At 70.4% G+C, this 108,924-nt stretch carries 94 protein-coding genes, 2 tRNA genes, 1 pseudogene and 1 riboswitch (1 of these 98 running past the window's edge); of the genes and pseudogenes, 51 read left to right on the top strand and 46 right to left on the bottom strand.

The window, feature by feature from the left end; genetic code table 11:
• Window positions 1-878: 878 nt before the first annotated feature.
• The 6 genes from ACFYO5_RS27060 to ACFYO5_RS27035 all read right to left on the bottom strand — a co-directional run bounded on the left by ACFYO5_RS27060 (window position 879) and on the right by ACFYO5_RS27035 (window position 6,511).
• Window positions 879-2,534: a long-chain fatty acid--CoA ligase gene (locus tag ACFYO5_RS27060; protein WP_388713392.1), complete on the bottom strand. Its 1,656-nt coding sequence runs from the start codon at window positions 2,532-2,534 to the stop codon at window positions 879-881.
• Between the two features lie 143 nt (window positions 2,535-2,677).
• Window positions 2,678-3,226 (bottom strand): SigE family RNA polymerase sigma factor, encoded by a 549-nt coding sequence (locus ACFYO5_RS27055; RefSeq protein WP_356568759.1) that lies wholly within the window; start codon window positions 3,224-3,226, stop codon window positions 2,678-2,680.
• 183 nt (window positions 3,227-3,409) lie between these two features.
• The gene (locus ACFYO5_RS27050; RefSeq protein ID WP_356568757.1) at window positions 3,410-4,576 is read right to left on the bottom strand and encodes a lipid-transfer protein; all 1,167 of its coding nucleotides are present in this window, start codon (window positions 4,574-4,576) and stop codon (window positions 3,410-3,412) included.
• Window positions 4,573-4,977, bottom strand: a complete 405-nt coding sequence (locus ACFYO5_RS27045) for a MaoC/PaaZ C-terminal domain-containing protein (protein WP_388713705.1) — start codon at window positions 4,975-4,977, stop codon at window positions 4,573-4,575. Before ACFYO5_RS27045 ends, ACFYO5_RS27050 begins: the two co-directional genes overlap by 4 nt.
• 38 nt (window positions 4,978-5,015) lie before the next feature.
• Window positions 5,016-5,936, bottom strand: coding sequence for a bifunctional MaoC family dehydratase N-terminal/OB-fold nucleic acid binding domain-containing protein (locus ACFYO5_RS27040; protein WP_388713387.1), 921 nt, complete (start codon window positions 5,934-5,936; stop codon window positions 5,016-5,018).
• Between the two features lie 260 nt (window positions 5,937-6,196).
• Window positions 6,197-6,511, bottom strand: a complete 315-nt coding sequence (locus ACFYO5_RS27035; RefSeq protein ID WP_356568754.1) for a hypothetical protein — start codon at window positions 6,509-6,511, stop codon at window positions 6,197-6,199.
• A gap of 371 nt (window positions 6,512-6,882) precedes the next feature.
• Between ACFYO5_RS27035 and ACFYO5_RS27030 the strand changes: the two genes are divergently transcribed.
• Both ACFYO5_RS27030 and ACFYO5_RS27025 read left to right on the top strand, forming a co-directional pair.
• Window positions 6,883-7,812 carry a bifunctional DNA primase/polymerase gene (locus ACFYO5_RS27030; RefSeq protein ID WP_388713383.1) on the top strand — a complete coding sequence of 310 codons (930 nt, stop codon included), beginning with the start codon at window positions 6,883-6,885 and terminating at the stop codon, window positions 7,810-7,812.
• Between the two features lie 281 nt (window positions 7,813-8,093).
• Entirely contained in the window at window positions 8,094-8,414 is a 321-nt protein-coding gene (locus ACFYO5_RS27025) for a hypothetical protein (protein ID WP_388713380.1), read from the top strand.
• Between the two features lie 144 nt (window positions 8,415-8,558).
• Here ACFYO5_RS27025 and ACFYO5_RS27020 read toward each other — a convergent pair.
• Both ACFYO5_RS27020 and ACFYO5_RS27015 read right to left on the bottom strand, forming a co-directional pair.
• Window positions 8,559-8,643, bottom strand: a tRNA-Ser gene (locus ACFYO5_RS27020).
• A gap of 81 nt (window positions 8,644-8,724) precedes the next feature.
• Window positions 8,725-10,296: a S1C family serine protease gene (locus ACFYO5_RS27015; protein WP_388713377.1), complete on the bottom strand. Its 1,572-nt coding sequence runs from the start codon at window positions 10,294-10,296 to the stop codon at window positions 8,725-8,727.
• A 312-nt stretch (window positions 10,297-10,608) separates the two neighbouring features.
• Here ACFYO5_RS27015 and ACFYO5_RS27010 point away from each other — a divergent pair, with 312 nt between their 5' ends.
• The 3 genes from ACFYO5_RS27010 to ACFYO5_RS27000 all read left to right on the top strand — a co-directional run bounded on the left by ACFYO5_RS27010 (window position 10,609) and on the right by ACFYO5_RS27000 (window position 13,715).
• The gene (locus ACFYO5_RS27010) at window positions 10,609-11,448 is read left to right on the top strand and encodes a glycerophosphodiester phosphodiesterase (protein ID WP_388713374.1); all 840 of its coding nucleotides are present in this window, start codon (window positions 10,609-10,611) and stop codon (window positions 11,446-11,448) included.
• A gap of 207 nt (window positions 11,449-11,655) precedes the next feature.
• A complete protein-coding gene (locus ACFYO5_RS27005; RefSeq protein WP_356568746.1) occupies window positions 11,656-12,294 on the top strand; it encodes an ATP-binding protein in 639 nt (212 codons plus the stop codon).
• A 455-nt stretch (window positions 12,295-12,749) separates the two neighbouring features.
• Window positions 12,750-13,715, top strand: a complete 966-nt coding sequence (locus tag ACFYO5_RS27000) for a DUF5926 family protein (RefSeq protein WP_388713371.1) — start codon at window positions 12,750-12,752, stop codon at window positions 13,713-13,715.
• 366 nt (window positions 13,716-14,081) lie between these two features.
• Here the strand turns inward: ACFYO5_RS27000 and ACFYO5_RS26995 are convergent, their stop codons facing one another.
• Both ACFYO5_RS26995 and ACFYO5_RS26990 read right to left on the bottom strand, forming a co-directional pair.
• Complete coding sequence (locus ACFYO5_RS26995) at window positions 14,082-14,696, bottom strand: hypothetical protein (RefSeq protein ID WP_388713367.1); 615 nt, start codon at window positions 14,694-14,696, stop codon at window positions 14,082-14,084.
• A gap of 56 nt (window positions 14,697-14,752) precedes the next feature.
• Window positions 14,753-15,418 carry a bifunctional DNA primase/polymerase gene (locus ACFYO5_RS26990; protein WP_388713364.1) on the bottom strand — a complete coding sequence of 222 codons (666 nt, stop codon included), beginning with the start codon at window positions 15,416-15,418 and terminating at the stop codon, window positions 14,753-14,755.
• A gap of 517 nt (window positions 15,419-15,935) precedes the next feature.
• Here ACFYO5_RS26990 and ACFYO5_RS26985 point away from each other — a divergent pair.
• From ACFYO5_RS26985 to ACFYO5_RS26970, 4 genes are all read left to right on the top strand, one after another.
• Window positions 15,936-17,444, top strand: coding sequence for a PP2C family protein-serine/threonine phosphatase (locus ACFYO5_RS26985; RefSeq protein WP_388713702.1), 1,509 nt, complete (start codon window positions 15,936-15,938; stop codon window positions 17,442-17,444).
• 117 nt (window positions 17,445-17,561) lie between these two features.
• Window positions 17,562-19,025: an aminopeptidase P family protein gene (locus ACFYO5_RS26980; RefSeq protein ID WP_388713361.1), complete on the top strand. Its 1,464-nt coding sequence runs from the start codon at window positions 17,562-17,564 to the stop codon at window positions 19,023-19,025.
• A gap of 78 nt (window positions 19,026-19,103) precedes the next feature.
• The gene (locus ACFYO5_RS26975; protein WP_388713358.1) at window positions 19,104-20,477 is read left to right on the top strand and encodes a PLP-dependent aminotransferase family protein; all 1,374 of its coding nucleotides are present in this window, start codon (window positions 19,104-19,106) and stop codon (window positions 20,475-20,477) included.
• Between the two features lie 89 nt (window positions 20,478-20,566).
• Window positions 20,567-21,826, top strand: a complete 1,260-nt coding sequence (locus ACFYO5_RS26970; protein WP_388713355.1) for an MFS transporter — start codon at window positions 20,567-20,569, stop codon at window positions 21,824-21,826.
• 344 nt (window positions 21,827-22,170) lie between these two features.
• Here ACFYO5_RS26970 and ACFYO5_RS26965 read toward each other — a convergent pair whose 3' ends face one another.
• The 3 genes from ACFYO5_RS26965 to ACFYO5_RS26955 form a co-directional block, all read right to left on the bottom strand.
• Complete coding sequence (locus ACFYO5_RS26965; RefSeq protein WP_388713352.1) at window positions 22,171-23,001, bottom strand: triphosphoribosyl-dephospho-CoA synthase; 831 nt, start codon at window positions 22,999-23,001, stop codon at window positions 22,171-22,173.
• Window positions 23,002-23,010: 9 nt separating this feature from the next.
• Entirely contained in the window at window positions 23,011-23,958 is a 948-nt protein-coding gene (locus ACFYO5_RS26960) for an intradiol ring-cleavage dioxygenase (protein WP_388713349.1), read from the bottom strand.
• Between the two features lie 98 nt (window positions 23,959-24,056).
• Window positions 24,057-24,509 (bottom strand): ATP-binding protein, encoded by a 453-nt coding sequence (locus tag ACFYO5_RS26955; protein ID WP_356569952.1) that lies wholly within the window; start codon window positions 24,507-24,509, stop codon window positions 24,057-24,059.
• A 240-nt stretch (window positions 24,510-24,749) separates the two neighbouring features.
• Here ACFYO5_RS26955 and ACFYO5_RS26950 point away from each other — a divergent pair, with 240 nt between their 5' ends.
• The 9 genes from ACFYO5_RS26950 (at window position 24,750) to ACFYO5_RS26910 (ending at window position 35,088) form a co-directional block, all read left to right on the top strand.
• On the top strand, window positions 24,750-25,583 hold the full coding sequence (locus tag ACFYO5_RS26950) for a hypothetical protein (protein WP_388713345.1): 834 nt from the start codon (window positions 24,750-24,752) through the stop codon (window positions 25,581-25,583).
• A 223-nt stretch (window positions 25,584-25,806) separates the two neighbouring features.
• Window positions 25,807-26,565 carry a YcnI family protein gene (locus tag ACFYO5_RS26945; protein WP_388713699.1) on the top strand — a complete coding sequence of 253 codons (759 nt, stop codon included), beginning with the start codon at window positions 25,807-25,809 and terminating at the stop codon, window positions 26,563-26,565.
• Window positions 26,566-26,647: 82 nt separating this feature from the next.
• The gene (locus ACFYO5_RS26940) at window positions 26,648-27,307 is read left to right on the top strand and encodes an SCO family protein (RefSeq protein WP_388713342.1); all 660 of its coding nucleotides are present in this window, start codon (window positions 26,648-26,650) and stop codon (window positions 27,305-27,307) included.
• Complete coding sequence (locus ACFYO5_RS26935; protein ID WP_388713339.1) at window positions 27,304-27,759, top strand: copper chaperone PCu(A)C; 456 nt, start codon at window positions 27,304-27,306, stop codon at window positions 27,757-27,759. Before ACFYO5_RS26940 ends, ACFYO5_RS26935 begins: the two co-directional genes overlap by 4 nt.
• A gap of 13 nt (window positions 27,760-27,772) precedes the next feature.
• The gene (locus tag ACFYO5_RS26930; RefSeq protein WP_388713335.1) at window positions 27,773-29,950 is read left to right on the top strand and encodes a copper resistance CopC/CopD family protein; all 2,178 of its coding nucleotides are present in this window, start codon (window positions 27,773-27,775) and stop codon (window positions 29,948-29,950) included.
• A 7-nt stretch (window positions 29,951-29,957) separates the two neighbouring features.
• Window positions 29,958-31,235, top strand: coding sequence for an iron uptake transporter deferrochelatase/peroxidase subunit (gene efeB, locus ACFYO5_RS26925; RefSeq protein WP_388713332.1), 1,278 nt, complete (start codon window positions 29,958-29,960; stop codon window positions 31,233-31,235).
• A 94-nt stretch (window positions 31,236-31,329) separates the two neighbouring features.
• Complete coding sequence (gene pheA / locus ACFYO5_RS26920) at window positions 31,330-32,262, top strand: prephenate dehydratase (protein ID WP_356569959.1); 933 nt, start codon at window positions 31,330-31,332, stop codon at window positions 32,260-32,262.
• A gap of 736 nt (window positions 32,263-32,998) precedes the next feature.
• Window positions 32,999-34,276, top strand: a complete 1,278-nt coding sequence (serS, locus tag ACFYO5_RS26915) for a serine--tRNA ligase (RefSeq protein ID WP_388713328.1) — start codon at window positions 32,999-33,001, stop codon at window positions 34,274-34,276.
• Entirely contained in the window at window positions 34,273-35,088 is an 816-nt protein-coding gene (locus ACFYO5_RS26910) for an HAD family hydrolase (protein ID WP_388713325.1), read from the top strand. Before serS ends, ACFYO5_RS26910 begins: the two co-directional genes overlap by 4 nt.
• A gap of 506 nt (window positions 35,089-35,594) precedes the next feature.
• On the opposite strand, the gene ACFYO5_RS26905 is transcribed toward ACFYO5_RS26910, so the two are convergent.
• The 6 genes from ACFYO5_RS26905 to ACFYO5_RS26880 all read right to left on the bottom strand — a co-directional run bounded on the left by ACFYO5_RS26905 (window position 35,595) and on the right by ACFYO5_RS26880 (window position 39,962).
• Window positions 35,595-35,679: transfer RNA gene (locus ACFYO5_RS26905), tRNA-Ser, on the bottom strand.
• Window positions 35,680-35,993: 314 nt separating this feature from the next.
• The gene (locus tag ACFYO5_RS26900) at window positions 35,994-36,221 is read right to left on the bottom strand and encodes a hypothetical protein (protein ID WP_388713697.1); all 228 of its coding nucleotides are present in this window, start codon (window positions 36,219-36,221) and stop codon (window positions 35,994-35,996) included.
• 239 nt (window positions 36,222-36,460) lie between these two features.
• Window positions 36,461-37,180 carry an ABC transporter permease gene (locus ACFYO5_RS26895; RefSeq protein WP_356569963.1) on the bottom strand — a complete coding sequence of 240 codons (720 nt, stop codon included), beginning with the start codon at window positions 37,178-37,180 and terminating at the stop codon, window positions 36,461-36,463.
• Window positions 37,181-37,190: 10 nt separating this feature from the next.
• Entirely contained in the window at window positions 37,191-38,102 is a 912-nt protein-coding gene (locus ACFYO5_RS26890) for an ABC transporter ATP-binding protein (RefSeq protein WP_356569964.1), read from the bottom strand.
• Window positions 38,099-39,007 carry an ABC transporter permease gene (locus ACFYO5_RS26885; RefSeq protein WP_356569965.1) on the bottom strand — a complete coding sequence of 303 codons (909 nt, stop codon included), beginning with the start codon at window positions 39,005-39,007 and terminating at the stop codon, window positions 38,099-38,101. Before ACFYO5_RS26885 ends, ACFYO5_RS26890 begins: the two co-directional genes overlap by 4 nt.
• The gene (locus ACFYO5_RS26880) at window positions 38,997-39,962 is read right to left on the bottom strand and encodes an ABC transporter ATP-binding protein (protein ID WP_388713694.1); all 966 of its coding nucleotides are present in this window, start codon (window positions 39,960-39,962) and stop codon (window positions 38,997-38,999) included. The genes ACFYO5_RS26885 and ACFYO5_RS26880 overlap by 11 nt, the downstream gene beginning before the upstream one ends.
• Before the next feature lie 237 nt (window positions 39,963-40,199).
• Between ACFYO5_RS26880 and ACFYO5_RS26875 the strand changes: the two genes are divergently transcribed.
• From ACFYO5_RS26875 to ACFYO5_RS26855, 5 genes are all read left to right on the top strand, one after another.
• Window positions 40,200-40,406 carry a hypothetical protein gene (locus ACFYO5_RS26875; RefSeq protein ID WP_388713321.1) on the top strand — a complete coding sequence of 69 codons (207 nt, stop codon included), beginning with the start codon at window positions 40,200-40,202 and terminating at the stop codon, window positions 40,404-40,406.
• A gap of 2 nt (window positions 40,407-40,408) precedes the next feature.
• Entirely contained in the window at window positions 40,409-42,238 is a 1,830-nt protein-coding gene (locus tag ACFYO5_RS26870; protein WP_388713691.1) for an SDR family oxidoreductase, read from the top strand.
• Window positions 42,239-42,473: 235 nt separating this feature from the next.
• Complete coding sequence (locus ACFYO5_RS26865) at window positions 42,474-43,022, top strand: RNA 2'-phosphotransferase (protein ID WP_388713318.1); 549 nt, start codon at window positions 42,474-42,476, stop codon at window positions 43,020-43,022.
• A 64-nt stretch (window positions 43,023-43,086) separates the two neighbouring features.
• Entirely contained in the window at window positions 43,087-43,989 is a 903-nt protein-coding gene (locus ACFYO5_RS26860; RefSeq protein WP_356569969.1) for an LLM class flavin-dependent oxidoreductase, read from the top strand.
• A gap of 142 nt (window positions 43,990-44,131) precedes the next feature.
• Window positions 44,132-45,013 carry an HAD hydrolase family protein gene (locus ACFYO5_RS26855; RefSeq protein ID WP_388713315.1) on the top strand — a complete coding sequence of 294 codons (882 nt, stop codon included), beginning with the start codon at window positions 44,132-44,134 and terminating at the stop codon, window positions 45,011-45,013.
• Window positions 45,014-45,106: 93 nt separating this feature from the next.
• On the opposite strand, the gene cydD is transcribed toward ACFYO5_RS26855, so the two are convergent.
• The 4 genes from cydD to hisC form a co-directional block, all read right to left on the bottom strand.
• The gene (gene cydD / locus ACFYO5_RS26850; protein ID WP_388713312.1) at window positions 45,107-48,607 is read right to left on the bottom strand and encodes a thiol reductant ABC exporter subunit CydD; all 3,501 of its coding nucleotides are present in this window, start codon (window positions 48,605-48,607) and stop codon (window positions 45,107-45,109) included.
• 77 nt (window positions 48,608-48,684) lie between these two features.
• The gene (gene cydB / locus ACFYO5_RS26845; RefSeq protein WP_388713308.1) at window positions 48,685-49,689 is read right to left on the bottom strand and encodes a cytochrome d ubiquinol oxidase subunit II; all 1,005 of its coding nucleotides are present in this window, start codon (window positions 49,687-49,689) and stop codon (window positions 48,685-48,687) included.
• A 20-nt stretch (window positions 49,690-49,709) separates the two neighbouring features.
• Window positions 49,710-51,215 (bottom strand): cytochrome ubiquinol oxidase subunit I, encoded by a 1,506-nt coding sequence (locus ACFYO5_RS26840; protein WP_388713305.1) that lies wholly within the window; start codon window positions 51,213-51,215, stop codon window positions 49,710-49,712.
• A 194-nt stretch (window positions 51,216-51,409) separates the two neighbouring features.
• Window positions 51,410-52,495: a histidinol-phosphate transaminase gene (hisC, locus tag ACFYO5_RS26835; RefSeq protein WP_388713302.1), complete on the bottom strand. Its 1,086-nt coding sequence runs from the start codon at window positions 52,493-52,495 to the stop codon at window positions 51,410-51,412.
• A 729-nt stretch (window positions 52,496-53,224) separates the two neighbouring features.
• Here hisC and ACFYO5_RS26830 point away from each other — a divergent pair.
• From ACFYO5_RS26830 to ACFYO5_RS26820, 3 genes are all read left to right on the top strand, one after another.
• Window positions 53,225-54,337, top strand: coding sequence for a LacI family DNA-binding transcriptional regulator (locus tag ACFYO5_RS26830; RefSeq protein WP_388713299.1), 1,113 nt, complete (start codon window positions 53,225-53,227; stop codon window positions 54,335-54,337).
• A 643-nt stretch (window positions 54,338-54,980) separates the two neighbouring features.
• The gene (locus ACFYO5_RS26825; RefSeq protein ID WP_388713296.1) at window positions 54,981-56,063 is read left to right on the top strand and encodes a metallophosphoesterase; all 1,083 of its coding nucleotides are present in this window, start codon (window positions 54,981-54,983) and stop codon (window positions 56,061-56,063) included.
• A 192-nt stretch (window positions 56,064-56,255) separates the two neighbouring features.
• The gene (locus ACFYO5_RS26820; protein ID WP_388713293.1) at window positions 56,256-57,131 is read left to right on the top strand and encodes a hypothetical protein; all 876 of its coding nucleotides are present in this window, start codon (window positions 56,256-56,258) and stop codon (window positions 57,129-57,131) included.
• A 127-nt stretch (window positions 57,132-57,258) separates the two neighbouring features.
• On the opposite strand, the gene ACFYO5_RS26815 is transcribed toward ACFYO5_RS26820, so the two are convergent.
• Together ACFYO5_RS26815 and thiC are read right to left on the bottom strand one after the other, a co-directional pair.
• Window positions 57,259-58,737, bottom strand: a complete 1,479-nt coding sequence (locus tag ACFYO5_RS26815) for a VWA domain-containing protein (protein WP_388713290.1) — start codon at window positions 58,735-58,737, stop codon at window positions 57,259-57,261.
• A 235-nt stretch (window positions 58,738-58,972) separates the two neighbouring features.
• Window positions 58,973-60,769, bottom strand: coding sequence for a phosphomethylpyrimidine synthase ThiC (thiC, locus tag ACFYO5_RS26810; RefSeq protein ID WP_388713287.1), 1,797 nt, complete (start codon window positions 60,767-60,769; stop codon window positions 58,973-58,975).
• Window positions 60,762-60,951: riboswitch (TPP riboswitch) on the bottom strand. Its footprint overlaps the gene before it by 8 nt.
• 71 nt (window positions 60,952-61,022) lie before the next feature.
• Between thiC and ACFYO5_RS26805 the strand changes: the two genes are divergently transcribed.
• Window positions 61,023-62,816 (top strand): YibE/F family protein, encoded by a 1,794-nt coding sequence (locus ACFYO5_RS26805; protein ID WP_388713284.1) that lies wholly within the window; start codon window positions 61,023-61,025, stop codon window positions 62,814-62,816.
• A gap of 178 nt (window positions 62,817-62,994) precedes the next feature.
• Here ACFYO5_RS26805 and ACFYO5_RS26800 read toward each other — a convergent pair whose 3' ends face one another.
• From ACFYO5_RS26800 to ACFYO5_RS26785, 4 genes are all read right to left on the bottom strand, one after another.
• Window positions 62,995-63,441, bottom strand: coding sequence for an SsgA family sporulation/cell division regulator (locus ACFYO5_RS26800; RefSeq protein ID WP_388713281.1), 447 nt, complete (start codon window positions 63,439-63,441; stop codon window positions 62,995-62,997).
• Between the two features lie 98 nt (window positions 63,442-63,539).
• Window positions 63,540-64,265 (bottom strand): IclR family transcriptional regulator, encoded by a 726-nt coding sequence (locus tag ACFYO5_RS26795; protein WP_388713278.1) that lies wholly within the window; start codon window positions 64,263-64,265, stop codon window positions 63,540-63,542.
• Window positions 64,266-64,602: 337 nt separating this feature from the next.
• Complete coding sequence (locus tag ACFYO5_RS26790) at window positions 64,603-64,815, bottom strand: DUF5326 family protein (RefSeq protein WP_356569983.1); 213 nt, start codon at window positions 64,813-64,815, stop codon at window positions 64,603-64,605.
• A gap of 176 nt (window positions 64,816-64,991) precedes the next feature.
• Window positions 64,992-65,309 (bottom strand): cupin domain-containing protein, encoded by a 318-nt coding sequence (locus ACFYO5_RS26785; protein WP_356569984.1) that lies wholly within the window; start codon window positions 65,307-65,309, stop codon window positions 64,992-64,994.
• A 48-nt stretch (window positions 65,310-65,357) separates the two neighbouring features.
• Here ACFYO5_RS26785 and ACFYO5_RS26780 point away from each other — a divergent pair, with 48 nt between their 5' ends.
• The 5 genes and pseudogenes from ACFYO5_RS26780 (at window position 65,358) to ACFYO5_RS26760 (ending at window position 68,327) form a co-directional block, all read left to right on the top strand.
• Complete coding sequence (locus tag ACFYO5_RS26780) at window positions 65,358-65,735, top strand: phage holin family protein (RefSeq protein ID WP_388713275.1); 378 nt, start codon at window positions 65,358-65,360, stop codon at window positions 65,733-65,735.
• 7 nt (window positions 65,736-65,742) lie between these two features.
• Window positions 65,743-66,234 carry a low molecular weight protein-tyrosine-phosphatase gene (locus ACFYO5_RS26775; RefSeq protein WP_388713272.1) on the top strand — a complete coding sequence of 164 codons (492 nt, stop codon included), beginning with the start codon at window positions 65,743-65,745 and terminating at the stop codon, window positions 66,232-66,234.
• Window positions 66,231-67,376 carry a cystathionine gamma-lyase gene (locus ACFYO5_RS26770; protein ID WP_388713269.1) on the top strand — a complete coding sequence of 382 codons (1,146 nt, stop codon included), beginning with the start codon at window positions 66,231-66,233 and terminating at the stop codon, window positions 67,374-67,376. Before ACFYO5_RS26775 ends, ACFYO5_RS26770 begins: the two co-directional genes overlap by 4 nt.
• Before the next feature lie 93 nt (window positions 67,377-67,469).
• A pseudogene (locus ACFYO5_RS26765) lies at window positions 67,470-67,774 on the top strand (LysR family transcriptional regulator); the annotation flags it as partial.
• 70 nt (window positions 67,775-67,844) lie between these two features.
• Window positions 67,845-68,327 carry an NUDIX hydrolase gene (locus ACFYO5_RS26760; RefSeq protein WP_356569991.1) on the top strand — a complete coding sequence of 161 codons (483 nt, stop codon included), beginning with the start codon at window positions 67,845-67,847 and terminating at the stop codon, window positions 68,325-68,327.
• Window positions 68,328-68,677: 350 nt separating this feature from the next.
• Here the strand turns inward: ACFYO5_RS26760 and ACFYO5_RS26755 are convergent, their stop codons facing one another.
• On the bottom strand, window positions 68,678-69,310 hold the full coding sequence (locus ACFYO5_RS26755; RefSeq protein ID WP_388713266.1) for an HAD family hydrolase: 633 nt from the start codon (window positions 69,308-69,310) through the stop codon (window positions 68,678-68,680).
• Between the two features lie 189 nt (window positions 69,311-69,499).
• On the opposite strand from ACFYO5_RS26755, the gene ACFYO5_RS26750 reads away from it, so the two are divergent.
• Window positions 69,500-70,369, top strand: a complete 870-nt coding sequence (locus ACFYO5_RS26750; RefSeq protein WP_388713263.1) for a GNAT family N-acetyltransferase — start codon at window positions 69,500-69,502, stop codon at window positions 70,367-70,369.
• A 104-nt stretch (window positions 70,370-70,473) separates the two neighbouring features.
• Here the strand turns inward: ACFYO5_RS26750 and ACFYO5_RS26745 are convergent, their stop codons facing one another.
• Both ACFYO5_RS26745 and ACFYO5_RS26740 read right to left on the bottom strand, forming a co-directional pair.
• Window positions 70,474-70,896, bottom strand: coding sequence for a heme-binding protein (locus tag ACFYO5_RS26745; protein WP_388713260.1), 423 nt, complete (start codon window positions 70,894-70,896; stop codon window positions 70,474-70,476).
• A gap of 110 nt (window positions 70,897-71,006) precedes the next feature.
• Window positions 71,007-72,215 (bottom strand): MFS transporter, encoded by a 1,209-nt coding sequence (locus tag ACFYO5_RS26740; protein ID WP_388713257.1) that lies wholly within the window; start codon window positions 72,213-72,215, stop codon window positions 71,007-71,009.
• Between the two features lie 141 nt (window positions 72,216-72,356).
• On the opposite strand from ACFYO5_RS26740, the gene ACFYO5_RS26735 reads away from it, so the two are divergent.
• Together ACFYO5_RS26735 and ACFYO5_RS26730 are read left to right on the top strand one after the other, a co-directional pair.
• The gene (locus ACFYO5_RS26735) at window positions 72,357-72,821 is read left to right on the top strand and encodes a MarR family transcriptional regulator (RefSeq protein ID WP_356561164.1); all 465 of its coding nucleotides are present in this window, start codon (window positions 72,357-72,359) and stop codon (window positions 72,819-72,821) included.
• Window positions 72,822-72,830: 9 nt separating this feature from the next.
• Window positions 72,831-73,283 carry a GNAT family N-acetyltransferase gene (locus ACFYO5_RS26730; RefSeq protein WP_388713253.1) on the top strand — a complete coding sequence of 151 codons (453 nt, stop codon included), beginning with the start codon at window positions 72,831-72,833 and terminating at the stop codon, window positions 73,281-73,283.
• A gap of 80 nt (window positions 73,284-73,363) precedes the next feature.
• Here ACFYO5_RS26730 and ACFYO5_RS26725 read toward each other — a convergent pair whose 3' ends face one another.
• On the bottom strand, window positions 73,364-74,749 hold the full coding sequence (locus ACFYO5_RS26725; protein WP_388713250.1) for a serine hydrolase domain-containing protein: 1,386 nt from the start codon (window positions 74,747-74,749) through the stop codon (window positions 73,364-73,366).
• Between the two features lie 299 nt (window positions 74,750-75,048).
• On the opposite strand from ACFYO5_RS26725, the gene ACFYO5_RS26720 reads away from it, so the two are divergent.
• Window positions 75,049-75,615: a dihydrofolate reductase family protein gene (locus ACFYO5_RS26720; protein WP_388713247.1), complete on the top strand. Its 567-nt coding sequence runs from the start codon at window positions 75,049-75,051 to the stop codon at window positions 75,613-75,615.
• Between the two features lie 126 nt (window positions 75,616-75,741).
• Here the strand turns inward: ACFYO5_RS26720 and dnaB are convergent, their stop codons facing one another.
• Window positions 75,742-77,217, bottom strand: coding sequence for a replicative DNA helicase (gene dnaB / locus ACFYO5_RS26715; RefSeq protein ID WP_150471836.1), 1,476 nt, complete (start codon window positions 77,215-77,217; stop codon window positions 75,742-75,744).
• 460 nt (window positions 77,218-77,677) lie between these two features.
• Between dnaB and ACFYO5_RS26710 the strand changes: the two genes are divergently transcribed.
• Window positions 77,678-79,015 (top strand): MATE family efflux transporter, encoded by a 1,338-nt coding sequence (locus tag ACFYO5_RS26710; RefSeq protein ID WP_388713243.1) that lies wholly within the window; start codon window positions 77,678-77,680, stop codon window positions 79,013-79,015.
• Between the two features lie 139 nt (window positions 79,016-79,154).
• On the opposite strand, the gene rplI is transcribed toward ACFYO5_RS26710, so the two are convergent.
• The 4 genes from rplI to rpsF all read right to left on the bottom strand — a co-directional run bounded on the left by rplI (window position 79,155) and on the right by rpsF (window position 80,920).
• Complete coding sequence (rplI, locus tag ACFYO5_RS26705) at window positions 79,155-79,601, bottom strand: 50S ribosomal protein L9 (protein ID WP_356561154.1); 447 nt, start codon at window positions 79,599-79,601, stop codon at window positions 79,155-79,157.
• Between the two features lie 18 nt (window positions 79,602-79,619).
• Window positions 79,620-79,856 carry a 30S ribosomal protein S18 gene (rpsR, locus tag ACFYO5_RS26700; RefSeq protein ID WP_020130672.1) on the bottom strand — a complete coding sequence of 79 codons (237 nt, stop codon included), beginning with the start codon at window positions 79,854-79,856 and terminating at the stop codon, window positions 79,620-79,622.
• 81 nt (window positions 79,857-79,937) lie between these two features.
• A complete protein-coding gene (locus tag ACFYO5_RS26695; protein WP_356561152.1) occupies window positions 79,938-80,549 on the bottom strand; it encodes a single-stranded DNA-binding protein in 612 nt (203 codons plus the stop codon).
• Between the two features lie 80 nt (window positions 80,550-80,629).
• On the bottom strand, window positions 80,630-80,920 hold the full coding sequence (gene rpsF, locus ACFYO5_RS26690; protein WP_006604399.1) for a 30S ribosomal protein S6: 291 nt from the start codon (window positions 80,918-80,920) through the stop codon (window positions 80,630-80,632).
• 287 nt (window positions 80,921-81,207) lie between these two features.
• Here rpsF and ACFYO5_RS26685 point away from each other — a divergent pair, with 287 nt between their 5' ends.
• The 3 genes from ACFYO5_RS26685 to ACFYO5_RS26675 all read left to right on the top strand — a co-directional run bounded on the left by ACFYO5_RS26685 (window position 81,208) and on the right by ACFYO5_RS26675 (window position 83,976).
• The gene (locus ACFYO5_RS26685) at window positions 81,208-81,519 is read left to right on the top strand and encodes a hypothetical protein (RefSeq protein ID WP_356561150.1); all 312 of its coding nucleotides are present in this window, start codon (window positions 81,208-81,210) and stop codon (window positions 81,517-81,519) included.
• A 212-nt stretch (window positions 81,520-81,731) separates the two neighbouring features.
• Window positions 81,732-82,853 carry a peptidoglycan bridge formation glycyltransferase FemX gene (gene femX, locus ACFYO5_RS26680; protein ID WP_356561148.1) on the top strand — a complete coding sequence of 374 codons (1,122 nt, stop codon included), beginning with the start codon at window positions 81,732-81,734 and terminating at the stop codon, window positions 82,851-82,853.
• Between the two features lie 91 nt (window positions 82,854-82,944).
• The gene (locus tag ACFYO5_RS26675) at window positions 82,945-83,976 is read left to right on the top strand and encodes an alanine racemase (protein ID WP_388713236.1); all 1,032 of its coding nucleotides are present in this window, start codon (window positions 82,945-82,947) and stop codon (window positions 83,974-83,976) included.
• 78 nt (window positions 83,977-84,054) lie between these two features.
• Here ACFYO5_RS26675 and ACFYO5_RS26670 read toward each other — a convergent pair whose 3' ends face one another.
• Together ACFYO5_RS26670 and ACFYO5_RS26665 are read right to left on the bottom strand one after the other, a co-directional pair.
• Window positions 84,055-85,554: a glycosyltransferase family 87 protein gene (locus tag ACFYO5_RS26670; protein WP_388713233.1), complete on the bottom strand. Its 1,500-nt coding sequence runs from the start codon at window positions 85,552-85,554 to the stop codon at window positions 84,055-84,057.
• Window positions 85,555-85,685: 131 nt separating this feature from the next.
• Window positions 85,686-88,361: a transglycosylase domain-containing protein gene (locus ACFYO5_RS26665; protein ID WP_388713230.1), complete on the bottom strand. Its 2,676-nt coding sequence runs from the start codon at window positions 88,359-88,361 to the stop codon at window positions 85,686-85,688.
• A 384-nt stretch (window positions 88,362-88,745) separates the two neighbouring features.
• On the opposite strand from ACFYO5_RS26665, the gene ACFYO5_RS26660 reads away from it, so the two are divergent.
• From ACFYO5_RS26660 to ACFYO5_RS26645, 4 genes are all read left to right on the top strand, one after another.
• Complete coding sequence (locus ACFYO5_RS26660; protein ID WP_356561140.1) at window positions 88,746-89,429, top strand: helix-turn-helix transcriptional regulator; 684 nt, start codon at window positions 88,746-88,748, stop codon at window positions 89,427-89,429.
• Window positions 89,430-89,473: 44 nt separating this feature from the next.
• The gene (locus tag ACFYO5_RS26655) at window positions 89,474-90,556 is read left to right on the top strand and encodes an inositol-3-phosphate synthase (protein WP_356561138.1); all 1,083 of its coding nucleotides are present in this window, start codon (window positions 89,474-89,476) and stop codon (window positions 90,554-90,556) included.
• 157 nt (window positions 90,557-90,713) lie between these two features.
• Window positions 90,714-91,976: an MFS transporter gene (locus ACFYO5_RS26650; RefSeq protein WP_388713226.1), complete on the top strand. Its 1,263-nt coding sequence runs from the start codon at window positions 90,714-90,716 to the stop codon at window positions 91,974-91,976.
• A 126-nt stretch (window positions 91,977-92,102) separates the two neighbouring features.
• Window positions 92,103-92,609 carry a hypothetical protein gene (locus ACFYO5_RS26645; RefSeq protein ID WP_388713223.1) on the top strand — a complete coding sequence of 169 codons (507 nt, stop codon included), beginning with the start codon at window positions 92,103-92,105 and terminating at the stop codon, window positions 92,607-92,609.
• A gap of 103 nt (window positions 92,610-92,712) precedes the next feature.
• Here ACFYO5_RS26645 and ACFYO5_RS26640 read toward each other — a convergent pair whose 3' ends face one another.
• On the bottom strand, window positions 92,713-94,179 hold the full coding sequence (locus ACFYO5_RS26640; protein ID WP_388713220.1) for a CCA tRNA nucleotidyltransferase: 1,467 nt from the start codon (window positions 94,177-94,179) through the stop codon (window positions 92,713-92,715).
• A gap of 256 nt (window positions 94,180-94,435) precedes the next feature.
• On the opposite strand from ACFYO5_RS26640, the gene ACFYO5_RS26635 reads away from it, so the two are divergent.
• From ACFYO5_RS26635 to trxA, 7 genes are all read left to right on the top strand, one after another.
• On the top strand, window positions 94,436-96,820 hold the full coding sequence (locus ACFYO5_RS26635) for a DUF6049 family protein (protein ID WP_388713217.1): 2,385 nt from the start codon (window positions 94,436-94,438) through the stop codon (window positions 96,818-96,820).
• A 44-nt stretch (window positions 96,821-96,864) separates the two neighbouring features.
• On the top strand, window positions 96,865-99,168 hold the full coding sequence (murJ, locus tag ACFYO5_RS26630; RefSeq protein ID WP_388713214.1) for a murein biosynthesis integral membrane protein MurJ: 2,304 nt from the start codon (window positions 96,865-96,867) through the stop codon (window positions 99,166-99,168).
• A gap of 136 nt (window positions 99,169-99,304) precedes the next feature.
• Window positions 99,305-101,020: a serine/threonine protein kinase gene (locus ACFYO5_RS26625; RefSeq protein WP_388713211.1), complete on the top strand. Its 1,716-nt coding sequence runs from the start codon at window positions 99,305-99,307 to the stop codon at window positions 101,018-101,020.
• Window positions 101,021-101,047: 27 nt separating this feature from the next.
• Window positions 101,048-101,773 (top strand): RNA polymerase sigma factor SigM, encoded by a 726-nt coding sequence (gene sigM / locus ACFYO5_RS26620; protein WP_388713209.1) that lies wholly within the window; start codon window positions 101,048-101,050, stop codon window positions 101,771-101,773.
• The gene (locus ACFYO5_RS26615; protein WP_388713207.1) at window positions 101,770-102,669 is read left to right on the top strand and encodes an anti-sigma factor family protein; all 900 of its coding nucleotides are present in this window, start codon (window positions 101,770-101,772) and stop codon (window positions 102,667-102,669) included. The genes sigM and ACFYO5_RS26615 overlap by 4 nt, the downstream gene beginning before the upstream one ends.
• 167 nt (window positions 102,670-102,836) lie before the next feature.
• Window positions 102,837-103,805: a thioredoxin-disulfide reductase gene (trxB, locus tag ACFYO5_RS26610; protein WP_388713204.1), complete on the top strand. Its 969-nt coding sequence runs from the start codon at window positions 102,837-102,839 to the stop codon at window positions 103,803-103,805.
• A gap of 43 nt (window positions 103,806-103,848) precedes the next feature.
• Entirely contained in the window at window positions 103,849-104,178 is a 330-nt protein-coding gene (trxA, locus tag ACFYO5_RS26605; protein ID WP_356561120.1) for a thioredoxin, read from the top strand.
• Window positions 104,179-104,345: 167 nt separating this feature from the next.
• Here trxA and ACFYO5_RS26600 read toward each other — a convergent pair whose 3' ends face one another.
• The 5 genes from ACFYO5_RS26600 to ACFYO5_RS26580 all read right to left on the bottom strand — a co-directional run.
• Entirely contained in the window at window positions 104,346-104,963 is a 618-nt protein-coding gene (locus tag ACFYO5_RS26600) for a GNAT family N-acetyltransferase (RefSeq protein ID WP_388713200.1), read from the bottom strand.
• Window positions 104,964-105,289: 326 nt separating this feature from the next.
• Window positions 105,290-106,390 (bottom strand): ParB/RepB/Spo0J family partition protein, encoded by a 1,101-nt coding sequence (locus ACFYO5_RS26595; RefSeq protein ID WP_388713197.1) that lies wholly within the window; start codon window positions 106,388-106,390, stop codon window positions 105,290-105,292.
• Window positions 106,387-107,457 (bottom strand): ParA family protein, encoded by a 1,071-nt coding sequence (locus tag ACFYO5_RS26590; protein ID WP_356561212.1) that lies wholly within the window; start codon window positions 107,455-107,457, stop codon window positions 106,387-106,389. Before ACFYO5_RS26590 ends, ACFYO5_RS26595 begins: the two co-directional genes overlap by 4 nt.
• Window positions 107,458-107,718: 261 nt before the next feature.
• Window positions 107,719-108,435, bottom strand: a complete 717-nt coding sequence (gene rsmG, locus ACFYO5_RS26585; protein WP_356561114.1) for a 16S rRNA (guanine(527)-N(7))-methyltransferase RsmG — start codon at window positions 108,433-108,435, stop codon at window positions 107,719-107,721.
• A gap of 117 nt (window positions 108,436-108,552) precedes the next feature.
• On the bottom strand, window positions 108,553-108,924 hold the 3' portion of the coding sequence (locus ACFYO5_RS26580; protein ID WP_356561112.1) for a R3H domain-containing nucleic acid-binding protein. The gene runs 135 nt beyond the window's last position; only the last 372 of its 507 coding nucleotides appear in the window; the start codon falls outside the window, past its right edge; its stop codon occupies window positions 108,553-108,555.

Raw genomic sequence — 108,924 nt, 5'->3', positions numbered from 1 at the left:
GCGGAGCGGGCTCAGACCGGCGGTCTGCCCAAGGCGCCGGCGGACCTCGGGCAGCGCCCCGCGAAGACATGGCGGACGTCGGACCCAGCACCCCGCGGCGGTGAGGCGGGCGTAAGCCCAGCGGCCCGCGGCGGCGAGGCGGGCGTCGGACAGCGGCACCCGGCGCGGAGCGGGCTCAGACCGGCGGTCTGCCCAAGGCGCCGGCGGACCTCGGGCAGCGCCCCGCGAAGACATGGCGGACGTCGGACCCAGCACCCCGAGGCGGTGAGGCGGGCGTAAGCCCAGCGGCCCGCGGCGGTGAGGCGGGCGTCGGACAACGGCGCCCGGCGCGGAGCGGGCTCAGGCCGGCGGCCGAGCCGCCTACCGGCGCCGCAATGTCGTCGTGCGTGCTTCCACAAGCTCAAGCACGACAACCACGGCTTCGTAGCGGCGGGCGCGTTCGTCGTAACGCGTGGCCAGGGCTTCCGCGCAAGCAGCGGACGTCGGGCCCAGCGCCCCCGCACTGGTGAGGCGGGCGTAGGCCCAGCAGCCCGCGAGGCTCAGCGACCCGCGGCGGTGAGGCAGGCGTCGGGGCGGAAGGCACCGCCGGGTTCTGCTGCCGCCAGGATTCCGGGCTCGCCCGGAAGGCCACCCGCGGCCGCCGGCCGTGCCGGACCCCGGCAGGCCTGTCGCATGCCGCTGGGTAGCCCGGTGCCGGACGGCGGGTCCGTCGAGCGCCGCTGGGTAGCCCGGTGCCGGACGGCGGGTGCGTCGTGCGCCGATCGCCCGCGGCGGGAACGGGCCGCCCGGCCACCGGCGCCACCCGGGCCGACCGCCGACGAGAACGACCGCCCGCCCGGTAGGGGCCGCGAGGTGCCCTGCCGGGCGGGCGGGGTGTGTCAGAGCCGGGTGACGTCCAGGTCACCCGCCGCGTACTGCCTGCGCAGCACCTTTTTGTCGAACTTGCCGACGCTCGTCTTCGGGACCGCCTCGACGATCGTCCAGCGCTCCGGGAGCTGCCACCGGGCGACGCCGCCCTCGTCCGCGAGGAAGGCGCGCAAGGAGGCGAAGTCCGCGGTGGCGCCCTCCCTGAGGACGACCGTGGCCAGCGGGCGCTCGCCCCACCTGTCGTCGGGGACGGCGACCACGGCCGCCTCGGCGACGGCCGGGTGGGACATCAGCGCGTTCTCCAGGTCCACCGACGAGATCCACTCGCCGCCGGACTTGATGACGTCCTTGGCGCGGTCGGTGAGCGTGAGGAAGCCGTCGGCGGAGATGGTGCCGACGTCGCCCGTCTTCAGCCAGCCGTCCTCGCTGAACTTGTCGGCGGGGCGCAGCGCTTCGGCGTCGGGGCCGTTGTAGTAGGCGCCGGCGATCCACGGACCGCGGACCTCCAGTTCGCCCGCGGACTCCCCGTCCCAGGGGAGGCGCTCGCCGCCGGGCCCGGTGAGGCGGGCCTCGACCCCGGCCGGGAAACGGCCCTGGGTCAGGCGGTACCCGAACTCCGCGTCCGTGCCGACCGCGGCGGCCGGCGGGCGGGCGACGGTGCCCAGCGGGGAGGTCTCCGTCATGCCCCAGGCGTGGCAGACCCGCATGCCCAGCCGGTCGAAGGCCTCCATGAGGGAGGGCGGACAGGCCGAGCCGCCGATGGTGACCTGGGTGAGGGCGGAGACGTCCCGCGGCTTGGCGGTCAGCTCGGCCAGCAGGCCCTGCCAGATGGTGGGGACCGCGGCGGCGTGGGTCGGCTTCTCGCTCTCGATCATCTCGGCGAGGGGCGCGGGCTGGAGGAAGCGGTCCGGCATCAGCATGTTCACGCCGGTCATGAAGGTGGCGTGCGGCAGACCCCAGGCGTTGACGTGGAACTGCGGCACGACGACCAGAGAGGTGTCCTGGTCGGTCAGGCCCATCGACTGGGCCATGTTGACCTGCATGGAGTGGAGGTAGATCGAGCGGTGGCTGTAGACCACGCCCTTGGGGTCGCCGGTCGTGCCGGAGGTGTAGCACATGGCGGCGGCCCGGCGTTCGTCCAGCTCGGGCCAGTCGTAGACGGTCGGCTTGCCGGCGATCAGGTCCTCGTACTCGTGCACCCGCGCGGTCGCGCCCGCGAGGAGCGAGCGGTCGCCGGGGCCGGTCACGACCAGGTGCTCGACCGTCCTGAGGTGCGGGAGCAGCGGGGCCAGCAGCGGCAGCAGCGACCCGTTGGCGATGACGACCTTGTCGGCGGCGTGGTTCACGATCCACGTCAGTTGCTCGGCGGGCAGCCGCAGGTTGAGGGTGTGCAGCACCGCGCCCATGGAGGGGATGGCGAAGTAGGCCTCGACATGCTCGGCGTTGTTCCAGGCGAGGGTCGCGACCCTGTCGTCGCCGGTGACACCGAGGTCCTCGCGCAGGGCGTGCGCCAGCTGGGCCGCTCGGGCGCCGATCTCGGCGTAGGTGCGCCGCTGCGGTGCGCCCTCGCCGGTCCATGTGGTCACCCGCGACGAGCCGTGGATCGTCGATCCGTGCGTCAGGATCCTCGAGATCAGCAGCGGTACGTCCTGCATGGTGCTCAGCACGGCGTCCTCCCAGGTGCGGCGACATTGCCTACGCGGTGGTAACGGTTGCGCTGATTCTGCGCACATACCACGCGGTATGTCACTAGGGAGCGATGATCGATCAGGTCACGTTAGGGCCCAGGTCGCACCGTCACTTCGGCCCGTTATCGAACAACGCCCAGCTCAGGGTCGTCGCGCAGCTTGCCGAGCGCCCGCGACACCGCCGACTTCACCGTGCCCACCGAGACGCCGAGGACCTCCGCCGTCTGTGCCTCGCTGAGGTCCTCGTAGTACCTGAGGACGACCATCGCCCGCTGCCGGGCGGGGAGTTTCATGATCGCCCGCCACATCGCGTCGTGGAGTGCCTGTCTCTCGGCCGGGTCGTCGTCGCCGGGCCGCATCTCCGGCTCGGGCAGCTCCTCGCAGGCGAACTCGTCGACCTTGCGCTTGCGCCACTGCGAGGTGCGCGTGTTCAGCAGGGCCCGGCGGACATAGCCGTCCAGCGCCCGGTGGTCCTCGATCCGCTCCCACGCGACATAGGTCTTGGCGAGCGCGGTCTGCAGCAGGTCCTCGGCATCGCTGGGGTTCGCGGTCAGCGACCGGGCGGTACGCAGCAGAACCGGCTGCCGGGCGCTGACGTACGACGCGAAGGACGGGTACGGAGAAGGCCGCGTCTTGCCGTTCGAAGCGCGGGTGCAGACGGGTGTGGTCATGGCTCCACGCTAGGTTCGCACCCGGCTCCGGCGGATCGGCCGCAGGTGCCGAAGACGAGTCCGCCTCAGGTTGTAGGGGTGGTGCCGGGTCCACCTCCTGAAGGTGGACGAGAGGACGCCGTCTCCTGCGGGATCGCCCCTGGGGGGCTCAGGTCGGCGGGACCGGGGCGCCCCGGTCCCGGCTCAGCCGTCGGCCGCCAGCACCAGGCCGGAGGTCGGCACCCCCGTCCCCGCCGTGACCAGGGTGCGGGCGGCGCCCGGCACCTGGTTCACGGACGTGCCGCGCAGTTGTCGTACGGCCTCCGCGATGCCGTTCATGCCGTGCAGGTAGGCCTCGCCGAGCTGGCCGCCGTGGGTGTTGAGCGGGAGCCGGTCCTCGGCGACGAACGCGGCCGCCTCGCCCGGCCGGCAGAAACCGAACTCCTCCAGCTGCGTCAGCACGAACGGCGTGAAGTGGTCGTACAGGATCCCCACGTCGATGTCGGCGGGCGTCAGCCCCGACGTCCGCCACAGCTGGCGGGCGACCACCGCCACCTCCGGCAGTCCCGTCAGGTCGTCCCGGTAGAAGCTCGTCATCTGCTCCTGGGCCCGCCCGGCCCCCTGGGCGGCCGCGACGACCACGGCCGGCGGCCGGGGCAGATCGCGGGCCCGCTCCACCGAGGTCACCACCAGCGCCTGGCCGCCGTCGGTCTCCTGGCAGCAGTCCAGCAGCCGCAGCGGCTCGGCGATCCAGCGGGAGGCCGCGTGGTCGGCGAGGGTGATCGGCCGGCCGTGGAAGTACGCCGCCGGGTTCGCCGCCGCGTGTCGGCGCGCCGTGACGGCCACCTGACCGAACGCCTCCGGGGTCAGCCCGTGCACGTGCAGGTAGCGGCGCGCCGCCATCGCCACCCAGGAGGCCGGGGTGAGCAGCCCGAACGGCAGCGTCCAGCCGAGCGCCGTGCCCTCCGCCGACGGCTCGCGCCGCTGCACCCCGGAGCCGAAACGTCGGCCCGAGCGCTCGTTGAAGGCGCGGTAGCAGACGACGACCTCCGCCACCCCGGCCGCGATCGCCAGGGCCGCCTGTTGCACGGTCGCGCAGGCCGCACCGCCGCCGTAGTGGACGCGGGAGAAGAAGGACAGCTCCCCCATGCCGCAGGCCTGGGCCACCGTGATCTCCGGGCTGGTGTCCATCGTGAACGTCACCATCCCGTCCACGTCCGCCGGGCGCAGCCCCGCGTCGTCCAGCGCCGCCCGCACCGCCTCCACCGCCAGCCGCAGCTCGCTGCGCCCCGAGTCCTTGGAGAACTCCGTCGCCCCGATCCCGGCGATCGCCGCCCGCCCACCGAGGCCGTCCCGCGTCCGCACGCTCACTCCGCCTCCGCCTCCCGCGCCCCGGGGACGGTGACCGTGACGGTGCCGGTGACGTGCCGGCCGATGCCGTTCTCCCCGGACACCCGCACCACCGCGGTTTCCCCGTCGACCTCCTCGACCGTGCCCCTCAACACCATGGTGTCGCCCGGGTGGTTGGGCGCCCCCAGCCGGATCGCGACCCGGCGCAGTACCGCCGTCGGACCGAGGCGGTCGGTGACGTAGCGGCCGACCAGGCCGTTGGTGGTGAGGATGTTCATGAAGATGTCGGGCGAGCCCTTGGCCCTGGCCGCCTCGGGGTCGTGGTGCACGTCCTGGTAGTCGCGGGAGGCGAGCGCCCCCGCGATGATCAGCGTGCGGGTGACGGCCACCTCCAGCGGAGCCAGCTCGTCCCCCGCCCGCACGCGGCCGTCCCCGGGCCCCACGCGGTCGGCGCCCGCGGTCACGCGGCCACCCCCTGGAAGACCGGCAGCACCAACTCGTCGTCGTAACGCCGGAATTCGAGCCGCACCGGCATCCCGACGCGCACCTCGTCGTACGGCACCCCGACCACGTCGCTCACGATGCGCACCCCCTCGGCGAGTTCGATCAGACCGACCGCGTAGGGCGGGGAGAAGGCCGGGAAGGGCGGGTGGTGCATGACGACGTACGAATGGACGGTCCCCTCGCCGCACGCCTCGACCGTCCCCCACTCCTGCGCCCCGCAACTCGCGCACCCCGGCAGCCAGGGGAAGCGGAGGGTGCCGCAGGCGGTGCAGCGCTGGATGAGGAGCCGGTGGCGGCGCACGCCCTCCCAGAATCCGGCGTTGTCCCGGTTGATCACCGGGCGGGGGCGGCGCTCCCTCGGTTCGCGGTGTGCCGGGGCGTACTTGAGGACGCGGAAGCGGTGGATGCCGACCGTTTCCCCCGCCACGCGCACCTGGGTGCGGGTCGTGACGAAGTACCCGGTGCCCAGCTTCGTCGTCTTGCGGGCGGAGACCGACTCGATCACGGAGTCGAAGGTGATCTCGTCGCCGGGGCGCAGGGGGCGGACGTACTCCTGCTCGCAGTCGGTGGCCACGACGGCCGTGCAGCCCGCCTCGTCGAGGAGCGCGAGCAGCTCCTCGTAGGCCGGCGCGCGCCCGACGTGACCGCCGAGGCCGGCCATGGTCCAGGCCTGGAGCATGGTGGGCGGCGCGATGGCGTCGGGGCCGGTGTACGCCGGGTTCGTGTCGCCGACCGCCTCGCACCAGTGGCGGATCATCGGCGCGTTGACCGGGTCGCGGCCCGCTCCGGCGGTCGTGGCGGGGCGGCCCTCGTAGGCCTTCAAACGCGCCTCCAGGACGTCGTCCTCCTCCTTCGGCGCCGCTTCCGTGTCAGCCATTCCTCATCACCACCGCCCCCTCGGCCGAGGTTTCTGACTGTCCGTCAGATCGGTGTGGCTGTCAAGGTCGTCCGCCGCCGTCCGCGCACGCGTGAACGCCTGCATGCACACACACCTGGATGCACACCTGCGCGAACGCCTGCGCGGCGGCGCCGAAGCACCGCCGCGCAGACGCGTTCCCGCCCCCCGGAGCACCCCCGGCGCACCCCCGGCACGCCGGAGGGGGCTCGGGGCCGACGCCGGAGCGCCGGCCCGTCAGATCACCACCACAGCGGCGAGAAGCCGATCCCCACGTTGCTGTTTCCCTGGTTGACGGCCGTGAACGCGGAGCCGTCGACCTGCGCGGTATTGCTCTGGTTCGAGGCGCCCGAGCCGACGGCGTTCTGCTGTGTGGTGGACGAGTTGCCGTGGTTGTCGTGCCCGACGCCGCTGCCGACGACGCTCGCCACCCCCGCGTTCGATCCGTCGTCCGCGAGGGCGCCGTTGTCCGCCGCCGAGACGCCGGTGAACAGCGCGGCCGCCAGCGGAAGGGCGGAGACGGCGGCGACGACGCGGGCGGTACGGATGCTTGCCATGGTGTTCCTCCAGAACGGGGACTGCGCACCGGTTCATGACCGGACGACTCGAGAAGTACGGCTTTTCACCAGGGAAGTCGGCCGACCGCCCCGGCACTGTGACGACGTCGCGAGACCAGAGTTGCCCACCGGATCCCCGGCGAACCAGCCCGTCAGCCGTGATTAGCACGCAAGCGTGAGGACAAGTCGATAAACCCGCAGTATCGATTTTTTCGCCCATGCCGTCTCAATCCCCGGCAAGTCGGGCCCCTGCCCCTCAAGCCCCACAAGAGGCGAACCGTTCCGGCACATGTCCAACCGGTCCGTCCGCCCTCGGCGCGCCACCCCCGCCCCCTCTTCCCTTTTTCGAACGGACGTACGAAAATGGATCCATGGCCACCACCGACCGGTATCACCGGCAGGCCACCACCCTGGCCCTCGCCCACGCCCTGTCGGCCGCCGAGCGCGGCCTGGCCGTCATCCCCCTGTCCCGCACCAAACTCCCGGCCCTGCGCTCCCCGCACCGCGACGACCCCACGGCCCCGCCCTGCCACGGTGAGTGCGGCCGACCCGGCCACGGCGTGTACGACGCCGGCACCGACCCCGCACGCATCCGCGAACTCTTCGCCGCCGCCCCCTGGTCCACCGGCTACGGCATCGCCTGCGGACTCCCCCCGCACCACCTGATCGGCGTCGACCTGGACACCAAGTCCGGCACCGACGCCACCACCGCCCTGCGGGAACTCGCCCTGCGCCACCTCTTCACCATCCCGCCCACGGTCGTCGTCCTCACCCCCTCCGGCGGCCGCCACCTCTGGCTCACCGGCCCCGCGGACCTCGTCGTCCCCAACTCGGCCGGCCGCCTCGGCCCCGGCATCGACATCCGCGGCGCCGGCGGCTACCTCGTCGGCCCGGGCTCCCGCACCGACCACGGCGTGTACGCCACCGCCCCCGGCACCGGCCACCTGGTCCCCGCCCCCTGCCCCCGCGCCCTCCTGCGCCTCCTCCTCCCCCCGCCCCGCGCCGCCCGCCCCGCGTCCCCGGCAGCGGGCGGCGCCCACGGCCGCGGCCTCGTCCAGTTCGTCCTCGCCGCCCACCGGGGCCAACGCAACACCCGCCTGTACTGGGCCGCCTGCCGGGCCTACGAGGACGGCATCGGTGAGGCCCTCTCCGAAGCCCTGATCGACGCGGCCGTCCGCACCGGCCTACCGGCCCGAGAGGCCCGCTCGACCCTGGCCTCCGCAGCCCGCATGAGCCGCCCCCGGCCCTCGCCCCACCCCGACCCGCCCCACCGGGGCCCGGGTCCCGACGCACCACCGTGACGGGGGAACACGGAAGGGGTGCCGCTTGGGAGGGCGGCACCCCTTCCGACCCGCGGAGAGGCGCGTGTCGTCCCTCCCCCGCTCCGGGATGAGCCCTGCCGGGGCCGCCCGTCGGGCGTGAGCGCCAGGGCGAGGCCGGGGGAATCCCGCACACCCAGAGAGATCTCTTCCGATAATCTCCCCGCGCCAAGGTCGCCACGCCCGAAGTCGGGTGCGGACCGACTATGCGACGCGGCCGTGTGGCTTCACCGCTCACGCCGCCACACGGACTGGAGAACACCATGCCCAGATGGGCCGTCATGCGAGCCCTCGGTCGGGCGGAACTGTCCCATTACACCGTCCACCGTGAACTCGAGGGGACCGAGGTCGAAGCCCTGGCCGCGATGATGCACATCATCGACACCTTCGAGGAGGCTGTCACCGCAGCAGGGCGTCGACGCCAGCGGAGACAGGTCTTCCGCGTCTCCGAACGCAGCTACTTCGTGCGCGTCCAGAACCGGATGTCTGACGAGGAAGCCCAGTTCGTCCTCGCCGAACTCGTGGCCGACACCCACGACGACGGCCTTCCCGACGCCGCCTGTGGTTCGACGCAGACACCGTGATCCCTGGCCGCAGGCCGGCCGCGCCCGCTGGTCGGGGAGGGGATCGGCGAGCCAGGGTGAGACGGAGTCATGCCGAAGGGGTGCCACTCCGCAGAGTGGCACCCCATCTGAACCGCAACCTTCTGACCTGCTGCACCTACTACGCGGTGGGTGTGGGATTTGAACCCACGGTGACTCGCGCCACGACGGTTTTCAAGACCGTTCCCTTAGGCCGCTCGGGCAACCCACCCCGCGCCACCCGGTGACGGGTGACGCGGGACAAGAGTAACGGGTGGCCACGTGCGTGGTGTCTTGTGCGGGGTGCCGGGCGTCAGTTGTCGCCCTTGCGGGAGCCGAGGGTGAGGTCGACCGTGTGGGTCTTGCCGTCGCGCTGGTAGGTGATCACGACCTTGTCGCCGGGCTTGTGGGTCCAGATCTCGCCGATGAGGGTCGGGCCGCTGTCGATCACCGTGTCGTCGAGCTTGGTGATGACGTCGCCGGGCTTGAGGCCGGCCTTGGCCGCGGGGCCGCCCGACTCGACGGCGGCCGCGCCGCCCGCGCCCTGGTCGGTGATCTTCGCGCCGTTGGCGGACTCCTCCAACGAGACGGAGGCGCCGATCCTGGCGTACACCGGCTGCCCGTCCTTGATCAGCTCCTGGGCGACGTACTTGGCCTGGTTGATCGGGATGGCGAAGCCGAGGCCGATCGAGCCGGACTGGGTGGTGCCGCCCAGCCCCCCGCTACCGGTGGACTGGATCGCCGAGTTGATGCCGATCACATTGCCCTTGGCGTCGAGCAGCGGGCCTCCGGAGTTGCCCGGGTTGATCGAGGCGTCCGTCTGGAGGGCGCTCATGTACGAGGCGCTGCTGCCGGTGCCGTCGGAGGAGGCGACCGGGCGGTTCTTCGCGCTGATGATGCCGGTCGTGACCGTGTTGGACAGGCCGAAGGGCGCGCCGATGGCGATCGTCGAGTCGCCGACGGCGACCTTGTCGGAGTCGCCGAGGGTGAGCGGTTTGAGGTCCGAGGGCGCGTTCTTCAGCTTGATCACCGCGACGTCGTAGCCCTGGGCGTGGCCCACGACCTCGGCGTCGTACTTCTTGCCGCTCGGGAAGGTGGCGGTCACCTTGCCGCCGTCGACCGCGTCGGCGACGACGTGGTTGTTGGTGACGATGTGGCCCTGGGTGTCGAAGACGAACCCGGTGCCGGTGCCGCCCTCGCCGTCGCTCGACTCGGCCTGGATGGTGACGGTGGAGGGCAGCGCCTTGGCGGCGACGCCGGCGACGGTGCCCGGGTCGCGCTTCACCGAGCCGCCGCTGTCGGAGGCGGAGACAGTGGTCGAACCCGTGTCGTCGTTCTTCGCGAGGGTGTAGCCGAGGCCACCGCCGAGGCCGCCCGCGACGAGGGCGGCGACCAGGACGGCGGCGGCGAGGCCGCCGCGGCCGCGGCGGGCCTTGTGCGGGGTGGGCTGCTGGTAGGCGGCGCCCCAGACGGCGGTGTCCACTCCGGGGCCGCCGGGACCAGCGGGGCCACCGGGACCGGCGGGGTGTGCTGCGGGCGCCGCGTATGCCGGGGACGCCGCGTGCGCCGAGTGCGCGCCGAAGCCGTCCTCGGCGTAGGCGGCGGTGGGCGGCTGCGGGGGCGGCCAGGCGGCGTCCGCCGGTGCCGCCGTGCCAGGGGCGGTGGGGGCGGTGGGCGGCGGCCAGTCACCCTGGACGGCGCCGCCCTGAGAGGCGTGGGCGGCGGCCGGCGGGGGCGTCGTCGGCAGCCGGGTGGTGGGCGCACCGGTGTCGGGGGCGGCCTGCTGGGGCGAGGCCGTGGGAGACTCCACCGGCACGGGGGGTGCGGACGGGGCCGGGGGAACCGGGGTGCCCTCGTTGGTGCCCTCGTTCTCGGGGGTGCTCACAGCTCTACTCCTCGGTCCACGGCTGTTTTTCTCGGTCGCACTCGGTCAGGCTCGTTCACGCTTGTCGTCGACCCTGCGCGCTGTAGCTGTGCATGTGCTTTTGTACGTGTCAGCTTTTCCCACGGGCCGTCAGAGCACCATAAGCGGTGCCTGTGGGTCCTTGGCCATTCTTTACATGGCGCATTTTGGTGCATCAACGGCACTTCCCCGGAACATCTCAGCGGGTTCTCACAGGGTTCTCAGAGAGCCGCTCGCCGACGTCTCCATTCGACCGGCCGGACGCGTACCCCGTACCGGTGGCACCATGACGCGGTGACCCACGCACGGCAGCAGCAACGCATCCAGGTCGTCGCCCACCGCGGCGCCTCCGAGGATGCCCCCGAGCACACTTTGGCCGCGTACCGCAAAGCGATCGAGGACGGTGCCGACGCCCTCGAATGCGACGTACGGCTGACCGCGGACGGGCACCTCGTCTGCGTCCACGACCGCCGCGTCAACCGTACGTCCAACGGCCGCGGCGCGGTCTCCCAGCTGGAACTGGCGGACCTGGCGGCCCTGGACTTCGGCTCCTGGAAGACCCGGGCGGCCCGGGAGGCCTGGAACACGCGCGACGAGGAGCCCGACTGGGAGGTGCGGCCCGAGGACCGGGACGCGACCTCCGTGCTCACCCTGGAGCGACTGCTGGAGCTGGTCGCCGGCGCGGGGCGCCGGGTGGAGCTGGCCATCGAGACCAAGCATCCGACGCGCTGGGCGGGGCAGGTGGAGGAGCGGCTGCTGGTGCTCCTGAAGCGGTTCGGACTCGACGCGCCCACCGACGCGGACGCGTCCCCGGTGCGGGTGATGAGCTTCTCGGCGCGCTCGCTCCATCGCGTGCGTGCCGCTTCTCCGACGCTGCCGACTGTCTACCTGATGCAATTCGTCTCACCCCGGCTGCGCGACGGCCGGCTGCCGGCGGGCGTCCGGATCGCGGGGCCCTCGATGCGGATCGTGCGCAGCCACCCCGCGTACGTGGAGCGGCTCAAGAGGGCCGGCCACCAGGTGCACGTGTGGACGGTGAACGAACCGGAGGACGTGGACCTCTGCGTCCGGCTGGGCGTCGACGCCATCATCACCAACCGCCCGCGCGCGGTGCTGGACCGACTGGACCGCTGACCTCCGTCCGCGTCGGGGCTGCGAGACGCTTCCGTAGGAAGAAACAGAAAGTCGCGGAAGCCCCACTGGTCCCATCCACACCTCTTGACCACAAGCACCACAGCGACCATCCTCGCTTCTCGGCCACACCGAATAAATCCAGCCACACGGCACCCTTCCGCTCACCGGGAGTGCTCCGGCGCGTTCGTTCCGTGTCCGATCGTTCGAGTGCGTCACGGGACCTGGATTGGCCGGTTTCCGGTACAGGCCAATGGGGCATCCACACCGTGGCGTGGGGCGAAGGAGGTCTCGGGGGTGGCGTTGGTGGTGGCACAAGAGGTGCCCACGTCGTCAAGCATGGCCGTACCCCATGGCCCTGCGGGCGTGGGCGAGGCGAGACACCGTATGCGCGATCAGTTGCGTACAAGTGGTGTCTCGGACACGGTCATCGACGATGCCGTACTGATTCTTTCCGAACTACTGAGCAACGCGTGCAAGCACGGCCGTCCGCTGGGCGACGCGCTGGCCGGGGACGGCGACGTGCGGGCCGCGTGGCGGGTCGACCCCTGCGGCCGGCTGGTCGTCGAGGTGACCGACGGCGGCGGGCCGACCCGGCCGGCCCCGGCGACCCCCTCCGTCACCGCGCACGGCGGGCGCGGTCTCAACATCATCACCGCGCTGGCCGACGACTGGGGCGTCCGGGACGACGCCCGCGGCGAGGTCACGGTATGGGTCGTCGTCCACGCGGACGTGTACGACCCCGACGCGGGCTGTCGGCGGGACGACTTCGCCTCCCGGGTCGCAGCGCCGTCGGTGGCGTCGCGGCCCGCCCTGGACTTCGCGGACGCGTTCGACGACCTCGACTAGTCCGAGGGGGACGGCCCGACGCGTCAGGGACGGCCCGAAGGATCAGGGGACGAACCGGGCGACCGGACGGGCCGGTCCGCCGAAGCGTCCAGCAGGCGGCCGAGCCGGTTCGGAGGGGTCAGCGGGCCGCCGAGCCGGTTCAGAGAATGCGGCGGGCGGCCGAGCGGACCGGCCGGTGCGACAGTTCGCGGGCCGGCGGGGCGGGCGGACCGGGCAACCCGCACACCAGCGAGCGGTCCGGCGGCATCAGACCCACCGGACGCACCGGCAGGGCCGGCGGAACCAGCGGAACCAGCAACGAGATTCCACGGGAGTGGCCGGGCGGGACGCCGAGGCCGTCGGGGCGCGGCGGACTGTCCACAGGTCCGGTCGTTGTCCACAGGTTCCCCTGGCTCTGCGTGCGAACGGCTAGGCTCCCGCCAGTACCAGACGAGCCGTACCCGGGAGACACCCAGATGGCCAAGAAGCGACCCCAGACGAAGGCCACGCGGCCGCAGCTCACCGAGGGAGACATCCCGGTCGTCGGTGCGCGGGAGCCCTGCCCCTGTGGCAGCGGGCGCCGTTACAAGGCCTGCCACGGCCGGGCCGCCGCCCATGCCGTGACCGAGCTGGTCCAGCGTCCCTTCGAGGGCCTGCCGGGCGAGGGCGACTGGGTGGCGCTGCGCGAGCTGGTCCCGGCGGCCACGGTCGAACTGCCCCTGAAGGACGGCCTGCCCGAGGGCGTCCCGTCGGTCACGCTCGCCACGGTGCTGCCGATGGCCTGGCCCGCCCTGCGCCGCGACGACGGCTCGGTCCTCCTGGGACTGCAGAACGACACCCCCTCCGGGGACATCAGCCGCGACCTGGCCGACACCCTCCTGCGGGCGCTGGCGGCGGAACCGGGGACGCCCGTGCAGGCCCGGCGGGCGCCGGCCGACGGTCCGCGGATGCAGGATCTGCTCGACCCGGAAGGCGCCTTCGAGCCAGTTGTGCACAGCGGTTTCGAGTTCTGGGTCCCGGATCCGGAGAACGCGGCGCCGGAGGTGGCCGCCTCCCTGGAGCGGGCGAACGCCGCGGCGATCCCGACCGTGAAGCTGACCGGCGTGGACGCCGCGTACTGGTGCGAGACCCCGGAGAAGAACCACCTGCGCTGGGTCATGCCGCACCCGGAGGAGCTGCTTCTGGACGCGCTCGCGCGGCTGCACGCGGCGGGTCGGTCCAGCCTGGGAGAGGGCACCCGGCTGGTGGGTTCCTTCCGGGCGCACGGTCTGACCGTGCCCGTGTGGGACCTGCCGAGCGGGGTGTCGGCGGAGGACGTGGAGAAGCCGGCCGCCGAGTTCGCCGAGCGGCTCTCCGCCGCGCTGGCCTCGGACGCGCCCCTCACGACCGACGAGCGTCGCGCGCGTGGCGGTCTGACCAACCGGCAGGTGACGCTCAGCTGAGGCACCGGAGCGGTGCGGGCGCGCGCCGGCCGGCCGGTCGGCGCGCGGTACCGGGCGGCACGGCGGGCTGGAAGCGGGACGGCGTGACTCGGCTCACAACTCCCGTCCGCACAAGGCGAGTCGGCGCCATAAGCGCCGATCTGCCGGTGTCCGGAAAGCCGATGGAAACGCGAGATCGAATTTGCTTGTAGCCGATCTCTTGTTACCGTTCCAATAGCCCGGTTGCTGGTGCATCCCCCGTCGCCAGCAACCGGGTCTTTTTCATGCCCGGCCCCGCATCCGCGCGGCGCCCGGCGTCCCACGCCGCCCCGCATCCGCCCCGCCCCGGCGACCCGCTCAACCCCGCGCACGCACCGGGGCCTGACGTCAACGCCCGCTGTCCGCTGCGGAGTTGCTGCCGGAACGCAACAGCAGCGGCCCGTCGCCGGGCGCTCTCGCGAACTCCGCCACCGCCGTGTACTCCCCGGGCTCGCCGCGGATCGGCTCACGGGGGGTCTCACAGGTGCCCGGCTCGTCGTCGGCGCCCACCGCGCACCGCATCTGCACCGTGCGCCCGCCGGGCCCCATGAGGCTCAGGACGGCCTCCAGAGCGTCGCCGGTGACGTTGCGGTGGTAGGTGCGCGCCCAGGTGTCCTCGCCCTGGGCGAGCACGCAGGTCTGCGCCTCGACACCGTCGGGGGAGGTGACTTCGGGACCGCAGCGGGCCGCGGTGGCCAAGCCGAGGCCCAGCGACAGGGGCGTACGGGAGGGTTCGGCGGGGAGCGCCTTGGCGTCCGTACCCTGACCGGCCGATGGCCGGCCGGCGCGGTCGTCGGTGCCGGGGGCCACGTCCCGCCGCTCGGCCGAGCGGGGTCCGTCGCCCACCGGCCCCGCGGACGCCATGGCCAGGGGCAGGGCGATCACGCACACCACGGCGCCCCCGAGACCGAGGAGACGGAGCCATCGGGGGCCTGGGGGCGGTCCCCCAGAATGTCGCTGCATGGTGCGGAAGATAACGAGCCGGGGCGGGCATCGGGTCCGGTGAGCGCCCGACACCCTTACAACTCGGGCGCGCTCACACCCGTACGAGTGAGGGCCTCGACGACGGCGTCCACGACGGCCTCCACGTCGGGCACCCAGGGCGCGGCCGAACCGGGCAGCGGCGCGCGCTCCCAGCCGATGTCCCCCTGGCCGGTCCCGGAGGGCGGCAGCGCGAGGTAGCCGCCTTCGCCGTGGAAGCGCAGTGAGCCGGGGACGAAGTCCTTGGCGTAGAGCAGCTCGCCCAACTGCTCCATGGAGTACGGCCGGACGAGGATGGACCACCGGGTGGCCGAGGCGACGACCGGGCCGAGGCGCATGCCCTGCCGGTCGAGCGCGACGAGCGCACGGGAGGCTGCGAGGGCGGGCAGGCTGACCGCGCACGGCGCGCTTCCACCGGTGGCCAGGATGATCGGTGCCGTCGGGCGGTTGGTCCACCACCAGCGGACCATGCGCTCGTCGGTGGTGGCCGTCAGGAGGCCGGGGTCGAAGGGATGGGCGCCCGGCACCGAGCATTCCGGGTCGGGGCAGCCGCACCGGGACATCCCGTGCGGGTCGGCCGTCACACCCGGGAGTACGGGCCACTGCCATTCCGTCGCGAAGGTGAGGGCCGCGTCGATCAGTTCAGGCCCTCCGTCGCTGCGCTGGGGCAGGAGCCTGCGTCGCCTTCCGAGGATCTCGCGCATGAGCGCTCGTTCCTTTCCGTTGCACCGCTGGCAACACCGTGGGTCACATCACACCATGTGTCGATCACTTCACTGTGCGTACCTGTTGGCGCATCACACCCCTGTCCGAGACAAGGGGGACCCCCTGGGGGGTCGAGCATTGGCCGCGCTTGCGCGGCCAATCCGTCCCATACTGCGCCCACCTGAGCATGGGCCTGGCGTGGGGTGGCGAAGTCTGGCGTTTTGCCGTCCGGGTATTTCTCTCCGCCTCCACCACGGGAGGATGGGGCACGGTCGTCGGTGGCTAGGACGCCGGGGCGGGTCACCAGGTTCCGGTGGCTCCCAACGACCCCTAGGTCCTTACCGAGTACGTACCCATCACGACCGCTGTGACGCTCCGTGGAGCAAACCCAGTCGACCGCAAACACCCGTTACCCGAGGCAGTTTTAAGCCAACTTTGCCATGACGCAAGGGAGCCGGACAAAGCGTGACCGACAAACCCGCCGACCCCACGGACACCAGCAATCCCAGCAGGACAATGCTGGACATCCCCTCACGAGTGCGTGTACATGTGGAGACACCGCTAGCGGCGCAGAACGACATGGGGGTTTGCGATGCCTTTGAGCAATACGCACCGGTCCGAGAGCCGGACACCATGAAGGCCCCTCACCCCCCGAAAGTGGCTGGAATCGATTCGACGGTTCCCTCGCCCGCACACACTGTCGCGCCCGCGCCCGCCACCCCGGCCGCCCCACCGGTCCCCACCGGCGCGGGAGTCCTCCTCCAGGACCGGCTGGCCGGCTGGGTCTCCGATCTCACGACACTCCACGAACTCACCGAACGCCTGGCCGGTACGGCCACCCTGCCCGACGCCCTCCAGGAACTGCTGCGCGCCGGATCCGCCCTGGTGGGAGCCCGGCGCGGACTCGTCGTACTGGAACCCGCCGACGGCCTCGGCCCCGACACCACGATCGGCCTCGGCCTCGGCCGCGCCGACCTCGGCCACATCGAGACGGTGCCGCGCAGCTCGATGTCCTACGGCCGCATCCTGGACGGACTGCCCGGCGGCGACGGCGAGATCGCGGAACCCGACCTGTTCTCCGAGGACGGACTCGACCCCCGACACCGCGAGGTGGCCGCCCGCCTCGGCTACGCCGCCAGCTATGCCCTGCCCCTGGCCGGGGGTGCGCACGCCAACCGTCTGGGCGCCGCCGTCTGGCTCTACGACGAACCCGCCCAGCCGGACGAGCGCCGGCGCCACCTGGTCGGTCTGTACGCCCGCTACGCCGCCGAGCACCTCGCGCGCCTCGTGGAACTCGAGCGCACGCGCGCGTGCGTGGCGACGATCACCGAGGAGCTGCTGCCCTCACGACTGCCGAGGGTGGCCGGGGTCCAGCTCGCCGCCCGGCACCGCACCGGCCCGCGTGGCGGCGGCGACTGGTACGACGCCCTTCCGCTGCCCGACGCGGCGCTGGGCCTCGCCGTCGGCTCCGTCACCGGGTCCGGGCCGAGCGCCGTCGCGGCGATGGGCCGGCTGCGTGCCTCACTGCGGGCGTACGCCGTGATGGAGGGCGAGGACCCGGTCGCCGTCCTGTCCGACCTGGAGCTGCTGCTGCGGCTGACCGAACCCGCGCGTTCGGCCACCGCGCTGTTCGCCTACTGCGAGCCCGCGCTGCGCAGGATCACGCTCGCCGGGGCCGGGCACTGCCCGCCGCTGCTGGTGGGCGAGCGCCGCACGGAGTTCGTCGAGACGTCCGTGTCCGCCCCGCTGGGCATGCTGGCCTGCTGGGAGGCGCCGAGCGTGGAACTGGACGCCGAGGCCGGCGAAACGGTGCTGCTCTACACGGACGGGCTGCTGCACCGTACCGGCGACCCCACCGACCGCGCCTTCGCCCGGCTGCACGCGGCCGCGGCCGGGGTTCCCCGGTCGGTCCGCCACGACCCGGGCGCGGTCGCCGACCACGTGCTGCGCGCGGTGCTGCCGGAGGGGCTGGACGCGGCCGACAGCGCGGAGGACATCGTCCTGCTCGCGGCACGCTTCGAGTGAGGACCGGAACAGGGTCCCCGGCACGTTCCCTACCGGGGACGGTAAGAGGTCATTCGCCCCTGTGCCCCCTTCTGTACGACCGTACGATGGAGGGGGCACAGTGCCGTACCAAGGAGGATGACCGTGGCGGAAGAGATTCCGGAGACCCCGGAGACCGCTGAAGAAGAGCCCATCAAGGAGCGCAAGAACGGCCTGTACCCGGGCGTGTCCGACGAGCTGGCCGAGAACATGAAGTCCGGCTGGGCCGACACCGAGCTGCGTGACCTGGAGCCGATCGCCCAGGCCGCCGAGACCGCCGCCCGCCGCGCCGCGCTCTCCGCCCGCTTCCCGGGCGAGCGCCTGGTGATCCCCGCCGGCAACCTGAAGACCCGCTCGAACGACACGGAGTACGCCTTCCGCGCCTCGGTCGAGTACGCCTACCTCACCGGCAACCAGACCGAGGACGGCGTCCTGGTCCTGGAGCCCAGGGGCGAGGGCCACGTCGCCACGATCTACCTCCTGCCGCGCTCCGACCGCGAGAACGGCGAGTTCTGGCTCTCCGGCCAGGGCGAGCTGTGGGTCGGCCGCCGGCACTCCCTCACCGAGGCCGAGAAGCTGTACGGCATCCCCGCGGCCGACGTGCGCGAGCTGGCCGGCCTGCTGCGCGAGGCCACCGGCCCGGTGCGGGTCGTCCGCGGGCACGACGCCGGCGTCGAGGCCGCGCTGACCGACAAGGTCACCGCCGAACGCGACGAGGAACTGCGCGTCTTCCTCTCCGAGGCCCGCCTGGTCAAGGACGCGTTCGAGATCGGCGAGCTGCAGAAGGCCGTCGACTCCACGGTCCGCGGCTTCGAGGACGTCGTGAAGGTCCTCGACAGGGCCGAGGCGACGAGCGAGCGCTACATCGAGGGCACGTTCTTCCTCCGCGCGCGCGTGGAGGGCAACGACGTCGGCTACGGCACCATCGCCGCCGCCGGCCCGCACGCCTGCACCCTGCACTGGGTGCGCAACGACGGGCCGGTGCGCTCGGGCGACCTGCTGCTGCTGGACGCGGGCGTCGAGACGCACACGTACTACACCGCCGACGTCACGCGCACGCTGCCGGTCAACGGCCGCTTCAGCGAGATCCAGAAGAAGATCTACGACGCCGTGTACGACGCCCAGGAGGCCGGCATCGAAGCGGTCCGGCCGGGCGGCAAGTACCGCGACTTCCACGACGCCGCACAGCGGGTGCTGGCCGAGCGGCTCGTCGAGTGGGGCCTGGTCGAGGGGCCCGTGGAGCGGGTGCTGGAGCTGGGCCTGCAACGCCGTTGGACGCTGCACGGCACCGGTCACATGCTCGGCATGGACGTCCACGACTGCGCCGCCGCGCGCGTGGAGTCGTACGTCGACGGGACGCTGGAGCCGGGCATGGTGCTGACCGTCGAGCCGGGGCTGTACTTCCAGGCCGACGACCTGACCGTGCCGGAGGAGTACCGCGGCATCGGCGTCCGGATCGAGGACGACATCCTGGTGACGGCGGACGGGAACCGTAACCTGTCCGACGGACTGCCGCGACGGTCCGCCGAGGTCGAGGCGTGGATGGCCTCGCTCAAGGGCTGATACGGCGTCGATGGCCGGGTACCGGTGAGGTGCCCGGCCATCGCCGTGTCCGCTTCACGTACCTAGGGGGAGGGCTTCGTGGACGACTTCTGGTCCGGGGTCGGCGTCGACCTGCATCTGGAGACCGACGGCAACGAGGGGCGGCGGGCCGGGCTGGAACGGGCGCTCCGGGACGCCGTGCGGGGCGGGCGGCTGGCGCCCGGCACCCGCCTGCCGGCCACCCGGCGGCTCGCGACCGAGGTCGGCATCTCGCGCAACACCGTCAAGGCCGCCTACGACCAGCTGGTCGCCGAGGGGTACCTGACCGCGCGCCAGGGTTCGGGCACCCGGGTCGCCGCGCTGCCCGCCACCGCCGCCGAACCGCCCGCCACCGCCGCACGCACCCGTGAACCCCGCTTCGACCTGCGGCCCGGCAGCCCGGACGTCGGCGCCTTCCCGGCGGCGGCCTGGCTGCGCGCCCTGCGCCGCGCGATCGCCACGGCACCCTCACTGGCCTACGACTACGGCGATCCACGCGGCCGGCCAGAGCTGCGGACGGCGCTGTCGGGCTATCTGGGGCGGGCGCGCGGCGTCATCGCGCCGCCGGAACGGATCGTGATCACCTCCGGGTACGTGCAGGGGCTCGCGCTGCTCACGCGCGCGCTGGAGGGTGCGCCGGTGGGCATGGAGGACCCCGGGCTGCCGTTCCACCGGGAGGTAGTACGGCGCAACGGCGGGCACGTGGTGCCGGTGCCGGTGGACGAGCGCGGGGTGTGTCCACGGGGACTGGGCGATCTCGGCGCGCTGGTCGTCACGCCCGCGCACCAGTACCCGACCGGTGTGACGCTGCACCCCGAACGGCGGCGGGCGCTGACGGACTGGGCACGCGCGCGCGGCGCGCTGATCGTCGAGGACGACTACGACGGCGAGTTCCGCTACGACCGGCAGCCCGTCGGCGCGCTCCAGGGGATGGCCCCGGGACAGGTGGCCTATCTCGGCACCGCTTCCAAGACCCTCGGGCCCGCGCTGCGGCTGGGCTGGATGGTGCTGCCGCCGCACCTCGTCGACGCCGTCGCCGACGCCAAGCTGCACAGCGACCACCACACCGAGACCATCGGCCAGCTGGCTCTCACCGAACTGATCCGCGGCCACGCCTACGACCGTCACGTGCGCGCGTGCCGGCTGCGCTACCGGCGGCGCAGGGACCTGCTCCTCGAGCGGCTGGGGGCGCGCCGCGGTGTGCGCGGCATCGCGGCCGGACTGCACGCGCTGGTCGAGGTCCGCGACGAGGCCGACGTGCTGGAGCGGGCGGAGGCCGAGGGCCTCGCGGTCGGCCGGCTCGGCGACCACTGGCACGCGCGCGAGGACACCGGGGGACGGCCGCAGGGGCTGGTGGTGGGGTACGGGACGCCGCGGGAGCGGGCCTACCCGGAGGCGCTGGACGTCCTGGTGAAAGTGCTGGACGGAGCCTGAGCGGCCATCGGCGTCTCGCCCATTGGGCCCATGAGGCAGTCCCGGATTGGTCCTACTGACGGACCCACCGGGCCCCTACCTTCGTGAGCATGACGAAGAATCCGCCGCAGCGCCTGCTCACCCTGGCCCAGTTGAGCAACTCCGTCGGCGACGGCGCCTACTACACGACGTCGGCGCTCTACTTCACCCAGGTCGTCGGTCTCGCCCCCGCGCGCGTGGGGCTCGGACTGACCATCGGCTGGGCGGTCGGCTCACTGGCCGGACTGCCACTGGGCCGACTGGCCGACCGGCGCGGACCGCGGGGTACGTCGGTGCTGCTGGCGCTGGCGACCGCGCTGGCGGTGGCGTCCTTCACGCTCGTGGGCGGCTTCCTGCCGTTCGTGCTGGCGGCCTGCGCGTACGCGGCCGCGCAGTCCGGACTGGCGGCGGCCCGGCAGGCGCTGCTGGCCGGACTGGTACCCACCGGGGAGCGGACCGGACTGCTGGCCCGTCTTCAGTCGACGCTGAACGCCGGCCTCGCGGTGGGGGCCGGGCTCGGCGGGCTCGCGCTGCACGCCGGTACGCGGGCGGCGTATCTCACCGTGTTCGCGGTCGACGCGGTGAGCTTCCTCGTGTGCGCGGTGCTGCTCCTCGGGCTGCCCCGCGTCGCCTCCGTGCCGGTCCGCCCGCGCGGCGGCCTCGGCGTGCTGCGCGACCGGCCGTACACGGTCGTCGCGCTGCTGAACACCGTGCTGCTGTTGCGCCTGCCGCTGCTGAGCCTGGTGCTGCCGCTGTGGATCACCGAGCGGACCGGGGCGCCGGCCTGGCTGGTGTCCGCCCTGTTCGTGCTCAACACCGCGGCGGTGACGGTGTTCCAGGTGCGGGCCGCGCGGGGCGTCACCGGTCTGGTCGGCGCCACGCGCGTGTTGCGGCGTTCGGGGTGGGTGATGTGTGCCGCCTGCGCCGTGTTCGCGTTGTCGGCGGGGGCCTCGGCGTGGGTGGCGGCGGGTGTCCTGGTGGTGGGGGCGGTGCTCCAGGTGGCGGCGGAGATGGGGCAGTCGGCGGGCTCCTGGCAGTTGTCGTTCGACCTGGCTCCGGCCGACCGCGTGGGCGAGTACCAGGGGCTGTTCGGCACCGGGGTCACCGTCGCCCGCACGCTCGGCCCGCTGGTGCTGACCGCCCTCCTCGTCGAGTGGGGGACGCCGGGCTGGCTGCTGCTGGGCGGACTGACCCTGGCGGCGTCGTACGCGATGGGCCCGGCGGCACGGTGGGCTGCCGCCGGGCGGGCGGGGGAGGCCGGAAGGCTCGCGGAGGAGGCCGGAGGGCTCGACATCGCTCGGCCGGCACCGCTCAGCCGGCCCGCAGCGTGATCGGCAGGGAGTCCACTAACCGCGCGCCAGCCAGTAGGCCGGCTGGCGGCCTGGCGGCCTGGCGGGCTGGCCGACTGGCGGGCTGGCCGACTGGCCGGCTGTGCCGCCAGCGCCCCCGGATCCGTGCGCGCTCGATGAAGACGGCGCCGGCCCCGCCCGGCAGTGGCGCCGGGCGGGAGGGGCGGAGGGCCCGGCACCGCTCGGTCGACACCGCTCAGCCGGCCCTGCGCAGCGTGATCGGCAGGAAGTCCACGAACCGCGCGCCCGCCAGCAGGCCGGGTGGTCGGCTACCGCCCGGCGCGAAGGGGAAGCCGGGCGACTCGACACCGCTCGGTCGCCAGCACTCAGCCGGCCCCCCGCAGCGTGATCGGCAAGGCATCCACGAACAGCGCGCCCGCCAGCAGGCCGGCGCTGCCGCGGGGGCTCCACGCGCGTGCGTGGAGGTCGGTGTCGAGCGCGGCCAGGGCCGTGCGGCCCGCCTCCGTCCCGGCGCCGCCCGCCTCCAGGACGCCGCGGGCGCCCGCCTGGACGTGCCGCAGGCCCACCGGACCCGCCGTGTGCAGGAGTTCGGTGTCCTGGAGCGTGGATATGACGGTGAGCAGGGCGTCGAGCCGCGCCGCGGCCTCGTCGGCACCGGCCGAGCGGGCTTCGGCGAGGGCGGTCAGTGCCCGCCGGACGTGCGGGAACCCGGCCCGCGCCTCGCCCCGGGCGCCGGCCGCGCCGTACGTCGCCGACACCGTCGAGCCGCGCGTCGGGCGGCGCGGGGCGCCCCGGTCGGTGTGCGCGGCGATGCGCTTGGCGGTGTGGGTGACCTCGGCGCCCCGCGCCCGCGGGTCCAGCGCGGCCGCCGACACCAGCAGCCCGAGGGTCCACAGCGCGCCCCGGTGGCCGCCGCCGGCCAGCCCCACCGAGTGCTCGGCGCACCGCCCGATCGCGCCCAGTTCGGCCCGCAGCCGCGGTGTGGGTTCACCGGTGCGGCGGGCGGCGGCCGCCATCGCCGCGAGGCCGGGCGCGAGCGCCTTCGCCGACCAGCGCAGCCCACGGTGGTCGCGGCGGGTGACGCGGGCGGCGAGGTCGCGCGGATCGGGCAGCCCGGGTTTGGGAGCCAGGGTCAGCTGGCCGGTCAGCGCGGCCACGGCCGCCCGCGCGAGCGTCTCGTCCTCGCGGCTGGTCATCGCCGTGCCCTACGAGGACGCGGAGGCCGTGGGGGCTCCGCTCGGCGGGGTGCCGGTCGGGGCTCCGCTAGGCGGGGTGCCGGTCGGGGGAGTGCCGCCACCGCCGCTGCCGGCGCCGGTGCTCTCGGCGTCCGGGTCCACGCCGAGGGTCAGGGAGCCCTTGTAGCCCTTGGAGGGGTCGGCCTTCTTGACGGGCTTGAGGGTGAGCAGGCCGCTGGAGGCGCCGCCACCGTCGTAGACCATGTCGTCGTCGAGCCTGGTGTAGGTGCCGGAGTGCCGGGCGTAGGGCGCCAGCGTGAAGATCTCCTCGGCGATGTCGTCGGCGAAGAACAGCTGGCCGGTGTGGTTGACCTTGCCGCCCTCGTAGGTGCCGTCCTCCTTCTCGCCGCCGGTGTGGACCTTGAGGTGGATGTGGCAGGTGCGGGGCGTGTACCAGCCGGGGAAGATCGTCTCGAACTTGACGACTCCGTTGGCGTTGGCGATCTGGTAGCCACGCAGGTAGGTGCCGTCGTCGGCGGTCGACCCGTCCTCGCTCTCGGCCGGGGCCGAGCCGCCCGGGTTGGCGGTGGTGTAGCCGGAGTAGTAGCCCCACGCGTCGCAGTGCCAGATCTCCACGGCCGCGCCGGGGACCGGGGTGCATCCGTCGGTGGCGTCCACGACGGTCAGGCGCAGGGTCAGCGGGACGCCGCTCTTGCCCTCGGTGATGTCCTTGCGCACCAAGGCACCGTCGAGGTAGTACGGCCCCTCGGTGACGCTCGACATCAGCGTCATGCAGGTGCCGCCGGTCGAGGTCGCCGACGCCGTGGTGGCGGCCGTCGTCGCTTCCGTTCCCGTCGTGGTGTCGGCGAACGCCGACTGGTAGCCGGCGACGGCGAGGCCGCCGGCCGCGACCGTGCCACCGGTCACCGCGAGGGCGCGGCGCCGGGTGATGGAGGTGTCCTTGTGGTTTCCCGTCATGTACACGAAAGGTAGGGACGCCACCCGTCAGGGACGTGAGCGGCGGCTGGCAAACGGCTGTGAGTGCCGCGGGGCCGGAGCGGGCCGCCGACGGCTGCTCAGACCGCCATGAGGGGGGCGCCGTTGCGCCACTTGAGGATCTTGTCGAAGCTCACCACGGCCCCACCGCGGCCCGGCTCGTTGCCGAAGTGGACGTGGTCGGCGAGTTCCCGGATGAGGTACAGGCCGCGGCCCGCCTCGGCGTCCGCGCGGGCGTGGGTGGGGGCGGGACATTCGGCCGTGAAACCGGGGCCCGAGTCGGCGACCTCGATACGGCACTTCTCGCCGTCGAGATAGGCGGTGACCCGGTAGGCCTCCGCACAGCCGCCGTGCGCCGCGCTCTTCCCGCCGTGCTCGACGGCGTTGGCGCAGGCCTCGCTCAGGGCGACGGAGAGGTCGTACGAGACGTCGGGGTCGACACCCGCCGTCTCCATCGTGCCGAGCAGCAGGCGGCGGGCCAGCGGCACGCTCGCAGCCTCGCGCCGCAGATGGAGTGACCACCAGATGCTCATGCTCCAGCCTCCAGGCCGCGGCTCGACATACCGATACGTATTACCGCCATGAACCGTAAGTAAGCGCGAATTCCGTGAGACGCCGCCCATATGGGGGATGTGTGGGCCACAAAAAACGGTGTATGCGTGACTCAGGGGCATCAGTCATACCCGTCGTATCAGAAGGTGATCTTCCGGGTCGGGCGGTCTCGCGGACCTGACGTACGGCCGCCCTCCGGCCAGTGCGATGATGAGCCCGCCATGACTGACCCCCACCAGCGCACGGCGCACTCCGGAGGCACTCTCCGGCTGCTGCGGGCCGCGGTGTTCGCCGCGGTCTGCGTCGTGCTGGCCGGGGCCGGTCACACCCTGGCCGCCTGCGCCGCCGTCCCCCTGTGGACGCTGGGCGCCGGATTCCTGGGGGCCCTCGCGGTCGTTCTGCCGCTCGCCGGGCGCGAACGTTCACTGCCGGGCATCGCGGCCCTGCTCGCCGTCGGTCAGGCCGTCCTGCACACGCTGTTCGGCCTCGGGCAGCACGGTACGGCGGCCGCCGCGTCGACCACGACCGCCACCTCCGACGCCGCGCTGGTCCAACGGGCGGCACGGCTCGTGTGCGGGGCCACCGCCGCGGCCTTGAACCCCGCACAGGCGCAGAAGATCCTGGTCGAGGCCCGGCTCCAGCCGGCCGGAGACGGCGCCGGTAGCGGCATGGGGTCCATGCACCATCCGGCCGACGCCATGGCCGGCACCGCGGGCTCGTCGATGTCGCTGCTGCCCTCCCTGCCGATGCTGCTCGGTCACGTCCTGGCGGCCGTCGCCACCGGATGGCTGCTGCGGCGCGGCGACTCGGCCCTGCTGCGGCTGACCCACCTGTCCACGCACGGTGTCGCCGAGGCCGCGTGCGTACGGTCCCTGCGCGGAGCGCTCGCCCTGGTGCGCGCCCTGCTCGCCGGACTGCCCGCCCTGCCCCAGACGGGTCCGCGCGTTCCGCGCACCGCACTGCTCCCTTCCCCCAAGCCGCCCGCCGAGGCGCTCCAGCACACGGTGATCAGGCGCGGCCCACCGGCCGCCACCGGCCTCGGCCTCGCTGCCTGACACGACGCGACCAGCACTCCACTTCACGAGGGGGCGGCCGCCGTCGTGCGGCACGCGCGCGTGCGCACGCTTCCGCGTCCACGCCCGACCCTCACGGTCGTACCTCACCCGTCGTACCTCACACGACGCATCTCACACGACGCATCTCACCGTCGTACTCACTCGAAGTGGAGTGCTCACCGTCATGAAGCCCGTCCAGAAGAAGCCTGTCTCGAAGCGCGTGCTGAACGTCTCTCGCCTCGTCGGCGCCGTCGGCGTCGCCGGTTCCGCCGTTCTCGTCCTGTCCTCGCCCGCCTTCGCGCACGTCAGCGTGCAGCCGGAGGGCACCGCCGCCAAGGGCGGCTACGCCCTCGTGAACTTCCGCGTCCCCAACGAGCGCGACAACGCCTCGACCACCCGGCTGGAGGTCAACTTCCCGGCCGACACCCCGCTCTCCTCGGTGATGCCGGAGAAGATCGAGGGCTGGAAGATCACGATCACCAAGAGCAAGCTGGCCAAGCCGCTGGAGGTGCACGGCCGACAGATCGCCGAGGCCGTCTCCAAGGTGACCTGGACCGCCGAGGACAAGGGCATCGAGCCCGGCTTCGTCCAGCAGTTCCCGGTCTCCGTGGGCGCGCTGCCGGAGAACGCCGACCAGATCGTCTTCAAGGCGATCCAGACGTACTCCAACAAGGAGGTCGTGCGCTGGATCGAGGTGCCGAAGGAGGGCGCCGAGGAGCCGGAGAACCCGGCCCCGGTGCTCGCCCTCTCCGCCGCCGACGAAGGTCACTCCCACGGTGCGTCCGCCGAGGAGACGTCCGGTGAGTCGTCCGAGAAGTCCGGCGACGCCGAGCCGGCCGCCACCACCACCGAGGCCTCCGACTCCTCCGACGGCACCGACACCACCGCCCGCGTCCTGGGCGTCGTCGGCATCGTCGTCGGTGCCGCGGGCGTGGCCTACGGCGTGCTCGCCGGCCGCCGCCGGGCCACCGACGCCTCCTGAGGTCTGCTCGTCCGCGGTGCGCACCGGGGGCCGCCCGAGCCCCCGGTGCGCACCGGAGTTCACACAACTGGGACATTTCTCTATGCGCAAGAAGACGTTCGCCGCGGCCGCGCTGCTCGCCGCGGCCACTCTCACCCTCTCCGCCTGCGCCGGCGACGACAGCGGTGACAGCGGCTCCACCCCTGTCGCGGTCGTCTCCGAGGACTCCTCGCAGCAGGCCGTGACCGTGCTCGACCAGCCCTTCACCAAGCCGGACCTGGTACTGACCGACACCCAGGGCAAGCCCTACGACCTCCGCAAGGAGACCGCGGGCCGGCCGACGCTGGTGTACTTCGGCTACACCCACTGCCCGGACGTCTGCCCGCTGACGATGAACAACATCGCCGTCGCGAAGAAGCAGCTGTCCAAGGCGGACCAGGACGCCCTGCGCGTCGTGTTCGTCACCACCGACCCGGACCGCGACACCCCGGCCGCACTCGGCGCCTGGCTCAAGGGCATCGACTCCCAGGTGGTCGGCCTGACCGGTGACTTCGCCACCGTCCAGACCGCCGCACGCAGCCTCGGCATCTCCATCGAGCCGCCGCACAAGGACAAGAACGGCAAGATCGTCTCCACCCACGGCACCCAGGTCATCGCCTTCTCGCCGAAGAACGACGGCGGCTACCTGCTCTACGGCGAGGACGCCACGGTCGACGACTACACCAAGGACCTCCCCAGGATCGTCAAGGGGCAGAACCCGTGAAGCGGTCCGCCGCCCGCGCCGCCGCGCTGACCGCCGCCCTCGTCCTCGCGGGCTGCGGCTCCGGTTCCGGCTCCTCGGCGGCCGAGCTGTCCGTCAGCTCGGCCTACATGCCGCAACCGGTCTCCGACTCCATGGCCGCGGGCTTCCTGACGATCACCAACAAGGGCGGCACCGCGGACGAGCTGACCTCCGTTACCAGCGATGTCGCGGGCAGCGTCACCGTCCACGAGACCGTCGACGGAACCATGCGGGAGGTCGACTCCCTGGAGGTACCGGCGGGCGGCCGGGTCCGACTGGCCAGCGGAGGGGACCACCTGATGTTCGAGAAGCTGAAGCGGAAGCCGCTGCAGGGCGAGAAGGTGACCGTGGAACTGCACTTCGCCCACTCCGGGACCGTCGAGGTCGAGATGCCGGTGGAATCCGCCACCTACACCCCGGACAACGGAAACTGAGGGAGGGACCGCCTTGCCCACGACCATCGCCCCCAGAATCCGGATGCTGGTGCTGCTGTTCCTGGCCGTCACCGGCGTACTCCTCGCCGGCGCCGGACAGGCCTCCGCGCACGCCGCGCTGACCGGCAGCGACCCCGCGCAGGGGACGGTGGTCGACAAGGCGCCCACCCAGGTCTCACTGACCTTCTCCGAGCAGGTCTCCACGGGCACCGACGCGGTGCGCGTGCTCGACCCCAAGGGCAAACGCGTCGACACCGGCAAGCCGTCCGCGGTCGGCGGCACCACCTACGCCGTCCCGCTGCACTCGGGGCTGCCCGACGGCACCTACACCGTGACCTACCAGGTGGTGTCCGCCGACAGCCATCCCGTCGCCGGCGCCTACACCTTCTCCATCGGCGCCCCCTCCGCGACCAGCGTCCCGGCGACCGCGCGGGAGGCCGGCGGCGGAGTCGTCGGCGGGCTGTACGGCTTCGGGCGGTACCTGTCGTACGCCGGGTTCATCGTCATGGTCGGCGGGGCCGCGTTCGTCCTGGGCTGCTGGCCCGGCGGCAGCGGTGTGCGCGCGCTGCAGCGGCTCGTCGTCTCCGGCTGGCTCGCGCTCACCTCCGCCACACTCTTCCTGCTGATCCTGCGCGGCTCCTACACCGGCTCCGGCAAGGTCGGCGACGTCTTCGACCTCGAACTGCTCGGGGACGTCCTCCAGACCAAGACGGGTGCCGCGCTCGTCTCCCGGCTGCTGCTGCTCGCCGCGGCCGCGCTGTTCATCGCCGTGCTCTTCGGCGCGTACGACAAGCGGGAGGGCGAGGAGAAGCGGGACCTGACCTTCGGCCTCGCCGTCGGTGGGACCGTCGTGGCGGCCGGCCTCGCGGCGAGCTGGGCGATGGCCGAGCACGCCTCCACCGGGCTCCAGCCGGGCATCGCGATGCCGGTGGACATCGTCCATCTGCTGGCCGTCGCCACCTGGCTCGGCGGGCTGGGCGCACTGCTCGTGGCGCTCTACCGGGGTGACACCCCGGTGGAGACGTCGGCCGTCCACCGGTTCTCACGGGTCGCCTTCGGCAGCGTCGTCGCCCTCGTCGTGACCGGCGTCTACCAGTCGTGGCGCCAGCTCGGCTCCTGGTCCGCCTTCACCGAGACCCGCTACGGGCAGCTCCTGCTCATCAAGATCGGCCTCGTGGCACTGCTCGTCGGCCTCGCCTGGATCTCACGGCGGTGGACCGACCGGCTGGGGGAGACGACCGGGACCAGGACGACACGAGCGCGAAAGGCACCGGCGAACACGCCACAGGGAGAGACGGCGCAGGGCGAGGCAGCGGACGGGGAGACCGCCGACGGGGAGACGGCGACAGCTGGGGCGAAGGCGTTCGCCGCGGGAAAGGCGTCGACCGCGGGGGAGACGCGGGTGTCGGAGGTCTCCGCCACGGTCACGGAGCCGGCCGCCAGGCGGGCGTTCTCTGAGAACGGGGCCGAGGGCACCGCAGGGGACGAGGCCGAGGGCGCCACTGGGAGCACTGACGATGATGGGGTGGTGTCCGGGTCGGGCACCGGCTCCGCGTCGGGTTCCGGCTCCGCGTCGGGTTCCGGCTCCGCGTCGGATTCCGTGGACGGCAAGCGGGCCGCTCAGCTCGCGCGGCAGCGGGCCGCCGTGGATGCGGCGCGGCAGAAGCGGCGGCGCGACGCCGACCCCCACCGGCTCGGGCTGCGCCGCTCGGTGCTCGCCGAGGCCGGCGTCGCCGTCGTCCTGCTCGCCGTCACCACGGCGTTGACCTCCACCGAGCCGGGCCGGACGGAGCAGGACGCCAAGGCCGCTACGGCGGCTTCCTCGTCCTCGGCCTCGTCGGACACCTCGGGGGCCGTGACGCTGGACATGTCCTTCGACACCGGCGGCACGGACGGCAAGGGCGTCGTCAGCGTCGACATCGACCCCGCGCGGACCGGCGCAAACGAGATGCACGTCTACGTGACCCGGCCCAACGGGCGCGCCTTCGACGTGCCCGAGGTGCAGGTCGCCTTCACCCTCGAAGCCAAGAAGATCGGGCCGCTGCCTGTCAGCCCCGACCACATCACCACCGGCCACTGGTCGGCGAACGGAGTCCAGATCCCCATGGCCGGCGAATGGCAGATCGCCGTGACCGTGCGGACCTCCGACATCGACCAGGTGACCGTCTCCAAGAACGCGCAGATCGGCTGAACCATCCATGTCTGACCAGACCCTCCCCAAGGCCCCGGACAAGTCCCTGTCCCCCGAGACGCCCAGCGCGGGCCTGACGCGACGCAGGCTGCTGGGCACCGCCGGGGCCACCGGGCTGGTGGTCGGCGCCGCGGGTGGGGCCGTCGGTTATGCCGCGGCTCCCACGCCGGCCACCCCGCTGTCCTCGATCGGGTCCGGCCGGGCGATGTTCCACGTGAAACATCAGCCCGGCATCACCCAGGGACTACAGGCCCGCGGCCACCTGGTCGCCTTCGACCTCGCGGCCGGCGCGGGCCGCAAGGAGGCCGTGGCACTGCTGCGCCGCTGGTCGGAGACGGCCCGGCGACTGATGGCGGGCGAGCCCGCGGCGCAGGACGACACGGATGTGGCACGGGACGCGGGCCCGTCCTCGCTCACGATCACCTTCGGCTTCGGCCACAGCTTCTTCGCCCGCACCGGCCTGGAGAACCAGCGGCCGGTCGCCCTGGACCCGCTGCCCGACTTCTCGTCGGACCAGCTCGACAAGAACCGCAGCGACGGGGACCTGTGGGTGCAGATCGGGGCGGACGACGCCCTGGTGGCCTTCCACGCCCTGCGCGCGATCCAGAAGGACGCGGGCAGCGCGGCGAAGGTCCGCTGGCAGATGAACGGCTTCAACCGGACGCCGGGCGCGACCGTCCACCCCATGACGGCCAGGAATCTCATGGGCCAGATGGACGGCACCCGCAATCCGAAGCCGACGGAGGCCGACTTCGACAAGCGGATCTTCGTGCCGGAGTCGGGCTCGAACGACCCGGCCTGGATGGCCAACGGCTCCTACGCCGTCGTACGCCGGATCCGCATGCTCCTCGACGACTGGGAGCAGTTGTCGGTCAAGGCCCAGGAGCAGGTCATCGGGCGCCGCAAGTCCGACGGGGCCCCCCTGTCCGGCGGCACCGAGACGGCCGAGATGGACCTGGAGAAGACCGACGCCCACGGCGATCTCGTCGTCCCGATCAACGCCCACGCCCGGATCACGCGCCCCGACCAGAACGGGGGCGCGGCGATGCTGCGCCGGCCGTTCTCCTACCACGACGGCATCGACGCCGACGGGGTGCCGGACGCGGGGCTGCTGTTCGTCTGCTGGCAGGCCGATCCACTGCGCGGTTTCGTCACCGTGCAGCGCAAGCTGGACCGCGGGGACGCGCTGTCGAAGTACATCCGCCATGAGTCGAGCGGTCTGTTCGCGGTGCCGGGCGGTGCGGCCCAGGGCGAGTACGTGGGGCAGCGGCTGCTGGAGGGCTGAGACACGCCGGGCGCAGGTCACGCCGGTTCACTCGCGTGAGGGGCGCACGTGAGACGCGGGCTCCCCACTCCGCAAGGCCCATTAGGGTGAGGTCATGCCAGCGAGCTATGCGTATCTCGGCCCCGAGGGCACCTTCACGGAGGTCGCCCTGCGCACGCTTCCGGAGGCGGCCACCCGGCAGCTGATCCCGTATGTGTCCGTGCAGTCCGCTCTCGACGCGGTCCGCACCGGCGAGGCCGAGGCCGCTTTCGTGCCGATCGAGAACTCGGTAGAGGGCGGGATCACCACGACCCTCGACGAGCTGGTCGCGGGCACACCGCTGATGATCTACCGCGAGGTGCTGCTGTCGATCACCTTCGCGCTGCTGGTCAGGCCGGGTACGAAACTGTCCGAGATCAAGACGGTCTCGGCTCACCCGGCCGCGCAGCCACAGGTGCGCAACTGGCTGAAGACCCATCTCCCGGACGCCGTGTGGGAGTCGGCCGCCTCGAACGCGGACGCCGCCCGCCTGGTCCAGGAAGGCCGTTACGACGCCGCCTTCGCGGGCGAGTTCGCGGCAGCCCGGTACGGCCTCGAGGCGCTGGAGACCGAGATCCACGACGCGGAGAACGCGCAGACGCGCTTCGTGCTGGTGGGCCGCCCCGCCCGGCCCGCCGCGCCGACCGGCGCGGACAAGACGTCCGTGGTGCTGTGGCAGCGAGACGACCACCCGGGTGGGCTGCGCGACCTGCTGGGCGAGTTCGCCACCCGTGGCATCAACCTGATGGTGCTCCAGTCGAGGCCGACCGGCGCCGGTATCGGCAACTACTGCTTCTGCATCGACGCGGCCGGTCACATCTCGGAGCGCCGGATGGCCGAGGCCCTCATGGGCCTGAAGCGCATCTGCCGCGATGTCCGTTTCCTCGGCTCGTACCCCCGCGCGGACGTCACCGCGGCCCAGGTGCGGACGCCGCTGCCGGGGACCTCGGAGGGCGAGTTCATGGCGGCGGCGGAATGGGTCACGCGCTGCCAGGACGGCCGGTTCTAGTCCGGATCGACCGGATCGACCGGATCGACCGGGCCGGACCGAGGCGGACTGAGTCGGACCGAGTCCGCTCGTAGCCGACCGGGTTACGGGAAGTCGCACGCGGCTCTACGGGAAGTCGACACGCGGCTCCTATCTGCCCTCCGCCCGTCCTGCACCGCCGTGTCATGCGCCTTGTGCACGCCTCATGCGCGCCTTTTGACTGGTCCTACCTGCATATCTTCGTTATCCACAGGAGTTATCCACAGGACGCCATCTCGACCTGGGGACAAGTCGACACCGAAGGGTCATTCGGTCGACAAATCGCCCCACAGGCTCCCCAACGGGCTCTGGCTCGACAGGTCACCCTTCGTCCACCTGTTTCCTTCGATCAATCCCTTGGGGGGACCCATTTCCACCCGAAAGCGGGTGCGGACGACGTTTGATCAAGGAATTCACCCACCCGCGGCCGCTCCTCGGAATGATCAATTCCCATGTCCACAGATCTTTCGCACAGCCTGTGGATAACTTTCCCGGTAGGCAGATTCCTGTGGACAACCACCCACCCAAGTCCCCCTCCGGACAAGGAAATAGAGTCAACACCCTGCCGCAGGACGCCCCGACCAGGCAGCCGGGCACACTCCATTGACGCGGGAAACAGTCTGCGCCCACATAGGGCAATTCCCTCATAACGGTCCGTAAGGCGTGTTACGCAATAGTGAGTCGTGAGGCGTCACCCCGCACCGGTAGCCTTGACCACGTGATTGACCTTCGCCTGCTTCGTGAGGACCCCGACCGTGTGCGCGCCTCCCAGCGCGCCCGTGGAGAGGATGTCGCGCTCGTCGACGCTCTCCTGTCCGCCGACGAGCGGCGCAGGTCGTCCGGCGTCCGCTTCGACGAGCTGCGTGCCGAACAGAGGGCGCTCGGCAAGCTCATCCCCAAGGCGTCTCCGGACGAGAAGGCCGAGCTGCTGAAGAAGGCGGGCCAGCTCGCCGCCGACGTCAAGGCCGCCGACGCCACGCGCGACGCCGCCGACACGGAGACCCAGGAACTCGCCCTCCGGCTCAGCAACCTCGTGCACCCCGAGGTGCCCGTGGGCGGCGAGGAGGACTTCGTCGAGCTGGAGACGCACGGCACGATCCGCGACTTCGGCGCCGAGGGCTTCGAGCCCAAGGACCACCTGGAGCTGGGTCAGCTGCTCGGCGCCATCGACGTCGAGCGCGGCGCGAAGGTCTCCGGATCGCGTTTCTACTTCCTCACCGGCATCGGCGCCCTGCTGGAGCTGGCCCTGGTCAACGCGGCGATCGCCCAGGCCACGGCCGCCGGCTTCACGCCGATGCTGACGCCGGCCCTGGTCCGCCCGCAGTCCATGGCGGGCACCGGCTTCCTCGGCCAGGCGGCCCAGGACGTCTACCACCTCGACAAGGACGACCTCTACCTCGTCGGCACCTCCGAGGTCGCCCTCGCGGCGTACCACATGGACGAGATCATCGACGCCGAGCGGCTGCCGCTGCGCTACGCGGGCTTCTCCCCGTGCTTCCGCCGCGAGGCCGGCTCGCACGGCAAGGACACCAAGGGCATCTTCCGCGTCCACCAGTTCGACAAGGTGGAGATGTTCACCTACGTCACCCCGGAGGACTCGCAGGCCGAGCACCAGCGTCTGCTGGAGTGGGAGAAGCAGTGGCTGACCTCGCTGGAGCTGCCGTTCCGCGTGATCGACGTCGCCTCCGGTGACCTCGGTTCGTCGGCCGCGCGCAAGTTCGACTGCGAGGCCTGGATCCCGACCCAGGGCAAGTACCGCGAGCTGACCTCGACCTCGGACTGCACCGAGTTCCAGTCCCGCCGCCTGTCGATCCGCGTCCGCGAGGGCAAGCAGGTCCGCCCGCTGGCCACCCTCAACGGCACCCTGTGCGCCGTACCGCGCACGATCGTGGCGATCCTGGAGAACCACCAGCAGGCCGACGGCTCCGTGCGCGTGCCCGAGGTGCTGCGCCCCTACCTCGGTGGCCGAGAAGTCCTGGAGCCGGTGGCCAAGTGAGCGAGGCCGCCGCCCCGGGCTTTCCGTACCGGCTGATCGCCACCGACCTGGACGGGACGCTGCTGCGCTCCGACGAGTCGATCTCCCGTCGCACCCGTGACGCCCTCGCCGCGGCCACCGCGGCGGGCGCGGCCCACATCGTCGTGACCGGCCGTGGCGTCCCGTGGACCCGGCACATCCTCGACGACCTCGGCTACGACGGCCTCGCCGTCTGCGGTCAGGGCGCCCAGGTCTACGACGCCGGCACGCACCGCCTGCTGACCTCGGTGACCCTGGACCGGCAGCTGGCCGGGGTGGCACTGGCCAAGATCGAGGCGGAGGTCGGCCCGCTCCACCTGGCGGCGAGCCGGGACGGGCTGGAAGGGGAGGTGCTGGTCGGCCCCGGTTACGCGGTCACCGGCAGGCTCCCGTCGACGCCGTTCACCGACGCGTCGGATCTCTGGGCGGCCCCGCTGAACAAGATCTACGTCCAGCATCCGGAGCTGTCGGACGACGAGCTGGCCGAGGCGGCCCGCCGGGCCGCAGGCGGTTTCGTCACGGTCGCGATGGCCGGCGCGGGGATCGTGGAACTGCTCCCCCTGGGCCTGTCCAAGGCCACCGGCCTCTCCCTGGCGGCCCGCCGCCTCGGCCTGAAGGCCGCGGACACGATCGCCTTCGGTGACATGCCCAACGACATCCCCATGTTCGCCTGGTCCGCCAGAAGCGTGGCCATGGCCAACGCCCACCCGGAACTGAAGGCAGTGGCCGACGAACTGACCACTTCCCACGATGAGGACGGCATCGCGGTGGTCCTGGAAAGACTGCTGGGATAGCCGGGCGCGAGGCACACCGCCCGGCAACCCGCGGACAGGCCCCGCACAGCCACGAAACACAACCCGCAAGCAGCGCGACGCAGCCCCGCACAGACCCGTCAGGCCGCCAGGCCGCCAGGCCGCCAGGCCGCCAGGCCGCCAGGCCATCAGGCCATCAGGCCATCAGGCCGCCGAGTATCGCCTGGGGCGCCAGGCGCAGGGCCACCGAGAACAGCTACGGGCGCCAGAGCCGCCGAAACTCGCCACAGGCACCAGATTTCCGCCGCCAATCGTCGCCGACGCCAGAGCCACCGGGGGCCGCCGCAGGCACCAGGGGACGAGAGCCACCGGGGATCGCCGCAGGCGCCAGGGGGCGCGGGGAACTGCGCGACCAGCCACGACGCACTCGCACCCGACCGCCCTCCCCTCCACCAGACCCCTTCCCCCAGCCCGGCGGCATCCGCCCAGAGCCCTCTCGACATACCCCAGGCCACAATCCCCGGCCCGGTCAAAGTGACAACGTCTCGCGGAGGATGCACGGATCGAACGTGCGCGGGGTTTCCCCCGACCACGGCTTAGCAAGCCGGTGCCTTGCCACTCGGCCAATCCTCCGGGTGGGCGGCCTCACGCGAGAGCGACATCGCGTGCTCGAAGCGGCCGCCCCGGGCAGCTCCCCGTAGGGCGGACTCCTGGGAGGGGTAACTACTCCGGAGACCGCCGTCGGCTGCCCTGTCGGGAGCTGGACGTACTGCCGTGCATGGGCATCGCCCAGCTCCTCTCCCAGCGTGTGGCGCCGGACTCCCGGCGCTTCGGACAACAACCATCCTGCCCACGCACCGAGTTGGACGCCACCGAATAAAACGTCTGTGCGAGTGACGGACTCCGTGGGTTCCCACCCGACCGAGTCGACCTCGTCCGTCGCCGCCCTACCGGCGGCGCCACCTGCGTCGGCGCGCCTTGCTGAAGAACCACCCCGCCGGCGGTTCGTCCGAGCGCCAGGGCTGGGGCTCGGGTTCCTGCGCACGCCAGCGCGCGGCGAGCATCCGTGCACGGGCGGACGGCTCTGAGGTCTCGGCGGACCGTACGAAGTCCTCGTCGAGGACGACATCTCCCAAGCCGTCGTGCGAGCCCTGCTCCGGGACCCGCCGCTCCACGGCCGGGTCCGGCGTCCCTGCTTCCGACGGCCCGGGGTCCTCCCCGCGCTCACGATCGCCGAACCGCGCCGATTCGTCCGCCATCCCGACCTCCCGCCGTTCCCACGGCCGTATCCGTCGGCCCAGTGTGCCCGGACGGAGATCAAGCCCCCGTCAGAAGCCCCGGCAGCCCTGCCGAAGCCGATGCCGAAGTCCCTGCCGCGGCCGGTGTGAGGGCCCTGGCAGGGAGTCCCGCCGTCCTACTCCTCCCCCGCCAGCGTCAACGCCCGCAGCTTCTGTCCCGCGTACCAGGTGGCCAGCACCGTCACCGCCACCAGCAGGACGGTCGCCGTGGTCAGCCCGACGTCCGAGGTGATCAGGTCGCCGCCGGCGACCTTGTCGGCGACGGCCAGCGACCACTGCTGGACGCTGAGCGTGCGCGCGCCCGGCACCAGCGAACCGAACAGCGCCTCCCAGACGAGGGCGTAGACGAGGCCGAAGACCACCGCGTGCCGGGAGACCGTGCCCAGCAGCAGGAACAGTGCCGCGTAGGCGATGGAGGACACCAGCGCGGCGACCGTGTAGGCGACGGCGATCTGCTGGCCGTTGCCGTTGAGGATGAACCCGGCGATCAGGGTGGGCAGAGCGGAGAACACCATCGTCACCGCGATGGCGACGATGAGTTTGGTGAAGATGATCGTCGGCCGCTTCAGCGGCTTGGACAGCAGATAGACCACGGAGCCGTCGTCGATCTCCGGCCCGATCGCGCCCGTGCCGGCGATGACGCCGATGATCGGCACCATGGTGGCGAGCGCGAGGCCGCCGAGCAGGTCGGACGCGGTCTGGTCGTCCGCGCCGGCGAGGCCGCGCACCACCACCGAGATGGCGATCAGCAGCAACGGCAGCGCGCCGAGGATGAGGGCCCGGCGTCGGCCGAGCAGGGCCCGGTACGTGAGTCGGGCGACTGTGGGGTCGTACATCTTCGGCCTCCTACGCCGCGACCAGGTACGAGAACACGGACTCGAGGGACTCGTCGGACGGCGAGACCGTGAGCAGTCTGATGCCGTGGTCCCTGGCGACCCGTGGCAGCAGTGAGGTGAAGCGGGCGAAGTCGACGGCCTGGATGCGCAGGGCTCCCTCGGCGAGGTCGACCTCGATGCCTGCGGTCGACGGGTCGGCGATCAGCGCGGCCGCGAGGGCGCGGTCGTCGCTGGAACGCACGAGGTAGCGGTGCGGTCGGTCGGTCATGAGCCGGCGGATCTTGCGGAAGTCGCCGCTGGCCGCGTGGCGTCCGGCGACGACGACCTCGATGTGCCAGGCCAGTTGCTCGACCTCCTCGAGGATGTGCGAGGAGAACAGCACCGTGCGGCCCTCGTCGCCCATGCGCCGCAGCAGGTCCATGAGCTGCATGCGCTGGCGCGGGTCCATGCCGTTGAAGGGCTCGTCCAGCAGGAGCAGCGACGGGTCGTGCACGAGGGCGCTGGCCATCTTCACACGCTGGCGCATGCCCTTGGAGTACGTCTCGATCTTGCGGTCCTGCGCGTACTCCATCTCGACCGTGGCCAGGGCCTTCTGCGCGGCCTTGGCGCCGAGGCCGTGCAGCTCGGCGTTGGCGACGACGAACTCCCGGCCGGTGAGGAAGTCGTACATGGCTTCGCGCTCGGGGACGATCCCGATGTGCCGGTAGATGCCCTCGTTGCGCCAGACCTGCTGGCCGTCGAGGGTGACGGTGCCGGTGGAGGGGGCGAGGAAGCCGCCCATCATGTTGATGAGGGTGGACTTCCCGGCGCCGTTGGGGCCGAGGAGGCCCGTGACTCCGGGGCCGACGGTCATGGTGATGTCGTTGACGGCGACCACGTTGCCGAACCAGCGGGAGACGTGGTCGAGGGAGAGCGTGGTCACAGTCCCACCTTCTTGTAGCGGCGCATCAGGAGGCCGTAGCACGCGGCGATCAGGCCCAGGCAGACGAGGACGTAGACGGCGCCCTCCCCGTTGGAGGGGCCGATGCCGCCCGGAGCGGCGGAATCGGCGCCGAGGAACGCCGACTGCACGCCGTCGATGAGGGTGACCGGCGAGAACAGCCCGATCCAGGGGATGGCTCCGGCACTGCCCTGGGCGTCGGCGATGGCCTGGAGCGTGGAGACGGCGCCGTAGGAGATGGTCAGGACGGCGATGACGGCCGCGATGCCGAAGCCGCGGCGCGGGGTGACCGCCGCGATGACCAGGCCCAGGCCGGCGAAGAGCAGCGAGAGCAGTGCCACGGAGACGAGTCCCTGGGCGAATCCCTCGGTCTGGTCGGCGAAGTCGAGCTTGGCCAGCAGGGCGCCCACGTAGAGCACCAGCAGGGGTGCGGCCGTGAGGATGAACAGGGCGGAGGCGAGCGCCGCGAACTTGGCGCGGACGTAGTCGGCGGTCTCGATCGGCCGGGAGAAGTAGAGCGGCACCGTCTTGAAGCGCAGGTCGCGCGAGACGGACTGCGGTGCCTGCGAGGCGACGTAGAGGCTGATGACGGCCTGCATGACGATCGCGTAGCGGGTGTATTCGAGCGGGAGTTCCTTGGTCTTCGTGGCGACCGCGACGGCGACCATGATGGCCGCGGGCACGCACATCACCACGAACAGCAGCATGGGAAGCACCTTGGACTTCACCGAGCGGCCGAGGCCGTAGGCGCCGCGCAGGGACTGCGAGTAGAGGGAGCGGCGGGCGTAGGCGCGGCCCAGGCGCGGGCCGTCGTAACTGCGGTAGCCGATGTTGTGGATGCGGGTCTGGTCGCCCGAGGGGGCGGTCACCGGGTGCTCAACTGCCATGGCCGACGGCCTCCTTCCGCTGCTGGTCACTGTCGTGGAAGACCTCGGAGATGTGGTGCCGGCGCTGTTCCATGCGCACCAGGCCGAGGCCCAGGTCGGCGACCACGTCCCGTACGACGTCGTAGGTGTCCTCGCCCTGGGCGGTCAGCAGCAGGACGTGGCCCGCGCCGGGCAGGCCGCTGTCGGCGTCGAGCACGGCGATCCCGCGCGCGTGGAGCGCCTCGCGGACCGTGCGGGTACCGTCCGGATGCTCGTCCGTGTCGGTGACCTCGATGGCGAGGGTGGTGGTGGTCTGGGTGAAGTCCGTGGTGGAGCTGGACCGCAGGAGCTTGCCGCCGTCGACGACGACGACGTGGTCGCAGGTGCGTTCCAGTTCGCCCAGCAGGTGGGAGGTGACCAGGACCGAGATCCCGAAGTCGGTGTGGATGCGGCGGATCAGGCCGAGCATCTCGTCGCGGCCGACCGGGTCGAGGCCGTTGGTCGGCTCGTCGAGGAAGACCAGCTTCGGGTCGTGGACCAGGGCCTGGGCGAGCTTCACGCGCTGCTTCATGCCCGTCGAGTAGCCGCCGATGGGGCGGTAGCGCTCCTCGTACAGTCCGACGTGGCGCAGGGTGTCGGCGGTGCGCTCCCGCGCGGCGGTCGGCGGCAGGCCGGACATGCGGGCCATGTGCACGACGAACTCGGTGGCCGAGACGTCGGGCGGCAGGCAGTCGTGTTCCGGCATGTAGCCGACGCGCTCCCGGATGGCGGCGCCCTTGGTCGCGACGTCGAGCCCGAGCACTTCGGCGCGGCCCTCGGAGGCGGGGGACAGACCCAGCAGGATTTTGATCAAGGTGGACTTGCCGGCCCCGTTGGCACCGACGAGTCCGGTCACACCGGGTCCGACGTCCATGGAGAGCCGGTCGAGAGCGGTCACCCGGGGGAACCGCTTGCTCAGGCTTTCGGTCGCGATCACAGTCACGACTACGACGATAGTGACGCCGGCCACGTCAGTCGTCAGACCGCAGAGCTGTCCTCGTCTCAGACTCGAGATGTACGGGACCGTAGGGGTTCCCCATCCTGAGAGCTAGATGACATCGGTACCAGGCGTCCCGTACGCCCTATTGACGCTCTCTCTAACAAGTGCCAGATTCGGCATGGTCACGTGACGGACACGTACCGCAGTCGGCGCGGACCGGTGGGACGAGGTGGCATGACGACGTCACAGACCCGCGAACTCGCCTTCGGCCTGCCGGTGCGGGCGGTCGGACCCCCTCTCACGTTCCGGGATGCGGGCACGATGTTCGAGGAGGTCCTGGTGGTCACCGACGCACGGGATCGCCAGGAGAGCGCCTCCTGGCGGGACGACGACCTGCCGCGGGTGCGGTGCCGGGCGCAGGGGAAGACGGAGGAGAAGTGACGATGCCGGAGGGTGCGCGGGAGCGCCGGGTGCGGACCGGCGGGATCGAGCTGTGCGTGGCCGAAATGGGGGATGCCGGGCGGCCGACGGTCGTCCTGGTGCACGGCTATCCGGACAGCAAGGAAGTGTGGTCCGAGGTCGCGTCCCGGCTCTCCGGCCGCTTCCATGTCGTCCTGTACGACGTCCGGGGCCACGGCCGGTCGAGCGCGCCTCGGCCGTTGCGGGGCGGCTTCACCCTGGAGAAGCTGACGGACGACTTCCTCGCGGTCGTGGACGCGGTCAGCCCCGGCCGTCCGGTGCATCTGGTCGGGCACGACTGGGGCTCGGTGCAGTCCTGGGAGTTCGTCACGGTCGAGCGGACCAGGGGCAGGATCGCGTCCTTCACGTCGATGTCCGGCCCGTCCCTCGACCACTTCGGTCACTGGATCGACAGGCGCCTCAGCCGGCCCACTCCGCGCCGCGTCGGCCAACTCCTCGGCCAGGGCGCGAAGTCCTGGTACGTGTACCTGCTCCACACCCCCGTGCTGCCCGAGCTGGCCTGGCGCGGCCCCCTGGGCAAGCGCTGGCCCGGGATCCTGCGGCGGCTGGAGAAGGTGCCCGCCGGCGACTACCCCACGTCCTCGCTGCCCTCCGACGCCGCTCACGGTGCCTGGCTGTACCGGGACAACGTACGGCCGCGGCTGCGTCGTCCGCGCCCGGACGCCCACGCGCACGTGCCCGTACAGCTCGTCATTCCCTTGGGGGACGCGTTCCTGTCGGAGCGGCTGTACGACGACCTGGAGCTGTGGGTTCCACGGTTGACCCGCCGGACGCTTCCGGCGAAGCACTGGGTGCCGCGCACGCGCCCGGATCAGCTGGCCTCCTGGATCACGGAGTTCGTGAACTCGGTCGAAGCCGAGGGGGATGCGCGAGGGGCGGCGCCCGTGCCGAAGGCGGCAGGTCCCAAGACGGCAGGTCCCAAGACGGCCGGTCCGAAGACGGCCGGTCCGAAGACGGCCGGTCCGTACGCCGAGCGTTTCGGCGGGCAGTTGGTGCTGGTCACCGGGGCGGGCAGTGGTATCGGACGGGCGACGGCATGCGCGTTCGCCGCGGCGGGCGCGCGGGTGATCGCCGTCGACCGGGATGCCGAAAGCGCCTCGCGGACCGCTGAGACGGCCCGCCTGACGGGTGCCGCGGACGCCTGGGCGGAGACGGTGGACGTGTCCGACGAGCAGGCGATGGAGCAGCTCGCGGCGAAGGTCCTGGCCGAACACGGCGTGGTGGACGTGCTGGTGAACAACGCGGGCGTAGGGCTGTCGGGTTCGTTCCTCGACACCACGCCGGAGGACTGGCGCAAGGTTCTGGACGTCAACCTGTGGGGAGTCATTCACGGTTGCCGCCTCTTCGGGAAGCAGATGGCGGATCGGGGCCAGGGGGGCCACATCGTCAACACCGCCTCCGCGGCCGCCTTCCAGCCCTCCAGGTCGCTGCCGGCCTACAGCGCGTCCAAGGCGGCCGTGCTGATGCTGAGCGAATGCCTGCGCGCCGAACTGTCCGGGCACGACATCGGAGTCACGGCGGTCTGCCCCGGCCTGGTCAACACCAACATCACCGCCACGGCGACGTTCGTCGGTGTCGACGCGGTGGAGGAGAAGCGTCGGCAGCAGCGCTCCGCGCGTCTGTACGGGCTGCGCAACTACCCGCCGGAGAAGGTCGCCGACGCGATCCTGCGTGCCGTCGTCCGCGACCAGGCGATGGTCCCGGTGACACCCGAGGCGAGAGTTTCGTACGCGCTGTCCCGTTTCGCGCCGCGGCTGTTGAGGCGACTCGCGCGGGTGGACCCTCCGCTGTAGGAGAGTTGGGCGGACGGGAACGCCGGAGAGCCGAAGTCGGCGCTCCCCGTACTTCTTTGGCGTCCCCGGTCCCAAGCTGACTGCCATCGGCGCGCGTTGCTCAACTACGGCGTCATCACTGTCTGTTGTCCACAGAATCCCCAACGCGCCTGTGGATAACTACAGTTGTCTGTGGACCAAACATCGCGCACAAAACTCCATGCGTGATCCGCATCTCGCCCGTCATGCTGATCGGATGGATGAAAGACGCACCGTGAAGGTGTCGAAGTACCTCTCGAAGCATCTGCGCCACCAACCCGAGCGCATCGGCCTGTCCCTCGACGAGGCCGGCTGGGTCGAGATCGAGACGCTCATCGCGGCCGCCGAGGCCGGCGGATTCCGCTTCACGCGGGAAGAGCTGGACCACGTCGTCGCCGCCAACGACAAGAAGCGCTTCGCGGTCGAGGGCACGCGCATCCGCGCCAGTCAGGGTCACAGCATCGACGTGGACCTCGGCCTCCCGCCCGCGACCCCGCCGCCCTACCTCTACCACGGGACCGTGGCCCGGTATGTGGATGCCATCCGGGCCGAGGGACTGCGGGCCATGAACCGGCACGACGTGCACCTCTCCGCCGACCGGGAGACCGCGACCCGGGTCGGCGCCCGCCGAGGGCGGCCGGTGGTGCTCGCCGTGGAGGCGCAGGCCATGTGCCTCGACGGTCACGTCTTTCACGTGAGCGCGAACGGGGTCTGGCTGACGAAGGCCGTACCACCGCGGTACCTGCGTTTCCCCGCCGGGCACTGAACGCCTTGCGGCGCGCATGGTGACCGTTTCACGTGAAACACCGTCGCCGCATACGCTCGGAGCCATGAGTCTGCGACTGAGCACCGTGATCCTCCCGTACCGCCGCTGGCAAGAGGGCGGCCGTTCGTCCTGGACACGCGCCGAGCAGCTCGGCTTCCACACCGGGTACACCTATGACCACCTGTCCTGGCGCACCTTCCGTGACGGTCCCTGGTACGGCGCGATCCCGACGCTGACCGCTGCCGCGTCCGCCACCCAGCGACTGCGCCTGGGCACCCTGGTGACCTCGCCGAACTTCCGGCACCCGGTGACCCTCGCCAAGGACCTGATCTCGCTGGACGACATCTCCGGCGGCCGGGTCACGCTCGGTATCGGGGCCGGCGGCACCGGCTTCGACGCCACCGCACTCGGCCAGGAACCGTGGACCCCACGCGAGCGGGCCGACCGCTTCGCCGAGTTCGTGCCCCTTCTCGACCGGCTGCTCACCGAGGACTCGGTGTCCTACGAGGGTGACTACTACTCGGCGCACGAGGCGCGCAACATCCCCGGCTGTGTGCAGCGCCCGCGGCTCCCCTTCGCCGTCGCCGCGACCGGTCCGCGCGGCCTGAAGCTCGCCGCGCGCCACGGCCAGGCCTGGGTGACCACCGGCGACCCCAAGCTGTTCGAGAACGGCACCCCGGCGCAGTCGGTCGAGGCCGTACGCGGCCAGGTCGAGAAGCTCACCGACGCCTGCGTGTCGCTGGGACGGGATGTGAGCACCCTGGACAAGATCCTGCTCACCGGGTTCACCCCGGACCGCGGCCGGCCGCTGGAGTCCCTCGACGCCTTCGTCGACTTCGCCGGTCGCCATCAGGCGCTCGGTTTCACGGAGATCGTCATCCACTGGCCCATCCCGGACTCCGACTTCGCCGCGGACGAGAAGATCTTCGAGCGGATCGCCATGGAGGCCCCGGCGCAGCTGCGCTGAGGCCGCCGAGGCGGTGGAGAGGCGGCGCGGCTGGGCCGATCGCGACCCCGGTCACCCCTGCCGACCTGGGATGCCGTCCGGCCCCGCCTCATCCGTGCGGGCTCTCGCACGGCCGTGCGGCGCGGTACGGGAGAATGACCGGGTGACCTCAGCGACTCGACAGCCCGAGACCCCGACCGCCGCCACCCCACCGCGTCTGATCGCCACCGATCTCGACGGGACCCTGCTGCGCGACGACAAGTCGGTCTCCCCGCGCACCGTCGCGGCGCTCGCCGCCGCCGAGAAGGCGGGCATCGAGGTCTTCTTCGTCACCGGACGCCCCGCCCGCTGGATGGACGTCGTCAGCGACCACGTCCACGGGCACGGCCTGGCGATCTGCGGCAACGGCGCCGCCGTGGTCGATCTGCACGGCGGTCCCGGCGCCCACCGGTTCGTGAAGGTGCGCGAACTGGCCCGGGAGAACGCCCTGGACGCCGTACGGCTGCTGCGCGAGGCGGCGCCCGGGACCATGTACGCGATCGAGCAGACGTACGGCTTCTACCAGGAGCCGGAGTACCCCAGGATGCACCTGGAGGTCCCCGACTCCCTCGCGCCGGCCGAGCGGCTCCTGGCGCCGGACGCTCCGGGGGCCGGGGAGCCGGTGCTGAAGATCCTCGCGTTCCATCCCACGCTCGACCCCGACGCCTTCCTCACCCTGGCACGGCTGGCGATCGGCGACCGTGCCAACGTCACCCGCTCCAGCCCCAGCGCCCTGCTGGAGATCAGCGGCCCCGAGGTCTCCAAGGCCAGCACGCTTGCCCTGTGCTGCGCGGAGCGGGGCATCTCGCACGAGGAGGTCGTCGCGTTCGGGGACATGCCGAACGACGTCGAGATGCTCACCTGGGCGGGCCGTTCGTACGCCATGGGCAACGCGCACCCGGACGTGATCGCGGCGGCCTCCGGGCAGACGGTCGCCAACAACGACGACGGGGTCGCCGTCGTCGTCGAGCGGCTGATCGCCGAGCGTCTCCGGGCCGGAGGCTGATCCAGGGCTGACCGGTCGGGCGCGGGCCGTGCCGAGCGCTCGCCGGGGAGGGGAAGCCGGGGCCGTCGCGCCGACAGAGCGAGGGGCAGCGCTTCAGCGCGCCCCCACGAGCAGTTCCGCCTCCTCCTCACGCTCGACCATCTCGCGCAGCGGTCCCTCCTCCCCGGCCAACTCGGCGTACCCGCCGCGCTGCACGACCCGGCCCTCGTGGAGGACGACCACCTCGTCCACCGCGTCGAGTCCGGCGAGCCGGTGGGTGATGAGAAGCGTCGTACGGCCTTCGGTGGCGGCCAGCAGGTCCGCGGTGAGAGCGTCGGCGGTCGGCAGGTCGAGGTGTTCGGCGGGCTCGTCGAGCACCAGGACGGGGAAGTCGGCGAGGAGCGCGCGGGCGAGGGCGAGCCGCTGTCGCTGCCCGCCGGAGAGCCGGGTGCCGTGCTCGCCGACGAGCGTGTCGAGCCCGTCGGGCAGTCCGTCGGCCCACTCCAGCAGCCGGGCCCGGCCCAACGCGTCCCGCAGGTCGTCCTCGGTCGCGTCCTTCTTCGCCAGCAGCAGGTTCTCGCGGACCGAGCTGTCGAAGAGGTGCGCGTCCTGTGCGCACAGCCCGACCAGCCGCCGTACGTCGTCCCCGTCCAAGGCGTTCGCGTCCACCCCTGCGAGCGTGTACGAGCCCGCTTCGGCGTCCAGGAACCGCAGCAGCACCTGTGCGAGCGTCGTCTTGCCGGAACCGGAAGCACCGACGACGGCGATCCTGCGGCCCTGTTCCACGGTGAGATCGACACCGGTGAGCGCGTCCCGGTCCTGCCCCTCATGCCGGGCGGACAGCCCCTCGACGACGAGCGGGAACGGCGACGCGGGCGCCCGGCGGGGCCGCGCAGGCTCGCGCACCGGCTCGGGAGAGTCCAGGACCTCGTACACGCGCTCCGCGCTGGTCCGCACCCGCTGGCGGTGCTGGACGGCGAGCGGCAGGCCCAGGACTGCCTCGAAGGCGGCGAGTGGCGTGAGGACGACCACCGCCATGGTCACTCCGCTCAGCCGTCCGTCATGGACGGCCTGCACAGCCACCAGAGCGGCGGCGGCCACCGTCAGTCCCGAGACGAGCGCGGTCAGCCCGCCGCCGAGCGCGGTGGCGGTCGCGGCGCGCGAGGCGATCCGGGTGAGCACGGAGTCCGCCTCGCGGACCGCGGCCGTACGGGCGGGCAGGGCGCCCGCGACCGTCAGTTCGGCGGTGCCGGTGAGCAGGTCGGCCGCGCGGGTGGCGAGCACCCCCCGCGCGGGGGCGAGACGGTGCTCGGCGCGGCGCGCCACGGCGCCCGTGACCAGCGGAACGCCCACACCGGCCGCGCACAGCCCCACGACGAGGACCGCCCCCGCCTCGGGAAGCAGCCACGCGGTGAACGCGACGGATCCCGCGGAGACGAGCACGGCGGACGTGGCGGGCAGCAGCCAGCGCAGCCAGTAGTCCTGGAGGGTGTCCACATCGGCGACCAGCCGGGTCAGCAGGTCGCCGCGGCGCGTGCCCCCCAGTCCGGCGGGTGCCAGCCGCTCCAACCGCCGGTAGACGGCGACCCGGGTGTCGGCGAGCATCCGCAGCACGGCGTCGTGCTCGACCAGCCGCTCGGCATACCGGAAGACGGCCCGTCCGATGCCGAAGGCCCGGGTCGCGGTCACGGCCACCATCAGATAGAGCACCGGTGGCTGTTGCGAGGCACGCGAGATGAGCCATCCCGAGGTGGCCATGAGACCGACGGCGCTGCCGAGCGCCAGGCTGCCGAGGAGCAGCGCGAGAGCGATCCGGCCACGCCGGGCACCGGCCATGCCGCGCACCCGGGCGAGGACTCCGCCCTCCCCGGCAGCGGTCCGCGTCTCCTGCGGGCCCTCCATGGCTACGGGCCCTTCCAGGACGGTTCCGGAGCCCCGAGACGCGACCACCGCGGATTCCCGTGTCACCGCGTCCGCCGCCGCGTCCGCCGCCTCCAGCCGCACCACCCGTTCCGCCACCGCCAGCAACGCCGGACGGTGCACCACCATCAGGACCGTCCGACCTGCCGCCAGGCGTCGCACGGCCGCCACGACCTCCGCCTCCGTCGCCCCGTCGAGCGCGGCCGTCGGCTCGTCGAGCAGCAGAACGGGCCGGTCGGCGAGGAACGCCCGCGCCAGCGCGAGCCGCTGACGCTGGCCGGCGGACAGCCCGGCCCCGTCCTCGCCCAGCACCGTCCCGGCACCGTCCGACAGGGCGTCCACGAACTCCAGCGCACCCGCGTCCCCGAGAGCCCGGCGTACGGCGGCGTCATCGGCGTCAGGGCGCGCCAGTCGCACGTTCTCGGCGATCGTGCCGGCGTAGAGGTGCGGGTGCTGCGGCACCCAGGCGATCCGGGAGCGCCACTGTTCGAGATCGACGTCCGCGAGATCGGCTCCCCCGATGCTCACCCGGCCCTCGACCGGCCTGACGAAACCCAGGAGGGCGCTCAGCAGGGTCGACTTGCCCACGCCGCTCGGTCCGACCAGCGCCACCGTCTCTCCGGGGTCGACGGTGAAGGAGACGTCCGAGACGGCGTCGGCGGAGCGTCCGGGGTAGCGGACGGTCACCCTCTCGAAGGCCACGCCACCCGCCGGTATCGCGCCCTCGCCGCCCGCCGGCAGCGGCGTCTCCAGTACCTCGAAGATCTCCTCGGCCGCGGCAAGGCCCTCGGCGGCCGCGTGGAACTGCGCCCCCACCTGCCGCAGCGGGAGGTACGCCTCGGGCGCGAGCACGAGGATGACCAGGCCGGTGTACAGGTCCATCTCGCCGTGCACGAGCCGCATGCCGATCGTCACGGCGACCAGGGCCACCGAGAGCGTCGCCAGCAGTTCCAGCGCGAACGACGAGATGAAGGCGATCCGCAGCGTCCGCATCGTCGCCTGCCGGTACTCGCCGGTGATCCGCCGGATCGACTCCGCCTGCGCCTTGGCCCGCCCGAACACCTTGAGCGTGAGCAGCCCCGCGACGACATCCAGGAAGTGCCCGGACAGCCGGGACAGCAGCCGCCACTGACGGTCCATCCGCGACTGCGTGGCCCAGCCGATCAGCACCATGAAGACGGGGATGAGCGGCAGGGTCCCGACGATGATCGCGGCGGACACCCAGTCCTCGGTCACGATCCGCGCCAGCACCGCCACCGGCACGACCACCGCGAGGCCCAGCTGCGGCAGATAGCGCGCGAAGTAGTCGTCGAGGGCGTCAACCCCTCGGGTGGCGAGTGCGACCAGCGAACCGGTCCGTTGCCCGCTCAGCCACCCTGGACCCAGCCGGGCCGCCCGCTCCAGCAAGCGGCCCCGCAGCTCCGACTTCACCGCGGCGCCGGCCCGGTGCGCGGACAGTTCGGTGAGCCAGGCGACCAGCGCGCGGCCGATCGCCACAGCCGCCAGGAGCAGCAGAGGCGTGCGGAGTTCCGCGACCGGCCGACCCTGCTCGAAGGCACCGACCACCACCTCGGCGATGAGCATCGCCTGGGCGATCACCAATACCGCTCCGAGGGCTCCGAGGGCGACGACCGTCACCAGGAAGCGGCGGGCGGCACGGGCGTATCGAAGGAGACGCGGGTCGATGGGTTTCACGGGAGACACACCCTCTTCTCAGGGAGCGTGTTTCACGTGAAACGGTTGTTTCACGTGAAACACGTCCCCACTCGGACTCAGTGCACGGCCTCAGCGATGTGCTGCGTACCGATCCGCTTGCGGAAGACCCAGTAGGTCCACCCCTGATAGACCATGACGACCGGCGTGGCGATGGCCGCGCACCAGGTCATGATCTTCAGGGTGTACGGGCTCGACGAGGCATTGGTCACCGTGAGGCTCCAGTCCGCGTCGAGCGAGGACGGCATGACGTTCGGGAAGAGCGTCAGGAAGAGCATGGTGACGGCGGCCACGATGGTGAGGCCGGAGAGGGCGAACGACCAGCCCTCACGCCCCGCCTGGTTCGCCACCAGCGCCGCGACGAGGGCGGCGACGGCCACGACCAGGGCGACGAGGCTCTTGCCGTCACCGCTGTCGATCTGGGTCCAGAGCAGGAAGACCAGCGCGCACAGAGCCGTCACCAGACCGACCTTGGTCGCCAGTTTCCGCGCCCGTTCCCGGATGTCGCCGACGGTCTTGAGGGCCGTGAACACCGCACCGTGGAAGGTGAACAGCGTCAGGGTGACCAGTCCGCCGAGCAGCGCGTAGGGGTTGAGCAGGTCTCCGACGGTGCCGACGTACTCGAAGTCCTGGTCGATCTTCACGCCGTGCACGATGTTGCCGAAGGCCACACCCCACAGGAACGCGGGGAGGAGCGAGGTCCAGAAGATCGCGTGCTCCCAGTTGCGCTGCCAGCTCTCCTCGGGCCGCTTGGCCCGGTACTCGAAGGCGACGCCCCGCACGATGAGGCAGACGAGGATGAGCAGAAGCGGCAGATAGAAGCCGGAGAAGAGGGTGGCGTACCACTCCGGGAAGGCGGCGAAGGTGGCGCCGCCCGCCGAGAGCAGCCACACCTCGTTGCCGTCCCAGACAGGTCCGACGGTGTTGATGAGCACCCGCCGCTCGGGCCGGTCGCGGGCGAGCAGCTTGGTGAGGATGCCGACCCCGAAGTCGAAGCCCTCCAGGAAGAAGTAGCCGATCCACAGGACGGCGATGAGGACGAACCAGACGTCGTGCAGTTCCATGACTGTGCAGCTCCCTCGGCCTAGTAGGAGAAGGCCATCGGCTTGTCGGCGTCACGGGAGTCGCCGCCGATCTTCGTGGGCGGGTTGAGGTCGGCCTCGGTCAGCTCGGGCGGGCCGGCCTTCACGTACTTCACGAGCAGCTTCACCTCGACGACGGCGAGGATGGCGTACAGCACCGAGAAGGTGATCATCGAGATGAGGATCTCGGCCTGGGAGACGCCGGGGGAGACCGCGTCCCGCGTCTGCATGACGCCGTACACGACCCAGGGCTGGCGGCCCATCTCGGTGAAGATCCAGCCCCAGGAGTTGGCGATCAGCGGGAACGCCATGGTCCACAGGGCCAGCAGCCAGTACAGCCGGGTGAGCTTGGAGCCGAGGGGCTTCTTCAGCAGCACCAGCTGCGGTACCTCGTCCTCCCCGGTCCGCAGGGCGGCCGGCAGGAGGAACCTCTTGCGCGTGAGCCACAGCCCGACCAGGCCGAGGGAGAAGGACGCCATGCCGAAGCCGATCATCCAACGGAAACCCCAGTAGGCGACGGGGACGATGGGCTTGTAGTCACCCGGGCCGAACTTCTGCCGGAGCGCCTCATTCGTGTCGTTGATGCCGGGCACGTACGACTCGAAGTCGCTGTGCGCCAGGAAGGACAGCAGGCCGGGAACCTCCAGCGCGACCTTGTTGTGGCCCTGGTCGACGTCGCCGTAGGCGAACACGGAGAAGGGCGCCGGCTGCTCGCCGTCCCACAGCGCCTCGGCCGCGGCCATCTTCATCGGCTGCTGCTCGTACATGACCTTGCCGAGGGTGTCGCCGCTGACCGCGGTGAGCAGTCCGCCGACGGCCAGGGTGACCAGGCCGAGCCGCAGCGAGGTCCGCATCTCCGGAACGTGCCTCTTGCGCATCAGGTGGAAGGCGGCGATGCCCACCATGAAGGCGCCGCCCGTCAGGAAGGCCGCCGAGAAGCTGTGGAAGACCTGGTTGAGAGCGGTGTTCTGGGTGAGGACGCGCCAGAAATCGGTGAGTTCCGCCCGGCCCTTCGCCTCGTTGATGCGGTAGCCGACCGGGTGCTGCATCCAGGAGTTGGCCGCGAGGATGAAGTACGCCGACAGCAGCGTGCCGATCGAGACCATCCAGATGCAGGCCAGGTGGATCCTCTTCGGCAGCCTGTCCCAGCCGAAGATCCACAGGCCGATGAAGGTGGACTCGAAGAAGAAGGCGATGAGGGCCTCGAAGGCGAGCGGAGCACCGAACACGTCACCGACGAAGCGCGAGTAGTCCGACCAGTTCATGCCGAACTGGAACTCCTGCACGATGCCGGTGACCACACCCATCGCGATGTTGATCAGGAAGAGCTTGCCCCAGAACTTCGTCGCCCTGAGGTACTTCTCCTTCTCTGTGCGCACCCACGCGGTCTGGAGCCCGGCGGTGAGCGCGGCCAGCGAGATCGTCAGGGGAACGAACAGGAAGTGGTAGACGGTCGTGATGCCGAACTGCCAGCGCGCCAGGGTCTCCGGCGCCAAAGCCAGGTCCACGTCACCGCTCCTTACTCAGCCGCTTGTGAAAGCGTTCACATTCACAAGCAATTATGGCGCACGGATTTTCGACACGCGAAGGGGGTCCCCCTTACCCCGGGGAACCCCCTCGCCACATCCGGCCGCCCGCACCACGTCATAGGCGCTGACCTGCCCAGATCACCCGACCCCTCGCGGGCCGGGTGACCGATGTCTCACCGCTGAAGCTCCCCGCGGAATCCTTCCGCCGCCTTCAGGAAGATGTCGTTGGCCTCGGTCTCCCCGATCGTCACCCGCACACCCTCGCCCGGGAACGGGCGGATCACGACGCCCGCCCGCTCGCACGCCTGCGCGAAGGCGACCGTCTGCTCGCCCAGCCTCAGCCACACGAAGTTGGCCTGCGTCTCCGGCACCGTCCAGCCCTGGGCACGCAGCCCCTCGACCACCCGGTTGCGCTCGCAGACCAGGGAGCCGACCCGGCCGAGCAGTTCGTCCTCGGCCCGCAGCGAGGCGATCGCCGCCTCCTGCGCGATCTGGCTCACCCCGAACGGCACAGCCGTCTTGCGCAGCGCCGCCGCCACCGGCTCATGGGCGATCGCGAAACCGACCCGCAGGCCGGCGAGGCCGTACGCCTTGGAGAACGTCCGCAGGACACAGACGTTCGGCCGCTCCCGGTAGAGCGCCACCCCGTCCGGCACCTCGGGGTCACGGATGAACTCCCGATACGCCTCGTCGAGCACCACGAGGACATCGGCGGGTACCCGATCCAGGAACCGCTCCAGCTCGGCCCGCCGCACCACGGTGCCGGTGGGGTTGTTGGGGTTGCACACGAAGATCAGCCGGGTCCGCTCGGTGATCGCATCGGCCATCGCGTCCAGATCGTGCACATCACCGGCCGTCAGGGGCACCTGGACCGGGGTCGCGCCGCTGATCTGCGTGATGATCGGGTACGCCTCGAAGGACCGCCACGCGTACATGACCTCGTCGCCCGGCCCCGCGGTCGACTGGATCAGCTGCTGGGCGACGCCGACCGAGCCGGTGCCCGTGGCGATGTGCGAGGCCGGCACACCGAAGCGCTCGGACAACTCCTCCACCAGCCCCGAGCACGCCATGTCCGGGTAGCGGTTGAACGACCCGGCGAGGGCCGTGACGCGCTCCAGCACGCCCGGCAGCGGCGGATAGGGGTTCTCGTTGGAGGACAGCTTGTAGGCCACGGGGCCGTCCGCCGCGGCCGGCCTGCCCGGCTTGTAGGTGGGGATTCCCTCCAGCTCGGCACGCAGCTTGGGGCTCGTCTCGCTCACCGCAGTCCTCCTCGTGACCACCACCGGCTTCAATACTGCTCACCCTATGAGGATTCGGCTCCGCTGCGTACAGCCGAGGACGGACCCGCGCTCGCGAACCCGCGCGGTGCCGCTCCCGGCCGGGGACCCCGACCACGGCCTGCGCCGCTCCGGCGCCGGGAACCCCGACCACGGCCTCGAAGCCTCGGCGCCGGGCCGACCCGTCGTCGTACCGCATCCCACTGCGTCGCACCGCACCCCGTCGCCCCCCGCCGCACTCCACCGCACTCCACCGCACGACATCCACCCCCAACGCCCCCGTCGTATCCCACCGCTTCCACCGCATCGCGTCGCACCCCGTCGCCCCGCTGCGTCGCGCCGCTCCCGTCGTGCCGCACCGCACCGCACCGCGCCGCACACCCACCTCGGCGGCATCACCGTACGAAGGCGGACCAAGACGAACGAAGGCGAACGAAGGCGTGCACGCTGGGGGCGCGCCGTACATATATCTACGCGCCGGTGGCTTGCGCCGTGGCGCGCATCCCTCGTGCAGGTGAGTTGAGACCTCTTCGAAACATCGGCGCCTTGGCAGGCTCATACGTACCCACACGTCACGTCCTGGCATACGAGGGACCAACTACCATGTTTTCTAAGGCATTTGATGACCCATGACCATGCAGAAACGTGCCTGTCAATGTGTGCATATGCGTCCGCCCTACCCCACCGAATGAGCCCTACTATCGGCTCGCCATGACAGCAGCAGGGAAGCACCAGGTGAGCCGCGCGGAAACCTCACGCCGAGGCAACCGGCCGGGCCGAGCGGGCATCAGGGACGTGGCCGCCGCCGCCGGAGTGTCCATCACAACCGTCTCAGACGCCCTCAACGGCAAGGGCAGGCTCCCGGACGCCACCCGACGCCATGTCCGAGAAGTCGCCGACCGACTGGGCTACCGCCCCTCGGCCGCGGCCCGAACCCTCCGTACCGGCAAGTCGGGTCTCATCGGCCTGACCGTGACCACGTACGGGGATGAACCTTTCACCTTCACCGAGTTCGCCTACTTCGCCGAAATGGCGCGGGCCGCCACCTCCGCGGCGCTCGCCCGCGGCTACGCCCTCGTCATCCTCCCCGCGACCTCGCGCCACGACGTGTGGTCGAACGTCGCCCTGGACGGCACGGTCGTCATCGACCCCTCCGACCAGGATCAGGTGGTGGGAGAACTGCTCCGGCAGGGCCTGCCGGTCGTCTCGGACGGCCGCCCGGCCGGTCCGCTCCCGGTCACCGCGTGGGTGGACAACGACCACGAGGCCGCCGTCCTCGACATCCTCGACCATCTCGCCGCCGCCGGCGCCCGCCGTATCGGCCTGCTCACCGGCACCACCACCGACACGTACACCCACCTGTCGACCAGCGCGTACCTGCACTGGTGCGAGCGGGTCGGCCAGGATCCCGTCTACGAGGCCTACCCCGCCCACGATCCGTGCGCGGGCGCCGTCGCCGCCGACCGACTGCTGGCCCGGCCCGACCGCCCGGACGCCGTCTACGGCCTGTTCGACCCCAACGGCACGGATCTCCTCGCCGCGGCCCGCCGTTACGGCCTGCGCGTTCCGGAGGACCTGCTGCTGGTGTGCTGCAGCGAGTCCACCGTCTACGCCAACACCGAGCCGCCCATCACCACGCTGTCGCTGAAGCCCCGGCGCATCGGCACGGCGGTGGTGCAGCTGCTCATCGACGCGATCGAAGGCCTCGACTCCGACCGGCCGGTCGAGCAGGTGATACCGACGGAACTGATCGTGCGTACCTCGTCCCAGCGACGTTCGCCACGTACGACGGTCAGTCCGCCCCGGGTACCGGAGGAGAAGTAGGGGAAGGCGGGCGGTCTGCCCGGGGGGTGGCACGCCGGCTCGGCTCCAGGGGGCCACAGCGGGGTGGACGACCTGGTTCCGCATCCCGGCAGGGGCCGTGGCGGGGGATCCTCCGGGGCTCGGCCGGCCGGGCGGTCTTCGGGGGGCGGGGTGGATGGGTCCGGCGCGACCGGGGCACGGCGAGGTCGCCGAGGCCCGGTGCGCCGTCGGACCGTGTGGGCGGTGGCGGGCCTCCGCCCCGAGACGTCGGTGACGCCCGGAGATGATCCGAGAAACCCCGGCAACACCCGCGGTCGGTCGGCACGAGCCCCGGACGGAGTCGCTCAACACCACCCGGAGCGCGCTCCGATGGTGACCTCACCCGCTCGCACCGCTCCCCCAACACGCTCCCGGATCCCCCGGCGACGGCACGGGCGGGTGGGCCGAGGGTGTACGCACGGTGTGCGGTGGGTGAGCGAGCACTGCCGAAGCCCGGCCCAATCGGGGCGAAAGCCGCGGTGAACAGGAGCATTGCTCCGATTCACCACCCCTGGGTCGTCACACGGCACGATCCGCATTCCTATGATGGGCGCACGGCACCGCGGGCCGTCGCGACCAGGCAGTCCGAAGCGGTGCAGATGCGGCGCGATGGTGGAGGGGTCTGATGACTCAGGGGGCCGGTCAGGGACCCGAGGTGGAGCGTACGGCGACGGTGCGCGACTTCCGGGTGCCCGCGTACGTCCACGAGACCGGTCCGTACGACCACGGCGCGCACCCCGGTAACGCGGCACCGCCCCTCGAGGACCCCCTCGGTCCCCCGGAGGGATACACGCCCACCCAGCGGGATCTGCCCGTCATCAACCGGGGCGACACCCTCCAGGTGGCCGTCGATCCGGCCGAGGCCCAGGCTCCCCAGGCCGGGACCGGCCCAGGTGCTCTGTTCGTCGTGGGCGACGTGCACGGCTACCTGGACGAGCTGATCGCCGCCCTCCAGGAGAAGGGCCTGATCGACGCCGCCGGCAACTGGTGCGCGGGCACCGCCCGGTTGTGGTTCCTCGGCGACTTCACCGACCGCGGCCCGGACGGCATCGGCGTGATCGACCTCGTGATGAGGCTGTCCGCGGAGGCCGCGGCGGCCGGCGGTTACTGCAAGGCGCTCATGGGCAACCACGAACTGCTCCTGCTCGGCGCGAAGCGGTTCGGCGACACCCCCGTCAACTCCGGAGCGGGGACCGCCACCTTCCAGGCGGCCTGGCTGCTCAACGGCGGGCAGAAGTCGGACATGGACCGCCTCCAGGACCACCACCTCCAGTGGATGGCCCGCCTCGACGCCATGGAGGAGGTCGACGGTCATCTGCTCGTGCACTCCGACACCACCGCCTACCTCGACTACGGCGACTCGATCGAGGCCGTCAACGACACCGTCCGCGAGACGATCACGCGCAACGACGCGGACGAGGTGTGGGACCTGTTCCGCAAGTTCACCAAGCGCTTCTCCTTCCGCGACGAGGGGGGCGCCGACGCCGTCCGCTCCCTGCTCGATACGTACGGCGGCACCCGCATCGTTCACGGCCACAGCCCCATTCCGTATCTGCTGGGCGAAGTCGGCTCCGAGGACGACGAGGACTCGGCCCGTCCCGTGGTGGCGGGGCCGCACGTCTACGCCGGCGGGCTGGCCATCGCGATGGACGGCGGAGTGACGATGGCCGGAAAGCTGCTGGTCCAGCAACTTCCGCTGCCCACCTGACGGTCACGGGTCCGTCGCCGCGCGCGCCGGACCCGCCCGACGGCACCGCGGAGCAGGGGTCAATTTCAGCAAACCCCCTGTTACCTCATGCCGTCGCCGCTCTACCATCGCTTTATCCGTAGCAGGCTCCCCTCCGTTTCTGCCCGACGGCTCGTTGGCATGCGAGCCCCAAGCCCTACGGAGCATCGGGGGATGCACATGAACAGCGTTCCGCAGCACCTGCACAGCGAGGACCGCCAGGAGTACGAGCGGATCCTCAACGAGGCGCTGCGCTCCGCACCACACCACCCGGAACTGGCCGCTGTGGGGCAGCGGCTCAACCCCGAACAACTGCGCACCATGGCGCTCAACGCCTCCGCGCTCATCACGGCGGCCGCGGCGACCGAGTACCAGCACTATGTGAAGGTCCGCGAGGAACTGCGCCATCCGGCGTCCTCCGGTCCCTCCTCCGCCGGCCATGAGTCCGGCTCGGGTGAGCCGGGCGTCGGCGGGATCGGATTCGCCGCCACCGTGGGCGAGGCGGCCGAGGCCGCCGGAGCGGGCGCCGTCGCCATCGCCGCTGTGCTCACCCCCGTCCTCGCCGGAACCGCCGCGGTGATATTCCTGCTCGTCGGCTACATCCTGCGGATGCTCGACCCCGAGCCGGCGTTCGCCAGGACGATGCTCATCACCGGATGGACGTTCGGGGCGGTGGCCGCGGCCGCGATCCTCGTCGCGACCGTAGGCCTCCTGCTCACCGCCCTGCGCAACCGTCCCTCCCTGGAGGCCGGCCCGCACAGCGCGCTGAGCGAGGAGGTGGACCGCGCGAAGGAGGCCTGGCGGGAAGCCCTGCTGGAGCGGGGCATCATGCCCTTCCTGCGCGAGGCCCTCGCCAACCCGGACGCCGGCGCCGCACTCGCCCCCGCACCGGCCCCGTCTGCGCCCACCGGCCGCCTGCCGAAGATCGGCTACGACCGTCCGGGCTTCAGCAGCCCGGACGAGGGAACCTCGGCAGGCTCCCGCCCCAGCTTCAGCAGCCCGGACTACTCCAGTCCGGACTTCGGGGGCCCGGAGCACCAGCCGGAATAGGCCCTCGGCTTGCGCCCCCTCCGGGGGAGCGCAAGCCGTACACCGAGGGCCGAGGGGACGGGGGGAACAGGGGACGGGGGCCGAGGAAACACGGGACGGGGCCGGAGGGCGAGGACCGGCATGCCGGTCAGATGATCCCCGCCCGGCCCGCGGCCGTGAGCCACCTCGGGAACTCCGACAGGAGGCGGTCGTACAGCTCCTGGTCCGGGATCGTGCTGATGTCGTCCACGGCGAAGAAGCCGACATTGTCCACGCGCCGGCCCGGCAACGCGTCGAACCGCTCCAGGACGCCGTAGTGGGAGCGGCCCAGTCCGACGAACTGCCAGAAGATCGGCTCCTCCACCGCCGCCCGCAGCTCCTTCTCGATCGCGGCATCGCGGTAGACGCCTCCGTCGGAGAAGAACAGCACCAGCGTCGGAGCCGTCGCCGGATTCCCCCGTACGTAGTCTCTGACCTGGGCGATCACCTTCTGTTCCTCGTTCTGGATGCCGACCGAGCGCATGTCGACCTGGCCCGGTCGCAGCCCCTTCTGCGGCTTCTTGCTCCGCCGGAACAGGCTGATCTCCCCCACCCGCACGTGCAGCCGCAGCCACTCGGGAAGCTCGCCCAGCCGCAGATCCGGCAGACGGGCCGGGTTCGATGCGAAGGTCCACGCCTGCATCTCGCCGTCGTCGTCGAGCTGCGCCGCCACAGCGGCCATGCGTTCGACCACGTCCGCCACCACGCCGCCGGAGTACAGGAACGACATGGACCCCGACGCGTCGAGCACCAGAACGACCCGCGCGGTGACCCCCTCCGCACCACGCTTGCTCAGACTCACGGCCACCTGCTGCTTGCGCAGCGACAGCCGCTTGCGCATATCGACCGGAAGGCGTTCCTCTCCCTTGGTCAGCCTGGCTCCGGAAGGCGGTGCGGGTACGGCGGCGGGGGCGGCCGAAGCCGACAGGGGCGGCGGGGGCGTGACTGGGGGCGGGGGCGCGACCGGGGGCAGGGGCGCGACAGGGGGCAGGGGAGTGACCGGGGGCGGTGTGCGAACGGCCGGTGCGGCCGGGGCGGCTGCCGTACCAGCGGGTTCCTCATCGACGCTGATCCCGAAGTCGGTGGCCAGCCCCGCGAGCCCGGAGGCATACCCCTGCCCGACCGCCCGGAACTTCCAACGCCCCTCCCGCAGATACAACTCACCCGCGATGAACGCCGTCTCCGTCTCCCCTCGCATCTCGAACCGGGCCAGCTCCGTCAGGCTTTCGGCGTCGAGCAGCCTGAGCGCCAGATCGGCCACCTGCCCGAAGGTGCCGCCGTCGGCGGACGCGCACAGCTCCACACGGGCGACGGCACTCTCCAGCGAAGGCAGGTCCACCTCGACCGCGTCGGTGACGACGCCGCCGGCGCTCCGCTTCCCCAGATGCCGAACGGCGCCGGAAGCGTGCCGCGGCTGGTTGTAGAAGACGAAGTCGGTGTCGTCACGCACCTTCCCGGCGGCGGTGAGGATCAGGGCCGACACATCCACGTCCGGCCCGCCGCCCCGCTCGGACCAACTGATCTCGACGCGTACGGACGGCACATCGACCGGCAGATTGGCGCCCTTGCTCATGGATCGCGCTGTCATGACACCAGTCTGCCGAGCCTCGGCCCGGAATCACCGTCCTCGGACGAAGCCGAGCGCCGACCGCCCGCCTCCCACACCCGGCGACCACCCGGTCCGGCCTTCCCCACGACTCGACCGTCGCCGGCCCCCACCACGGTCGGCCCGACCACCATAGGCTGCACCTCCAACGCACGCGAACGCCTGTGGCACCGCTGCCGTGTCCAGCACGCACGGCAGCGGTGCCGTCGCCCGCCCCTCAGTCCGCGATCGGCAGATACACCCGGTTGCCCGCCGCCGCGAACTCCTTGGACTTCTGCGCCATTCCCTCCTCGACCTCCGCCCGACTGCCGCCGTGCTCACGGCGGATGTCATGGGAGATCTTCATGGAACAGAACTTCGGTCCGCACATCGAGCAGAAGTGAGCCGTCTTGGCCGGTTCGGCCGGCAGCGTCTCGTCGTGGAACTCCCGCGCGGTGTCCGGGTCCAGAGCCAGGTTGAACTGGTCTTCCCAGCGGAACTCGAAGCGGGCGTCGGACAGCGCGTCGTCCCACTCCTGAGCACCGGGGTGCCCCTTGGCAAGGTCGGCCGCGTGGGCCGCGATCTTGTAGGTGATGACGCCGGTCTTCACGTCGTCGCGGTTGGGCAGGCCCAGATGTTCCTTGGGCGTGACGTAGCACAGCATCGCCGTGCCCCACCAGGCGATCATCGCGGCGCCGATGCCGGAGGTGATGTGGTCGTACGCCGGTGCGACGTCCGTCGTCAGCGGGCCGAGCGTGTAGAACGGCGCTTCCTCGCAGATCTCCTGCTGAAGGTCGATGTTCTCCTTGATCTTGTGCATCGGGACATGGCCCGGCCCTTCGATCATGGTCTGAACATGGAACCGCTTCGCGATCCGGTTGAGTTCCCCGAGCGTCCGCAACTCCGCGAACTGCGCCTCGTCGTTGGCGTCCGCGATGGAACCGGGCCGTAGACCGTCGCCCAGCGAGTACGTGACGTCATAGGCCGCGAGGATCTCGCAGAGTTCCTCGAAGTTCTCGTAGAGGAACGACTCCTTGTGGTGGGCCAGACACCAGGCGGCCATGATCGAGCCGCCGCGGGAGACGATGCCGGTCTTGCGGTTCGCCGTCAGCGGGACGTACGGCAGGCGAACGCCCGCATGGACGGTCATGTAGTCCACACCCTGTTCGGCCTGCTCGATCACGGTGTCCTTGTAGATCTCCCAGGTCAGCTCCTCCGCGCGGCCGTCGACCTTCTCCAGCGCCTGATACAGCGGCACCGTGCCGATGGGGACGGGGGAGTTGCGCAACACCCACTCACGGGTGGTGTGGATGTTGCGGCCGGTGGACAGGTCCATGACCGTGTCGGCGCCCCAACGGGTCGCCCAGGTCATCTTCTCGACCTCCTCCTCGATGGAGGACGTCACCGCCGAATTGCCGATGTTGGCGTTGACCTTCACCAGGAACCGCTTGCCGATGATCATCGGCTCGATCTCCGGATGGTTGACGTTGACCGGCAGCACCGCCCGTCCGGCCGCGATCTCCTCCCGTACGACCTCGGGTTCCACGTTCTCCCGGATGGCCACGTACTCCATCTCCGGGGTGATCTCTCCGCGCCGGGCGTAGGCGAGTTGGGTCACCGCCCGGCCGTCGCGGCCGCGGCGTGGCAGGCGTGGCCGTCCGGGGAAGACCGCGTCCAGGTTGCGCAGGCCGCCGCGTGGCGAGGTGTGCTTGATCCCGTCGTCCTCCGGACGGACGGGGCGGCCCGCGTACTCCTCCGTGTCGCCGCGGCCGATCACCCAGTTCTCCCGCAGAGGCGGCAGCCCTCGGCGGACATCCGTCTCGACGAGCGGATCGGTGTACGGGCCCGAGGTGTCGTACAGCGTGACCGACTGCCCGTTGGTGAGATGCACCTGACGGACCGGCACGCGCAGGTCAGGGCGTGGGCCTTCGACATACGCCTTGTGCCATCCGATGGACTTCCCGGTCTCCCCGTCGGCAGAGACCTCGTCAGAGGTCTGCGCGGAGGCAGGCGTGCGTGCGTCCTTGTTGGTCATGAGACCTACTCCCTACGCCGGCATTACCCGGTAACAGGTTCGGCGGTCGACGCAGCGGCTTCCGTCCGCCGACGATTCATGTGAAACATCACTCGGTTGTGGTGACGTTCCACGTGAAACATCGCGAATACGGAGGTCAGCGCCCTCTCAGCCCGGTGCTCCGAGCTCCCGCGTGTGCAAAGGTGCCCCCACGCTAGCGTCCTTTGTGGCGCGGTGAACAGTGGGCCTCTGTCGTTCTTGCGATGATCGGGCGGTGACCACGACACCTCCGCCTCCGTTTCCCCCTCCCGAACAGCCCCGCGATCCGGGCATGCCTCCCGGTGGACGCCCGGGACGAGACCAGGGGTACGGCCCCGGCGGCGATTCCGGTCCCGGACCGGGTTCGGGACCGGGTCGGGGTCCTGGCCCGGGTGTCGGTCAGGGTCGCGGTCCTGGTTCTGGTCCTGGTCGCGGTCCCGAGGGCGGATACGGATTCGGGACCGGGGGCGGGCAGGGCTCGGGCCGTGACTCCGGCGGAGGTCACGGACGCGGGCCTGGTGACGGGAACCTCGGCGGAGGCCATGGACACGGCCCGCGCCCGGCTGACGGACACGGCTCCGACGAGGACCACGGTGACGGCCGCAATGACGGCCCTGGGCACGGCAATGGACGCGGCCCCGGCGGGCACGGCGGCGGGCACGGTTCCGGTCCGGGTGGCGGCCACGGGCACAGCCACAGCCATGGCCCGGCCGCCCCCGTCTCCAAGCATCTGCGCAAGGTCATCGCAGCCGTCCTCGTCCCCTTCGGCGTGGCCGTGCTCGTCGGTCTGGTCACGCTGTGGCCCGGCGGTGCCCCGGCGCATGAGCGCACCGGCGTCGGTTTCGACCGGCAGACGCAGCAGGCGACGGTCTCCGAGGTCGTGAAGATCAGCTGCTCGTCGGCGAACGCCTCCGGCGGCACTCCGACCGGGGACACCTCGACCGCTGAGGGCTCATCCGCGCAACAGCAGGCGGACGGCACCTGCAAGAGGGCCACGATCCGCGTGGACACCGGCGCGGACAAGGGCCGTACGTTCACCGAGATCATCCAACCGGACCAGTCACGGCAGTTGCACGAGGGCCAGAAGGTCGTGGTCGCCTACGAGCCCTCCGCACCGAAGGACCTCCAGTACTCGGTCACCGACGTGAACCGCCGTGTTCCCATGGGCCTGCTCGCGGCCATCTTCGCCGTCGCCGTCGTGGTCGTCGGGCGGCTGCGGGGAGTCATGGCGCTGGTCGCTCTGGCCATCAGCTTCATGGTGCTGAACTTCTTCGTCCTGCCCGCGATCCTGCAGGGCTCCAACCCGCTGGCCGTGGCGGTCGTCGGAGCGAGCGCCATCATGCTGATCGCTCTCTACCTGTGCCACGGCCTGTCTGCCCGCACCTCCGTGGCCGTACTGGGCACACTCATCTCCCTGCTGCTGATCGGCGTCCTCGGCTCCTGGTTCGTCGACTGGGCGGCGCTCACCGGCAACACGGACGACAACACCGGTCTCATCCACGGTCTGTACCCGACGATCGACATGAGCGGTCTGCTCCTCGCCGGCATCATCATCGGCTCGCTCGGTGTCCTCGACGACGTGACGGTCACGCAGACGTCGGCGGTCTGGGAACTCCACGAGGCCAACCCCTCGATGGGCTGGCGAGGTCTGTACCGGGCGGGCATCCGGATCGGCCGCGACCACATCGCGTCCGTGGTCAACACGCTCGTCCTCGCCTATGCCGGCGCCGCGCTGCCGCTGTTGCTGCTGTTCTCCATCGCGCAGAGCAGCGTCAGCACGGTCGCCAACAGCGAGCTGGTCGCCGCGGAGATCGTGCGCACGCTGGTCGGTTCGATCGGTCTGGTCGCGTCGGTCCCGGTCACCACCGCGCTCGCCGCGCTCGTGGTCTCGGCGGACCGGTCAGGCACCGGCGCGCTTCCCGACCCGGCCTCAGGGACACCGGGAGCACCGGGGCCCACGACGGCCGGTACGGCGGGTCCGGTCCCGCAGGTCGCCCGGGGCGGCAAGGGCAGGCGGCGCAAGCACTGACACCGGCGGGCGCTCGAAGAGAGTCATCGGGGCCGACTCCCCTCGAGCGCCCGCCGACCTCACGCTCCGTCAGACGGCGCTCTCGCTCCGATCGCCGCCCTGGTGATCGTCGACGCAGCCGGCCGCCCCCTCGCAGAAGCGTTCCTGCACCATCGCGCCACCACCGCTCCGTCAGGCCTCATCCGGCGTTCTGTTCTTCCGCCAGGATCCGGTCCAAGGCCTCGTCGAGGTGGGCGTCGAAGTCGGCGAACGCGCCCTCCTGTCCCAGCGGGACCAGCTTGTCGGTGCGGTCGAGGAAGGCCACGAGCGGCGCCGCCGACGAGCGGAACAGCGCCTGGTCGCCACCCACCTGCAGCCTGATCAGTACCTCGCCCAGCACGTCCCGGTCGGCCGGCGAGACTCGCACGTCTCCCTCGCCGCACGGCCTGCCCACCCCGTCGATGAGCAACTCACGCCCGAACGCCCAGGTCACCGGGGCATCGCCGGGCAGATGGAAGGTGAGCCGTACGGCGTACGGATCGCACGTCTCGTAGCCCAGTTCCACCGGGATACGAAACGAGAGCTCCTCGGAGACGAGAAAGCTCATCATGACCTCTGCCTCTACTGCCTGCACGGACTCGCGCATCGCCTAACCCCGTCATTGCCGTCGACTGGCTGGGAATCAACCCCTGACACTGCTGGCATCTTGCTCAACGTGCACAACAGATCACAAGGAGTGAGTTTTCAGATACTGATAGAGATCGCGAGTGATCCCAGCATTCGCCCGATCTCGCTCTGCAACTGGTGTACCGCCGCCGGCAGCCGGTCGGCCTGATGAACGGGGAGGGAGATGGCCATCGTGGCGGCCGTCGTGCCCACAGTGATCGGGATGGCGGCGCACACCGTGCCCAGCGCGTACTCCTGCCGTTCGACGACCGTCTCCATCCGCCGCGCCCGGGCCAGCCGCCGCAACAGGGTGTGGTCGTCCCGGACGGTGTACGGGGTGATCGACTGCACGGGGTAACGGTCCAGGTGGTCACGGCGGGCCTTCTCGTCCAGTTGGGACAGCAGGCACTGACCGATGGCGTGCGCGTGCCCGGTCTCCCGGAAGTCGGCCCACTCCTCCACCGCCGGATTGCCCGGGGTGTCGGAGACGCACATGACCTCGATTTCGCCGTCCCGGTAGCGGGCGTAGTACACCGGAACGCCGATCGAGTCCCGCCAGTGGGCGAGGGTCGCGACCACGGTGCTGCGACGTTTCTGCGCGGCTGCGCTTGCGCTCAGGCGTTCGGCCGCCTCGCCGAGGAAGAACATGCCCTTGTCGCGCCACAGATAGCCCTCGTGCACGAGGGTGCGCAGCAGGTGGTACGCCGTGGGCAGCGCCAGGTCGGTCTCGCGGGCCAGTTGCTTGGCCGGAGCCCCGCCGTCGTGCCGGGCCACGGATTCCAGCAGGCGCATGGCGCGTTGCACGGAGCCGATGAGTGTCGTCGTGGCTTGCGGTTGTTCGGGGACGCCTCTGCCCGCCGGTCGCTGGGGAAGGGGCGTGGCGCCACGCGTGCGAGTGGGGGGTGAGTGCGGTTCCGCGAATGCTGCGGTGTCAGCCGTGGCCAAGGGTGACTCCCGAAGTGCGAGAGAGCGGCCCGTGCGGGGAACACGGGAGTGGGGGACGCCGCTCGCGGGGGTGTGGCCCCGCGACGGGTTCCGGACTCTAACGGCCCGCCACCGGGGACGGTCCCGCTGTCCGGGAAACTTCCCCCGGCCGAGGGAACCGGCGATTCCTGTTACCGGCTCCCGCTCCCCGAACCGCTCACCAGTCGCCGCGTGAGGAGGAGCCCGCCGTGAACTTGCGGACCACGTAGACCAGTCCGCCGACCAGTGCCACGAAGACCAGCAGCTTGAACAGCAGTCCGATCACGAAGCCGACGACGCTCGCTATCAGCCCGCCGAACACGACCAGCGCGATGACCGGCACCGCCACCCACTTCAACCACCACGGCAGTCCCGCGAAGATCTCTCGCATCGCCCTCGTCCTCGTCTGTCCGATGTCCGGTGCCACTGGCGGCCCGGATCCTTCGATGTCCTGCCGTCGATGCTAGGTCTCGAGGGGTGCCTGCGGGGGCCTCGCATCCCTTGTCCTCCCCTGACCCACCCCCTAGGGAACCCCGAGACCACGAGTCCCCTCCCAGAGGGAGACGCTCAGCCCTCCGCCGGCGAGAACACCACCATGACCCGCAGGTCCTCGCTGATGTGATGGAACTTGTGGGCGACTCCGGCCGGCACGTAGACGACGCTTCCGCGTGCGACCTGGGTGGTCTCCAGACCGACCGTGATGGATGCGCGCCCGCTCACGACGAAGTACACCTCGTCCTGCTGGTGCGGGCTCTGCGGGTCGTGGTCTCCGGCATCGAGCGCGTAGAGGCCCACCGACATGTTCCGCTCCCGCAGGAATTGCAGGTAGGCGCCGTCGTTGGCGGCTCTCTCCGCCTCCAGTTCGTCCAACCGGAATGCCTTCATCGCCCTCGTCCGCCCTCGTAGCCGATCTCTTCTGTCACGATCAGACACATGAAGAATTTCGTAGTCAAGACGATCGCCAACGCGGGCGCCCTGGCGGTCGCCGTCTGGCTGCTCGACAAGATCACCTTGACCGGTGCCGGCACGGGCAAGAAGGTCGGCACCCTGATCGTGGTGGCGCTCCTGTTCGGCCTGGTCAACTCTCTGGTCAAGCCGGTCGTGAAGGTACTGACCTTCCCCCTCTTCATCCTCACGCTCGGCCTGATCACCCTGGTGGTGAACGCGCTGATGCTGTTGCTGACCTCGTGGCTGGCCGACAAGCTCGACGTCAGTTTCCACGTCGAGGGTTTCTGGACGGCGGTACTGGGCGGCCTGATCATCTCCGTGGTCTCCTGGGCGCTCAATGTCGTCCTGCCCGACGAGGACTGAGCACGCGATGAGTTACCGGGTTTGTTTCGTCTGCACCGGCAACATCTGCCGATCCCCGATGGCCGAGGCCGTCTTCCGCGCGCGCGTCGCGGAGGTCGGCCTCGACGCCCTGGTCGACGTCGACAGCGCCGGCACGGACGACTGGCACGCGGACGAGGGTGCCGACCCGCGCGCCGTCTCCGTCCTGGAGGACAACGGCTACGCCGTCGAGCACACGGCCCGCGTGTTCGAACGGTCCTGGTTCACTCGCCTCGACCTCGTGATCGCCCTGGACGCCGGTCATCTCAGGGCCCTGCGCCGGCTCGCCCCCACCGACGAGGACGCCCGAAAGATCCGGCTGCTGCGCGCGTACTCCCCAGCAGGCGGCGACGACCTGGACGTTCCCGACCCCTACTACGGGGGCAGGGACGGCTTCGAAGAGTGCCTCCGGCTGGTGGAGGAGGCGAGCGTCGGACTGCTCGCCGCGGTTCGCGCGGACGTGGAAGGACGAGCGGCATGAGTGACTCCACGACGGCCGGAGGCGCCGGTGAAGGCACGCGCGCGGTACGGGCGGGTCTTCCGGAGCCGGTGAAGTACGAGCCGACCCTGCCCGGCCCGGTGTTCGCCGCGCACTTCCACCTGCCCGGCGAGCCCACAGGTCCGTACACCTACGGCCGCGACGAGAACCCGACCTGGACGCATCTGGAGCGCGCCGTCGGCGAGCTGGAGGCGCCGGGGCAGGACGGTGTCGACACGCTCGTGTTCGCCTCCGGCATGGCGGCGATCTCCTCCGTGCTCTTCTCCCAGCTGCGCACCGGGGACACCGTCGTCCTGCCCAGCGACGGCTACCAGGCGCTTCCCCTGGTGCGCGCCCAACTGGAGGCGTACGGCATCGAGGTGCGCACCGCGCCGACCGGTGGCGACGCCCAGCTGGGCGTCCTCGACGGGGCGAGGTTGCTGTGGATCGAGTCCCCGTCGAACCCGGGCCTCGACGTGTGCGACATCCGGCGTCTCGTCGAGGCGGCACACGCGAGGGGCGCCCTGGTGGCCGTCGACAACACGCTGGCGACGCCACTCGGGCAGCGCCCGCTGGAGCTGGGCGCCGACTTCTCGGTGGCCAGCGGCACCAAGCAGCTCACGGGGCACGGGGACGTCCTCCTCGGTTACGTCACCGGACGCTCCGGCGAACCGATGACGGCCGTACGACGCTGGCGCAAGATCGTCGGGGCGATCCCGGGGCCCATGGAGGCCTGGCTCGCGCACCGGTCGATCGCCACGCTCCAGATGCGTGTGGACCGGCAGTGTTCCACCGCGCTGATGGTCGCCCAGGCGCTGCGGGACCGGCCCGAGGTGAGTGGACTGCGATACCCGGGGCTGGCGGACGACCCGTCGCACCAGGTCGCCGCGCGCCAGATGCGGCGCTTCGGCTGCGTGGTCTCCTTCGCGTTGCCCACGCGCGCACGTGCCGAGCGTTTCCTCGCGGAACTACGCCTCGTGGACGATGCGACCAGCTTCGGCGGGGTGCGCTCCACCGCCGAACGTCGTGGGCGCTGGGGCGGGGACGCGGTTCCGGAGGGCTTCATCCGGCTGTCGGTCGGCGCCGAGGACCCGGAGGACCTGGTGGCGGACGTGCTGCGCGCGTTGGACGAGTCGGCGCGGTGACCGGAACGGATGCCCGCACGGCGTCCCTTCCACCCGGAGACCGGTCCGAGCCCGTGGCTCGGACCGTCCTCGGCTCCGCGCGCGAGGACCATCGCGAACCCGCATCTCGACGCCCTCGTGAAGATCGTCGGGACCGGCCTCGACGACGAGGCCTCCGTACGGACCCTGCACCTTGCCGGTCCGCCCGAGTCACCGCCGAACGGGCCCTTTCCTTCTCTCTCACCGAACCGACCGACGGGGACGGTCGGAGGCTCACCCTGCGCGCTGCCTCGGGAGCCGCCCACGACACCCTGGACGGGCTGGCCGCCGGACACCAGGATCTCGCCATCACCATGGCCCGACCACGCGCCGCCCTGCTCACCACCCCGTTGTGCGACGCGGAGCACGGCCTGGTCGCCGGACGGACCGGGTCGGGGCGGTGCCCATCGGAGATGTTTCACGTGGAACCAGCCGGGCCACATTCCTCCCATGACCGTCCGACCTGTGGTCAAGCGCACCGCGCGCGCCGTTCTACTGGACGGCGACGACCTGATCCTGATCAAACGCAGCAAACCTGGCCTCGATCCCTACTGGGTCACCCCAGGTGGCGGAGTCGAGCCTGAGGACACCACCGTCGTCGACGCCCTGCATCGAGAGGTGTACGAGGAACTCGGCGCGAAGATCACCGATGTCGTCCCCTGCTTCGTCGACACCGTCGAACACATCGGCGAGGACGGCGGCGCGACCGGTGTGAAGGTGCAGCACTTCTTCGTCTGCCGACTGGAGTCCATGGACCTCGCTCTGCGGCACGGCCCTGAGATCGACGAGCCCGTCGGGGAGTACGAGATCGTGCACGTGCCGTTCACCCGGGTCGGGATCGCCTCCGTCCACCTCGTACCGCTCTCTCTGCGGCACTACCTCGACGGCAACATCGAGGGCGTACGTGCCATGCACGCTCCGGACCTGGGGTGACGCTCCGGGCTCAGGTCAGCTTCCGGCGCGGCCACTTCCTCGACCCAGTCGTGACGTACGCGCTTCCGAGGAACGCAGAGATCGGTTGTCCGCGGCGGGTCCTCGGCGGGTCCTCGGCGGGTCCTCGGCGGCGAGGCTGACCGGGTCTCCGCACGGCTCCGCGACGTCGAACGGCGGCCGGCTCTCCTCACAAGGTTTCCGGGGGCCGATGCCGATCGGTCGAGGCTTCGGCGCTGTCATGGGAGCCGAGCGCCTTCATCCCCGGTGTCCGCACACCGCCACGTCCCCAGGCTCCGTTCCCCACTTGTGGCCGGGACGAGGAACGGACCGCGAACGTGCCGGTTCCCGGGCTACGGGGCCTGGCACACCAGTTCATAGGCTTCCCATAGATCCTTGCCCGAGTACGAGTGGGTCGCCAGGCCCGTCAGATGACGGTCGGCATTGACCGCGACCGAGACCGGCACCGCCCCGAACAGATCCTTGTCGGAGAGCGAATCGCCATAGGCGACACAGTCGGCCCGCGTCACACCGAACTCCGCACACAACCGGTCAGCGATCAGCACCTTCGCCGCGGAGGTGAGCACGCCCGCCGGATCCACCGGCTCGGTGAAGGGAACAGCGGGAAAACGCGAACCGTAAGCCGCATGTGCACCCCAGCCGGTCAACCGCTCCACGAAGAACGAAGGCGAGAGCGACACCACGGCGCAGTACTCCCCCCGGCTCCTGATCTCCGACCAGACCTCCCGGATACGCGCCAGCCAAGGCGCTCTCTCGAACGCCGTCGTCACATGGGCGTCGGTGAGCCCGGTCCAGAGCGCGTACACCTGCGCCGCGTACTCCGGCGGTCCGATCAGGCCCGCGGAGACAGCCTGGTCCAGGGCGACCGTCTCCACCTCGAGGCCGAGCTGGCGCGATATCTCGACCGGCGCCGACGTTCCGTGCAGCAGCGTGCCGTCGAGGTCGAAGAAATGAAGTCGTGTCATGGCGGCGAGGCTAACGCGGTGCATGGGCCGTGTTCGCCCTGGCCTCTCCCGAGGGCCGGTCGTCGTTTCACGTAAAACGACGGTCGGCCGTCGGCAAGCTGTGCAGTGGGCCACGGCTTGGCCAAAAGCACCTACGACTGTGGGGAAACAGGTGGACGTCAGAGGCCCCGGTCGGACAGCCTGACGTGCGTGCCGACTCCTTCTCTTGCCGCTCTCCCCGTCCGCCGTCTCACACACCGTGACCTCATCGCCTGCGCCGACCTGTCCGAAGACAGGGGGTGGCCACGCGAGGAGCACAAGTGGGGCTTCCTCCTCACCGCCGGAAAGGGCTACGGCATCGACGACCCGGACGGCGGCCTCGTCAGCGCCTGCGTCGTCACCGAGTACGGCCCTCATGGCCGACCCGCATTCGGCGCCATCGGCATGGTGCTGGTCGCCGAACGGCATGCCCGGCAGGGCGTCGGCCGCCGGCTCGTGCGGCACATCACCTCCGTGATGGGCACGACCCCGCTGACCCTGCACGCGACGCCGAACGGCCGTCCGCTGTACGAGGAGCTGGGATTCAAGACCACGGGCCGCGCCGAAATGGTGGTCGGCCGCTTCACACCCGACGGGCCCGTCTCCGGCGGCGTCATGACCCGCGCGGCCACGGCCGAGGATCTCACCACGATCCTGCGCCTGGACGAGCAGGTCTTCGGCGCCGACCGCATGCCCGTGATCGCCCGGTTGCCCGCCTTCGCCGACCAGGTGCGGGTCGCCGAGGACGGCGGCCGGATCATCGGTTACGCGGCCGCCTGGCCCAACATGGACACCCATGTCGTGGGGCCGCTGATCGCCCGGGACACGGAGACGGCGAAGGCACTGCTGGCGTCGCTGGCCGAGCGCTCCAACCGGCCACTGCGCACCGACATCGACGTCCGGCACGAGGAACTCCTGGCCTGGGTCAAGGAGCGCGGCCTGGCATCGGTCGCCTTCAACACCGTCATGACCTACGGCATCACCGAGTTGCCCGGTGACTGGACCCGGCGGTTCGCTCCGCTGACGGTGGCGGCCGGCTGAGGGAACCGCAGACAGGCGCCGGTTCCCGAGGGCCTCGGGAACCGGCGGACATCCCCCGGGCGGACAGGTCGTCGACCGTCGAACCCGTCGGGAAGCGGGCCAGGTCAGTCGAGCGCCTGCACCGCAGCGACGGCGAATGCGTGGTCCTGCTCGGGGGCACCGCCGCCCACACCCACGGCTCCGATCAGACGTCCGTCACGGTGGACCGGCACGCCGCCCGCGATGAACAGCAGCGGCCTGTCGAGCGCGGTGGGGAGGGTGTGGAACGAGCCGCCGGGCTGGACGGCGTCGACGAGGTCGGCGGTCGGGGTGTTCAGCTGGAGCGCCGTGTAGGCCTTGCGCGTGCTCGTCTCGCCGGAGATCAGGACGGCGCGGTCGTCCCGGCGGAAAGCCATCAGATGGCCACCCGCGTCCAGGACGGTGACACTGACCGTGACCCCGGCGGCCTCGGCCGCACGGCGGGCGGCCGTGAGGAGGACGTCGGCGTCGTGGGCGGTCATGGGCGCGAAGGCGGTGGTGGTGCTCATCGGGGTGTTCTCCTTGCGGGTCTTTCTCGAGCGGGAAGTCTGGTGCGGGTCGTTGTCGTGAACGGTGAACCGAAGGCGTGGACGGCTCTGGCTCCGCGACCTGGAGCGGTTCAGTGGTGGACGGCTGCCGGCTGTTCGGCCGGGACCCGTCCGGTGACGACAGCACTGGCACCTCCGTCGCGGCGCTCCAGCGCGGCCGAGAGGAGAGCCAGCGCGAGAGCCGCCGCGGCGAGGGCGGCGCCGACCCAGTTGGGAGCGGTGTAACCGAGGCCCGCGGCGATGACGAGCCCGCCGAGCCAGGCAGAGAGGGCGTTGCCGAGGTTGAAGGCGCCGATGTTCACCGCCGAGGCGAGCGTCGGGGCTCCGTGCGCCTGGTCGAGGACCCGCTTCTGGAGCGGCGGGACCGTGGCGAAGCCCAGAGCACCGATCAGGGCGATCGTGACGGCCGCAAGAACCTTGTTGTGCGCGGTCAGTGTGAAGAGGGCCAGGACGACCGCCAGGCTGCCGAGGGAGACGTACAGCATCGGCATCAGAGCGCGGTCGGCGTACCTGCCGCCGACGAGGTTGCCGCCGACCATGCCGAGCCCGAACAGAACGAGCAGCCAGGTGACGGAGCCCTCGGCGAAGCCCGCGACATGGGTCATCATCGGCGCGATGTAGGTGATGGCCGCGAAGACACCACCGAAGCCCAGCACGGTCATCGCCATGGCGAGCAGGACTTGCGCGCTCTTGAACGCCGCCAGTTCGTGGCGCAGGTGTACGCCCTCCGCTCGGGGCAGCTCGGGCACCAGCTTGGCGATGCCCGCCAGGCCGAGGACACCGAGGAGGGCCACGACGCCGAAGGTCACACGCCAGCCGGCGGTCTGCCCGACAAGCGTTCCCAGCGGGACGCCGACGACGTTGGCGACGGTGAGGCCGGTGAACATCATCGCGATGGCGCCGGCCTTTTTGTCGGGGGCGACCACGTCGGCCGCGACGACCGAGCCGATACCGAAGAACGCGCCGTGGGCGAGTGAGGCGACCACCCGGCCGATCAGCATGACGGTGAAGGAAGGGGCGACGGCGGACAGGAGGTTGCCGACGATGAACAAGCCCATCAGCAGCATCAGCATCCGCTTGCGGGGCACCTTGGTGCCGAGGACGGTCATCAGCGGGGCGCCGAGCAGAACACCGAGCGCGTAACCGGTCACCAGGAATCCGGCCGTGGGTATGGAGACGTCGAAGTCGGCCGCGACGTCGGGCAGCAAGCCCATGATCACGAATTCGGTCGTTCCGATCCCGAAGGCCCCGATCGCCAGGGCCAGGAGCGCGAGAGGCATGGTGGGGTAGACCTTCCATATGATTGCAGGAGCGCTTTGCGTGCGTTCACAATAGTTGCAGACGCGGGATACATGCAAGCGCGGTCAATTGCGCCGTTGCTCTATCCTGGGATCCAGCCGCACCGGGACGGAGGAGAACCCATGACTGCGACGGACCCCGCCCTCACCGCTCTCGCTCAGGGCTGGTGTGCCCTCTCCCTGCTTCACGGCAGGATCGAGGCCCACATCGAGCGCGCCCTCCAGGCGCGGCACGACCTGAGCGTGCGCGAGTACTCCCTCCTCGACGTCCTCAGCCGCCAGCACGACGGCGACGGAGGACATCTGCAGATGAAGCAGGTCGCCGACGCCGTCGTTCTCAGCCAGAGCGCCACCACCCGACTGGTCACCCGCCTCGAGGACCGGGGGCTGCTCGAGCGCTACCTGTGCCCCACCGACCGCCGCGGCATCTACACGAACGTCACGGAGGCCGGACTGAAGCTGCTCGACGACGCCCGCCCCACCAACGACGCCGCTCTCCGCGAGGCCCTCGACGAGGCGGCGAAGAACCCGGAGCTGGCCCCGCTCGTCCGCGTCGTGGAGTCCCTGAAGGCACCTGCCGCCGCATAAGGTGCGGCCATGGAAGATCTTGAAATACGCGCCGCCGTCGCCGAGGACCTTCCCGCGATCGTCGGCATGCTCGCGGACGATCCCCTGGGGGCGCGACGCGAGTCCCCGGAGGATCTGGTCCCGTACCTGGACGCCCTGGACCGCATCAGAGCCGACCCGAACCAGCGTCTGGTCGTGGCCGTGCGCGAGGGACGTGTCGTGGGCACCCTCCAGCTGACCATCGTGCCCGGCCTCTCCCGGCGCGGCGCCACCAGGTCCATCATCGAGGGCGTACGCGTGCACGCCGACGAGCGCGGCAGCGGCCTGGGCACCCGGTTCATCGAGTGGGCGATCGAGGAGTCCGCGCGGGAGAACTGCCGGCTGGTCCAACTGACCTCCGACGGCACACGTACCGACGCCCACCGCTTCTACGAGCGACTCGGTTTCGAAGCCTCACACGTCGGCTTCAAGCTGCAACTGTGAAGGAACGAGATCGGACCACGTCGAAGAGGAATGGACGTCTCGTTTCACGTGAAACACGACACCCATTCCTCCGGTGAGCACTAGCCGATCCCCCGCCAGCCCTCCCCGTCCACGCCGCCGGGCACCGCCGCCCCCTCGTCGTACGGCTGACGTGTGAACACGAACGACCCGAGGTCGAGGTGGTCGACGGTGCCGTCCTGACGCCGTACGGCCCGCAGGGACTCGCCGGCGAAGTAGCCCTCCAGGCCCTGCCATGTTCCGTCGCCGTTCGCCCGGAACCGCGAGCGTCGCCCACCACCGGAGAGAGGCCCGAGTGAGATGTGGCCGTCGGCCGTGACCCGTAGGGCGAACGGACTGGTCCCCCAGTACCACTGGCCCGCCAGCTCCAGGACGGCCCGATCGATGTCACGCAGTGGCCGCCACGGCTCAGGAATGCGCGGCTCGGCCTCGGCCACCACCCGCGCGAGGTCGGCGGCCACCTGAGTCACCATCGGGCCGGACGTGCAGTTGGCCAGGACCACCGCGGCGACGTCGTCGGCCACACTGATCGTGAGGCCGGCCAGGAACCCCGGCACGGATCCGGAGTGCCCCACGAGCACGCGGCCGCCCACGTTCTCGATCCGCATCCCCAGTCCGTACGTGCCACCGTCCGCGAGGTCCGTGAGTTCGGCCGGTGCCGCCGGGGTCCGCATCTCCTCGAGGGTTTCCGCGCTCAGCACCCGGTCGTCCCCTCGGACCAGGAAGGCGGCGAACCGTGCCAGATCGCCGCTCGTGGACCAGAGCTGCCCGGCCGCCGCCATCCGGCCGAAGGCCTCGGCGGGTTCGGGAAGCAGCACGTCGGCCCATGGGTGCACCGCCCAGCCTCCCGCGTGGGGAGACAGTGGTCGGGTGGTCGTTCGATCCAGACCCAGGGGTTCGAGCACTTCCCGCCGTAGTACCTCTTCCCAGGAGGCACCGCGGAGTTCCTCGACGAGCGCGCCGAGCAGGCTGTAACCGGGGTTCGAATAGTGGAAGCGACGCCCCCGCGGATGGAGAGCGGGTCGGTCACCGAGGACGTCGGGGAGGCCGGGACGCAGCGAGCCCGGAGTCCGCTCCCACCAGGGACCGGGCGACTCGGCCGGCAACCCGCCCGTGTGAGACAGAAGTTGGGCGATGGTAGCCTCCCCGGCGCCCGAGCCCGGCAGATGCTTGTCCAGCGGGTCTTCGAGGTCGAGTGCTCCTTCGTCGCGCAACCGCAGTACGAGAACGGCGGTGAAGGTCTTGGTGATCGACCCGATCCGGTACTGCACGTGCGCGTCCGGCGCGTGCCCGTCGACCGAGGTCCGCGCCCCATGCCACACGGCCCGCCCGTCCCGCACCACCGCGGCGACGAGCGAGGGCGCCCGCCCCTCGGCCTGGGCCACGGCGATCCGGTGCAGCAGCGCCCGCCGGGTGCTGGGAAGCAGCTCTTCCAGTGGTGTCGTCATGGGCCCCAGTCCACCCGGCGCCACGGTCGACGTCGAGCCCATTTCGCCGAGGGCGCTGAAAAGTCTCGCCGCCTATGACATGTCGGTCTTCTGCACCTGCCGGTTCTCTGTCCTCCCACCCCGACGTCACACAGGATCAGTCTCCGATCGATGCCATCCCTCGGCGCAACGATGAGTCCCGCGGCTGAGCCACCGCGAGCGGGGACTACCTCACGAGCGGAGATCGCGTACCGATGAGTTTCCCGCGCCGCGCCGGTCTGTACGCGTGACATCGACTTACGGAACGGAAGGCCGGCGCCATGCGGAAATTGATCTACGGCATGAACCTCACCCTGGACGGCTACATCGCCGCACCCGGTGACGACATCGGCTGGAGCGGCGTGCCGAGCGACGAGCTGTTCCAGTTCTGGTCCGACCAGTTGGAGGCGACCGAGCTGTCCCTGTACGGGCGCAAGCTGTGGCAGACGATGAGTTCCTACTGGCCGACCGGCGACCAGCAGCCCAACGCCACCCCGGCGGAGATCGAGTTCGCGCGCCGCTGGCGGGACATGTCGAAGGTGGTGTTCTCCTCGACGATCGACAAGGTCGACTTCAACGCCCGCCTGGTCACCGGCGACGCGGTCGCGGAGATCACCCGGCTCAAGGCCGAGGACGGCGGCCCGATGGACATCGGCGGCGCGACGCTCGCCGGGGCGGCCATGCGGGCCGGGCTGATCGACGAGTACGTGCTGGCCACCGCGCCCGTCCTGGTGGGCGGAGGCACGCCGTTCTTCACCGCGCTGGACAGTTGGGTGAACCTGAACCTGGTGGAGACGCGCACGCTTCCGGGCGGCGTGATCTTGACCAGGTACGAGACGAGGCGCTGAGCGCCCGCCACGCGACTCAACCGCCTGCCGGGTCCTCGCGCACGTGATCGCCACCACCGAAGACGGCACAAGTCGTGCCTCGGCGATGACACCGTGCCGCGATCCCGAGGTCCTACGGGCGCGCGATCAGGTCTGAGCCATGTCCACGAAACGGGAGTAGTGCCCCTGGAAGGCCACCGTGATGGTGGCCGTCGGACCGTTTCGGTGCTTGCCCACGATGATGTCCGCCTCGCCCGCGCGCGGTGACTCCTTCTCGTACGCGTCCTCGCGGTGCAGCAGGATGACCATGTCGGCGTCCTGCTCGATGGAACCGGACTCACGCAGGTCGGACACCATCGGCTTCTTGTCCGTGCGCTGCTCGGGTCCACGGTTCAGCTGGGAGAGCGCGATCACCGGCACCTCCAACTCCTTGGCCAGGAGCTTGAGGTTACGGGACATGTCCGAAACTTCCTGCTGACGGCTCTCGGAGCGCTTGGATCCGCCCGCCTGCATCAGCTGGAGGTAGTCGATGATCACGAGCTTGATGTCGTTGCGCTGCTTCAGCCGTCGGCACTTCGCGCGGATCTCCATCATCGACAGGTTCGGTGAGTCGTCGATGTAGAGCGGCGCGGACGACACCTCCGGCATCCGGCGGGCCAGACGGGTCCAGTCCTCGTCGGTCATCGTGCCGGAGCGCATGTGGTGCAGGGCGACACGGGCCTCGGCGGACAGCAGGCGCATCGCGATCTCGTTGCGCCCCATCTCCAGGGAGAAGATGACGCTGGGCAGGTTGTGCTTGATCGAGGCCGCGCGGGCGAAGTCCAGGGCGAGTGTGGACTTGCCCATGGCGGGTCGGGCCGCGATGACGATCATCTGGCCGGGGTGCAGCCCATTGGTGAGCGAGTCGAGGTCGGTGAAGCCCGTGGGCACACCGGTCATCTCGCCGCTGCGCGAGCCGATCGCCTCGATCTCGTCGAGGGCACCTTCCATGATGTCGCCGAGCGGGAGGTAGTCCTCGCTGGTGCGCTGCTCGGTGACTGCGTAGATCTCGGCCTGGGCGCGATTGACGATCTCGTCGACGTCGTCGTCGCCCGCGTATCCCATCTGGGTGATGCGGGTGCCGGCCTCCACCAGGCGGCGCAGAACCGCGCGCTCGTGCACGATCTCCGCGTAGTACTCGGCGTTCGCCGCCGTCGGCACGGTCTGGACGAGCGTATGCAGATAGGACGCGCCGCCGACCTTGTTGATCTCTCCACGCTTGGTGAGTTCGGCGGCGATCGTGATGGGGTCGGCCGGCTCCCCCTTGGCATAGATGTCGAGGACGGCCTGGTAGATCGTCTCGTGCGCCGGTTTGTAGAAGTCGTGGCCCTTGAGGATCTCGACGACGTCGGCGATGGCGTCCTTGGACAGGAGCATGCCGCCGAGCACGGACTGCTCGGCGTCGAGGTCCTGCGGCGGTACCCGCTCGAAGGGTGTCCCGCCACCGTCCCACTCGCCGCTGTCCCGGCCCCGGTCGTGCTGTTCGTCCCGCCCTCGGCCCCCGTCGCGCCGGCGGGAGGGGGGCAGACGATCACTGGGACCGCTGTCGGCCCACGGATCGTCCAAGGGCTCGGAAATGCTCAACCGAGCCACCTCCTCCCGTCCGCGGAGCGGACCCTCGCCGCGCCTTCATTTCTACGGCACGGCACTGACAACTAAGACGCCCAACTCCGGTTCGGACACGTCGGTTTTGTGAGGCTTTCACAGCCGAGGAAAGGAGCGGGCGCCGGACCACGGTAGGCCCGTGGGCGACGTCAGCCAATCTGGTTATCCACAGGCCATGTGGACGACGGCCCCGATGCTGTGGAGAACTACGCCAAACCTGTGCACGACCCGGTGGACAGCCCTGTGAACAAGCCCTCTACTTTTGCCACTCGACGCCACTGACCAGCAAGTTTGCCGTCCACCGGCTGTGTAGAAGAAAAACTTCCCCAGTCGGATCAAGATCGGTGCGAAGGGTGCGGGGAAGCACACACAGGGAGTCACCACGTAAGGACCATTAGGCCATTGCATCTCTTACCTGTGGACGATTAGATTGATGGCCATGACACCGGCTCCCCCGATGCCCAAGGCCACGCGGCGACAGCACGATCGAGAGATCGTCGCACTGGCCGTCCCGGCCTTCGGCGCGCTCGTCGCCGAGCCCCTCTTCGTTCTGGCCGACAGCGCCATCGTCGGCCACCTCGGCACCGCGCAACTCGCCGGACTCGGCGTGGCTTCAGCTCTCCTGACCACCGCCGTCAGCATCTTCGTCTTCCTCGCCTACGCCACCACGGCGGCCGTCGCACGCCGCGTAGGCGCCGGCGACCTCCCGACAGCCATCCGCCAGGGTATGGACGGCATCTGGCTCGCCCTGCTGCTCGGCGCGGCCGTGATCGCCTTCGTCCTCCCCACCGCCCCCTCGTTGGTGGAACTCTTCGGCGCCTCCCACACGGCCGCCCCGTACGCGATCACCTACTTGCGCGTCTCGGCACTGGGCATCCCGGCCATGCTGGTCGTCCTGGCCGCGACCGGAGTACTGCGCGGACTCCAGGACACGAGGACACCTCTCTACGTCGCCATCGCGGGCTTCGTCGCCAACGCCCTTCTCAACGTCGGTCTCGTCTACGGCGCGGATCTCGGCATCGCGGGCTCTGCCTGGGGCACGGTCATCGCCCAGTGCGGCATGGCTGCGGCCTACCTCGTCGTGGTGATCCGCGGCGCCCGTCGGCATGGCGCCTCACTGCGCCCGGATGCCGCCGGCATCCGCGCCTCCGCCCAGGCCGGTGTGCCTCTGCTGGTGCGCACCCTGTCCCTCCGGGCCGTTCTGATGATCGCCACCGCCGTTGCCGCCCGCCTCGGCGACACGGACATCGCGGCACATCAGATCGTCCTGTCGTTGTGGAGCCTGCTGGCCTTCGCCCTCGATGCCATCGCCATCGCCGGACAGGCCATCATCGGGCGATACCTCGGGGCCGACGATCCCCAGGGCGCCCGGGCCGTCTGCCGACGGATGGTGGAGTGGGGCGTTGCCGTGGGCGTCCTACTGGGCCTGCTCGTCGTGCTGGCCCGGCCGCTGTTCCTGCCCCTGTTCACCGGGGACCCGGGGGTCCAGGACGCCGCGCTGCCCGCCCTGCTGGTGGTCGCCCTGTCCCAGCCGGTCTGTGCCATCGTCTTCGTCCTGGACGGTGTGTTGATGGGCGCGGGCGACGGCCCCTACCTCGCCTGGGCGATGGTCCTCACTCTGGCAGTCTTCGCTCCGGTCGCCCTGGCCGTCCCCGCTCTCGGCGGTGGTCTCACCGCGCTGTGGGGAGCCATGACCCTGATGATGACGGTCCGGATGCTGACCCTCTGGCTGCGGACCCGCTCGGGACGCTGGTTGATCACCGGCGCGACCCGCTGACCGTTTCGCGTGGAACCGGCGTTTCACGTGAAACATCGCAGTGCTGATCCGAGGCCCTCGTATCCGGCCGAGGCATGCGGAAGGGGCCGCACCCCTGAGGGTGCGGCCCCTCCTCAGCTCTACGAGCCGAACGCGGCGATCAGGCCGCGACGACCTCGAGGTTGACCTTGGCGGCAACCTCGGGGTGCAGACGCACGGACGTCTCGTGGGCGCCCAGGGTCTTGATCGGCGAGCCGAGCTCGATGCGGCGCTTGTCGACCTCGGGGCCACCGGAAGCCTTGATCGCCGAGGCGATGTCGGCCGGGGTGACGGAACCGAAGAGGCGACCGGCGTCGCCGGAGCGGACGGCCAGGCGAACCTTGACACCCTCGAGGCGGGCCTTCACAGCGTTGGCCTGCTCGATGGTCTGGATTTCGTGGATCTTGCGAGCACGACGGATCTGCTCGACGTCCTTCTCGCCACCCTTGGTCCAGCGGATCGCGAAGTTCCGCGGGATCAGGTAGTTGCGAGCGTAGCCGTCCTTGACGTCTACGACGTCGCCGGCGGCACCGAGGCCAGAGACCTCGTGGGTGAGGATGATCTTCATTTTTCGGTCACCCTTCCCTTATCGCGCCTGGGCGGTGTAGGGCAGCAGCGCCATCTCACGGCTGTTCTTCACGGCCGTGGCGACGTCACGCTGGTGCTGCGTGCAGTTGCCGGTCACGCGGCGGGCACGGATCTTGCCGCGGTCGGAAATGAACTTCCGCAGCATGTTCGTGTCCTTGTAGTCCACGTACGTGACCTTGTCCTTGCAGAAAGCGCAGACCTTCTTCTTCGGCTTGCGCACAGGCGGCTTCGCCATGGTGATTCTCCTGTGTGATCAAGAAGTGGGGATACGACCCGCCTTCGACCCGAACAGACCCGGAGGACCGGGCCCGAAGGCCTAGAAGGGGGGTTCGTCCGAGTAGCCGCCGCCAGCACTGCCGCCGCCGGAGTTTCCACCCCAGCCGCCGCCACTGCCGCCGCCCTGGTTGCCACCGGCGGGTGCGCCGGTCGCCCACGGGTCGTCGGCGGGAGCCGCGCCGCCCTGCTGACCGCCGCTGGAGCCACCGCCCCAGCCGCCGCCACCCTGGGCGCCACCGCCACCACCGGCACCGCCGAAGCCACCGCCGCCGCCCTGGCCACCGCGGCCGGCGGTCTTGGTGACCTTGGCCGTGGCATTGCGCAGGCTGGGGCCGACTTCCTCGACGTCCAGCTCGTAGACCGTGCGCTTGACGCCCTCGCGGTCCTCGTAGGACCGCTGCTTCAGCCGGCCCTGCACGAGGACGCGCATGCCTCGCTGGAGCGACTCGGCGACGTTCTCCGCCGCCTGACGCCAGACCGAGCAGGTCAGGAACAGGCTCTCGCCGTCCTTCCACTCGTTCGTCTGACGGTCGAAGGTGCGGGGAGTGGACGCGACGCGGAACTTCGCGACCGCCGCACCGGAGGGGGTGAAGCGCAGCTCGGGGTCGTCGACAAGATTGCCGATGACCGTGATGACGGTCTCGCCTGCCATGGGGGAACCTCTCGGCGGGTTTGCTGCTGCTGGCTGCTAGTGCTGCTACTCGGATCCCGAGACCAGCTGAGCGGGGAAGCTCAGTGGGTCTCGGGGCGGAGGACCTTGGTCCGGAGGACCGACTCGTTCAGGTTCATCTGGCGGTCGAGCTCCTTGACGACCGCAGGCTCGGCCTGCAGGTCGATGACCGAGTAGATGCCCTCGGGCTTCTTCTTGATCTCGTACGAGAGACGACGACGGCCCCAGGTGTCGACCTTCTCCACCTTTCCGTTGCCCTCACGGACGACGGAGAGGAAGTTCTCGATCAGCGGGGAGACAGCGCGCTCCTCGAGATCGGGGTCGAGGATGACCATCACTTCGTAGTGACGCATGTGGAACCCACCTCCTTTGGACTCAACGGCCACGGTCGTTCCGTGGCAGGAGGGTTGTGATGCGTACGCAACGGTATCGGCCGCCACTGACAGTCGGGGGTCGCGGAGCGACCTACCCGCACTGAGCCGGGCGGATTTCCTGGCTGTGCCTGGGCAGACACCGGTGCAGAGGGTACAGACTACCTGCACACCGGCTTCCGGTTGAAATCCGGCCCGGGAGGCGGTCAATCTGTACCCATCGGGTGTGTATGGCGCTACGATGCGCCGCTCTCCGCAGGAGGTGCCCCATGGCACAGGCATTGCGACCCACCACCGCCGGTTCCCTCTTCGCCACCGACGGCAGGCCCCATCCGCTCCAGGACACGCTCATGGCCGTCACCCTGGTCCTGGGCCTGGTGGCCTTCGTCACGGCGATGTTCCACAGTCTCCACCTGCTCAGCTCGTGGGCCGGCCTGGCAGGGATCCTCACGGGCGCGTACGGGCAGTGGATCTCCGAGACCACCCGTGAGCGCTTCGGTCTGATCCTGGGCCTCGGTGCCTCCGGCATCGGATTCTTCCTCGGCATGGCCCACGGCGGCCTCTTCGGCGGCCTCTGGTGACCTGACCGACGCCGGTCCGGCCGCCACCGCCGACCGTCGGCGGCCCAAGCCGCACCGGACCGGTCCGCCCTCGCGGAACGCCCCGGCCGTTCACCTGCCGGGGCGTAGGGGGCGTACGCCCAGTCGGGGCGCTCGCGAGGCGCAGTAGGCTTCGGCGCGAGAGCCGGAGCCCCTGTACCCATGGGGACACACCAGCCCGAGGAGCGCCCCGAATGAGCCTGACCCTCAGGACGATCAGCCGCGAGCAGCATCTGGCATACATCCAGAGCCTGCCGGCGGCGAGCCACATGCAGGTTCCGGCCTGGGCCGATGTCAAGGCCGAGTGGCGGTCGGAGAGCCTCGGCTGGTTCGACGGCAGGACCGGTGAACTCGTCGGCGCCGGCCTCGTCCTCTACCGCCAGCTGCCCAAGATCAAGCGCTACCTCGCCTATCTGCCCGAGGGCCCGGTCATCAACTGGTACGCGCCGAATCTGACCGAGTGGCTGGAACCGATGCTCGCGCACCTGAAGCAGCAGGGCGCCTTCTCCGTGAAGATGGGTCCGCCGGTCATCATCCGGCGCTGGGAGGCCGCCTCCATCAAGGCGGGCATCCAGAACCCGGACGTGAAGCGACTGCGGGACATCGAGGCCGACTTCATCGAGCCGCGGGCCTTCGAGGTGGCCGACAAGCTGCGCCGGATGGGCTGGCAGCAGGGCGAGGACGGTGGTGCCGGCTTCGGTGACGTCCAGCCGCGCTACGTCTACCAGGTCCCGCTGGCGAACCGCTCCCTCGAAGAGGTCCACAGGAACTTCAACCAGCTCTGGCGCCGCAACATCAAGAAGGCCGAGAAGGCCGGTGTCGAGGTCGTCCAGGGCGGCTACCACGACCTCGAGGAGTGGCAGCGGCTCTACGAGATCACGGCCGTGCGCGACCATTTCCGGCCCCGCCCGCTGTCGTACTTCCAGCGCATGTGGACGGCCCTGAACACCGAGGACCCCAACCGCATGCGGTTGTACTTCGCCCGCCACAACGGTGTGAACCTCTCGGCGGCGACCATGCTGATCGTCGGCGGGCACGTCTGGTACTCCTACGGCGCCTCCGACAACATCGGCCGGGAGTTCCGCCCCTCGAACGCGATGCAGTGGCGGATGCTGCGCGACGCCTACGCGCTCGGCGCCTCGGTCTACGACCTGCGTGGCATCTCCGACTCGCTGGACGAGTCGGACCACCTGTTCGGCCTGATCCAGTTCAAGGTCGGCACGGGCGGACAGGCCGCCGAGTACCTGGGTGAGTGGGACTTCGCGCTGAACAAGCTGCTCCACAAGGCGCTCGACATGTACATGTCGCGCCGCTGAGCACCCGTCAGCTGCTTCGATGGCGTCCTACGTCTCGACAGCTCGCTACCTCTGACACACCGCAGCCACGAGAAAGGTTCCAGGTCCGGCCATGGCGCTCACGCTCTACGTCGACACCGCGCGCTGGCGGGCGCACCACAAGCACGTGCAGGAGCAGTTCCCGGGGCTCGTCCCGGTCTGCAAGGGCAACGGCTACGGCTTCGGGCACGAGCGGCTGGCCGAGGAGGCCACCCGGCTGGGCTCGGACATCCTCGCCGTCGGCACGACCTACGAGGCCGCGCGCATCAAGGACTTCTTCGGCGGGGACCTGCTGGTGCTGACGCCGTACCGGCGCGGTGAGGAGCCCGTCCCGCTGCCCGACCGGGTGGTGCGTTCGGTGTCGTCCATCGACGGCGTCTACGGCCTCGTGGGTGCACGCGTGGTGATCGAGGTGATGTCCTCGATGAAGCGGCACGGCATCAGCGAGCAGGATCTGCTGCAGCTGCACGCCGCCATAGAGAACGTCCGCCTGGAGGGCTTCGCCATCCACCTGCCGCTGGACCGTACCGACGGCTCGGACGCCGTCGAGGAGGTCATCGGCTGGATGGACCGGCTGCGCGCGGCCCGGCTGCCCTTGCACACGATGTTCGTCAGCCACCTCAAGGCCGATGAACTCGCGCGTTTGCAGCAGCAGTTCCCGCAGACCCGGTTCCGTGCCCGCATCGGCACCCGGCTGTGGCTCGGGGACCACGAGGCCACCGAGTACCGGGGGGCCGTCCTGGACGTCACACGCGTGACCAAGGGCGACCGGTTCGGCTACCGGCAGCAGAAAGCGGCCTCCGACGGCTTTCTGGTGGTCGTGGCGGGTGGTACGTCGCATGGGGTGGGCCTGGAGGCTCCCAAGGCCCTCCACGGCGTCATGCCGCGCGCCAAGGGCGTCGCGCGCGCCGGCCTGGCCACGGTGAACCGGAACCTCTCGCCGTTCGTCTGGGGCGGCAAGCAGCGGTGGTTCGCCGAGCCGCCGCACATGCAGGTGTCCATCCTGTTCGTCCCCTCGGACGCGCCGGAGCCGACGGTCGGCGACGAGCTGGTGGCCCATCTGCGGCACACCACCACGCAGTTCGACCGCATCATGGACCGCTGAGCACCACGCCGACGACGTGAGGCCGTACACGGAGCGCCGTGTACGGCCTTCTGCGTGGCCCGGCCGGACCGTGTTCGCTCAGGGCGAACCGTCGGCCGTTTGCCGCTGGCCCCACTCCACCGGTGGGCCGTCGGAGGGGGCCGCGTGCCGGGCGGGACGAGCCGCGGCACCCAGGACGAACACATCCTCCGCGCCGTCGAGTACGCCGCCCGAGGGATCGTCGTCCCCGGCCCGTCGGACCACGTCCCGCTCGGGCATCAAGATGTCCCGTACCACCACGACGCACAGGTAGAGCGTCCCGAGCAGGTGCGCGCCGATGGCCCAGTGGTAGCCGTCGGTCGGCAGTCCCTTGTGGGCGTCTCCGCTGGTGGTGTAGGCGAGGTAGAGCCAGATACCGAGGAAGTACGCCACCTCGCACGCCTGCCAGATGAGGAAGTCCCGCCACTTCGGCCGGGCCAGCACGGCCAGCGGCACCAGCCACAGCACGTACTGCGGCGAGTAGACCTTGTTGGTGAGGATGAAGGCCGCCACGATCAGGAAGGCCAGTTGGGCGAAGCGGGGGCGCCGTGGTGCGGTCAACGTCAGCGCGCCGATGGCCAGTCCGCACACCACGACCAGCACGGTGGCGAGGGTGTTGACACTGTCGGTGGTGAGCGGATCGCTGGAGTTCTGGGCCAGGATCAGCCAGAACGACCCGAAGTCCACGCCCCGCTCCTGGCTGAACGTGTAGAACTTCGACCATCCCTCGAAGGCGAAGATCATCACCGGCAGGTTGACCACCAGCCAGGCGACGACCGCGCCCCCCAGGGCCGTGCCGAAGTCCCGCCACTTCCCCGCCCGCCAGCACAGGACGAAGAGCGGGCCCAGGAGGAAGACGGGGTAGAGCTTGGCGGCGGTGGCGAGCCCCAGCAGCACGCCGAACGCGAGCGCCCGTCCGCGTGACCACATCAACATCGCCGCGGCCGTCAGAGCGACCGCCAGGAGATCCCAGTTGATGGTGGCGGTGAGCGCGAACGCGGGCGCCAGGGCCACCAGCAAGCCGTCCCACGGCCGCCTGGCATGCGTCCGCGCCACACAGACGGCCATGACGGCCGCGCACGCCATCAGCATTCCGGAGTTGACCATCCAGTACCACTGGCCCTGGTGCTGGCCACTTCCGCTGGCCGGCGTCAGCCAAGCAGCCACCTCCATGAACACTCCGGTGAGGACCGGGTATTCGAGGTACTGCATGTCGCCGGGGAGCTTGTCGAAGTAGGGCACGAGCCCATCGGCGAATCCCCGCCCCTGGTACAGGTGCGGGATGTCCGAGTAGCAGGCGTGCGTGTACTGGGACACGGCACCGAAGAACCAGCCCCCGTTGTAGCAGGGTGCCTTCTGGATCAGCCCGAGGGCGAACATCCCGATGGCCACGAGGGCGACGACCCGGACAGGCGACAGCCAGGACGTCCCGGTCAGGGCTCGCCGCCCCAGAGGGCCACCGATCAGCTCACTGCCGGCCGCGGCCACCTCGTCGTTCCTGGTCGGCTGCACCGGATCCGGCTCGTGCACGCGCGCTGGCGTCGATTCTGCACTGGGCATGGCCCACATCCTGCCGTACGGACCTAGCAGAACGCCGAGGGCCGCCCCACCTGGTGCGGTGGGGCGGCCCTCGTTTCACGTGAAACATCCGCATGTTTCACGTGAAACGCCCGTCCGGGGCGATTGCGTGCTTACCCGCTCGATCCTCCGAAGAAGTTTCCGCCGTTGCCGTTGCCTCTGGTGTCGTCCCCGGTGTCGCTCGGGGACGGCGAGGGACTCGTCTCACCGGTGCCGCCGTTGTTGCCTCCGCCGTTGACCCCGCCCGAAGTGTCATCGCAGCCGAAGAAGCTGTTGCAGCTGTCGCTGGGGGAGGGCGAGGGCTCCGGCTCCGACTCACTGGGGCTCGGGGACGGCGAGGGGCTCGCCTCCTCGCTCTCGGTGATCGACGGACTGGGCGACGGGAGCGGGTCCTCGTTGAGCACCTCACCGATGGGCTCGGGCTCCGGGAAGCCCTTCTTCGGCAGGCCCTTCATGGCCTCGGCCATGTAGTCGTGCCAGATCTCCGCCGGGAACGAGGCGCCATGGATCTTCTTCTGGCCACCGGTTCCGAACATCTCCAGGAACGTGCGGTTCTTCTTGGTCTCGTCGTCGTCGTAGCGGAACATCGTGATCGCGGTCGACAACTGCGGCGTGTAGCCGACGAACCAGGCCGACTTGTTGCCGTCGGTGGTGCCCGTCTTGCCGGCCACCTCGCGGCCGGGGAGCTGTGCGGCGGTGCCCGTTCCCTTCTCGACCACGGTCTTCAGGATGTCCGTGACGTTGTCGGCGACCTTCGAGGTGAACGCCTCGTTCGTCTCCGTCTTGTGCGTGTAGATCACGCCGTCCTGACTCGTGACCTTCTGGACCGAGTAGGGGTCGCGCTGCTTGCCGCTCGCCGCGAAGGTGGCGTAGGAGCCCGCCATCCGGATCGCGCTGGGGTCGGAGATGCCGATCGAGAACGAGGGGAAGGTGGAACCGGTGAGACTGCTCGGCTTGAGGCCGGCACCTTCCGCGGCTCCCTTCACCTTGTCCAGGCCGACATCCATGCCGAGCTGGACGAAGGCGGAGTTCACCGACTCGCGCATCGCCTCACGAAGGTCGATCTTGAAGTTGGGCGGGGTCCCATAGGACTTCTGGCCGTCATTGGTCTGCAGCCACTCCTCGCCCTTCTCGTTCTTCCAGATCGTCCCGTCGTAGTTCTTGATCTTGAGCTTGTTCTTGCCGCTGAACAGACTTTTGGGGGAGACGATGGTGCGTTCGTCCTGGGCCTGCGACGATCCCAGATCCTTGTCACGGACGCCCCAGGTCATCGCCGCGGCGAGGACGAACGGCTTGAACGTCGAGCCCACCTGGGCGCCGGTCTGGTCGGCGTTGTTGGTGAAGTGCTTCGTCGCGTCCTCACCGCCGTAGATCGCCTCGATCGCGCCGGTCGCCGGGTTGACGGACGCCCCGCCGAACTGGACGTGCGTGTCCTCGGGGCGTTGCTCCGGCTTGATGTTGGCCTTGCGGACCTTCGTGACCGCCGTCTCCAGTTCGGTGACCTTGTTCCTGTCGAAGGTCGTGTAGATCGAGTAGCCACCCTGCTGCAGCTTCTGCTGGGTGATCCCCGTCTCCTTGCTGTGGGTGATCACGTAGCTGTTGGCCAGGTCGACGAGGTAGCCGGTCTGACCGCTCAGCTGGGTGTTCGAGCGCGGGTTCTCCAGTTTGGGCAGCGTCGCGTACCGGGCCCGCTTCGAGGCGTCCAGATGCTTGTACTCGACCATCTTGTCGAGGGTGTCCTGCATCTGGGCCAGAGCCCGCTTGCGGTTGTTCTCCGGCGTCGCGGCCGGGTCGATGGAAGTGGCGCCCGCGGGGTCGTAGTAGGTGGCGCCCTTCAGGGTGGCCGCCAGGAAGGCGCACTCACCCTCGTTGAGATCGATGGCGTCCTTGTCGAAGTACGCGCGGGCGGCGGCCTGGATGCCGTAGGCGTTGCGCCCGTAGTACGCCGAGTTCAGGTAGCCCTCGATGATGTCGTCCTTGTCCTCCTCCGCCCCGACCTTTATCGAGACGAAGATCTCCTTGAACTTCCTGGAGATCGTCTGGGACTGGTCGTTCAGCATGGCGTTCTTGACGTACTGCTGGGTGATGGTCGAGCCACCCTGCGTCTGTCCGCCCCGCGCCATGTTGAACACCGCGCGCGCGATGCCCTTGGGGTCGATGCCGCTGTCGTCGTAGAACGTCTTGTTCTCCTGCGAGATCACCGCCCAGCGCATCGCCTCGGGGATCTGCGAGAGATCGATGATCTGGCGGTTCGTCTCTCCACCGGTGGCAACCATCTGGCTGCCGTCACGCCAGTAGTAGACGTTGTTCTGCGCCGTGGCCGTCTCGTCGACCTTGGGGACGGCGACCATGGCGTACCCGACACCGGCCACCGCGACCAGGCTGCCCATGAAGCCGACGAACAGGCCGGTGACGAGCTTCCAGGACGGCACCCAGCGCTGCCAGCCGTACTTGCCGGCACGCGGGTAGTCGATCAGGCGATTCCTGGCGGAACCCGAACGTCCCCTGCCCCGGCCCGGAGGGCCGGACGGGCCGCGTCCTGCCGGCTCGGCGGCTCTGCGCCGGCCACCCACATTTCTCTGTGCCGTGCGTCGGGCGCCGGCACGGCCACCGGACGAAGGCTCCTCGCCTCCGGGCCCGTAGAAGCCCGACCCGTACGAGTCGGCAGGAGACCCGGTGGCGCCTCGCGGTGCCGCACGGCGGCCGGAGGACGAGCCGGACTGGCCGCGTCGGGCCGCGGCACGTCCGCCTTCCTGCGGCTGCGGCGGTTTGCGACGGTGCTCGCTCATCGAACGACTACTCCTCGGGCAGGCGCATCCGTACGCGCCTGGAAACGGCGGCTGGTTTCCTGTCCCCCCGAAGTACGGATGGGGTCGCTGGCGCATTCACCCGTACTGCACCGGGGAACTCGACGCCCCCCGGCGTCACGCGAGTCCCGGTGGTTTGCATGGCGCACAGACTACGCACCGCCGAAACCCCCCGAGCCCCGAAGTTCACCCCAAACCCGGCAACTTGCCTGCAACGAATCCGTGATGTGACCCCGTTCACCATCGCCCCTCTTGTCCCAGCCGGAAGGCCGTTCTATCGTGCTGATGTATCGAGTCGATACATCAGCTCGGCATAAGACCGTCAGCGGGCCCGTCACCACGGGTCGCGGCAGAGAGGAGGCGACGATGAGCCGGCGTTCCGGGATCCTCGAGTTCGCCGTCCTCGGCCTGCTCCGCGAGTCCCCGATGCACGGCTACGAGCTGCGCAAACGACTCAACACCTCACTGGGCGTGTTCCGTGCCTTCAGTTACGGAACCCTTTATCCCTGCCTCAAGACGCTCGTCGCCAACGGCTGGTTGATCGAAGAAGCGGGGAACACCCCGGAGGACGCCCTTGCCGCTTCTCTCACCGGGCGGCGGGCCAAGATCGTCTACCGGCTGACGGCAGACGGCAAGGAGCACTTCGAGGAGCTGCTCTCCCAGACGGGCCCGGACGCGTACGAGGACGAGACCTTCGCCGCTCGCTTCGCCTTCTTCGGGCAGACCTCCCGCGATGTGCGCATGCGCGTCCTGGAGGGCCGCCGCAGCCGCCTGGAGGAGCGTCTCGAGAAGATGCGCGCCTCGCTGGCGCGCACCAGGGAGCGCCTCGACGACTACACGCTCGAGCTCCAGCGCCACGGAATGGAGTCCGTGGAGCGCGAAGTGCGCTGGCTGAACGAGCTGATCGAGAGCGAGCGGGCCGGACGGGACCTGAAGGGTTCCGGCTCCGGAGGATCCGCTCAGCAGAACACCACATCTGGATCGACGGGCGTCCTGCCCCGCCCCGGGGACACCCCCGGGACGGATACGCCCGGCGAAACCGCCACGTGAGCGCCCACTCAGGGCCTCACTCGTACACACAGGGAGCAACCGGAATGGGTTCGGTTCGCGTAGCCATCGTCGGCGTGGGCAACTGCGCGGCGTCGCTGGTGCAAGGCGTCGAGTACTACAAGGACGCCGACCCGGCGTCCAAGGTCCCGGGCCTGATGCACGTGCGGTTCGGGGACTACCACGTCGGTGACGTCGAGTTCGTCGCCGCCTTCGACGTCGACGCGAAGAAGGTCGGCCTCGACCTCTCGGACGCCATCGGTGCCAGCGAGAACAACACCATCAAGATCTGCGACGTACCCAACAAGGGCGTCACGGTCCAGCGCGGCCACACCCTCGACGGTCTCGGCAAGTACTACCGCCAGACCATCGAGGAGTCCGCCGAGGAGCCGGTGGACATCGTCCAGATCCTGAAGGACAGGCAGGTCGACGTCCTCGTCTGCTACCTGCCCGTGGGTTCCGAGGACGCGGCGAAGTTCTACGCCCAGTGCGCCATCGACGCCAAGGTCGCCTTCGTCAACGCCCTTCCGGTCTTCATCGCCGGCACCAAGTCGTGGGCGGACAAGTTCACCGAGGCCGGCGTCCCGATCGTCGGCGACGACATCAAGTCGCAGGTCGGCGCCACCATCACCCACCGGGTGATGGCGAAGCTGTTCGAGGACCGCGGTGTCCGTCTCGAGCGCACCATGCAGCTCAACGTCGGCGGCAACATGGACTTCAAGAACATGCTGGAGCGCGACCGCCTCGAGTCGAAGAAGATCTCGAAGACGCAGGCCGTCACCTCGCAGATCCCCGACCGCGACATGGGCGAGAAGAACGTCCACATCGGTCCCTCGGACTACGTGGCCTGGCTCGACGACCGCAAGTGGGCGTACGTCCGTCTCGAGGGCCGTGCCTTCGGTGACGTCCCGCTGAACCTGGAGTACAAGCTCGAGGTCTGGGACTCCCCGAACTCCGCGGGTGTCATCATCGACGCCCTGCGTGCCGCGAAGATCGCCAAGGACCGGGGCATCGGCGGCCCGATCCTCTCGGCGTCGAGCTACTTCATGAAGTCCCCGCCGGTGCAGTACTTCGACGACGAGGCCTACGAGAACGTCGAGAAGTTCATCCGCGGCGAAGTCGAGCGCTGATTCGACGGAGCAGGGCGCGCCGACCCCCGCGAGGGTCGCGCGCCGGCTCGGCACACCGCGCTGCTTCCGGCAGCGTGAAAATTCGCTCCTGCCAGGGCTGACGAGGGCCCCCGGGTCGTGTGATCCGGGGGCTTCGCCGTATGTGAGGCTGTCCCCCATGGCCGTCGTCCGCGATCTTCGCGCCCTGCTGCGCCTCGGCGCCTTCCGGCGCCTGCTCGCCGTACGACTGCTCTCCCAGTGCGCCGACGGCGTCTACCAGGTCGCGCTCGCGGCATACGTCGTCTTCTCCCCGGAGAGACAGACCTCGGCCACCGCGATCGCCTCGGCGATGGCGGTCCTGCTGCTCCCGTACTCACTGGTCGGCCCCTTCGCCGGTGTCCTGCTGGACCGCTGGCGCCGCCGACAGGTGTTCCTCTACGGAAACCTCCTGCGCGCCCTGCTGGCCTCGGCCACCGCCGTCCTGATCATCAGCGGCGTTCCCGACCGGCTGTTCTACGCCTCCGCTCTGTGCGTCACCGCGGTCAACCGCTTCGTCCTCGCCGGCCTGTCGGCGGCTCTGCCACGAGTGGTCGGCACCGAGCACCTGGTCATCGCCAACTCCCTCTCACCCACCGCCGGAACGATCGCCGCGACCGCGGGAGGAGGCCTCGCCTTCGCGGTCCGGCTGCTGGTCGGCGACTCCGACGCCGTCGTCGTCCTGCTGGGAGCGGCGTTGTACCTGTGCGCCGCCCTGGTGTCCCTGCGTCTGGCGGTGGACCTGCTCGGCCCCGAGCGGGATCGTGTCCCGCCCCGTCTCTCGGCCGCCCTGCGGGGAACGGCCCGCGGCCTGGCGGCCGCTCTGCGTCACCTCGCCGAGCCGAGGCGCCGGCAGGCCGCCTGGGCGCTGGGCGCGATCACGCTGATGCGGTTCTGCTACGGCGCCCTGACCGTCATGATGCTGATGCTCTGCCGGTACGCCTGGTCCTCCGACTCCGAGGAGGGGCTGGCCCTGCTGGGGCTGGCGGTGGGCATCGCGGGCGCGGGCTTCTTCGTGGCAGCCGTGGTGACGCCGTCGGCGGCCGGGCGACTGGGTCCGGGTCGCTGGATCGCGGTCTGTTCGGCCGCGGCCGCCGTCCTGGAACTCGCCCTGATGATCCCGTTCGCCGAAGCCACGGCGTTCGTCGCGGCCTTCGTCCTCGGGCTCGTCACCCAGGGCGCGAAGATCGCGACCGACACCGTCGTCCAGTCGTCCGTGGAGGACGGCTTCCGCGGCCGCGCCTTCTCCCTCTACGACGTGCTGTTCAACGTGGCCTTCGTCGGCGCCGCCGGAGTGGCCGCCGTGATGCTGCCCCCGGACGGGCGTTCGGCAGCCCTGGTGGTCACGATCGCCGTTATCTACGGAACTGTTTCCGCCACTATGGCCCGTTCTGGACGCCAGTAAGTGTCACATCAATGCCACAGACTCCCTCTGGACTACAGGGTTGTCAGTGGTGGCCGGTAGCTTACGTGCGTCTTATTTCGCGTCTCATACGCGTCGCACACCTAATGTTCTCTAGGGGGACCCCCAGTGACGACTCCGCCGCCCCAGGGCCAGAATCCGTTCGCGCAGCAGGGCCAGCAGCCCTACGGCCCGCCCCAGGGCCAGGCTCCGTACCCGCCGCAGCCCGGTCAGCCCGGCGTCCCGCAGCAGCCCCTCGCCCCTTACGGCGCGGTCCCCCCGGCGCCGCCCGCCCGCAAGGTCAGCTTCAAGCTGATCAAGAACATCGTGATCGTCCTGGCTGTCATCGGCGTGGGCATCGGTGTCTTCATATCGAACCGGGACGACGCCAACACCGCGGCGGTCGGCGACTGCATGCACCGCGGCAGCACCAACGACAACGACCCTGACCTCGAGGTCGTCGAGTGCAGCTCCTCGAAGGCCCAGTACGTGGTGCTGGCGAAGGTCAAGGGCGACTTCTCCGCGTCCAGCGCGGAGACCAAGTGCACGGAGCAGGCCAAGGACTTCCAGTACTCGTACACCGAGACTGGTGATGGCAGTAACTTCCTGCTCTGCCTGAAGGACTACGCGAAGTAAGGCAGTCGCAGCGAGAAGGGGCGGTGTTTCACGTGAAACACCGCCCCTCGGCATACCGGTCGAGGGGCGTGTTTCACGTGAAACAGACCCCGTCCCACGAGCCTCAGCCCTCCTTGGCCCACCACTCCCGCAGTGCCGCCACCGCCGCGCCGTACTCCATCGGCCCGTTCTCCAGCCGCAGTTCCAGCAGGTGCTTGTATGCCTTGCCGACAGCGGGGCCGGGGCCGACGCCCAAGATCTCCATGATCTGGTTGCCGTCGAGGTCCGGGCGGATCGCGTCCAGTTCCTCTTTCTCCTTCAGCTCCTCGATGCGCTCCTCCAGCCCGTCGTACGCGCGCGACAGTGCGGTCGCCCTGCGTTTGTTGCGCGTCGTGCAGTCGGAGCGGGTCAGCTTGTGCAGCCGATCGAGGAGCGGTCCGGCGTCCCGGACGTAACGGCGGACCGCTGAGTCCGTCCATTCACCGGTGCCGTAACCGTGGAAGCGCAGGTGGAGTTCGACCAGGCGTGAGACGTCCTTCACCAGTTCGTTGGAGTACTTCAGCGCGGTCATACGCTTCTTGGTCATCTTCGCGCCGACCACCTCGTGGTGGTGGAAGGAGACCCGGCCATCCTGCTCGAACCGACGGGTGCGCGGCTTGCCGATGTCGTGCAGCAGTGCGGCCAGACGGAGGACGAGGTCCGGACCGTCCTTTTCCAGGGCGATCGCCTGCTCCAGAACGATCAGTGTGTGCTCGTAGACGTCCTTGTGCCGATGGTGTTCGTCGCTCTCCAACCGCAGGGCGGGCAGTTCCGGCAGCACGTACGCGGCGAGCCCGGTGTCGACCAGCAGCGTCAGGCCCTTGCGGGGGTGCGTGGAGAGGATCAGCTTGTTCAGCTCGTCGCGGACCCGCTCGGCCGAGACGATCTCGAGCCGTCCGGCCATCTCGGTCATCGCCGTGATGACCTCCGGAGCCACCTCGAAGTCGAGCTGGGCGGCGAAGCGGGCAGCGCGCATCATCCGCAGGGGGTCGTCCGAGAAGGACTCCTCGGGCGTCCCCGGCGTGCGCAGCACCCGCGCGGCGAGGTCGTGGAGGCCGCCGTGCGGATCGATGAACTCCTTCTCGGGAAGCGCCACGGCCATCGCGTTCACCGTGAAGTCCCGACGGACCAGGTCTTCCTCGATGGAGTCGCCGTAGGACACCTCGGGCTTGCGCGAGGTCCGGTCGTAGGCCTCCGAGCGGTAGGTGGTCACCTCGATCTGGAAGCTTCGATCGACGTCTCCGACACGGGCGTCCTTCTGCGCACCCACCGTGCCGAACGCGATCCCGACCTCCCACACCGCGTCCGCCCAGGGCCGGACGATCTTCAGCACGTCCTCGGGGCGAGCATCCGTCGTGAAGTCCAGGTCGTTGCCGAGCCGGCCGAGCAGCGCGTCCCGGACCGAGCCGCCGACCAGGGCGAGTGAGAACCCCGCCTCCCGGAATCGGCGGGCGAGGTCGTCGGCGACAGGAGCCACCCGCAGCAGTTCACTCACCGCTCGGTGCTGCACCTGGTTCAGGGCGCTGAGGTTGTCTTCGTTGGCGTTCGGCACAACAGAAGAGGGTACGTGGCCCGGCAGGACGCGGGCGCCCCCATGGAAGGGGACCGCCACCTCCCTCGGTAGCGGCACATTCCGGCCCTTCGCGACATGAGCGAAGGGTCCTTTTCATTTGGGCCCATAGGGGATGCCACAGCAGCCGTACCTGATCTTGTGGAGCAGACCGCGGCACTTCCCCTCAGCGGGCATCGTTACCATGCGTGGACGCACATTCCGACGACCACTGACGACGACGAGGACGGACGAGCGCGTGGCCGAGGCGGCAGACTTCCCGGGGATGGCTCCCTCACCTGCCCGCCGGTGGCTTCGGCGCACCGGAGCACTGCTCGCGGGAGCGCCTCTGCTGGCCGGTCTGCTCCAGCTGCCCGCCTCATCGGCACACGCCGCCGAACGGACCTCCGCCAAGGAAGCCTCCGACACGGGCACGGTGGCCGTCGCCGTCGACTCGCTCAGCCCCAGCGTGCCCACCGAGGGCGACACACTGACCGTGTCCGGCACGGTGACCAACAAGGGCAAGCAGACCGTCACGGACGCACACGTGGACCTGCGCCTGGGGTCGGCGCTGGCCACGCGGTCGGCGATCGACAGCGTCGCCAGGCGGCCCACCGACGTCTCCGCCTCCACCGGATCCGAGGTGGGCGACAAGTACGTCGCCAAGTTCGCCAAGCTCAGTCCCGGCGTCTCCCAGCAGTTCAGCATCTCCGTCCCGGTCGACGAGCTGGACCTCGGAGCAGGCGGTGTGTACCCGCTGGGGGTCTCCCTCTGGGGCGAGACCTCCGCGAAGTCGTGGGAGCAGATGCTCGGCATCCAGCGGACGTTCCTGCCGTGGCAGCCCGACGAGGCCGATACCAAGACACGCACGACGGTGCTGTGGCCGCTGCTCTCCGACGTCCACATGACGGCCGAGACGAGGTCGAACGAACGGCAGACGCCGGTCTTCCTCAACGACGACCTCGCCGCGGAGATCTCTCCCGGCGGCCGTCTCGACCAGCTTCTCAGCCTCGGCAAGACACTGGACGTCACCTGGGTGATCGACCCGGACCTGCTGGCCTCCGTCTCCGCCATGACCGAGCGGTACGACGTCCTCGCCGGTGACACCACCACGGCCGGCAAGCACCAGGCCGTCGCCGATCGGTGGCTCGCCGAACTCCAGCAGGCCGTCCAGGGCAAGCAGGTCGTCGCGCTGCCCTACGCCGATCCCGATCTGGCCTCCCTCGCGCACAACGGCACCAGCGTCACCGGCTCCCTGAGCCAGTTGAAAGCCGCCACCGACGTCGCCGCCGACACGGTGGAAACCGTGCTCCACGTGACACCGAGCACCGACTTCGCCTGGCCGGTGGAGGGCGCAGTCGACCCGTCGATCGTCAAGGTGGCCACCTCCGCGGGCGCCGACAAGGTGATCGCGCGCAGCGACAGCCTGGCCGAGGACGGCGACCTGTCGTACACCCCCACCTCGGCCCGCCCCATCGGCGGCGGCACCACGGCGGTGGTCGCGGACTCCCGGCTGTCGCAGACGTTCCGGGGCGATCTGACGACGGCGTCCGCGGCCACGCTCGCCGTGCAGGAGTTCCTCGCGCAGAGCCTGGCGCTGAACCTCCAGACGGACAAGCAGCGCAGCATCGTCGTGGCCCCCCCACGCATGCCGACCGCGAGCCAGGCCCGGGCGATGGCGGAAGCGGTCACCGCCCTCCAGGGCGGCACCTGGTCGCAGGCGCAGCAGCTCACGGCGGCCGCCGCGGCGAAGCCCGATCCCGGCGCCACGACGAGGGTGCCGGCCCGGTCGGCGTACCCCTCCTCGCTCGCCAGGCGGGAGCTGCCGAGATCGGCCTTCGTGGACATCGCGACCACGCAGGACCGGCTCGACAACTTCAAGGTGATCCTCACCGACGAGTCGCGCGTGGTGACCCCGTTCGGGCGGGCCGTCAACCGTGAGATGTCGACGTCCTGGCGCGGCCGGGCCACCGCGGCGAGCACCTTCCGGCAGGCCGTCCAGACCTACCTCAGCACGCTCGCCGACCAGGTCAAACTGATCGACAAGTCGGAGCTGAAGCTCTCCGGGCGCAGTGCGACGATCCCGGTGACCGTGCAGAACAACCTCGTGCAGGGCGTCGACCACCTCGTGCTCCGGCTCACCTCGACCAATCCGACCCGTCTCGAGATCGGCGGCGAAGCCTACGACGAGCAGCCCATCGCGGTCTCCGGCGGGCACAGCACCACGGTGAAGTTCACCACCTCAGCCAACGCCAACGGCCAGGCGGCGGTCGTCGCCCAGCTGTACACCGAGGACGGCAGGGCGTACGGCGCGCCGGTGACCTTCGACGTGAAGGTCACCGAGATCACGGCAACCGTGATGCTCGTCATCGGCGGCGGTGTCCTGCTGCTGGTGCTGGCCGGCTTCCGGATGTACACCCAGCGCAAGCGCGCGGCGGCCCGCAGGGCCGAGGACGACGGCCCCGACGAAGCGGACCCGGCCGCCGAGGCGGCCCCCGCCGGGCAGCACGGTGAGAACCGTCCCGCCGACGCGTCGGACGCCCGGGCGGGGGCGGGCAACCCGGTGCAGCCGAGTGACGGGACGCCGGACACCGCAGCGGAAAGCACGGACCCGTCCGGAACGGGTGAGAGAGTGGACCGTTGAGGAAGTCGTGGCCGGTCGGCCCGGAACGATGAGGTGGGGTAACCATGAACGCGCCGTACGACGGTGACCGCGGCCAGGCCGCGGGCAGCTCGGGTCACCCCGAGGGCCCGCCGCCCGAGCACGGCCAGGTGCCGCCGCAGCACCCCGCGGACATGTACCTCCAGGACGCCTACGACCAGGACCCGTACCGGTCCCAGGACCTCACCGCGCAGGATCCGGTCGCCGAGGCGCTCTACGACCGTGCCGCGCACCCCCCGCCGCCGCCCGCCGCCCACTCTCCTCAGCAGCCGCTCTACGGGCAGCCGCAGCAGTCGCCGTACGCACCGGACCCTCGCGTGTGGGCCCAGACCCCGGCGCCCGAGCCGGAGGGCCCGACGCAGTACCTGCCGTACGGCGACGACCCCCGCACGACCCAGTTCGTGGGCGTGGACGACCTCGTCACGCACTCCGGTGAGGAGCGCCACGAACCCGACGCCTTCGCCCACCTCTTCCGCGACCAGGAGCAGAGCGGCACCCGCTCATCGATCGATGCGCCCGCGGTACCGGGACCGGCGCACGCCCCGGGCGGGCAGGTCCCGGGCCGACAGGTCCCGGCGGCGCAGTACCAGGCACCCGCAGCCGCGTACGCGCCGGAGCCCGCGGGCGCGGCGTCCGGGGCCGACCAGACCATGAACCTCACCGCCACCCCGGCGGCCCCGGTGCCGCCCGCGAAGAAGGGCGGGCGCGCCACGGGGCTTCTGAAGTCGAGCGCGGTGATGGCGGCGGGCACGATGGTCTCGCGTCTGACCGGGTTCATCCGGTCGGCCATGATCGTCGCAGCTCTGGGCCTCGGCTTCCTCGGCGACTCCTTCCAGGTCGCCTACCAGCTCCCGACGATGATCTACATCCTGACCGTCGGCGGTGGCCTCAACTCCGTCTTCGTGCCACAGCTCGTCCGTGCCATGAAGGAGGACGACGACGCCGGCGAGGCGTACGCCAACCGGCTGCTGACGCTCGTGATGGTGGCTCTCGCCGCGCTCACGGCCCTCGCGATGTTCGCCGCGCCCCTCCTGGTCCGTACGCTGGCGAACCCCGTCGCCAACAATCCCGCGGCCAACGAGGTCGCCGTCACGTTCACGCGCTACTTCCTGCCGTCGATCTTCTTCATGGGCGTGCACGTCGTGATGGGGCAGATCCTCAACGCCCGCGGGAAGTTCGGCGCGATGATGTGGACGCCGGTCCTGAACAACATCGTCATCATCGTGACGCTCGGCACGTTCCTGTGGGTGTACGGCACCGCGGCGGACTCCCACATGAGCGTCACGAACATCCCGCAGGAGGGCCAGCGCCTGCTCGGTGTCGGCATCCTGCTCGGCCTGGTCGTCCAGGCTCTCGCGATGATCCCGTACCTGCGCGAGACCGGCTTCCGGATGCGGCTGCGCTTCGACTGGAAGGGCCACGGCCTCGGCAAGGCCGCCATGCTGGCCAAGTGGACGATCCTGTTCGTCCTGGCCAACCAGGCGGGCGCGCTGGTGGTCACCCAGCTGTCCACCGCCGCCGCCATCGACTCGGGCGTCAAGGGCACCGGTTTCGCCGCCTACGCCAACGCCCAGCTGATCTGGGGCCTGCCGCAGGCCATCATCACCGTCTCCCTGATGGCCGCCCTGCTGCCGCGCATCTCGCGCTCGGCGGCCGAGCACGACTCGGGCGCCGTCCGCGATGACATCTCCCAGGGCCTGCGCACCACGGCCGTCGCGATCGTGCCCATCTCCTTCGGCTTCATCGCGCTCGGCGTCCCGATGTGCACCCTGATCTTCGGCTCCTCCGGCATCAGCGAGGCCACGAACATGGGCTTCATGCTGATGGCCTTCGGCCTCGGCCTGATCCCCTACTCGGTGCAGTACGTCGTCCTGCGTGCCTTCTACGCCTACGAGGACACGCGCACCCCCTTCTACAACACGGTGATCGTGGCGGCCGTCAACGCCGCCGCCTCGGCCGCCTGCTACTTCCTGCTTCCGGCCCGCTGGGCCGTGGTCGGCATGGCCGCCTCCTACGGCCTGGCCTACGTCATCGGCGTCGGCGTCGCATGGAACCGGCTGCGCAAGCGGCTCGGCGGGGACCTGGACGGTGCTCGCGTGCTGCGCACGTACGCGCGGCTGTGCATCGCCGCCGTGCCGGCCGCCCTGCTCAGCGGCGCCGCCTGCTACGGCATCTCGCAGAACCTCGGCCAGGGTTCCCTCGGCTCCTTCGCCGCGCTGGTGGCCGGTGGAGTCGTCCTGCTCGGCGTCTTCTTCGTCGCCGCCCGCCGTATGCGTATCGAGGAACTCAACTCGCTCGTCGGCATGGTTCGTGGACGCCTGGGTCGTTGAGGCACGGGTAGGCGCACAACCATCGTCCGCCGCCGCGTGTCGTGCATAGCGGCGGACTGTGGGCACAATTGGTTTCGGCGTCGGACGGCGCGCACGAGGTCGGACGGCGCGCATGGATGGGGAGGCAGGAACGACGGTGGCGGAACGGAGTACGGCTGCCGTCGACGTGGCAGACAACAGCGGTGACGAGCCGCTGACCGCACAGGCGGACCAGTCCACGGCCGACGGTGTGGCCACGAACCGGGAGCGGGACACGGACAGCGACGAGGCACAGGGGAGTGGTCGGACCGAGAGTCCCGGGAGGGCCTCGGCGCCAGAACTGCACAGCGGCCACAAACTCGCCAGACGCTACCGACTCGAGGACTGCGTCACCCGTCTGGACGGTTTCAGCAGTTGGCGTGCGGTCGACGAGAAACTCCGCCGTGCCGTCGGCGTGCATGTCCTGCCCGCGGATCACACGCGGGCCCGTTCCGTCCTGGCGGCGGCCCGGTCCTCCGCGCTGCTCGGCGACCCCCGCTTCGTCCAAGTCCTGGACGCCGTCGAGGAGAACGACGTCGTCTACGTGGTCCACGAGTGGCTGCCCGACGCCACCGAACTGACCGCACTCCTCGCCGCCGGACCCCTGGAACCGCACGACGCCTACCAGATGGTGAGTCAGATCGCCTCCGCCATGGCGGCCGCCCACCGCGAAGGTCTCGCACACCTGCGGCTGAACCCCAACGCCGTGCTGCGCACCTCCACGGGGCAGTGGCGTATCCGCGGCCTCGCGGTGAACGCGGCACTGCGCGGCGTCAGCTCGGAGACCCCCCAGCGCACCGACACCGAAGCGATCGGCGCCCTGCTGTACGCGGCACTCACCCAACGCTGGCCGTACGAGAACGACGCCTACGGGCTGTCCGGGCTGCCGAAGGACATCGGGCTGATCGCTCCCGACCAGGTCCGTGCCGGGGTCCACCGCGGCCTGTCCGAGCTGGCGATGCGCGCTCTCGTCAACGACGGGGCGACCGCCTCCCGGCACGAGTCCGCGTGCACCACCCCCGAGGAACTGGTCAAGGCCATCGGTGAGATGCCCCGCATCCGCCCGCCGGAGCCCACGTTCACCGCGCCGCCCGAGTACCAGCGCACGACGTACCAGCAGGGCAGCTACGGACGTCCCTCGACGCACCCGGGCGTCACCCAGCCGGTGCACAGCCCGCCTCCCCCGTTGCAGAGCCGCACCGGCAAGGCGCTCAAGTGGGCGGTCTCCGCGCTGCTCATCGCGGCCCTCGGCCTCGGCAGCTGGCAGTTGGCGGACGCCCTCGTGGACCAGGGCGGCTCCGAGGACACGAACCAGACGCAGACCACGGACAGCGACGACAACAACAGCGCCGCGCCCAGGCCGATCCGCCAGCTCGAGGTCAAGGGCTCGCAGGAGTACGTCGCCAGCGGTTCCGCCCAGGCGCCGGAGGATGTCGGCAACACCTATGACGGTGACAGCACCACCTACTGGCGGACCAAGAAGTACGACGAGGGGCCGACCCTTGCTCCGTACAAGCCCGGAGTCGGCATCGTCTACGACCTGGGGTCGGCGCAGGAGATCTCCGCGGCGTCGATAGGGCTCCGGTACGCCGGCGACCACACCACCGTGAAGCTCTACGCCACGGACTCGCTCACCCCGTCCACAGGCATCAGCGGGATGAAGAAGATCGGTACCGCCGACGCCAGTGGGACCTCGCTCACCGTGAAGGCGTCGAAGACGGTGAAGACCCAGTACGTGCTGCTCTGGATCACCGCCGTACCGTATGCCCCCACCGACGGCTTCAGCGGCGCCGGCTACAAACAGGCCATCACCGACGTGAAGTTCACGGGCTGATATCTCACCTGAGGGGGAGGGGGTCCGATGGCAGCAGGCGCCGGATACGACGGAATCAGCGATCAGGACCTCCTCGGCCTCCACGTGGGGGGCGACCCCGACGCCTTCGGTGAGCTTGTCCGGCGTCATCGCGACAGGCTGTGGGCCGTGGCCCTGAGGACACTGGGGGACCGCGAGGAGGCCGCTGACGCGGTGCAGGACGCTCTCGTGTCCGCCTACCGAGCCGCCCACACATTCCGGGGCCAGTCCGCCGTGACCACCTGGCTGCACCGGATCACGGTGAACGCCTGCCTGGACCGGGCCCGCAAAGCGGCCTCCCGCAAGACCTCGCCGGTCGACGACACCGAGCGCCTGGAGCTGTTGCTGGAGCCGCACGAGTCGGCCTCGGCACCCGCCGAACGCAACGACCTGAACCGCCAGCTCCTCGAAGCTCTCGGCACCCTTCCACCCGACCAGCGGGCGGCGCTCGTCCTGGTCGACATGCAGGGCTACCCGGTCGCCGAGGCCGCCCGCATCCTGGACGTCCCCACGGGAACGGTGAAGAGCCGCTGCGCCCGCGGCAGAGCAAGACTCCTGCCGCTGCTCACCCATCTGCGACCGGCGCATTCCGGCGGGATGAGAGAAAGCGGTCGAGGACGGAACCGGGCGGAGGGGACATCCGTCCCACCGGCAGCGGCTCCTCGGGACGAGGGTCCGGACGGCGCCGAGACCGGCGATTCGACTGCTGTGAAGGGCGGAGGTGGGCGAACGTGACCTCGACGACGGACACGGCCGGGCACCCGGACGTCGCGGAGATCTCCGACCTCACCGAGGGGCTGCTCACCCCCGCTCGAAGTGCGGAGGTCCGGCGGCATCTGGAGACCTGCGGGCTCTGTGCGGACGTCCACGCGTCGCTGGAGGAGATCAAAGGCCTCCTGGGCGCACTTCCCGGACCGACGCGCATGCCGGACGATGTCGCCCACCGCATCGATGCCGCACTGGCCGCCGAAGCCCCGGTCAGTGCTACGACTGCGGAACTCCCGGACGCGTCGAGGGCCGCCGCTTCCGGCTCGGACTCCACCGCCGCTCATGTTTCACGTGAAACGCCGACGGCGCCACCGCGGCCTGCGGGGCATGCCCGCGGAAGGATCACCGGACCGGGTCGCAAGAATCACCGACTGCGCGGGCGCCGCAGGATCGCCGTACTGGGGACCGTCTTCGCTGTCGCCTCCCTGGGCCTGGGATCGGTCCTGGTGTCCTCACTGACCGGCGAGGAGGGAGCCGGCACCGCGTCGCCCGGCCGAAAAGCCACCGTCGCGGACACCTTCTCCAAGGACGGTCTGGAACAGCAGGTCGCTGATCTCCTCGCGACCGCCCCCGACGCCAGTCCGCACACTCTGGGAATGCAGGGCGAGCCGGAGACCGGCAGTCCCAGGGTCTTCCATCAACCCGCGGTGCCGGGTTGCGTCCAGAAGGGCATCGACCGAAAGGACGCGGCCCTGGCGGTCGACAAGGGCACCTACCAGGGGAAGGAAGCGCTCCTCGTGGTCCTGCCCGACAGCTCCGACAGCACCCGGGTCACCGCGTACCTCATGGATGCCACCTGCGTCAGGCAGCCGTCGTCCGGCACCGCCGAGATCCTCCTCGAGGACTCCTACACCCGCCCGTGACGCCGCAGGGCTCCGTCCCATTCGATCATGGTGTCCCGTACGGTGCGGCCCTTTCGTGTGCCCGGACACACCGGGAATGCGCGCCCCTTAGGATCCGTTGGGTGGGGTGAGAGTTCCGAGAAGCTCCCCCGGTCGATCGACACAGACCAGAGACGAGGAATCAAGCCGTGAGCGACGTCCGAAACGTGATCATCATCGGCTCCGGGCCCGCCGGCTACACGGCGGCGCTCTACACCGCCCGCGCTTCGCTGAAGCCGCTGGTGTTCGAAGGAGCCGTCACCGCGGGCGGCGCCCTGATGAACACCACCGAGGTGGAGAACTTCCCCGGCTTCCAGGACGGCATCATGGGTCCGGAACTCATGGACAACATGCGGGCCCAGGCCGAGCGTTTCGGCGCCGAGCTGATCCCCGACGACGTCGTCTCCGTCGACCTCACCGGCGAGATCAAGACGGTGACCGACACGGCAGGCACCGTGCACCGGGCCAAGGCCGTCATCGTCACCACCGGCTCGCAGCACCGCAAGCTGGGACTGCCCAACGAGGATGCCCTCTCCGGCCGCGGTGTCTCGTGGTGTGCCACATGTGACGGCTTCTTCTTCAAGGACCAGGACATCGCCGTGATCGGCGGCGGTGACACCGCGATGGAGGAGGCCACTTTCCTCTCGCGCTTCGCCAAGTCCGTCACGATCGTCCACCGCCGTGACACCCTGCGCGCCTCCAAGGCGATGCAGGAGCGTGCCTTCGCCGACCCGAAGATCTCCTTCATCTGGGACAGCGAGGTCGCCGAGATCAACGGTGACCCGAAGCTGGCCGGTCTGAAGCTGCGCAACCTCAAGACCGGTGAACTCTCCGACCTTCCGGTGACGGGCCTGTTCATCGCGATCGGCCACGACCCGCGCACCGAACTCTTCAAGGGCCAGCTCGACCTGGACGAGGAGGGCTACCTCAAGGTGTCCGCCCCGTCCACCCGGACGAACGTGACGGGTGTCTTCGCCGCCGGCGACGTCGTCGACCACACCTACCGTCAGGCGATCACCGCAGCCGGCACCGGCTGCTCCGCCGCCCTCGACGCCGAGCGCTACCTCGCCGCCCTCGCGGACGAGGAGCCGGCCGAGCCCGAGAAGACCGCCGTCTGACCTCCTCCCGCCCCGCCGCACCCATCAGTTAAAGGAGCCCGCCGTGGCCGACCTCAAGCACGTAACCGACGACTCCTTCGAGCAGGACGTCCTCAAGAGCGAGAAGCCCGTCCTGGTGGACTTCTGGGCTGCCTGGTGCGGCCCGTGCCGCCAGATCGCCCCGTCTCTCGAAGCGATCGCCGCCGAGTACGGCGACAAGATCGAAATCGTCAAGCTCAACATCGACGAGAACCCGGGTACGGCCGCCAAGTACGGCGTGATGTCCATCCCGACCCTGAACGTCTACCAGAACGGCGAGGTCGCCAAGACCATCGTCGGCGCCAAGCCCAAGGCCGCGCTCGTCCGCGACCTCGAGGACTTCATCGCCGACTAAGGTTCTGGTCGTCGCTCGAGCGACGATGTTTCACGTGAAACACGCATGGGCCGACCCGAAAGGGCCGGCCCATGCGCTTGTCCTCAGTCGGCGCCCGAGTCGATCGCACGAAGCCTGGCACACGAAACCAGTCGCGCGAAGCCGGCCACCGCAGCCGGCCGAGCCGATCACAGCGGTCGCAGCGCCGGCTCCTTCTGCACGGCTCCCAGCAGTCGGTCGAGCGCCATCTCCACGTCTTCCTTCCAGGAGAGGGTGGTACGCAGCTCCAGCCTCAACCGCGGGTGGGAAGGATGCGGACGGACCGTCTTGAAGCCCACCGCCAACAGATGGTCGGCCGGCAGAAGACAGGCGGGATCCTTCCAACGGGCGTCACCGAACGCCTCGATCGCCTTGAAGCCCCGGCGCAGCAGATCCTTGGCGACCGTCTGGACCATCACCCGGCCGAGCCCTTGGCCCTGGTAGCCCGGCATGATGAACGCCGTCATCAGCTGCACCGCATCCGGTGAGACGGGACTTGTGGGGAACGCCGTCGAACGGGGAACGTACGCGGGCGGAGCGTAGAGCACATAGCCCACCGGAATATCGTCGACATAGACGACCCGGCCGCAGGAGCCCCAGTCGAGCAGGACGGCAGAGATCCAGGCCTCCTTCTCGACCGTTGCCGTACCCCCCTTTACCGCCGCCTCGCCGCTGACGGGGTCCAGCTCCCAGAAGACACACGAGCGGCAGCGCTGGGGGAGGTCCTGAAGGTTGTCCAGCGTGAGCGGTATGAGCCGGCGCCCCATAAAGGCTGATCCTCGCTTCCTTCGCCCGCGGCATCGCGAGCGGCTGTCAGAGCGCTGCGTTCCCTGAGCAGGCTGCCGACGAACCCGCCGACCGCGCCGAACCCCAAGGCCGCACCCAGCAGTCCGGGCCGGCTCACTGTTCGCATGGCCCCCGCCTCCCACTCAGAGGTGTCGTCAGGTCTGCGCGCCCTACCTCATCGCATCGTATCCACGACGCGATCGCTCGACACCGTCTGAAAAGCAAAGAGCGAGCCGTGTTCCGGAGAGCACCGGAGGCGGCTCGCTCTTGGCAGTCGGCGGGGCGGTGAGGCCCTGCCAGGGACGGCTCAGCCGTCCGTTCCCGCGGACTCGCCCTCGACGAGACCCTTCTGGAGGACGGGCCCCTCACCAGGAGCCAGGCTGTCGAGGATGCGCTCCAGATCTTCCATGGAGGCGAACTCGACGGTGATCTTGCCCTTCTTCTGCCCCAGGTCGACCTTCACCCGAGTCTCGAAGCGATCCGAAAGCCGGGTGGCGAGGTCGGACAGCGCCGGGGAGACCCGGCCTCCGGCACGGGGGCCCTTGGAGCGCTGGGGGGCCTGAGGGCGCGACCCCATGAGGGTCACGATCTCCTCGACCGCCCGAACGGACAGCCCTTCCGCCACGATGCGGTGGGCCAGCCTGTCCTGCTCCTCCGAGTCATCGACGGAGAGCAGCGCTCGGGCGTGACCGGCCGAAAGCACACCGGCAGCCACGCGGCGCTGGACCGCCGGGGAGAGCCTCAACAGTCGCAACGTGTTGGAGACCTGCGGCCGCGAGCGTCCGATCCGGTCCGCCAACTGGTCGTGGGTGCAGTGGAAGTCCTTCAGCAACTGGTCGTAGGCCGCAGCCTCCTCCAGTGGGTTCAGCTGAGCCCGGTGGAGGTTCTCCAGCAACGCGTCCAAAAGCAGCTTCTCGTCGTCCGTGGCGCGGACGATCGCCGGGATCGCCTCCAGACCCGCCTCACGGCAGGCCCGCCAGCGCCGCTCGCCCATGATCAGCTCATAGCGCGCGGGACCGACCTGGCGCACGACGACCGGCTGGAGGAGGCCGACCTCCTTGACGGAGGTAACCAGCTCCTGGAGCGCATCCTCGTCGAAGACCTCACGCGGCTGGCGCGGGTTCGGAGTGATGGAGTCGATCGGGAGTTCCGCGAAGTGCACGCCCATGGGCGGCGCGGGCACGTCCGCGCCACCGCTTGCCGACTGGTCCTCGGTTTCACGTGAAACGGGCGGCAGCGTGGCCACCTTCGCCGCGGCCACCCCGCGATCGGTCGTCAGGACCGGAACACCGGCAGAAGACGTGGAGGACACGCTTCCCACGGCGGCCTGCGCCGGTGTCCTCTCGGTCGGGGCAGCAGGGATCAGCGCACCGAGACCACGGCCCAGCCCCCTCCGTCGATCACTCACTGGATCCCCTCCATGGTCGGGTTGTTCTGGGCGCCGATGTGGGCGTGCGTGCCGTCGTAGCTGACGCCGGCACCCCTCAGCGCGATCTCTCGGGCTGCTTCAAGGTAGGACAGGGCACCGCTCGATCCGGGATCGTAGGTCAGCACCGTCTGCCCGTAGCTCGGTGCTTCGGAGATGCGGACCGAGCGGGGAATGCTCGTCCGCAGCACCTCGTCACCGAAGTGGGTGCGCACCTCCTCGGCGACCTGTGACGCGAGACGCGTTCGGCCGTCGTACATGGTGAGCAGGATGGTCGACACATGGAGCGTGGGGTTGAGGTGACCGCGCACCAGGTCGACGTTGCGCAGCAGTTGCCCCAGTCCCTCCAGTGCGTAGTACTCGCACTGGATCGGGATGAGGACCTCCTGGCCGGCGACGAGCGCGTTGACCGTCAGCAGGCCGAGCGAGGGAGGGCAGTCGATGAGGACATAGTCCAGCGGCTGCTCGTAGGCCTGGATGGCTCGCTCGAGTCGGCTCTCGCGCGCCACCAGCGATACCAGCTCGATCTCCGCACCGGCGAGGTCGATCGTGGCGGGGGCGCAGAAAAGGCCTTCGACGTCGGGAACCGGTTGGACCACTTCCGCCAGCGGGCGGCTGTCGACCAGGACGTCGTAGATGGATGGAACGTCGGCGTGGTGGTCGATCCCGAGGGCGGTGGACGCGTTGCCCTGCGGGTCAAGGTCGATCACCAGGACCCGGCCACCGTGCAGGGCCAGCGAAGCGGCAAGGTTGACGGTCGTCGTCGTCTTGCCGACGCCACCCTTCTGGTTGGCGACCACCATGATGCGTGTCTGCTCAGGACGCGGCAGGCCTTCGCCGGCACGGCCCAGAGCCTCCACCGCCAGTTGGGCAGCACGACCGATCGGAGTGTCGTCCATCGGAGGCGGTGTTTCACGTGAAACATCCTCCCCCATCGACTCGGTACGGGGACCGGGGACCGGATCGGTCATCGGTCCCGCGATATTGGCGTCGGACCGCAAGGATTCACTCTCCTCGACTTCAGGCTCGCAATGCACAGAGCCTCCCATGCCTTCGGGGTCGTGAACCAGTGAGGCCTGGTCCTCTGTGGAGAAATCCACTTCTGTGGACAACTCCGACCCCCTGACGAGTGAGCCGAGAGGCTTCCGGTCCCGGGGTTCGGCCCCGGCGCGTCCGCGGCTGATGATGCCGTGCAGCAATGAGCGACGTTTCACGTGAAACACGATGCACAGCGCCCGCGGCCGAACCGCCGCGACACTCCGTCGGGCTAGGTGGGGCAGCTTGTGTGGAGTAGGGCTGCTCCTCGCCGATCAGCGCCGCCGACGCGTGCGGCCCGTCCGGGCCGCCTTGGCGCGCTTCGCGGCGAACCTCACACCGCCGGGGCTCTCCCCGACCTCGACCCGCACGACCGTGGAGAGGGGATCGACCGCTCCCTCGCCGACGTGAAGGATCGACGTGCTGACCGCACCGAGCTTGCTCAGTGCGCTGGCCGCGGCCTTCAGCTCCTCCTCGGCGGTGTCGCCCTTCAGTGCGAGCATCTCACCGTAGGGGCGCAGCAGCGGGATGCCCCAGGCGGCCAGCCGGTCCAGGGGAGCGACGGCGCGTGCGGTCACGACATGGACCGGCGGGAGCTTGCCCATGACTTCCTCGGCCCGGCCGCGCACGACGGTCACATGGTCCAGGCCGAGAAGCTCGACGACCTCGGTGAGGAAGTTGGTACGCCGCAGGAGGGGCTCCAGCAGCGTGATCTTCAGATCCTCACGCACCAGTGCCAAGGGGATGCCGGGCAGGCCGGCGCCGGACCCGACGTCGCAGACCGTCACGTCCTCGGGCACCGCTTCGGAGAGCACCGCACAGTTCAGGATGTGCCTCTCCCACAGCCGAGGCACTTCCCGCGGCCCGATGAGCCCACGCTGCACACCTGCCTCGGCCAGTAGCTCGGCGTACCGGACCGCATCCGTGAAGCGATCACCGAATACCTCGCGTGCTTGCTCGGGCGCAGGGGGGAGTTCCGCTGCCTCCGTCACGGGGACCGTCCTTCCGTACCGCATCGACGCGTTCAGCGCCGACCACCAGAACTACCAGGCTGACAAAGACCGGCCCCGCCTGCGCGACAGACGGGGCCGGTATACGTACGTACTGAATCAGTTGGGCAGCACGACGACGAAGCGCTGCGGCTCCTCGCCCTCGGACTCGCTGCGCAGACCGGCCGCCTTAACCGCGTCGTGCACGACCTTGCGCTCGAAAGGCGTCATCGGGTCCAGCTTGACCGGCTCACCGCTGTTCTTGGCGTCGGCCGCGGCCTTGGCGCCCAGCTCGGAGAGTTCGGTGCGCTTCTTGGCGCGGTAGCCCGCGATGTCCAGCATCAGGCGGCTGCGGTCGCCGGTCTCCCGGTGCACGGCGAGACGCGTCAGCTCCTGCAACGCCTCCAGCACCTCGCCGTCCCGGCCGACGAGCTTGTACAGGTCGCGACCGCCGGTCTCACTGATGATCGAGACCGAGGCGCGGTCGGCCTC

Source organism: Streptomyces sp. NPDC006259 (genome assembly GCF_042870975.1).
Lineage (GTDB): Bacteria > Actinomycetota > Actinomycetes > Streptomycetales > Streptomycetaceae > Streptomyces.
The sequence above is the reverse complement of the archived record's forward strand: the minus strand, read 5'-3'. Positions and strand labels throughout refer to the sequence as shown.

What these genes read in the sequence shown, in the direction of transcription:
- ACFYO5_RS27055 (WP_356568759.1), bottom strand. Translation starts at nt 3,226, where the DNA reads ATGACCACACCCGTCTGCACCCGCGCTTCGAACGGCAAGACGCGGCCT.
- ACFYO5_RS27040 (WP_388713387.1), bottom strand. Translation starts at nt 5,936, where the DNA reads ATGGCTGACACGGAAGCGGCGCCGAAGGAGGAGGACGACGTCCTGGAG.
- ACFYO5_RS27035 (WP_356568754.1), bottom strand. Translation starts at nt 6,511, where the DNA reads ATGGCAAGCATCCGTACCGCCCGCGTCGTCGCCGCCGTCTCCGCCCTT.
- ACFYO5_RS27030 (WP_388713383.1), top strand. Translation starts at nt 6,883, where the DNA reads ATGGCCACCACCGACCGGTATCACCGGCAGGCCACCACCCTGGCCCTC.
- ACFYO5_RS27025 (WP_388713380.1), top strand. Translation starts at nt 8,094, where the DNA reads ATGCCCAGATGGGCCGTCATGCGAGCCCTCGGTCGGGCGGAACTGTCC.
- ACFYO5_RS27000 (WP_388713371.1), top strand. Translation starts at nt 12,750, where the DNA reads ATGGCCAAGAAGCGACCCCAGACGAAGGCCACGCGGCCGCAGCTCACC.
- ACFYO5_RS26995 (WP_388713367.1), bottom strand. Translation starts at nt 14,696, where the DNA reads ATGCAGCGACATTCTGGGGGACCGCCCCCAGGCCCCCGATGGCTCCGT.
- ACFYO5_RS26990 (WP_388713364.1), bottom strand. Translation starts at nt 15,418, where the DNA reads ATGCGCGAGATCCTCGGAAGGCGACGCAGGCTCCTGCCCCAGCGCAGC.
- ACFYO5_RS26985 (WP_388713702.1), top strand. Translation starts at nt 15,936, where the DNA reads ATGCTGGACATCCCCTCACGAGTGCGTGTACATGTGGAGACACCGCTA.
- ACFYO5_RS26980 (WP_388713361.1), top strand. Translation starts at nt 17,562, where the DNA reads ATGACCGTGGCGGAAGAGATTCCGGAGACCCCGGAGACCGCTGAAGAA.
- ACFYO5_RS26970 (WP_388713355.1), top strand. Translation starts at nt 20,567, where the DNA reads ATGACGAAGAATCCGCCGCAGCGCCTGCTCACCCTGGCCCAGTTGAGC.
- ACFYO5_RS26965 (WP_388713352.1), bottom strand. Translation starts at nt 23,001, where the DNA reads ATGACCAGCCGCGAGGACGAGACGCTCGCGCGGGCGGCCGTGGCCGCG.
- ACFYO5_RS26960 (WP_388713349.1), bottom strand. Translation starts at nt 23,958, where the DNA reads ATGACGGGAAACCACAAGGACACCTCCATCACCCGGCGCCGCGCCCTC.
- ACFYO5_RS26955 (WP_356569952.1), bottom strand. Translation starts at nt 24,509, where the DNA reads ATGAGCATCTGGTGGTCACTCCATCTGCGGCGCGAGGCTGCGAGCGTG.
- ACFYO5_RS26950 (WP_388713345.1), top strand. Translation starts at nt 24,750, where the DNA reads ATGACTGACCCCCACCAGCGCACGGCGCACTCCGGAGGCACTCTCCGG.
- ACFYO5_RS26940 (WP_388713342.1), top strand. Translation starts at nt 26,648, where the DNA reads ATGCGCAAGAAGACGTTCGCCGCGGCCGCGCTGCTCGCCGCGGCCACT.
- efeB (WP_388713332.1), top strand. Translation starts at nt 29,958, where the DNA reads ATGTCTGACCAGACCCTCCCCAAGGCCCCGGACAAGTCCCTGTCCCCC.
- pheA (WP_356569959.1), top strand. Translation starts at nt 31,330, where the DNA reads ATGCCAGCGAGCTATGCGTATCTCGGCCCCGAGGGCACCTTCACGGAG.
- ACFYO5_RS26895 (WP_356569963.1), bottom strand. Translation starts at nt 37,180, where the DNA reads ATGTACGACCCCACAGTCGCCCGACTCACGTACCGGGCCCTGCTCGGC.
- ACFYO5_RS26885 (WP_356569965.1), bottom strand. Translation starts at nt 39,007, where the DNA reads ATGGCAGTTGAGCACCCGGTGACCGCCCCCTCGGGCGACCAGACCCGC.
- ACFYO5_RS26875 (WP_388713321.1), top strand. Translation starts at nt 40,200, where the DNA reads ATGACGACGTCACAGACCCGCGAACTCGCCTTCGGCCTGCCGGTGCGG.
- ACFYO5_RS26870 (WP_388713691.1), top strand. Translation starts at nt 40,409, where the DNA reads ATGCCGGAGGGTGCGCGGGAGCGCCGGGTGCGGACCGGCGGGATCGAG.
- ACFYO5_RS26865 (WP_388713318.1), top strand. Translation starts at nt 42,474, where the DNA reads ATGGATGAAAGACGCACCGTGAAGGTGTCGAAGTACCTCTCGAAGCAT.
- ACFYO5_RS26860 (WP_356569969.1), top strand. Translation starts at nt 43,087, where the DNA reads ATGAGTCTGCGACTGAGCACCGTGATCCTCCCGTACCGCCGCTGGCAA.
- cydB (WP_388713308.1), bottom strand. Translation starts at nt 49,689, where the DNA reads ATGGAACTGCACGACGTCTGGTTCGTCCTCATCGCCGTCCTGTGGATC.
- ACFYO5_RS26830 (WP_388713299.1), top strand. Translation starts at nt 53,225, where the DNA reads ATGACAGCAGCAGGGAAGCACCAGGTGAGCCGCGCGGAAACCTCACGC.
- ACFYO5_RS26825 (WP_388713296.1), top strand. Translation starts at nt 54,981, where the DNA reads ATGACTCAGGGGGCCGGTCAGGGACCCGAGGTGGAGCGTACGGCGACG.
- ACFYO5_RS26820 (WP_388713293.1), top strand. Translation starts at nt 56,256, where the DNA reads ATGCACATGAACAGCGTTCCGCAGCACCTGCACAGCGAGGACCGCCAG.
- ACFYO5_RS26815 (WP_388713290.1), bottom strand. Translation starts at nt 58,737, where the DNA reads ATGACAGCGCGATCCATGAGCAAGGGCGCCAATCTGCCGGTCGATGTG.
- thiC (WP_388713287.1), bottom strand. Translation starts at nt 60,769, where the DNA reads ATGACCAACAAGGACGCACGCACGCCTGCCTCCGCGCAGACCTCTGAC.
- ACFYO5_RS26800 (WP_388713281.1), bottom strand. Translation starts at nt 63,441, where the DNA reads ATGCGCGAGTCCGTGCAGGCAGTAGAGGCAGAGGTCATGATGAGCTTT.
- ACFYO5_RS26790 (WP_356569983.1), bottom strand. Translation starts at nt 64,815, where the DNA reads ATGCGAGAGATCTTCGCGGGACTGCCGTGGTGGTTGAAGTGGGTGGCG.
- ACFYO5_RS26785 (WP_356569984.1), bottom strand. Translation starts at nt 65,309, where the DNA reads ATGAAGGCATTCCGGTTGGACGAACTGGAGGCGGAGAGAGCCGCCAAC.
- ACFYO5_RS26780 (WP_388713275.1), top strand. Translation starts at nt 65,358, where the DNA reads ATGAAGAATTTCGTAGTCAAGACGATCGCCAACGCGGGCGCCCTGGCG.
- ACFYO5_RS26775 (WP_388713272.1), top strand. Translation starts at nt 65,743, where the DNA reads ATGAGTTACCGGGTTTGTTTCGTCTGCACCGGCAACATCTGCCGATCC.
- ACFYO5_RS26770 (WP_388713269.1), top strand. Translation starts at nt 66,231, where the DNA reads ATGAGTGACTCCACGACGGCCGGAGGCGCCGGTGAAGGCACGCGCGCG.
- ACFYO5_RS26760 (WP_356569991.1), top strand. Translation starts at nt 67,845, where the DNA reads ATGACCGTCCGACCTGTGGTCAAGCGCACCGCGCGCGCCGTTCTACTG.
- ACFYO5_RS26755 (WP_388713266.1), bottom strand. Translation starts at nt 69,310, where the DNA reads ATGACACGACTTCATTTCTTCGACCTCGACGGCACGCTGCTGCACGGA.
- ACFYO5_RS26745 (WP_388713260.1), bottom strand. Translation starts at nt 70,896, where the DNA reads ATGAGCACCACCACCGCCTTCGCGCCCATGACCGCCCACGACGCCGAC.
- ACFYO5_RS26740 (WP_388713257.1), bottom strand. Translation starts at nt 72,215, where the DNA reads ATGCCTCTCGCGCTCCTGGCCCTGGCGATCGGGGCCTTCGGGATCGGA.
- ACFYO5_RS26735 (WP_356561164.1), top strand. Translation starts at nt 72,357, where the DNA reads ATGACTGCGACGGACCCCGCCCTCACCGCTCTCGCTCAGGGCTGGTGT.
- ACFYO5_RS26730 (WP_388713253.1), top strand. Translation starts at nt 72,831, where the DNA reads ATGGAAGATCTTGAAATACGCGCCGCCGTCGCCGAGGACCTTCCCGCG.
- ACFYO5_RS26725 (WP_388713250.1), bottom strand. Translation starts at nt 74,749, where the DNA reads ATGACGACACCACTGGAAGAGCTGCTTCCCAGCACCCGGCGGGCGCTG.
- ACFYO5_RS26720 (WP_388713247.1), top strand. Translation starts at nt 75,049, where the DNA reads ATGCGGAAATTGATCTACGGCATGAACCTCACCCTGGACGGCTACATC.
- ACFYO5_RS26710 (WP_388713243.1), top strand. Translation starts at nt 77,678, where the DNA reads ATGACACCGGCTCCCCCGATGCCCAAGGCCACGCGGCGACAGCACGAT.
- rplI (WP_356561154.1), bottom strand. Translation starts at nt 79,601, where the DNA reads ATGAAGATCATCCTCACCCACGAGGTCTCTGGCCTCGGTGCCGCCGGC.
- rpsR (WP_020130672.1), bottom strand. Translation starts at nt 79,856, where the DNA reads ATGGCGAAGCCGCCTGTGCGCAAGCCGAAGAAGAAGGTCTGCGCTTTC.
- ACFYO5_RS26695 (WP_356561152.1), bottom strand. Translation starts at nt 80,549, where the DNA reads ATGGCAGGCGAGACCGTCATCACGGTCATCGGCAATCTTGTCGACGAC.
- rpsF (WP_006604399.1), bottom strand. Translation starts at nt 80,920, where the DNA reads ATGCGTCACTACGAAGTGATGGTCATCCTCGACCCCGATCTCGAGGAG.
- ACFYO5_RS26685 (WP_356561150.1), top strand. Translation starts at nt 81,208, where the DNA reads ATGGCACAGGCATTGCGACCCACCACCGCCGGTTCCCTCTTCGCCACC.
- femX (WP_356561148.1), top strand. Translation starts at nt 81,732, where the DNA reads ATGAGCCTGACCCTCAGGACGATCAGCCGCGAGCAGCATCTGGCATAC.
- ACFYO5_RS26675 (WP_388713236.1), top strand. Translation starts at nt 82,945, where the DNA reads ATGGCGCTCACGCTCTACGTCGACACCGCGCGCTGGCGGGCGCACCAC.
- ACFYO5_RS26670 (WP_388713233.1), bottom strand. Translation starts at nt 85,554, where the DNA reads ATGCCCAGTGCAGAATCGACGCCAGCGCGCGTGCACGAGCCGGATCCG.
- ACFYO5_RS26665 (WP_388713230.1), bottom strand. Translation starts at nt 88,361, where the DNA reads ATGAGCGAGCACCGTCGCAAACCGCCGCAGCCGCAGGAAGGCGGACGT.
- ACFYO5_RS26660 (WP_356561140.1), top strand. Translation starts at nt 88,746, where the DNA reads ATGAGCCGGCGTTCCGGGATCCTCGAGTTCGCCGTCCTCGGCCTGCTC.
- ACFYO5_RS26655 (WP_356561138.1), top strand. Translation starts at nt 89,474, where the DNA reads ATGGGTTCGGTTCGCGTAGCCATCGTCGGCGTGGGCAACTGCGCGGCG.
- ACFYO5_RS26650 (WP_388713226.1), top strand. Translation starts at nt 90,714, where the DNA reads ATGGCCGTCGTCCGCGATCTTCGCGCCCTGCTGCGCCTCGGCGCCTTC.
- murJ (WP_388713214.1), top strand. Translation starts at nt 96,865, where the DNA reads ATGAACGCGCCGTACGACGGTGACCGCGGCCAGGCCGCGGGCAGCTCG.
- sigM (WP_388713209.1), top strand. Translation starts at nt 101,048, where the DNA reads ATGGCAGCAGGCGCCGGATACGACGGAATCAGCGATCAGGACCTCCTC.
- ACFYO5_RS26600 (WP_388713200.1), bottom strand. Translation starts at nt 104,963, where the DNA reads ATGGGGCGCCGGCTCATACCGCTCACGCTGGACAACCTTCAGGACCTC.
- ACFYO5_RS26590 (WP_356561212.1), bottom strand. Translation starts at nt 107,457, where the DNA reads ATGGGAGGCTCTGTGCATTGCGAGCCTGAAGTCGAGGAGAGTGAATCC.